This is a genomic window from Sphingopyxis sp., assembly GCF_035686825.1.
In the GTDB taxonomy this organism is placed as follows: Bacteria; Pseudomonadota; Alphaproteobacteria; order Sphingomonadales; family Sphingomonadaceae; genus Sphingopyxis.
In genome coordinates this window covers 344,431-458,639 of sequence record NZ_DASRYZ010000005.1, presented here as the reverse complement: position 1 = coordinate 458,639, position 114,209 = coordinate 344,431, and the positions used below count along the sequence as shown (strand labels likewise).

General features: G+C 65.1%; 103 protein-coding genes (2 of these 103 only partly in view). 72 read left to right on the top strand and 31 right to left on the bottom strand.

The window, feature by feature from the left end; all coding sequences use genetic code 11:
• From VFG17_RS13185 to VFG17_RS13165, 5 genes are all read right to left on the bottom strand, one after another.
• On the bottom strand, window positions 1–3,148 hold the 5' portion of the coding sequence (locus VFG17_RS13185) for an efflux RND transporter permease subunit (protein WP_095389076.1). 14 nt of this gene lie to the left of the window's left edge; 3,148 of the gene's 3,162 nt are visible here — the first part of the coding sequence; the start codon lies at window positions 3,146–3,148; its stop codon lies off the left edge, out of view.
• Between the two features lie 17 nt (window positions 3,149–3,165).
• Complete coding sequence (locus VFG17_RS13180) at window positions 3,166–4,428, bottom strand: efflux RND transporter periplasmic adaptor subunit (RefSeq protein WP_095388890.1); 1,263 nt, start codon at window positions 4,426–4,428, stop codon at window positions 3,166–3,168.
• Window positions 4,425–5,660, bottom strand: a complete 1,236-nt coding sequence (locus VFG17_RS13175; protein WP_095388889.1) for a TolC family protein — start codon at window positions 5,658–5,660, stop codon at window positions 4,425–4,427. Before VFG17_RS13175 ends, VFG17_RS13180 begins: the two co-directional genes overlap by 4 nt.
• Window positions 5,661–5,725: 65 nt before the next feature.
• A complete protein-coding gene (locus tag VFG17_RS13170) occupies window positions 5,726–6,064 on the bottom strand; it encodes a hypothetical protein (RefSeq protein ID WP_058802268.1) in 339 nt (112 codons plus the stop codon).
• Window positions 6,065–6,113: 49 nt separating this feature from the next.
• Window positions 6,114–6,578, bottom strand: a complete 465-nt coding sequence (locus VFG17_RS13165) for a DUF3703 domain-containing protein (RefSeq protein ID WP_325029877.1) — start codon at window positions 6,576–6,578, stop codon at window positions 6,114–6,116.
• 355 nt (window positions 6,579–6,933) lie between these two features.
• Here VFG17_RS13165 and VFG17_RS13160 point away from each other — a divergent pair, with 355 nt between their 5' ends.
• The 13 genes from VFG17_RS13160 (at window position 6,934) to VFG17_RS13100 (ending at window position 22,608) form a co-directional block, all read left to right on the top strand.
• Window positions 6,934–7,296 (top strand): hypothetical protein, encoded by a 363-nt coding sequence (locus VFG17_RS13160; protein WP_054731791.1) that lies wholly within the window; start codon window positions 6,934–6,936, stop codon window positions 7,294–7,296.
• A 65-nt stretch (window positions 7,297–7,361) separates the two neighbouring features.
• Window positions 7,362–8,669, top strand: coding sequence for a TolC family protein (locus VFG17_RS13155; RefSeq protein WP_215352598.1), 1,308 nt, complete (start codon window positions 7,362–7,364; stop codon window positions 8,667–8,669).
• A gap of 109 nt (window positions 8,670–8,778) precedes the next feature.
• On the top strand, window positions 8,779–9,948 hold the full coding sequence (locus VFG17_RS13150; protein WP_095388886.1) for an efflux RND transporter periplasmic adaptor subunit: 1,170 nt from the start codon (window positions 8,779–8,781) through the stop codon (window positions 9,946–9,948).
• Window positions 9,949–9,951: 3 nt separating this feature from the next.
• Window positions 9,952–13,194 (top strand): efflux RND transporter permease subunit, encoded by a 3,243-nt coding sequence (locus VFG17_RS13145; protein WP_095388885.1) that lies wholly within the window; start codon window positions 9,952–9,954, stop codon window positions 13,192–13,194.
• A gap of 12 nt (window positions 13,195–13,206) precedes the next feature.
• Window positions 13,207–13,551, top strand: coding sequence for a DUF190 domain-containing protein (locus tag VFG17_RS13140; RefSeq protein WP_095388884.1), 345 nt, complete (start codon window positions 13,207–13,209; stop codon window positions 13,549–13,551).
• Window positions 13,552–13,632: 81 nt separating this feature from the next.
• A complete protein-coding gene (locus VFG17_RS13135; RefSeq protein WP_095388883.1) occupies window positions 13,633–14,103 on the top strand; it encodes an SRPBCC family protein in 471 nt (156 codons plus the stop codon).
• 190 nt (window positions 14,104–14,293) lie between these two features.
• A complete protein-coding gene (locus VFG17_RS13130; protein ID WP_095388882.1) occupies window positions 14,294–16,834 on the top strand; it encodes a heavy metal translocating P-type ATPase in 2,541 nt (846 codons plus the stop codon).
• Window positions 16,835–16,878: 44 nt separating this feature from the next.
• Window positions 16,879–20,058, top strand: coding sequence for an efflux RND transporter permease subunit (locus VFG17_RS13125; RefSeq protein ID WP_095388881.1), 3,180 nt, complete (start codon window positions 16,879–16,881; stop codon window positions 20,056–20,058).
• Between the two features lie 13 nt (window positions 20,059–20,071).
• Entirely contained in the window at window positions 20,072–20,557 is a 486-nt protein-coding gene (locus tag VFG17_RS13120; protein ID WP_095388880.1) for an SRPBCC family protein, read from the top strand.
• The gene (locus VFG17_RS13115) at window positions 20,554–20,988 is read left to right on the top strand and encodes a disulfide bond formation protein B (protein ID WP_095388879.1); all 435 of its coding nucleotides are present in this window, start codon (window positions 20,554–20,556) and stop codon (window positions 20,986–20,988) included. Before VFG17_RS13120 ends, VFG17_RS13115 begins: the two co-directional genes overlap by 4 nt.
• Window positions 20,985–21,629 carry a DsbA family protein gene (locus tag VFG17_RS13110; protein ID WP_095388878.1) on the top strand — a complete coding sequence of 215 codons (645 nt, stop codon included), beginning with the start codon at window positions 20,985–20,987 and terminating at the stop codon, window positions 21,627–21,629. The genes VFG17_RS13115 and VFG17_RS13110 overlap by 4 nt, the downstream gene beginning before the upstream one ends.
• Before the next feature lie 190 nt (window positions 21,630–21,819).
• A complete protein-coding gene (locus VFG17_RS13105) occupies window positions 21,820–22,125 on the top strand; it encodes a hypothetical protein (RefSeq protein ID WP_095388877.1) in 306 nt (101 codons plus the stop codon).
• Between the two features lie 69 nt (window positions 22,126–22,194).
• Window positions 22,195–22,608, top strand: a complete 414-nt coding sequence (locus tag VFG17_RS13100; protein ID WP_217983793.1) for a hypothetical protein — start codon at window positions 22,195–22,197, stop codon at window positions 22,606–22,608.
• 26 nt (window positions 22,609–22,634) lie between these two features.
• Here the strand turns inward: VFG17_RS13100 and VFG17_RS13095 are convergent, their stop codons facing one another.
• The gene (locus tag VFG17_RS13095) at window positions 22,635–23,294 is read right to left on the bottom strand and encodes a class I SAM-dependent methyltransferase (RefSeq protein ID WP_095388875.1); all 660 of its coding nucleotides are present in this window, start codon (window positions 23,292–23,294) and stop codon (window positions 22,635–22,637) included.
• A gap of 46 nt (window positions 23,295–23,340) precedes the next feature.
• Entirely contained in the window at window positions 23,341–24,030 is a 690-nt protein-coding gene (locus VFG17_RS13090) for a helix-turn-helix transcriptional regulator (RefSeq protein ID WP_095388874.1), read from the bottom strand.
• A 180-nt stretch (window positions 24,031–24,210) separates the two neighbouring features.
• Between VFG17_RS13090 and VFG17_RS13085 the strand changes: the two genes are divergently transcribed.
• The 15 genes from VFG17_RS13085 (at window position 24,211) to VFG17_RS13015 (ending at window position 40,788) form a co-directional block, all read left to right on the top strand.
• Window positions 24,211–26,328, top strand: coding sequence for a ParB/RepB/Spo0J family partition protein (locus tag VFG17_RS13085; protein WP_095388873.1), 2,118 nt, complete (start codon window positions 24,211–24,213; stop codon window positions 26,326–26,328).
• Window positions 26,325–26,483, top strand: coding sequence for a hypothetical protein (locus tag VFG17_RS13080; RefSeq protein WP_176473654.1), 159 nt, complete (start codon window positions 26,325–26,327; stop codon window positions 26,481–26,483). The genes VFG17_RS13085 and VFG17_RS13080 overlap by 4 nt, the downstream gene beginning before the upstream one ends.
• Complete coding sequence (locus VFG17_RS13075; RefSeq protein WP_095388872.1) at window positions 26,476–26,967, top strand: hypothetical protein; 492 nt, start codon at window positions 26,476–26,478, stop codon at window positions 26,965–26,967. Before VFG17_RS13080 ends, VFG17_RS13075 begins: the two co-directional genes overlap by 8 nt.
• On the top strand, window positions 26,960–27,469 hold the full coding sequence (locus VFG17_RS13070) for a hypothetical protein (protein WP_095388871.1): 510 nt from the start codon (window positions 26,960–26,962) through the stop codon (window positions 27,467–27,469). Before VFG17_RS13075 ends, VFG17_RS13070 begins: the two co-directional genes overlap by 8 nt.
• A 64-nt stretch (window positions 27,470–27,533) precedes the next feature.
• Window positions 27,534–28,178 (top strand): antitoxin of toxin-antitoxin stability system, encoded by a 645-nt coding sequence (locus tag VFG17_RS13065; RefSeq protein WP_095388870.1) that lies wholly within the window; start codon window positions 27,534–27,536, stop codon window positions 28,176–28,178.
• Window positions 28,179–28,271: 93 nt separating this feature from the next.
• A complete protein-coding gene (locus VFG17_RS13060) occupies window positions 28,272–32,627 on the top strand; it encodes a strawberry notch-like NTP hydrolase domain-containing protein (protein WP_095388869.1) in 4,356 nt (1,451 codons plus the stop codon).
• 11 nt (window positions 32,628–32,638) lie between these two features.
• Window positions 32,639–33,670 carry a DUF7146 domain-containing protein gene (locus VFG17_RS13055; protein WP_095388868.1) on the top strand — a complete coding sequence of 344 codons (1,032 nt, stop codon included), beginning with the start codon at window positions 32,639–32,641 and terminating at the stop codon, window positions 33,668–33,670.
• A gap of 310 nt (window positions 33,671–33,980) precedes the next feature.
• On the top strand, window positions 33,981–34,913 hold the full coding sequence (locus VFG17_RS13050) for a DUF2493 domain-containing protein (RefSeq protein ID WP_095388867.1): 933 nt from the start codon (window positions 33,981–33,983) through the stop codon (window positions 34,911–34,913).
• A gap of 243 nt (window positions 34,914–35,156) precedes the next feature.
• Window positions 35,157–35,900 (top strand): helix-turn-helix transcriptional regulator, encoded by a 744-nt coding sequence (locus VFG17_RS13045; protein WP_052208764.1) that lies wholly within the window; start codon window positions 35,157–35,159, stop codon window positions 35,898–35,900.
• 91 nt (window positions 35,901–35,991) lie between these two features.
• Window positions 35,992–36,609, top strand: coding sequence for an acyl-homoserine-lactone synthase (locus VFG17_RS13040; RefSeq protein ID WP_095388866.1), 618 nt, complete (start codon window positions 35,992–35,994; stop codon window positions 36,607–36,609).
• A gap of 13 nt (window positions 36,610–36,622) precedes the next feature.
• Window positions 36,623–37,534 carry a phytanoyl-CoA dioxygenase family protein gene (locus VFG17_RS13035; RefSeq protein ID WP_095388865.1) on the top strand — a complete coding sequence of 304 codons (912 nt, stop codon included), beginning with the start codon at window positions 36,623–36,625 and terminating at the stop codon, window positions 37,532–37,534.
• A complete protein-coding gene (locus VFG17_RS13030) occupies window positions 37,531–38,154 on the top strand; it encodes a GntR family transcriptional regulator (protein WP_095388864.1) in 624 nt (207 codons plus the stop codon). Before VFG17_RS13035 ends, VFG17_RS13030 begins: the two co-directional genes overlap by 4 nt.
• A 97-nt stretch (window positions 38,155–38,251) precedes the next feature.
• On the top strand, window positions 38,252–38,386 hold the full coding sequence (locus tag VFG17_RS13025; RefSeq protein WP_255247271.1) for a hypothetical protein: 135 nt from the start codon (window positions 38,252–38,254) through the stop codon (window positions 38,384–38,386).
• Between the two features lie 45 nt (window positions 38,387–38,431).
• Entirely contained in the window at window positions 38,432–39,091 is a 660-nt protein-coding gene (locus VFG17_RS13020; RefSeq protein ID WP_095388863.1) for a lasso peptide biosynthesis B2 protein, read from the top strand.
• On the top strand, window positions 39,088–40,788 hold the full coding sequence (locus VFG17_RS13015) for an asparagine synthase C-terminal domain-containing protein (protein WP_095388862.1): 1,701 nt from the start codon (window positions 39,088–39,090) through the stop codon (window positions 40,786–40,788). The genes VFG17_RS13020 and VFG17_RS13015 overlap by 4 nt, the downstream gene beginning before the upstream one ends.
• Before the next feature lie 81 nt (window positions 40,789–40,869).
• Here VFG17_RS13015 and VFG17_RS13010 read toward each other — a convergent pair whose 3' ends face one another.
• The 7 genes from VFG17_RS13010 to VFG17_RS12980 all read right to left on the bottom strand — a co-directional run bounded on the left by VFG17_RS13010 (window position 40,870) and on the right by VFG17_RS12980 (window position 50,526).
• Complete coding sequence (locus VFG17_RS13010; protein ID WP_095388861.1) at window positions 40,870–42,846, bottom strand: Atxe2 family lasso peptide isopeptidase; 1,977 nt, start codon at window positions 42,844–42,846, stop codon at window positions 40,870–40,872.
• Window positions 42,840–45,764 (bottom strand): TonB-dependent receptor, encoded by a 2,925-nt coding sequence (locus tag VFG17_RS13005; RefSeq protein ID WP_095388860.1) that lies wholly within the window; start codon window positions 45,762–45,764, stop codon window positions 42,840–42,842. The genes VFG17_RS13010 and VFG17_RS13005 overlap by 7 nt, the downstream gene beginning before the upstream one ends.
• An 87-nt stretch (window positions 45,765–45,851) precedes the next feature.
• On the bottom strand, window positions 45,852–46,772 hold the full coding sequence (locus VFG17_RS13000; protein ID WP_095388859.1) for a FecR family protein: 921 nt from the start codon (window positions 46,770–46,772) through the stop codon (window positions 45,852–45,854).
• Window positions 46,769–47,413, bottom strand: a complete 645-nt coding sequence (locus VFG17_RS12995) for an RNA polymerase sigma factor (protein ID WP_141237213.1) — start codon at window positions 47,411–47,413, stop codon at window positions 46,769–46,771. Before VFG17_RS12995 ends, VFG17_RS13000 begins: the two co-directional genes overlap by 4 nt.
• A 233-nt stretch (window positions 47,414–47,646) precedes the next feature.
• A complete protein-coding gene (locus VFG17_RS12990; RefSeq protein WP_095388857.1) occupies window positions 47,647–48,459 on the bottom strand; it encodes a TerC family protein in 813 nt (270 codons plus the stop codon).
• A gap of 214 nt (window positions 48,460–48,673) precedes the next feature.
• The gene (locus tag VFG17_RS12985; protein ID WP_095388856.1) at window positions 48,674–49,600 is read right to left on the bottom strand and encodes a lipid kinase; all 927 of its coding nucleotides are present in this window, start codon (window positions 49,598–49,600) and stop codon (window positions 48,674–48,676) included.
• 176 nt (window positions 49,601–49,776) lie between these two features.
• On the bottom strand, window positions 49,777–50,526 hold the full coding sequence (locus tag VFG17_RS12980; protein ID WP_325029876.1) for a cation transporter: 750 nt from the start codon (window positions 50,524–50,526) through the stop codon (window positions 49,777–49,779).
• A gap of 101 nt (window positions 50,527–50,627) precedes the next feature.
• Here VFG17_RS12980 and VFG17_RS12975 point away from each other — a divergent pair, with 101 nt between their 5' ends.
• The 3 genes from VFG17_RS12975 to VFG17_RS12965 all read left to right on the top strand — a co-directional run bounded on the left by VFG17_RS12975 (window position 50,628) and on the right by VFG17_RS12965 (window position 52,734).
• The gene (locus VFG17_RS12975) at window positions 50,628–51,092 is read left to right on the top strand and encodes a MerR family transcriptional regulator (RefSeq protein WP_255247270.1); all 465 of its coding nucleotides are present in this window, start codon (window positions 50,628–50,630) and stop codon (window positions 51,090–51,092) included.
• Window positions 51,093–51,397: 305 nt separating this feature from the next.
• Complete coding sequence (locus VFG17_RS12970; RefSeq protein ID WP_095388854.1) at window positions 51,398–51,721, top strand: DUF736 domain-containing protein; 324 nt, start codon at window positions 51,398–51,400, stop codon at window positions 51,719–51,721.
• 83 nt (window positions 51,722–51,804) lie between these two features.
• Window positions 51,805–52,734, top strand: coding sequence for a HEPN domain-containing protein (locus VFG17_RS12965; RefSeq protein ID WP_095388853.1), 930 nt, complete (start codon window positions 51,805–51,807; stop codon window positions 52,732–52,734).
• Between the two features lie 6 nt (window positions 52,735–52,740).
• Here VFG17_RS12965 and VFG17_RS12960 read toward each other — a convergent pair whose 3' ends face one another.
• On the bottom strand, window positions 52,741–52,971 hold the full coding sequence (locus tag VFG17_RS12960) for an EexN family lipoprotein (RefSeq protein WP_037553321.1): 231 nt from the start codon (window positions 52,969–52,971) through the stop codon (window positions 52,741–52,743).
• Between the two features lie 209 nt (window positions 52,972–53,180).
• Here VFG17_RS12960 and VFG17_RS12955 point away from each other — a divergent pair, with 209 nt between their 5' ends.
• From VFG17_RS12955 to VFG17_RS12940, 4 genes are all read left to right on the top strand, one after another.
• Entirely contained in the window at window positions 53,181–54,257 is a 1,077-nt protein-coding gene (locus VFG17_RS12955) for a PIN domain-containing protein (protein WP_062767690.1), read from the top strand.
• A 163-nt stretch (window positions 54,258–54,420) separates the two neighbouring features.
• Entirely contained in the window at window positions 54,421–55,518 is a 1,098-nt protein-coding gene (locus VFG17_RS12950; RefSeq protein ID WP_325029875.1) for a MarR family transcriptional regulator, read from the top strand.
• Window positions 55,519–55,553: 35 nt separating this feature from the next.
• Window positions 55,554–56,426, top strand: a complete 873-nt coding sequence (locus VFG17_RS12945; protein WP_325029874.1) for an antitoxin — start codon at window positions 55,554–55,556, stop codon at window positions 56,424–56,426.
• A 52-nt stretch (window positions 56,427–56,478) separates the two neighbouring features.
• Entirely contained in the window at window positions 56,479–57,195 is a 717-nt protein-coding gene (locus VFG17_RS12940; protein WP_325029873.1) for an SDR family NAD(P)-dependent oxidoreductase, read from the top strand.
• Between the two features lie 10 nt (window positions 57,196–57,205).
• Here the strand turns inward: VFG17_RS12940 and VFG17_RS12935 are convergent, their stop codons facing one another.
• The 4 genes from VFG17_RS12935 to VFG17_RS12920 form a co-directional block, all read right to left on the bottom strand.
• Complete coding sequence (locus tag VFG17_RS12935; protein ID WP_325029872.1) at window positions 57,206–60,142, bottom strand: SEC-C domain-containing protein; 2,937 nt, start codon at window positions 60,140–60,142, stop codon at window positions 57,206–57,208.
• Window positions 60,139–60,834 (bottom strand): hypothetical protein, encoded by a 696-nt coding sequence (locus VFG17_RS12930; protein WP_325029871.1) that lies wholly within the window; start codon window positions 60,832–60,834, stop codon window positions 60,139–60,141. Before VFG17_RS12930 ends, VFG17_RS12935 begins: the two co-directional genes overlap by 4 nt.
• 129 nt (window positions 60,835–60,963) lie before the next feature.
• Window positions 60,964–63,927, bottom strand: a complete 2,964-nt coding sequence (locus VFG17_RS12925; protein ID WP_325029870.1) for a TrlF family AAA-like ATPase — start codon at window positions 63,925–63,927, stop codon at window positions 60,964–60,966.
• Window positions 63,928–64,438: 511 nt separating this feature from the next.
• A complete protein-coding gene (locus VFG17_RS12920) occupies window positions 64,439–65,344 on the bottom strand; it encodes an endonuclease/exonuclease/phosphatase family protein (RefSeq protein ID WP_325029869.1) in 906 nt (301 codons plus the stop codon).
• Between the two features lie 140 nt (window positions 65,345–65,484).
• On the opposite strand from VFG17_RS12920, the gene VFG17_RS12915 reads away from it, so the two are divergent.
• Window positions 65,485–65,760, top strand: coding sequence for an HU family DNA-binding protein (locus VFG17_RS12915; RefSeq protein WP_325029868.1), 276 nt, complete (start codon window positions 65,485–65,487; stop codon window positions 65,758–65,760).
• A gap of 249 nt (window positions 65,761–66,009) precedes the next feature.
• On the opposite strand, the gene VFG17_RS12910 is transcribed toward VFG17_RS12915, so the two are convergent.
• Window positions 66,010–66,474 carry an SOS response-associated peptidase family protein gene (locus VFG17_RS12910; protein ID WP_325029867.1) on the bottom strand — a complete coding sequence of 155 codons (465 nt, stop codon included), beginning with the start codon at window positions 66,472–66,474 and terminating at the stop codon, window positions 66,010–66,012.
• 103 nt (window positions 66,475–66,577) lie between these two features.
• Between VFG17_RS12910 and VFG17_RS12905 the strand changes: the two genes are divergently transcribed.
• Complete coding sequence (locus tag VFG17_RS12905) at window positions 66,578–67,195, top strand: SOS response-associated peptidase (RefSeq protein WP_325029866.1); 618 nt, start codon at window positions 66,578–66,580, stop codon at window positions 67,193–67,195.
• Window positions 67,192–67,629 carry a DUF1810 domain-containing protein gene (locus VFG17_RS12900; protein WP_325029865.1) on the top strand — a complete coding sequence of 146 codons (438 nt, stop codon included), beginning with the start codon at window positions 67,192–67,194 and terminating at the stop codon, window positions 67,627–67,629. The genes VFG17_RS12905 and VFG17_RS12900 overlap by 4 nt, the downstream gene beginning before the upstream one ends.
• Before the next feature lie 12 nt (window positions 67,630–67,641).
• Here VFG17_RS12900 and VFG17_RS12895 read toward each other — a convergent pair whose 3' ends face one another.
• Window positions 67,642–68,199 carry a cytochrome b gene (locus VFG17_RS12895; RefSeq protein WP_325029864.1) on the bottom strand — a complete coding sequence of 186 codons (558 nt, stop codon included), beginning with the start codon at window positions 68,197–68,199 and terminating at the stop codon, window positions 67,642–67,644.
• 230 nt (window positions 68,200–68,429) lie between these two features.
• On the opposite strand from VFG17_RS12895, the gene VFG17_RS12890 reads away from it, so the two are divergent.
• The 4 genes from VFG17_RS12890 (at window position 68,430) to VFG17_RS12875 (ending at window position 74,633) form a co-directional block, all read left to right on the top strand.
• Window positions 68,430–69,209: an ImuA family protein gene (locus VFG17_RS12890; protein ID WP_414712952.1), complete on the top strand. Its 780-nt coding sequence runs from the start codon at window positions 68,430–68,432 to the stop codon at window positions 69,207–69,209.
• The gene (locus VFG17_RS12885; protein ID WP_325029862.1) at window positions 69,115–70,920 is read left to right on the top strand and encodes a DUF6504 family protein; all 1,806 of its coding nucleotides are present in this window, start codon (window positions 69,115–69,117) and stop codon (window positions 70,918–70,920) included. The genes VFG17_RS12890 and VFG17_RS12885 overlap by 95 nt, the downstream gene beginning before the upstream one ends.
• Entirely contained in the window at window positions 70,917–74,126 is a 3,210-nt protein-coding gene (locus tag VFG17_RS12880) for an error-prone DNA polymerase (protein ID WP_325029861.1), read from the top strand. The genes VFG17_RS12885 and VFG17_RS12880 overlap by 4 nt, the downstream gene beginning before the upstream one ends.
• 186 nt (window positions 74,127–74,312) lie before the next feature.
• Complete coding sequence (locus tag VFG17_RS12875) at window positions 74,313–74,633, top strand: DUF736 domain-containing protein (protein ID WP_325029860.1); 321 nt, start codon at window positions 74,313–74,315, stop codon at window positions 74,631–74,633.
• 8 nt (window positions 74,634–74,641) lie between these two features.
• Here the strand turns inward: VFG17_RS12875 and VFG17_RS12870 are convergent, their stop codons facing one another.
• Both VFG17_RS12870 and VFG17_RS12865 read right to left on the bottom strand, forming a co-directional pair.
• Window positions 74,642–75,769, bottom strand: a complete 1,128-nt coding sequence (locus tag VFG17_RS12870) for a hypothetical protein (protein WP_325029859.1) — start codon at window positions 75,767–75,769, stop codon at window positions 74,642–74,644.
• Between the two features lie 57 nt (window positions 75,770–75,826).
• Complete coding sequence (locus VFG17_RS12865) at window positions 75,827–76,741, bottom strand: hypothetical protein (RefSeq protein ID WP_325029858.1); 915 nt, start codon at window positions 76,739–76,741, stop codon at window positions 75,827–75,829.
• Between the two features lie 286 nt (window positions 76,742–77,027).
• Between VFG17_RS12865 and VFG17_RS12860 the strand changes: the two genes are divergently transcribed.
• From VFG17_RS12860 to VFG17_RS12800, 13 genes are all read left to right on the top strand, one after another.
• On the top strand, window positions 77,028–77,192 hold the full coding sequence (locus VFG17_RS12860; RefSeq protein WP_162928261.1) for a hypothetical protein: 165 nt from the start codon (window positions 77,028–77,030) through the stop codon (window positions 77,190–77,192).
• Window positions 77,193–77,315: 123 nt separating this feature from the next.
• Window positions 77,316–77,804 (top strand): hypothetical protein, encoded by a 489-nt coding sequence (locus tag VFG17_RS12855; protein ID WP_325029857.1) that lies wholly within the window; start codon window positions 77,316–77,318, stop codon window positions 77,802–77,804.
• A gap of 262 nt (window positions 77,805–78,066) precedes the next feature.
• Window positions 78,067–78,378 carry a DUF736 domain-containing protein gene (locus VFG17_RS12850; RefSeq protein ID WP_325029856.1) on the top strand — a complete coding sequence of 104 codons (312 nt, stop codon included), beginning with the start codon at window positions 78,067–78,069 and terminating at the stop codon, window positions 78,376–78,378.
• Window positions 78,379–78,456: 78 nt separating this feature from the next.
• On the top strand, window positions 78,457–78,771 hold the full coding sequence (locus tag VFG17_RS12845; RefSeq protein WP_325029855.1) for a transcriptional regulator domain-containing protein: 315 nt from the start codon (window positions 78,457–78,459) through the stop codon (window positions 78,769–78,771).
• Between the two features lie 169 nt (window positions 78,772–78,940).
• A complete protein-coding gene (locus tag VFG17_RS12840) occupies window positions 78,941–79,345 on the top strand; it encodes a DUF2285 domain-containing protein (protein WP_228383939.1) in 405 nt (134 codons plus the stop codon).
• A 128-nt stretch (window positions 79,346–79,473) separates the two neighbouring features.
• Window positions 79,474–79,716: a helix-turn-helix domain-containing protein gene (locus VFG17_RS12835; RefSeq protein ID WP_325029892.1), complete on the top strand. Its 243-nt coding sequence runs from the start codon at window positions 79,474–79,476 to the stop codon at window positions 79,714–79,716.
• The gene (locus tag VFG17_RS12830) at window positions 79,716–80,237 is read left to right on the top strand and encodes a DUF2840 domain-containing protein (RefSeq protein WP_325029854.1); all 522 of its coding nucleotides are present in this window, start codon (window positions 79,716–79,718) and stop codon (window positions 80,235–80,237) included. The genes VFG17_RS12835 and VFG17_RS12830 overlap by 1 nt, the downstream gene beginning before the upstream one ends.
• Entirely contained in the window at window positions 80,234–80,824 is a 591-nt protein-coding gene (locus VFG17_RS12825; RefSeq protein ID WP_325029853.1) for a S26 family signal peptidase, read from the top strand. Before VFG17_RS12830 ends, VFG17_RS12825 begins: the two co-directional genes overlap by 4 nt.
• Window positions 80,821–81,153: a DUF736 domain-containing protein gene (locus tag VFG17_RS12820; protein WP_039579016.1), complete on the top strand. Its 333-nt coding sequence runs from the start codon at window positions 80,821–80,823 to the stop codon at window positions 81,151–81,153. The genes VFG17_RS12825 and VFG17_RS12820 overlap by 4 nt, the downstream gene beginning before the upstream one ends.
• 5 nt (window positions 81,154–81,158) lie before the next feature.
• Complete coding sequence (locus VFG17_RS12815; RefSeq protein WP_325029891.1) at window positions 81,159–81,872, top strand: lytic transglycosylase domain-containing protein; 714 nt, start codon at window positions 81,159–81,161, stop codon at window positions 81,870–81,872.
• A 223-nt stretch (window positions 81,873–82,095) separates the two neighbouring features.
• Entirely contained in the window at window positions 82,096–83,841 is a 1,746-nt protein-coding gene (locus tag VFG17_RS12810) for a relaxase/mobilization nuclease domain-containing protein (RefSeq protein WP_325029852.1), read from the top strand.
• A gap of 13 nt (window positions 83,842–83,854) precedes the next feature.
• On the top strand, window positions 83,855–85,825 hold the full coding sequence (locus VFG17_RS12805) for a conjugal transfer protein TraG (RefSeq protein ID WP_325029851.1): 1,971 nt from the start codon (window positions 83,855–83,857) through the stop codon (window positions 85,823–85,825).
• A complete protein-coding gene (locus VFG17_RS12800) occupies window positions 85,822–86,241 on the top strand; it encodes a hypothetical protein (protein WP_037553350.1) in 420 nt (139 codons plus the stop codon). Before VFG17_RS12805 ends, VFG17_RS12800 begins: the two co-directional genes overlap by 4 nt.
• Before the next feature lie 14 nt (window positions 86,242–86,255).
• On the opposite strand, the gene VFG17_RS12795 is transcribed toward VFG17_RS12800, so the two are convergent.
• The 3 genes from VFG17_RS12795 to VFG17_RS12785 all read right to left on the bottom strand — a co-directional run bounded on the left by VFG17_RS12795 (window position 86,256) and on the right by VFG17_RS12785 (window position 88,040).
• Window positions 86,256–86,495 carry a hypothetical protein gene (locus VFG17_RS12795; protein ID WP_325029850.1) on the bottom strand — a complete coding sequence of 80 codons (240 nt, stop codon included), beginning with the start codon at window positions 86,493–86,495 and terminating at the stop codon, window positions 86,256–86,258.
• A 196-nt stretch (window positions 86,496–86,691) separates the two neighbouring features.
• Window positions 86,692–87,321, bottom strand: coding sequence for a hypothetical protein (locus VFG17_RS12790; RefSeq protein WP_062767740.1), 630 nt, complete (start codon window positions 87,319–87,321; stop codon window positions 86,692–86,694).
• A 2-nt stretch (window positions 87,322–87,323) separates the two neighbouring features.
• Complete coding sequence (locus tag VFG17_RS12785; protein WP_325029849.1) at window positions 87,324–88,040, bottom strand: hypothetical protein; 717 nt, start codon at window positions 88,038–88,040, stop codon at window positions 87,324–87,326.
• A 170-nt stretch (window positions 88,041–88,210) separates the two neighbouring features.
• Between VFG17_RS12785 and VFG17_RS12780 the strand changes: the two genes are divergently transcribed.
• Window positions 88,211–88,441 carry a hypothetical protein gene (locus tag VFG17_RS12780; protein WP_062767742.1) on the top strand — a complete coding sequence of 77 codons (231 nt, stop codon included), beginning with the start codon at window positions 88,211–88,213 and terminating at the stop codon, window positions 88,439–88,441.
• A 20-nt stretch (window positions 88,442–88,461) separates the two neighbouring features.
• On the opposite strand, the gene VFG17_RS12775 is transcribed toward VFG17_RS12780, so the two are convergent.
• The 3 genes from VFG17_RS12775 to VFG17_RS12765 all read right to left on the bottom strand — a co-directional run bounded on the left by VFG17_RS12775 (window position 88,462) and on the right by VFG17_RS12765 (window position 90,779).
• Window positions 88,462–89,892 (bottom strand): JAB domain-containing protein, encoded by a 1,431-nt coding sequence (locus VFG17_RS12775; protein ID WP_325029848.1) that lies wholly within the window; start codon window positions 89,890–89,892, stop codon window positions 88,462–88,464.
• A gap of 25 nt (window positions 89,893–89,917) precedes the next feature.
• A complete protein-coding gene (locus tag VFG17_RS12770) occupies window positions 89,918–90,250 on the bottom strand; it encodes a hypothetical protein (protein ID WP_062767745.1) in 333 nt (110 codons plus the stop codon).
• Window positions 90,251–90,311: 61 nt separating this feature from the next.
• Complete coding sequence (locus VFG17_RS12765) at window positions 90,312–90,779, bottom strand: LuxR C-terminal-related transcriptional regulator (protein ID WP_255265934.1); 468 nt, start codon at window positions 90,777–90,779, stop codon at window positions 90,312–90,314.
• A 271-nt stretch (window positions 90,780–91,050) separates the two neighbouring features.
• Here VFG17_RS12765 and trbB point away from each other — a divergent pair, with 271 nt between their 5' ends.
• The 15 genes from trbB to VFG17_RS12690 all read left to right on the top strand — a co-directional run bounded on the left by trbB (window position 91,051) and on the right by VFG17_RS12690 (window position 104,486).
• Window positions 91,051–92,028: a P-type conjugative transfer ATPase TrbB gene (trbB, locus tag VFG17_RS12760; RefSeq protein ID WP_325029847.1), complete on the top strand. Its 978-nt coding sequence runs from the start codon at window positions 91,051–91,053 to the stop codon at window positions 92,026–92,028.
• A gap of 2 nt (window positions 92,029–92,030) precedes the next feature.
• Window positions 92,031–92,363, top strand: coding sequence for a TrbC/VirB2 family protein (locus tag VFG17_RS12755; protein ID WP_325029846.1), 333 nt, complete (start codon window positions 92,031–92,033; stop codon window positions 92,361–92,363).
• Complete coding sequence (locus VFG17_RS12750) at window positions 92,363–92,632, top strand: VirB3 family type IV secretion system protein (RefSeq protein ID WP_037553365.1); 270 nt, start codon at window positions 92,363–92,365, stop codon at window positions 92,630–92,632. Before VFG17_RS12755 ends, VFG17_RS12750 begins: the two co-directional genes overlap by 1 nt.
• Window positions 92,629–95,070, top strand: coding sequence for a conjugal transfer protein TrbE (gene trbE, locus VFG17_RS12745; protein WP_325029845.1), 2,442 nt, complete (start codon window positions 92,629–92,631; stop codon window positions 95,068–95,070). The genes VFG17_RS12750 and trbE overlap by 4 nt, the downstream gene beginning before the upstream one ends.
• On the top strand, window positions 95,067–95,783 hold the full coding sequence (gene trbJ, locus VFG17_RS12740) for a P-type conjugative transfer protein TrbJ (protein ID WP_325029844.1): 717 nt from the start codon (window positions 95,067–95,069) through the stop codon (window positions 95,781–95,783). The genes trbE and trbJ overlap by 4 nt, the downstream gene beginning before the upstream one ends.
• A gap of 1 nt (window position 95,784) precedes the next feature.
• Complete coding sequence (trbK-alt, locus tag VFG17_RS12735; protein ID WP_293701763.1) at window positions 95,785–96,036, top strand: putative entry exclusion protein TrbK-alt; 252 nt, start codon at window positions 95,785–95,787, stop codon at window positions 96,034–96,036.
• The gene (trbL, locus tag VFG17_RS12730) at window positions 96,033–97,319 is read left to right on the top strand and encodes a P-type conjugative transfer protein TrbL (protein WP_325029843.1); all 1,287 of its coding nucleotides are present in this window, start codon (window positions 96,033–96,035) and stop codon (window positions 97,317–97,319) included. The genes trbK-alt and trbL overlap by 4 nt, the downstream gene beginning before the upstream one ends.
• 4 nt (window positions 97,320–97,323) lie before the next feature.
• A complete protein-coding gene (trbF, locus tag VFG17_RS12725) occupies window positions 97,324–98,007 on the top strand; it encodes a conjugal transfer protein TrbF (protein WP_325029842.1) in 684 nt (227 codons plus the stop codon).
• Complete coding sequence (gene trbG, locus VFG17_RS12720; protein ID WP_325029841.1) at window positions 98,004–98,840, top strand: P-type conjugative transfer protein TrbG; 837 nt, start codon at window positions 98,004–98,006, stop codon at window positions 98,838–98,840. Before trbF ends, trbG begins: the two co-directional genes overlap by 4 nt.
• The gene (locus VFG17_RS12715; protein ID WP_325029840.1) at window positions 98,837–100,060 is read left to right on the top strand and encodes a TrbI/VirB10 family protein; all 1,224 of its coding nucleotides are present in this window, start codon (window positions 98,837–98,839) and stop codon (window positions 100,058–100,060) included. The genes trbG and VFG17_RS12715 overlap by 4 nt, the downstream gene beginning before the upstream one ends.
• Entirely contained in the window at window positions 100,057–100,272 is a 216-nt protein-coding gene (locus tag VFG17_RS12710) for a DUF2274 domain-containing protein (RefSeq protein WP_325029839.1), read from the top strand. Before VFG17_RS12715 ends, VFG17_RS12710 begins: the two co-directional genes overlap by 4 nt.
• 441 nt (window positions 100,273–100,713) lie before the next feature.
• On the top strand, window positions 100,714–101,283 hold the full coding sequence (locus VFG17_RS12705; RefSeq protein ID WP_058455242.1) for a hypothetical protein: 570 nt from the start codon (window positions 100,714–100,716) through the stop codon (window positions 101,281–101,283).
• A 17-nt stretch (window positions 101,284–101,300) separates the two neighbouring features.
• Window positions 101,301–102,668: a 7-cyano-7-deazaguanine synthase gene (locus tag VFG17_RS12700; protein WP_325029838.1), complete on the top strand. Its 1,368-nt coding sequence runs from the start codon at window positions 101,301–101,303 to the stop codon at window positions 102,666–102,668.
• Window positions 102,659–103,840, top strand: a complete 1,182-nt coding sequence (locus VFG17_RS12695; RefSeq protein WP_325029837.1) for a helix-turn-helix domain-containing protein — start codon at window positions 102,659–102,661, stop codon at window positions 103,838–103,840. Before VFG17_RS12700 ends, VFG17_RS12695 begins: the two co-directional genes overlap by 10 nt.
• The gene (locus VFG17_RS12690) at window positions 103,815–104,486 is read left to right on the top strand and encodes a hypothetical protein (protein ID WP_325029836.1); all 672 of its coding nucleotides are present in this window, start codon (window positions 103,815–103,817) and stop codon (window positions 104,484–104,486) included. Before VFG17_RS12695 ends, VFG17_RS12690 begins: the two co-directional genes overlap by 26 nt.
• Before the next feature lie 87 nt (window positions 104,487–104,573).
• Here the strand turns inward: VFG17_RS12690 and VFG17_RS12685 are convergent, their stop codons facing one another.
• Entirely contained in the window at window positions 104,574–105,842 is a 1,269-nt protein-coding gene (locus tag VFG17_RS12685) for a site-specific integrase (RefSeq protein ID WP_325029835.1), read from the bottom strand.
• Window positions 105,843–106,178: 336 nt separating this feature from the next.
• The gene (locus tag VFG17_RS12680; RefSeq protein ID WP_325029834.1) at window positions 106,179–106,667 is read right to left on the bottom strand and encodes a PilZ domain-containing protein; all 489 of its coding nucleotides are present in this window, start codon (window positions 106,665–106,667) and stop codon (window positions 106,179–106,181) included.
• A gap of 581 nt (window positions 106,668–107,248) precedes the next feature.
• On the opposite strand from VFG17_RS12680, the gene VFG17_RS12675 reads away from it, so the two are divergent.
• On the top strand, window positions 107,249–114,209 hold the 5' portion of the coding sequence (locus VFG17_RS12675; RefSeq protein ID WP_325029833.1) for a VCBS domain-containing protein. It continues 5,483 nt past the right edge of the window; the window shows 6,961 of its 12,444 coding nt (coding positions 1–6,961); it begins with the start codon at window positions 107,249–107,251; its stop codon lies off the right edge, out of view.

The following is a 114,209-nucleotide window of genomic DNA, read 5'->3' as shown; positions in this document are numbered from 1 at the left end:
TGGGCACGCCGCTCGGACGCGCCAACTCTTCCTCTTCGGCCTTCGCGGTCCGTCGATGGACCAGGAGGTAGAGCGCAGGCAGCACCAGGAGCGTCAGGATCGTCGACGAGATGATCCCGCCGATGACGACAGTCGCCAGCGGCCGCTGCACCTCGGACCCAGCCCCGACATTGAGCGCCATCGGTACGAACCCGAGCGACGCCACCAGCGCGGTCATCATCACCGGTCTGAGGCGGGTCAGAGCGCCTTCGCGGATCGCCTCGACGAGCGCTTTTCCGCGTTCGCGCAGATCCTTGATGAAGGAGAGCATCACCACGCCGTTGAGCACCGCGACCCCCGAGAGCGCGATGAAGCCGACGCCCGCCGAGATCGAGAGCGGAATGTCGCGCAGCGCCAGCGCCGCCACCCCTCCCGTCAGCGCCAGCGGCACGCCCGAGAAGACAATCGCCGCATCGCGCACCGTGCCGAACAGCATGAACAGCAGGCCGAAGATCAGCAGCAGCACCAGCGGCACGACGATCTGGAGGCGCTCGGTTGCGGACTGAAGCTGTTCGAACGTGCCGCCATATTCGATGTAGTAGCCATCGGGCAGCACGACCTCAGCTTCGACCTTTTGCGTGAGCTCGTCGATGAACGAACCCAGATCGCGCCCACGAACATTCGCCGTGATCACCGCGCGGCGCTTGCCATTTTCGCGGCTGATCTGGTTCGGCCCCGCCGCGAGCGAAATCTCCGCCAGCTCGGAAAGCGGCACGAAGCCGCCAGCCGGAAGCGCGACAGGGAGATTGCCGAGCGACGCGAGATCGGTGCGAATGGCCTCGGGAAGCCGGACGATCACGTCGAAGCGGCGGTCACCCTCGAAAAGCTCGCCCGCCTGGCGGCCGCCGGTCGCGGTCGAAACCGCATCCTGCACCGTTTCCATGCTGACGCCGTAGCGCGCGAGCTTGTCGCGGTCGGGCGTGACCGAGAGCATCGGCAGGCCGGTGACCTGTTCGAGCTTCACGTCCTGCGCGCCCGCAATTCCGCCGGCAACTTCCTCGATCGCCTGCCCCGATTCGAGCAATTGATCGAGATCGTCGCCGAACAGTTTGATCGCCACGTCGGCGCGAACGCCGGCGATCAGCTCGTTCATGCGCATCTTCACCGGCTGGGTGAACTCATAATTGTTCCCCGGCACCTCGTTCACCGCCTTGTTGAGTTCGGCAACGAGCTGGTCGCGCGTCTTTCTCGGATTGGGCCATTCCTTCCGGTCCTTGAGCATGATGAAATTGTCGGCGACCGATGGCGGCATCGGATCGGTCGCCACCTCGGGCGTGCCGATCTTCGCGAACACCCGCTCGACTTCGGGGAACTGCCTGATCCTCTTCTCCAGCGCCTCCTGCATCGCGATCGACTGGGTGAGGCTCGTCCCCGGAATGCGCATCGCGTGCATCGCGATATCGCCTTCGTCGAGGTCCGGGATGAACTCGGACCCGAGACTGGTCGCCGCCACGCCGCTCAGCGCGACAAGCGCCAAAGCACCAGCCAGCGCAGCCTTCGGCCAATTGAGGACGCGGTCGAGCATCGGGCGATAGCCCTTGCCGAGACCGCGCATCAGCCAATTTTCCTTCTCCTCGACCTTGCCGGTCACGAACAGCGCCACCGCGGCCGGAACCAGCGTGAGCGACAGCAGCAGAGCGGCGGTAAGCGCTAGGACGACGGTGATCGCCATCGGATGGAAGGTTTTGCCCTCGACGCCCTCGAGCGCGAAGATCGGCAGATAGACCGCAGTGATGATGATGATGCCGAAGATGCTCGGCTTGATCACCTCTGCGCTCGCCGAGGCGACGAGACCGAAGCGTTCGCCGCGATCGAGTAGGCGCCCGAGCCTGTGCTGGGCCTCGCCGAGCCGGCGGAGGCAGTTCTCGACGATGATGACGGCCCCGTCGACGATGAGGCCGAAGTCGAGCGCCCCGAGGCTCATGAGGTTTGCCGATGTCCGCGTCTGGAGCATGCCCGTCAGCGTCATCAGCATCGCGACCGGAATGACAGCCGCCGTGATCAGCGCCGCCCGGAAATTGCCGAGCAGCAGGAACAGGATCACGATGACGAGCAGCGCGCCCTCGGCGAGGTTTTTCTGCACCGTCGAGATCGTCCGCTCTACGAGCGCGGTGCGATCGTAGAGCGGCTTGGCAACGACGCCCTTCGGCAACGCACGCGAAGCCTCGACGAGACGTTCGGCCGAGGCCTGCGCCACCACGCGCGGATTCTCGCCGATCAGCATCGAGACCGTGGCAAGGACGACTTCCTTGCCATTTTCCGTCGCGGCGCCTGTGCGGAGCCCCGAACCGATCGCGACATCGGCGACGTCGGAGATCCGGATCGGAACCCCGCCGCGAGTGGTGACGATGATCTGCGACAGGTCGCGCTCATTATTGGCCTGACCCGGCACGCGGATCAGAATCTGTTCGCCGCTGCGCTCGACATAACCGGCGCCGCGATTGGCATTATTGGCCTCGATTGCGGTGACAACATCGTTGAGCGAGAGATTGAGCGAGGCGAGCGAGGCCGGGTTGGGTGTCACATGATATTGGCGGGCGTAGCCGCCGATCGTGTTGATCTCGGCGACCCCCGGAATCGTGCGCATCTGCGGCCGGATGACCCAGTCGGACATCGTCCGGAGGTCTTCCGCCGTATAAGGCGTGCCGTCGGGTTTTCGCGCGCCCGGTTCGGCCTCGATCGAGAACATGAAGATTTCGCCGAGACCCGTCGAGATCGGCCCCATTTCGGGCTCCATCCCGGGCGGAAGCTGGCCGCGCGCGGCCTGGAGCCGCTCGTTGACCTGCTGGCGCGCAAAATAGATGTCGGTGCCGTCCTCGAAGACAACGGTGACCTGGCTGAGGCCATAGCGCGAGATCGATCTCGTATAGTTGAGGTTCGGGATGCCCGCGATCGCGGTCTCGATCGGATAGGTGATGCGCTGCTCGGACTCGAGCGGCGAATAGCCTTCCGCCTTGGTGTTGATCTGGACCTGGACGTTGGTGATGTCGGGAACGGCGTCGATGGGCAATTTGGTCGCGCTCCACGCGCCGATCGCGCAGAGGAGCGCGACGACCGCGAGGACGAGCCATCGTTGCCGGATCGAAAAGCCTATGGTTCTGGCTAGCATGTTATCCTGCTCCCCGATCAATGGTCGTGGCCCGCGCCGGACTTTTCGATGTCGGCGCGAACGAGGAAACTGCCCTTGGTGACATAGGCGGTGCCGGGCTTGATGCCCGACAGGACCTCGGTCCATTTGGGCGACGAACGACCGAGCTTCAGCATCCGGACCTCATAATCCTGCCCGAAATTGGCATAGACCACCTTGAAGTCGCGGAAGGGCTGGATCGCCTCGGTGCGCACGGCGAGCGGCACAGTGACGGGGTTGACCATCACGCGGCCGCGCAAGGCCATGCCCGGGCGGAGCGTTCCCGAACGGTTGGGGATCGTCGCGCGGATGAGCGCGGTGCCCGCCTCGACATTGCCGTCGGGCAGGAACTGCCCGAGCGGCGCGGTCGCGATTTCGGCGCCGTCCTGCGTCTCCACCGTCACCCGCATACCCGGACGGATAATCGCGAGGTCGCGGGGGAAGATGTTGAAGACGACCGTGGTCTGCGCCGGGTCGGTGACCACATAGAGCGCGCGCCCGTCGGTGACGTCGCCGGGGTTGGCGTTGCGCTCGGCAACCACGCCGCCGACCGTCGCATATACCGGATAGACCTGGAGGCTCTCGCTCGACTCGATGCGCGCGAGAAGCTCTCCGCGCCGGACGCTGTCACCCACCGCCTTGGTCACCGAGACGACGCGGCCGGGGAATTGGCCGCGAATTTCGGAGCGGGCGGTCGGTGACAATTGGACGGTGCCGTAGAGTTCGCGCATTTCGCCCACCGTCGCCGGTCCGACGACCGCGGTTTCGATGCCCCCGGCCTTGGCGGCGTCAGCCGCGATCCGCGTGCGGCCTTCGGGGTTCGCATATTTCCAGACGTGCCGCTTGCCGCCCGTCACCGCAACGACCTCGACATCGAAGCTGTGCGGTTCGGTGACGACACCTTGCCCTGCGAGGAATTTGCCCTGCGGGCGGAAGGTGAAGCGATCGACGTCGCCGCCAAGCCGCGTGAGCGTGATGGCGAGCTGGACATCCTTGGGGTCGACCGGCTTGCCGTCCCGCGTCGCGAAGACGCGGAATTGCGGCTCGGTGCCATTCTCGAAGATCGTGACCTCGACCGCGAAATCGCCATTCTTGAGCAATTTGCCACCGTTCGGGCCTTTGGCATCTTCCTCGCCTTCGCCCTCGGCGTGGCTTTCGCCTTCTTCATGCTTGTCTTCGCCCTCGGCTCCGCCGCCGCAGGCAGCGAGAGGCACGGCAAGGAACAGCGCCGCAGCCGCGGCGGGAAATGGAAACTTCTTCATGGAATATTCTCCGCAAGGGGGGCCGCATCGAAGCGGCCGGTCAGGCGATCGATCTCCGCGAGCAAATCGCGGAAGCGCGTCATGGCCTCGGCCCACTGACCCTGGATCTGGATGATGACGTCGGCGGCATCCTGTACGTCGGCGAACAGGAACCCGCCGCGGGCATAGCCTTCGCGCACCTGGCCGAGCGTCTTCACCGCCTTGGGATAGACGTCGTTCATGATGCCCTCGGCCCGGACGCGTGCGGCGTCGGCGTCGGCGCGCAGCGACGCGAGGCGCCGCAGCCGCTCGAGCCGGCTCGCTTCGGATTGGAACTCGAGCTGCCGCCGTTCGGCCTGCGCCCGGGCGATATTGCCCTGGTTGCGGTCGAACCGTCCGAGCGGGATGGAGATGCCGCCGAGAACGGCGACATCGTTGGTCTCGCGAAGGAAGCGGGTGCCGCCCGAGACCGTATAGTCCTGGTGCGCGCGGCTTTGCTCGACGACGACCTGCGCGCGGGCCCGGTCGACGGCGGCGTCGAAGACCGCCGCGTCGGCTTCGGCAAGCGGCGGATCGCGCGGATCGGGTTTCTCGATCCCCTCGGCGATAACGAGGCTGTCAGGCGTGCCGCCCCAGAAGGAGGTGAGCAACGCGCGTGCGGATTGCCGCTTCGCCTGGGCTTCCTTCAGGGCCAGCTCGGCTTCGAGAATGCGGGCATCGGCGCGCGTCTCGACGAAGAGCGGATCCTTGTAGCCGCGCACGCGCCGGATCGCTTCGGTCCGCATCTCCTTTTCGAGTTTGACGCGATCCTCTGCGATCCAGACCATCTGCTCGGCGATCTGGACGTCGATATAGGCGCGCTGCACTTCCTGGGCGATGTCGAGCCGGACGAGCCGCCACTGCGCCTCGGCGAGTACGACGCCGCGCTCGGCAAGCGCCATCCGTGCCTCGCGCTTGCCCCCGCGTTCGAGCGGCTGCGAATAGGTGACGGTGAGTTCCGATTGCCGGAACAGGCCATAGCCGCCCGTTCCGACGCCATTTTCCATGTCGACCGACACGGTCGGATTGGGACGGACGCGGGCTTGCAGCTGGTCGGCGCGCGCGGCGTCGACCCCCGCTTCGCCGGCTCTAAGCTCGGGCGATGCAGCGATGGCCCGCTCGACCGCCTGGTTGAGCGTTAGCGGCTGGGCCCAAACGGACCCCGCCAGCAGCGCAGCCCCGGCCAACAGGGCGGCGCGCATATGGATATGCATGAATGATCACTCCTGAACGGTTCGACTGAGCGCAGGCCGAAAAGGAGCCGCGCGGCAGGCGTCGTTCAGGCGAGGGGAGGGTTCAGGGGAGGTGCGAGCGCGCGCGAAGCGAGGCGCGTCGCGGGCAGCGCAAAGTGCAGGCCGCCGGAAAAACAGGACAGATCGTCATGACCCGAAAGGGCCTGATCGGATGCGACCGGGCAATTATGGTGACTGCCGTGGAGGTCGGCGTCCTGCTGACCTTTTTGCGTGTCCTTGTCCGACGCATGGCCCGGCTCGACATGGTGCGAAAGATGCGAATCCGTCGCATGGTGCGTCATGCCCGCCATCGCCGGCGCAGCATTGTGGAGCCCGCTGAGCAGCAGGATGAACACAAGCAACAGGCGAAGGGGAGCGCCGGACATGGTCGCGCCCCTAACAGCGAATGCCCTGTTCCGGAAGTCCAAAACCGGATCAATCGGTTCGCGCAGCGCCGCTCTCCCTCGATCGGGCCGCTTCGATCAGCGCTTCCAGGGCGTTCGGCATTGGCATCGGCTCGAAGGCGCTCACCCGCGCGCGGCCATTGTTGCCCGCGGGGAGGCGACCGGTCAGCGAACCGAGCGGGACGAGCAGGAACCGCATCGCCTGACCGGCAGCTTCACGGGCATCGCCGAGCTCGATCGCATAGCGAAGCATGTGCCAGTGGGAGGCGAGATGCGCGCCCATATAGGGCTGGCTCAATATATGTTCCCATTCCAGCGCCTGCCACGCAGCGGCTTCATCTCCGATTCGGCGTGATTCGCAAAACAGGCGATATTGATCGCGCAGCAGCGGCTCGATGACGGCCATGCTCACGGGATTTACTGTCGGCGGCACCATGTCCATTCCCCCTTTTTGTGCAGGGCAGGCTTTTGCACCCTGTAGTAGATACAGGGTCAAGCCCTGATGTTCCGGCGGGACGCTGTGCCGCTCGGCTTCCGATTTACGCCCTCGTCTCACGGGAAGCATATCGCTCGAATGTCGTCCCGAACAAAGGAGGCGGCAGCCAATAGCGAAACGATAGAAATAACAGCAAAAGACAATCGTAGAATTATTGTGCTTAACGCGCGATTGTTCGGCGGATATCCTGTTTCTTTAGACGCTTCTGCAACTATAGAGGGGCAAGATGCACTGCTCCCTTACCTCCATGAGATAATATTACGGAGCCGGTTCGGGGGTTCGAAGAGTGCCGCCGAAGTTGATTGAAAATCTTCTACTTTTCACCGCGCCGTTTCGATGCTAGGGGCCGGTTTCAATGCGACGGGTGATCCTCTTCCTCCTGACCCTTCTCCTTGCATCCGGAACGGTTGCGGGGTCGCTCGCACATGCGACCGAGGATCGGGCCGAAGCGAGCCTTTTTGTCGCGGCGATCGAGGCCGGCTGCGTTTCCGCACCGGCGATCGAAAGCGCCGAAGTCGACAAGAAAAAATCCTCTCCCGGCGAAAAACAGCAGGTGCCAGCCGCCGCTCATGGTTGCCATGGTCACCATTCGGGCGTCCCGGCGGAAACGCTGTCGGCAGCGACCGAAACCCCTGCTCCTGAAGCGCACACGCGCATCCTGACGGCCGCCTTGCCGCCCGTCGCCTATATCGGGACGTTCCGCCCTCCAATCGCCTGACGCTTTAGGTCTGCGCGCGCCCTTCGCGTGCGCTTCTCCCTGGAAACGTCAGGAGTCTCTTTTTCATGAAATCCATAGTTGTCGCCGCGAGTCTCGTGGCGCTCGTTGCAGGCGCAAATTCCGCGCCCGCCGCTGCCCAGTCGGCAGCGACGGAGCTGGTGGGACCGCCTTCTTCCGCAGGCGAGGCCGTGCGTACCGGCCCGCTTCCCGCTCGATTGTCCCTCGCACAGGCGATGGAGGAAGCCGACGCCCGATCGCCGCGCGTGGTTGCCGCCGAAGCCGAAGTGGAGGCCGCGCGCGGTCGCCAGCGTCAGGCGGGCTATCGCTACAATCCGACGCTCAATGTCGATGTCGAGAATTTCGCAGGCACCGGCCCCTATTCGGGCCTGAACGGTCTCGAGACGACCGTTTCGGTAAACCAGCGCCTCGATATCGGGGGCCGGCGCCGGGCGCGCATGACGCTCGCCGACGCCGAGTTTCTGGCAGCGAAGTACAGGTTGGAGATTGCACGCGCAGATCTTGCGCTCGATGTCCGCAACCAGTTCGCGACCGCTCTTGCGGCGCGCGATAGCCTCGCGCTCGCACGCGAAAATGAAGCGCGTGCCCGTGAACTCGTTCGCGTGGCACAGGCCATGGTCGATACCGGCAACGAGCCGCCGCTCCGCGCGTTCCGCGCCAACGCGGCTCTCGTTCAGGCCACCGCCGAGCTGCGCACGGCCGAGGCCGAAGAAAGAACCGCCCGGCGTTCGCTCGCGGCGCTCCTCGGAAGCTCGGTCCCGCCTGCCGAGTTGATGGAAGGCGATATGTGGGTGGCACCGGAGACGGTGGACTCGCTTGCGACGCTCGACGTTCGCTTGGCAGAAACCGAGAAGCTGATTGCCGAAGCGCGGCTCCAGGGGCAGCGCGCCGATGGCCGGCTCGATCCGTCGGTCGGCTTCGGGGTGCGTCAGCTTCGCGACACCGGCGATCGCGCATTGATCGCCAACGTCTCCGTGCCGCTCCCCGTCTTCGATCGCAACCGCGGCAACATCTCGGCAGCCAAGTCCGATGTCGCCGCCGCCATTGCGCGGCGCGAGAATGCGGTGGTCAACGCTCAGGCGGAGATCGCCAATGCGCAGGCCGAACTCGAAGCCGCAGAGGCCCGCCTCGCGGCGCTTGAGGGCAGCGGCATCGAGCAGGCGCGCGAGGGCGTCCGGCTCGCCGAACTCAGCTACCGCGCCGGCAAGTCCTCGCTCGTCGAATATATCGACGCGCAGCAAGCCTATGCGGCAACGCAGGCCGAGCTGATCGCGGCGCGCCAGGCCCGGGCCGAAGCCCGCGCCATCCTCTCGCGCCAGGCAGCCGCCGACGGCGATGCGGATCATCAGCCATGAGCGCGCCGAGCCTTCCAGTGGACGGAGGCGCCTTCGCCATCGTCCTTCCAAGTCAACAGGGGTGCGCCGCCGGTCGGCGCGCGAACCGCATCAACAGCGGAGATAGAATATGATCACCAAGGACAAGCGTCTCCTCGGCACTGTCGCGGGCGCCATGATACTCGCCGCCGTCACGGGCTTCGGCGTTGCCCGCTGCACCGCCGACCCGGCCGCCGCACCGGCTGCCGACGGCGAAAAGGAAGCGGCGAGCGAAGCTCTTCCGAGCAGCCTCGCCATCACGCCCGAAGCGATCAAGGCCGCCGAGATCGGCGTCGAGACGATCGGCGCCGGCGGACTCGGTTCGGAAATCATCTCGCAAGCGACCGTTACCGCCGCGCCGAGCGGCGAGGCGATCGTCACCGCCCGCGCGGGCGGCGCGGTCACCCGTCTCTTCAAGCGGCTCGGCGATCCGGTCAGCGCCGGTGAGACGATCGCGATCGTGCAAAGCCGCGACGCCGCCCAGATTGCGGCCGAACGGATTGCCGCCGATGCGCGCTCGACGCTCGCGCAGAAAAATCTCCACCGCGAGAAGACCCTGTTCGACCAGAAGGTGTCGGCGCGCGTCGACTATGAGCAGGCGCAAGCCGAAGCCGCGGCCGCCGCGGCCGAAGCGCAGCGCGCGCGTGCCGCAGCGAGCGCCGCGCAGGTCACGCGCGATGGCAGCAGCGTCATCGTGGCAAGCCCGATCTCGGGACGGATCACGGCCGAGAACGCCAGCCTTGGCGCCTTCGTTCAGCCCGAAACCGAATTGTTCCGCGTTGCCGATCCCAGCAAGGTGCAGATCGAGGCGGCCGTCGGCCCGGCCGATGCACAGCGGCTCTCGCCCGGAGACCGTGCGATCATCGAACTTCCCGACGGACGCACGATCGATGCCCGCGTGCGGGCTGTGACCCCCGGCCTGTCCGGCGATACGCGCTCGGCAACCGCCGTGCTCGACGTACCCGGGGCGCTCCAGCCGGGCCTTGCGGTCCGGGTGCGGTTGCTCCCGAGCCGCGGCGCCGAAACCGGTGGGCCGGCCCGGATCGTGATCGCCGACGAAGCCCTCCAGACGCTCGAAGGCCGCGACGTGGTGTTCGTCCGCACGAAGGACGGCTTCCGGGCGCAGCAGGTCACCGTCGGCCAGCGCAGCGCGGGCCGTGTCGAAATCCTCTCCGGGCTGAAGCCGGGCCAGATCGTCGCGACCAAGAACGCTTTCCTGCTCAAGGCCGAACTCGGCAAGGGCGCGGGCGAGGAGGAATAAACCGTGATCGCGAAACTGATAGCGCTATCCGTCCGCGCGCGCTGGGCGGTGCTCTTCCTCTTCCTCGTGATCGCGGGCCTCGGCGTCTGGCAGCTCACCAAGCTGCCGATCGACGCGGTTCCCGACATCACCAACAAGCAGGTGCAAATCAACACGATCGACCCGCGCCTTTCGCCGGTCGAAATCGAGAAGCTCGTAACCTACCCGATCGAAATCTCGCTGGCAGGCATTCCGGGGCTCGAGACAACACGCTCGATCTCGCGCAACGGCTTCAGCCAGGTGACGGCGATTTTCACCGACGAGACCGATCTCTATTTCGCGCGCCAGCAGGTGGGTGAACGCCTGCTTCAGGCGGGCGAAAATCTGCCCGACGGCGTGCAGCCGCAAATCGGGCCGGTGACGACGGGTCTTGGCGAAGTCGTCATGTACACCGTCGGCTACAAGAACCCAGACGGCAAGGGCGCGAAGAAGGTCGCTGGTCAGCCCGGCTGGCAGCCGGATGGCAGCTATCTGACCCCCGAGGGCGATATCCTAACCGACGAAATCGCTAAATCGGGGTATCTGCGCACGGTCCAGGACTGGATCGTGAGCCCGCAGCTGAAGTCGGTTGGCGGCGTGGCTGGCGTCGACTCGATCGGCGGTTACGCCAAGACCTTCGTCGTCGAACCCGATCCGACCCGCCTCACCAGCTACGGCATTTCCTACAGTGAACTTGGCGAGGCGCTCGAACGGGCCAATCTCGCAGTCGGCGCCAACTATTATAACCGGGCGGGCGAAGCCTATCTCGTGCGTGTCGACGCGCGCGTGCGTTCGGTCGATGAAATCCGCAACGCCGTTGTCGCGACGCGCGGCGGGGTTCCCGTCACCGTCGGACAGCTCGCCAATGTGAAAATTGGCGGCGATCTTCGAACCGGTGCGGGCAGCATGAACGGCAAGGAGGCCGTGATCGGCACCGTGCTCATGCTGATCGGCCAGAACAGCCGCACCGTCGCCGAAGACGTCTCGGCGAAAATCGCGCAAGTGTCGAAGACCCTGCCGCCCGGCGTCGAAGTGAAGGTGGTGCTCGACCGTGCCAGCCTCGTCAATGCAACGGTCGGAACGGTCGAGAAGAACCTCACCGAAGGCGCGCTGCTCGTGGCGGCCGCGCTCTTCTTCCTGCTCGGCAACTGGCGCGCGGCGATCATCGCGGTGCTCGTCATCCCCTTCTCCTTCCTGATGATGGCGATGGGCATGAACGCGTTCCGGGTCCCCGGTAACCTGATGAGCCTCGGCGCGCTCGACTTCGGTCTGATCGTCGACGGCGCGGTGATCATCATCGAGAACTGCTTGGCCAGATTGGCGCACCGGCAGGAACATGAAGGGAGATTGCTCGACCTTCGCGAACGTCTCGAAGAGACGATGCGCGCCAGTCAGGAGATGATCAAACCGACTGTCTTCGGCCAGGCGATCATCCTGCTCGCCTTCGCACCGCTGCTGATGTTCACGGGCGTCGAGGGCAAGACCTTCTCGCCGATGGCCATCACCATCATGCTCGCGCTCGTCGCCGCCTTCATTCTCGCGATCACGCTTGTCCCGGCGCTCGTCGCGCTGATGATCCGCGGCAAGGTCGCGGAGAAGGAAGTCTGGGCAATCCGCAAGTCGAAGGAGCGTTATCTGCCGCTGCTCGACAAGGCGATCGCCAAGCCCTGGGCTTTCATCGCCGGTGGTTTCGCCTTCTTCCTCCTCGCCATCCCGGCGTTCGGACTGCTCGGCTCGGAATTCATTCCGCAGCTCGACGAAAAGAATATGGCCCTCGCTTCCACTCGCGTTCCGTCGGTGAGTCTCGAACAGTCTCTCGCCATGCAGCGAAACGTCGAGACGGCCATCTCGAAGCTGCCCGAAGTCGAGTTGATGTTCTCGAAGACGGGTACGGCGGAGGTAGCGACCGATCCGATGCCGCCGAACATCTCGGACGGCTTCGTGATCCTGAAGCCGCAGGATCAATGGCCGGCGGGCGTCGACTCCAAGGCCGATGTCGTCGAGCGGATCGAGAAGGCCGCTGGCGGCCAACTCGGCCAGCTCTATGAAGTAAGCCAGCCGATTGAACTTCGCTTCAACGAACTGATCGCGGGTGTCCGCGGCGACGTCGCCATCAAGCTTTACGGCGACGACCTTGACAAGATGTCGCTCGCCGCGAACGAGATGGTGAAGGTGCTCCAGGGCATCCCGGGTGCGGGCAGCGTCAAGGCTGACCAAGTCGGCGGCGCTCCCATGCTGGACGTGCAGCTCGATCGCAATGCGATCGCACGCTACGGCCTGTCGGTGCAGGAGGTGGCCGACACCGTGTCGGCCGCACTCGGTGGGCGGGAATCGGGTCTCCTTTACGAGGGCGATCGCCGGTTCGACATCACCGTGCGCGTGCCCGATGCGACCCGCGTCAATCTCGACGACATCCGCGCGCTGCCTGTTCTCCTTCCCTCGGAAGGCGGCATCCGCGGACAAGTGCCGCTCGCTCAGGTGGCGCAGATCCGGCTGACCGAAGGGCTCAACCAGATCAGCCGCGAAAATGGCAAGCGGCGCGTCGTCGTGCAGGTGAACCTCGAGGGCCGCGATGCCGGCTCCTTCGTGGCCGAAGCGCAGGCGAAGATCGCCAATGTGAAGCTTCCGGCTGGCTATTACCTCGAATGGGGTGGCCAGTTCGAAAGCTTGCAGGCGGCGTCGAAGCGGCTCTCGATCGTGGTGCCGCTCTGCTTCGCAGGCATCTTCATCCTGCTCTACATGGCACTCGGCACCTTCGGACGCGCGACCGCCGTGTTCCTCGCGGTGCCGCTTGGGCTCGCTGGCGGCGTGTTCACGCTCGCGCTTACGGGCATCAACTTCTCGGTCTCTGCGGCAGTGGGCTTCATCTGCCTTGCCGGCGTCGCGGTGCTCAACGGTCTCGTCGTCATGACGGCGATCCGAGAGCGGCTCGAGAATGACGTCCCGCTCGCGGAGGCCATCCGCGAGGGCATGACCGAGAAGATGCGCGCGGTGATCATGACCGGCTTCGTGCCCGCAATCGGCTTCGTGCCGATGGCGATTGCGACCGGCACGGGTGCCGAAGTGCAGAAGCCGCTCGCGACGACCGTCATCGGCGGCCTCATCGCGGCGACCATCCTGACGCTGCTTGTTCTCCCAGCGATCGCAAAGGTCGTTCTCGGGGCGGACTGGCAGCCGAAGTTCCTGAAGCGAAAAGCGGAGCCGGCGGCTCAGCCGGTCACGGAATAGGGAGAGACTGTCATGACAAAAGCATCCAAGCTCTTGCGCATCTACACCGACGAATCCGCCTTCTTCGGCGATCAGCGGGTTTTCGAGTTCATTGCCGAACTCGCTCGCCAGCAAAAGCTGGCAGGCGTTACGGTGCTCGAAGCGGTTCTCGGTTTCGGTCGCTCGGCGCATCTCCATCGCAAGCATGCGCTGGAGAATGACCGGGCGGTGGTGATCGAGATCATCGACGAGGAGCAGCGGCTCCGCGACTTTGCGGCGCAGCTGACCGAGATACCGGACATCGGGCTCATCACGCTCGAAGCGGTCGACATCCTCGGCGGGAAATCCGCCGCGGAGCCCCCCGATGTTCAGAGCTGACCGGCATCTTGCCGGTCTACACCGCGGCGCAGGTCCCCGGCCTGCGTCGCGGACCAGCTCGCGCGAGCGAGGAGGTCTCCGATGTTCTCGGTAGGCACCTCGCTCCGCTTGCCGGTCCCGATCGGGCGCGTCTGGCGTCTGCTCGTCGATATCGAGCGCTACGGCGACTGGCATCCGACGCTTCGCTTCACCGATCGCCCCGGAGATGAAGAACGCGTCGACTATGTCTACTCGCCGCGCGGACCGCGCGGGCCGGAACTGTCTGCCGAGGGCCGGATCACGGGGCTCGACTGGCTCTCTGGCTTCTCCTGGCGGACGGGTATGCGCGGCCTCCTCGTCATCGAGGAAAGCTACCGGCTCGAAAAGCTCGGGCAGGGTGTCGAGGTGACGCACCGGCTCGATTGCCGCGGTTTCTTCTCGTGGCTCGGCTATCCCTTCCTGCGCCGCGCCTGCTCGGTGTTCCTGCGCCGCTCGAACGCTGCGCTCGAAAAGCATTTCCGCCGCACGACGGTCCAGTCCCGCTACGCGCGGCCGAGCGGACGTCGCGCATGATATGGAATTCGAAACCTGGCCGTCGGAGGCCCCTCTCAATCGCCCCCCTCACCACGGGCAGGGATCTCCGGCTGTCAGGGAGGTGCGGGAGCCGGGTCGCATCCCGCAAAGGCTCCCGCACCTCATCCTGCCGGGCGTTTCGTGTAAGTCCGGATCGCAGTGCCGATCGCCAAGAGAAAAGGATGGCATCATGAGTGACCAGTTGCGGCTCGATATTCCGCTTCTCCTCCCTGAGGTCGCTGACACCGCCGACCGCTGCGTCGCGCGCCTGATGGGCGAACTCGAAGGACGCGAAGGCGTCGACAAGGTCCATGTGGTCCGCTCGAGCGACGGTTCGCTGCCGCAGCTCTGCATCCATTACCGTCCGGATATTCTCCCGCTCGAACGTGTGCGGCAGCTCGCGCGCAGCGCCGGTGCCGAGCTCACGGACCAATATCAACATCTCTTCTGGGACGACCTCGAAGGCGTCGGCCACGCCCGTCGCGCGCGGACGATCGGACTGAAGCTTCGCGAAATGCCGGGCGTGATCGAGGCCGAAGTCGGCGCCGCCGGTACGCTGCGCGCCGAGTTCCAGCGCTCGGAGACCTCCATCGAAACGATCAGAAAGACACTCTCGGATATGGGCGTCACACAGAAATCGGCTACCGTCGCCGCGGCTACCCCGGCACAGGCCCCCCATCAGCATGGTGATGATGGCCATGACCATGGACCGGATCATGCGCATGGGCCTGATCACAAACATGGCCATACGGGCGAGGACAGCCACGACCATGGCCATGATCATGGCGGCATTTTCGGCGAGCGGACCGAGTTGATCTTCGCGCTGCTGTGCGGTCTCGTCCTCGGCATCGGCTTTGCGATCGAGAAGCTCGCCGCGGCACCGGAGTGGGTGCCGCTCGCATTCTATATTGCCGCTTATGGCTTCGGCGGCTGGTTTACGGTCCGCGAGGCCATCGAGAATCTGAAGCTCAAGCGCTTCGAGATCGACACGCTGATGCTCGTCGCCGCGGCCGGCGCTGCCGCGCTCGGGGCGTGGGCCGAAGGCGCGCTGCTCCTCTTCCTCTTCAGCCTCGGCCATGCGCTCGAACATTATGCCATGGGCCGCGCCAAGCGCGCGATCGAGGCGCTTGCGGAGCTGGCGCCGCAGACCGCGACGGTGAAGGATGCCGACGGGACGGCTCGCGAAGTCCCCGTCGAGCAGCTGGCGATTGGCGACACCGTCATCGTCAAGCCCAACGAGCGTCTTGCCGCCGACGGCTTCGTCGTCGTTGGCCGCACGGCGATCGATCAGGCCCCGGTGACCGGCGAGAGCGTCCCCGTCGACAAGGAACCGGTAGCCGATCGCGCGCAGGCCGCGGCAAAGCCCGATGCACTCGACGCGAAGTTTCGCGTCTTCGCGGGCACCATCAATGGCTATGGCGCGATCGAGATCGCGGTAACCCGTCTTGCGGCCGATACCACGCTCGCCAAGGTCGTGAAGATGGTGAGCGAGGCGGAAACGCAGAAATCGCCAACCCAGCGCTTCACCGACAAATTCGAGCGCATCTTCGTGCCGAGCGTGCTCGCGCTCGTGTTCGTCCTGCTCTTCGCCTGGGTCGTTGTCGATGAGCCGTTCCGCGACAGCTTCTATCGCGCCATGGCGGTCCTCGTTGCGGCAAGCCCGTGCGCGCTCGCGATCGCGACGCCGAGCGCCGTCCTGTCGGGCGTTGCGCGGGCGGCGCGCGGCGGCGTGCTGGTCAAAGGCGGTGGCCCGCTTGAAAATCTCGGCTCGCTGACCGCGCTGGCGTTCGACAAGACGGGCACGCTCACCGAAGGAAAGCCGCGCATCACCGACGTCTTGCCGGCCAGCGGCGTGCCGAAGGAGGAACTGCTGCGCATCGCCGTGGCGGTCGAGCGACTGAGCGATCATCCGCTTGCCGCTGCCATCGCGCGCGATGGTGAGGCCATGCTGACGTCGACGCGCGTACCGGTAGCGGACGACCTCAACAGCCTGACGGGTCGCGGCGTCACGGCGAAGGTCGAGGGCGAGACCGTCCTGATCGGCAAGGCCGAAATGTTTGGTGCCGACGGCATCGCGCCGATCGGCGGCGAAGTGGCAGCTGCGATCGCCGGCCTCCGCGAGCAGGGCCGCACGACGATGGTCGTTCGAATGGGCGACCGCGACCTTGGCGCGATCGGTCTGATGGACACGCCGCGCGAAGCGGCGCGCACAGCGATCGCCAAACTGCGCGAACTCGGAATCGGCCGGATGATCATGATTTCGGGCGATCACCAGAAGGTCGCGGAATCGATTGCCGCCGAAGTCGGGATCGACGAGGCTTGGGGCGACCTTATGCCCGACCAGAAAGTCGACGCCATTCGCGACCTCAAGGCGCAGCAGCCGGTCGCAATGGTCGGTGACGGCGTGAACGATGCGCCGGCGATGGCGAGCGCCACCGTCGGGATCGCGATGGGCGCCGCGGGGTCCGATGTCGCCCTCGAAACCGCCGACGTCGCGCTGATGGCCGATGACCTCGCTCATCTCCCGTTCGCGATCGGGCTCAGCCGCCAGACGCGCCGCATCATCCGCCAGAATCTGGTGGTCAGCCTCGGCGTCGTCGTGGTCCTCGTGCCGGCGACGATCTTCGGGCTCGGAATCGGTGCGGCGGTCGCGGCGCACGAAGGCTCGACCCTCGTCGTCGTCGCCAATGCGCTTCGCCTGCTCGCCTATCGCGATCGCAGCATGGGCTGAGAGCGCACAGTCGCGGTGGGATCGAACCGGAAGGGGGAGAGAGGATGAACTTCAAGAATATCTCGGCCTGGTCCATCCGGAACCCGATCCCGCCGCTCGTCATGTTCTTCGGTCTGACGGTGGCGGGCATCGTCTCCTTCCTCATGATGGGGGTCCAGAGCGATCCCGACATCGATTTTCCGGGCGCCATCGTCATCATCGCCCAGCCGGGCGCCGCGCCGACCGAACTCGAAACCCAGGTCACGCAGCGCGTCGAGGCGGCGGTGCGGACGATCGAGGGGATCGACGAGCTCAATTCGACGGTTACCGAAGGCCAGTCGCAGACCTTCGTCCAGTTCGCGATCGGCACGCCGATCGACCGAGCGGTGACCGACATCCGCGACAAGATCACCCAGATCCGCAGCAACCTGCCGAACGGAATCCTCGAACCGCAGGTTATCCGCCTCTCGACCTCGGGCAACACGCTTGCCTATTGGTCGGCCTCGGCCACCGACATGACGCTCGAGGAATTGAGCTGGTATGTCGATAATGTCGTCGCGAAGCGGCTGATCGCGGTCCCCGGCATGGGCGACGCCTATCGACGGGGCGGGGTCAGCCGCGAAATCCGCGTCATCCTCAACCCCGAGCGAATGCGTGCCTATGGCCTCACCGCTGCCGCGGTGAACACCCAGCTCGTCCAGCTCAACGTCAATGCGGCCGGCGGCCGGATGGAGGTCGCGGGGTCCGAGCAGGCGGTGCGTATCCTCGGCAACGCCAGCAGCGCCAACGCGCTCGGCGAGACGCTGATCTCGGTCGGCACCAACCGGACCGTGCGCCTCGCCGATATCGCCGAGGTCAAGGATCTCTACGCCGAGCAGCGCTCGGTCTCGAAGCAGGACGGGCGGCAGGTGCTGACCTTCGGCTTCGAGCGCGCCAAGGGCGCCTCGGATGTCACCGTTTACGACGCGGCGGTCGAGGAGCTGCGCAAGCTCGAGAAGGAAAACCCCAAGGTCAAATTCACCGAGCTGTTCAGCGATATCGAATATACCAAGGGCCAATATCATTCGGCGATCAATGCGATGGTCGAGGGCGCGATTCTCGCGGTCGTCGTCGTCTTCCTTTTCTTGCGCGACTGGCGTGCGACGCTGATATCCGCGCTCGCTATCCCGCTGTCGGCGGTCCCGACCTTCCTGTTCATGGACCTCATGGGCTTCTCGCTCAACATGATGACCTTGCTCGCATTGAGCCTCGTTGCCGGCGTGCTGGTCGACGATGCGATCGTCGAGATCGAGAATATCGTGCGCCACATGCGGATGGGCAAATCGGCCTATCAGGCCTCGATCGATGCCGCCGACGAGATCGGCCTCGCGGTGCTCGCGACAACCATGACGATTGTCGCGGTGTTCCTGCCGGTCGGGCTCATGCCGGGCGTCGCCGGGCAATATTTCAAGAATTTCGGACTGACGGTCGTGGCCGCGGTGCTGATGAGCCTCGCGGTCGCGCGCATGATCACACCCATGCTCGCCGCCTACTTTCTCTCCGCGCAGGGTCCGCAAAAGCATGGCGAGGGCCCGCTGATCGACACCTATATGCGCATCTTGCGCTGGAGCCTCGATACCAGCGGGGCCGCTGCCGCGCGTGCGCGCGGCGGGCGCTGGAAATGGCTCGGTTACATCAAGGACCATCGCGTCTGGGTGGTCGGCATCGGGGTGCTGGCGCTCTTCGCGACCATTTTCAGCTTCTCGCTCCTCCCGATGACCTTCCAGCCGTCGATCGATTCCGACACGAGCCGCGTCGCCATCCAGCTCGCCCCGGGTGCAACGCTCGAACAGACCGAGGCGGTGGCCGACGAGGTGACCGATCTCATGAAGCGCGACCCGCTCGTCGAATCCGCCCTGTCGCGGATCGATGTCGGCACGGCGACGGTCTATCTGAAATTGCGCAAGGATCGCGAGCTCACCTCGACCGAGTTCGAAAAGGACCGCGCGCCACGGCTCGCGCAGGTTCCCGATGCCCGCATCAACTTCCAGTCACAGCATGGCGGCGGCGGCGGGAGCAGCCGCGACATCTCGATCACGCTCGGCAGCGACGACCCGAAGAAGCTCGAAGATGTCGGCAACCGGCTGCTTGCCGAAATGGCCAAGGTGAAAGAGATCCGCTCGCCGCGTGTCGAGGGCAATCTTCAGCGCCCGGAGATCGTCATTCGCCCGCGCTTCGCGCTCGCGGCGCAGCTCGGCGTCACCACCCAGGCTCTCAGCCAGTCGATCCGCGTCGCGACGCTTGGCGAGATCGACCAGAATAGCGCGAAATTCTCGCTGTCCGACCGGCAGATACCGGTGCGCGTCGCGCTTGCGGAAACCGCGCGCGAGCGGCTCGATACGCTGCGCAACATGCCGGTTCCGACCCGGAACGGGGGAACGGTGCCGCTCTCGGTCGTGGCCGAAATCGGCTTCGGCGCCGGCCCGACCCAGATCAATCGCACCAACCAGGTGCGCCAGCTCACCATCGGGGCCGACCTTGCTCCGGGTCTCGTGACCGGTCAGGCGATGGATAAGGTCGAGGCGCTGCCGGCGCTCAAGACGCTGCCCCCCGGGGTCACGCGGCTGGTCCTCGGAAGTGCCAAGTGGCAGGCCGAGATGCTGCGCAACTTCGCGATCGCGGTCGTATCGGGGATCTTCCTCGTGCTGGCGGTCCTGATCCTGCTCTATCGCAAGATCATCCCGCCCTTCGTCAACATGGGCTCGCTTCTGCTCGCCCCGCTCGGCGGTGCGGTCGCGTTGCTGCTGACCGGCTATCCGCTCTCGCTTCCCGTGTTCATCGGCGTGCTGATGCTGCTCGGCATCGTCGGCAAGAACAGCATCCTGCTCGTCGACTTCGCGATCGAGGAAATGGCGTCCGGGGTGCCGCGCGACGAGGCGATCGTCGACGCCGGACACAAGCGCGCGCAGCCGATCCTGATGACCACGGTCGCGATGGTCGCGGGCATGATCCCGACCGCGCTGTCGCTCACCGGAGACGGCGCATGGCGCGCGCCGATGGCGGTCACGGTGATCGGCGGGCTCATCCTGTCGACGATGCTGACGCTGCTGATCGTGCCGGCGTCCTTCAGCCTCGCGGCGGGCTTCGAACGCCGGATGGCCCCGCGCCTGCGCCGCTGGTTCACGACGGGCGGCGCGCACGCCGACCCATCGCCTGCGGGCGTCACCGTCATCGGCGCGGGGCAAAGCCCGGCGGCCGATCGATAGAGGAGTGAAGTTGATGGAGTTCGAGCTGGAGCATGACCTCCCCTATAGTCCGGAACAGATATGGGCGGTCCTCGGCGATTTCGAGAATCACCGGATCTGGAACCCCTATGTCCGGATCGAGCGGCTTGCCGAGGACCCGATCGCGATCCGCTATGCGATGCGTATGGATCCGCACAAACCCAAATTTCTCGAAGTCTCCGCGACGGTGATCTCCGCGCGCCCCGGCGAGGAGCTGATATTCGACGTCAAGCCGAGCTTCATCCTCCAGTTCGAGGAGAGTTATATCCTGACCCCGACGGCAAGCGGGACGAAGTTCGTTCACCGCTATCGTTGCCGCGGGCCCTTTGCCTGGCTCCGGCTTCCCGGCATCAAGACCAGCTTCCAGCGAATGATCGCGTCGATCGACGGCATCCTGCTCAGCTACCTCAAGTCCAAATACAGCAAGCCGCAACCGCCGCCGCGACGGCCCAAGTCCAAGTTCAAAGGTGGCCGGCGATGACGAGCTTTCCGCTGCTCGCGCCGCACAAATGGCGTCCGCTCGGCGCGGCCTGGGCCATCGCCCTCCTGTCGAGCCTCGCCGTCCTCTTCGTCGGCGAGGTCATGGGCCAGGCGCCGTGCGACCTTTGCTGGTTCCAGCGCGCCTTCATGTTCCCGCTCGCGATCATTCTCGGCATCGCGGCGTTCAGGTCGGACCGCGCCGTCGTTCCTTATGGACTGGCGCTGGCCTTCGGCGGCGGTCTCGTCGCGCTCTATCATAGCCTGCTCTACGTCGGCGTCATTCCGGCCCCGATCGTCCCCTGCACCGGCGGTCCCTCATGCTCGGGAGAGAGCATGGCCATCGGAGGCGCGCCGCTGCCCCTCCTGTCGCTGGCCGCATTCGCGCTCATCCTGACCCTCTTGCTCAACTTCCAAAGGAGACTGAAATCATGAACAGACGTATCGGAGTCGTGGCCACGCTTGTCCTCTCGGCACTCGCCTTCACCGGCGGCGCTATGCTCTACAGCGGAACCGCCGAGGGCGAACCCACGAAGAAGGTAGTGGCGGGGCCCGTCGACAGCCTCATTCGCCCGCACTCGCCGATCATCGGCCCCAAGAATGCGCCGGTCACGATCGTCGAATTCTTCGACCCGTCGTGCGAGGCCTGCCGCGCCTTCTATCCGACGGTGAAGGGCATCGTCGCCAAATATCCCAAGGATGTGCGTCTCGTGATGCGCTACCTGCCACTGCACCCCGGTTCGGCCGAGGCGATCGTGATCCTCGAAGCCGCGCGCGTCCAGGGCAAGCTCGAGCCGGTGACGGCGGCGCTGCTCGAGGCGCAGCCCGACTGGCACGACGGCAAGATGGACGGCGCCTGGGCCGCGGCCGAGAAGGCCGGCCTCAATGTCGCGAAGGCGCGCGCGATGCCGACCGCCGATGCGATGGCGTGGATGGAGCAGGACATTGCCGATGCGCGTGCGGTCGGCGTCAAGGGCACCCCGACCTTCTTCGTCAATGGCGAGATGCTCGTCCAGCCCAGCCCCGAACAGGTCGAGGCCCGAGTCCAGGCCGCGGTAGCGGCCAAGGGCAAATAAGGGCCCGCACCCGTCCCGCTTCGTCCACGCGGGACGGGTGCCTAGCATCCGTCGCGATGCTGTCTCACCCGCCATCGGCCTGTCGCATGGAGACGCCGGGTCACCGTCGAATCGAGTGTGAAAGAGCCAATATTCACAGCGCATTCAACGATGAAAGGGACTTTGAACGCCACGAAAAGGAGAGACTGACATGCGAAAACTGATGACGATCGCGGCCGCGATGCTCGCCTTCGCGCTCCCCGGAACGGCGCTTGCCCAGCACCATGGCGATCGCGGCGGATATAGCCGCGGCCATGATGCGCCGCGGGGCCACGACCGCGACTATCGTTCCAACCGGCACGGCATGCCCCATTATGGCAATGACCGCGGCTATCGCGGTTACGACCCCTATTATCAGGGATATGACCGCCGCTACGAACGCCGCGACCGCTACGAGCGGCGCTATCAGAAGCGCCGGATGCACCACCATCATCGCGGTCGCCACTGGCGCGGGTGAGCGGGCGGGGACCGTTGGCGCCGGGGTCGCGCTCGTCTAGGATGAGCCGCTTCTATGGGGGGATAGATGATGCGGCACCAATCCGAGACATGGCTTGCCTGGTTTTCGCTTTTCGCGATGACGGTCCATTTCACCCTCGAAACCTGGTATCATATGGTCTGGGGGCAGACGCTTCAGGCGTTGCTCGTCGACTATATCAGCGTGGCGCTGATGATTTTCGGGGCCGTGACATCGCTCCGCATCAGGCCGCGTAGTGCGGCCGGCCTGCTGGCCGCCGCCTGGACCTACAATCTCGGCTTCGGGTGGCGGAGCGCCTTTGGCAGACTGGAGGGGCTGGAGCGCGGCGCATCGCCGGTCAACGGCGAGGCGTCGTTCGTCCTCCCGATCGTCGCGGTCTCCCTCATGATCGTGGCGATCGTGATGGTCTGGGCGCTCTTTCTCGCCTGGAGGCAGGCGGTGAGCCCTTCACCGGCGAACGGCTGACGGCGGGCGCGGCACCCGGCTGATCGCTATCGCCGCGCGCGGTAGATCGAAATCGAGCCGGTCGGCGTGGGAATGATCCTTACCTCTTCGACCGCCTCGAAGCCCGCGTCCGTGAGGATTTCCGGGACGCAGCCCTTGGCGTTGGGCTCGGTATATTCGAACCCGTCGAGCAGCTGAATCTGGCGAAACAGCATGCGCATCAGGAGCGAGCGCTGCTCGCCATAGTCGGCGATGAAGAGGGTGCCGCCGGGCTTCAGGAGCCTGAACATCTGCGCGGCGATCGCTTGCTTGACGTCCATCGGACACTGGTGGAGGACGAGGCTTGAGACGATCTTGTCGCAGTGCTGGAGCGCGTCGATGGCGTCGAGTTCATCGCCCATCGCCTCGAACCATCGGATATCAGCGCTCGCTGCATCGGCCTTGGCGCGCGCGATCTCGAGGACCGCCGGGTCGGGATCGACCGCAAGCAGGTTACTCGCCGGCGCTGCGGCCTTGAGCGCGATGGCGAGCGTGCCGGTCCCGCAGCCGATGTCGACGATCCGCTCACCTGGCTTCGGATCGACAAATCGGACGAGGTCGCTGCGCCAGCGCTTTTCGCGGGTCATCAGGGCGATCGCGGCATCATAGCGATCGAGCGATCCGCTCTTCCCGAGCGCCGGCACGAAGTCTCTGTTTGTTTCGGTCATGCCCCTTCCTAGCAGGGCTGGGAGGCGACCGGCTTGAACGCAGCGGCTACGCCGTGAAATAGAGGTCGCTTGCTCGGATGCCGAACATAGCCTTGATCGTGCGGGCAAGGTGGGCACTGTCGCTGAACCCGGCAGCGTGGGCGGCCTCCGTAACATTGCGGCCCGCATGAAGGGCCTCGAAGGCCACGAGCAGCCGGCGCCACAAGACATAGCGCTGGAACGGCATTCCGACTTCGGCGGTAAAGAGGTGTCGGAAGCGGCCGAGTGACAGGCCGCTCTCCTGGGCCGCATCGGCGAGGCGGACGGATCCCGTCGCGAGCGCCCGATCGATCGTCTTCGCCGCCGCTACGATCCGCCTGTCGAGTGCCCCGCGGGGTTCTCGCGCCAGCCAGGTGGGCCAAAATCTGCCTGACCCGTCTCCGACGACATGGACTGGCCCTGCATGGCGCAGCCTTGTTTCGAGGTCATTCGGGGGACCGAAGCGGACGGTCGGCTCGATATACCAGAGCTCCACATCGTGCGCCGGATGCAGGCAGTGGACCGCGTCGGGCTCAATGAGCAGGCATCGGCTCGCGGATTGCCGGCCCGCGCCATCGGTCACAATGATGGGTTCATTGGCGATAACCGCTTGGGCGGCGAAGTGCCGGTGCGGAACAGCGTCGCCGACCGAACCCGACCAGCGGGCAATATAGTCGGCGACCTGAAGTCGGCCTTTCCAGTCGGGCGTGACAGTCATGGGCGTTCGATAGCATTGCCGAAGCGGAAGTCCGACCCTCTTCCCCGCGCTTCGGGGACCGCTTCACGCGCTTCCGGAAGCGGCTGGGCGAGCCCAGCCGAGAGGGAGAGGGGCCAGGTGCCGGGCGGCGAGTCAAGGGCCGAGAGAGTGTCTCGCGGCGACCCGCCACGGAGAAAAGCCATGGCTTCCAAGCAAAAGATCATACTCAGCCAGCCTCAGGCCATCCCCCTCGATCGGCTGCGCCTCTCGAAGGCGAATGTCCGGCGGGTGAAACCCGACGCGTCGGTTGCCCAACTGGCCGACAGCATCGCGCGGCGGGGGTTGCTGCACAATCTGAACGTGCGGCCGATCCTCGACAGCGAGGGCAATGTCACGGGCGACTATGAAGTCCCCGCTGGCGGGCGACGCATACGCGCGCTCGAACTGCTGGTGAAGCAGAAGCGGCTCGCCAAGGACGCGCCGATTCCGTGCAATGTGCGCCCCGCGAACGACGACATCCTCGCTGAAGAGGACAGTCTCGCGGAGAATGCGGAGCGCGTGAACCTGCATCCGCTCGATCAGTTTCGCGGCATGCAGTCGCTCGCGGAAAAGGGAAATGCCGTCGAGGACATCGCTGCGCATTTCTTCGTCACGCCCGCGGTGGTCAGGCAGCGCCTCAAGCTGGCGGGTGTCTCGCCGAAGCTTCTCGACATCTATGCCGAAGACGGCATGTCGCTCGAAGTCCTGATGGCCTTCACGGTTTCGGACGACGAGGAGCGGCAAATCCAGGTCTGGGAGATGGTGGCGAACGCCTATCAGCCGTCCCCCTCCTTCATTCGCCAGAAGCTGACCGAGAACAGCGTGCGCGCCGCTGACAAGCGCGTCCGCTTTGTCGGGATGGAGGCCTATGTCGAGGCCGGCGGCAGCGTCGTGCGCGACCTGTTCGAGGCCGATCGCGGCGGCTGGCTGACCGATCCCGCCTTGATCGACAGGCTGGTCGCAGCGAAGCTCGAGGCCGAGGGGCTGCGGATCGGCGCGGAAGGCTGGAAGTGGATCGAGGTCGCCGAGGAGCATCCCTGGAACCCGGGGCGCGGCCTCCGCACGATCGCTGGCGATGAAGTGCCGATGAGCGACGAGGAGGCGAAGCGTGCGGCCGAACTCGAGGCCGAAGGCGAAGCGCTCAGCGCCGAATGGAGCGATGTCGAGGATGTCCCCGACGAGGTGCATGCTCGCCTCGAAGCGATCGATGCCGAGATCAGCCGGATCAACGAGCGGCCGATCAATTTCGATCCCGCCGATGTCGCGATCGCCGGCGCCTTCGTGTCCATCGACAACGACGGGACGCTGCGGGTCGAACGCGGCTTCGTGAAACCGGAAGACGAAGCGCCGCCTGCGGAACAGGACGGCGGGACCGGCGGCGGCGAAGGGGCGGAGGCAGCCCCGAGCGCTGACGGCGCCGCTGGGCCGGGCGGCGGCGATGCTGCCCGCGAAGCCGAGGAAGACGAGAGTGGGCTGAAGCCGCTCTCCGAGCGCCTCGTCTCCGATCTCACCGCCTGGCGCACGCTCGCCTTGCAGGATGCGTTCGCGCAAAGCCCGGCGACTGCTTATATCGCGGTGCTGCACGCCTTCGTGCTGTCCTGCTTTTATGGCTACAGCCGGGAAAGCTGTCTTCAGACGTCGATCAATTCGGTCGGATTTTCCAATGCCCCGGCAGGTCTGCGCGACTGTGCGCCGGGTCAGGCGATCGCAGCGCGGATCGACGAATGGCGGGGCCGCCTGCCGAAGACCGACAAGGAGGTCTGGGACTGGCTGCTCGAGCTCGGTGACGACGATCGGGCGAACCTCCTGGCGCATTGCGCGTCGCTCGGCGTCAATGCGCAGGCCGAGATCGTGAAGGGCTACGACGGCCGCGTGTCGGCCCACGGCATCGCGCGCCGGCTTGCGCACAGCCACATCCTCGCACGGGCGGTTGGCCTCGATGTCGTCGAGGCGGGGTGGCGCCCGACCGCCGACGGCTATCTGAACAGCGTCCCGAAGCCGCGGATACTCGCCGACGTCACAGAGGCGCGGGGCGAGAATTTCGCGGGGATGATCGATCATCTGAAAAAGGGCGACATGGCCCGCGAAGCCGAACGCCTGCTCGAAGACGCCGGGTGGCTTCCCGAGCCTATGCGCACGCCCGAACTCGAAAGCGCGGAGCAGCCGGACGCCGGCTCGGTCGGTCCGGCAAATGACGATGCAGATGGCGAGCTTCCCGCCTTTCTCGCCGGGGAAGGAGGTGACGATGTCGGCGATCCCGACGCGATCGCCGCCGAATGATCTTCCGCCGCGCATGGCGGCGACCTGAACTTCACCTCGAAAGCCCGGTCATCGCGCCGGGCTTTCGCTTTTTACGGAGAATGAAAATGCGAAACGACTTTCTTGGCGGTGCGTCGGCGATGCTGGCGCTGGCGGCGGGAGGCAATCATGGCTGACCGCGTTTCTGTATCGTTCACGCTCGGCGGCACCTTGTCGCCCGACGCCTGGCTTGAACTTGCGGCGGTGATCGCGGCCGAAGGCCTGTCGATCGAATGGGATGGACCTTCGTTCGAACCTTCGCACCGCAGGCCGGGCGACGCGCTCGAACTGTTCGCGAATGAAGTCGCGTGGGGGAAGGTCGAACCCCTCGAGACCTTCTGTCAGGAGCATGGTCTGCCTTATCGCTTCTGGGCCGGCGGCTTCTTCGCGGAGTGGAGCGCCGAGCGGATCGTCTACCGCGGCGGCGGGACGCCCGACAGCTTCATTGCCGACGAATCCGACCGGGTGCTGATCGATCGGCACGAGATCGTCCGCCGCGGCAACATCGGGGCGATCCTTGGTTACTTCGACGAGGCCGAATTCACGGTGCCGCCCTTGGCCGTTGCGGGCGATCCTGACCTTGCCATCAGGGTTGGCGAGCAGGAGGCGGCGCATGGCTGATTATCATTCGCCGACGATCGTGCGCCCGGACATCCCGCGCGGCGCGATGACCCTGCTCGAGCACCGGCTACTGATCGGGATGTTCAGCCATGAGGGAGGAGAGGACGCGGTCTATTTCTTCGCGGAGGACTATGTGAACGACCTGCTTCACCTCGACCTTCCCGAGGTGCATCGCCTTCTCGAGGCCGATCCCTTCCCGGAGAGTTACGCTGCGAAGGTGATCCGCGAAGAACTCGCCAAACTCGACCCGGCAGAGGGAGAGCTCGCGCTCGACATGTCGGTGATCGGCTATGAGGAGATCTTTCGGGACATCGTGAAGCGCTGCGATGCGATCGACGATATCGAAGTCGTGGCCGCCTGGACCTGCACCAAGATGCGGCCTGACGGGTTCGGCGGGATGGCGACGCTGATCACCGCGGACGCGATCGAGACGATGTCGACCGGCTCGTTCCTCGACGAGGCGCGGCACCGCCTGCAGTCGGCCGGGCAGGCCGAAGCCTGACCGCTCGAACCGCTCACTCTGGCCCGGCCGCAGCGCCGGGCCATTTTCGTTTCAGGAGATTGTCATGGCCGAGATTATCGAGACGACGGTCTATCAAATGGAGGAATTGTCCGACGACGCGAAGGAAAAGGCGAGGGACTGGTATCGCGAGGGCGCTTTCGATCACGACTGGTATTGGGCCGTCTATGCGGACTTCGAACGGATATGCGAAATTCTCGGGATCGAGCTCGCCAGCGTGCCGGTTCGCCTCCACGGTGGCGGCACAAGGCGAAAGCCGTGCATCTGGTTCTCGGGCTTCGCAAGCCAAGGCGACGGCGCCTGCTTCGAAGGCGACTATAGTTATGCGCGCGGATGCGCATCAGCCATCCGCCGTTATTCGCCGAAGGACCAAGAGCTGCACAGGATCGCCGACGCGCTCTTGGCGATCCAGTGGAGCAATTTCTTTCAGCTCAGCGCGCGGGTCAGCCACCGCGGCCGCTACTACCACGAACATAGCATGGATATCGGGGTCGAGCGCGACAGCCATGTCTATCAGGCGATGACGACGACCGCGGAGGACGAAGTGGCCGAGGCGCTACGCGATCTTGCTCGCTGGCTTTACGGTAAACTCGAAGACGAATTTGATTATCTGAACTCGGACGAGGTCGTCGACGAAGCGATCGCTGCCAATGGCTACAGCTTCACCGAGGACGGAGAAAGGTTCGGATAGAGGAGAGGGTGGCCGGAAAGGGATGAGCCACCCGGTCCCAGAGAGAGCGGCCGGCGGCTTGTCCCCTTCCCGCTCTCCCAAGGATCTTCCGAAATGCAGCTTCTTCCCTCTCGCGCGGCGCCTGGTGGCGCCGCGCTTCCTGTCTCGACACCTGCCGCCGCCCTCGGCGCTGCTCGCCTGCTCGCGGCAGCGAAGGCCATTCTCCCGCTGCTTGAGGCCGGGCGGCCCTTCGACACGGCCGCGCTCCGCGCGGCGATGACCGGCGCTTTCGGCGCGAGCGATGCCGAGGGCGCGTGGGACTGGAAGGCCGCTTATGACGCTTGCGAGGTCGCACAGATCCTGTTGCTGCGCCGCTACGGCGTCACCCCGGCCGTCCGCAAGCTGACGCCGATCGCTCAGCTCGCGATGTGGCAGCGTCTCGCCAGCCGCATTCCAACGCATACGCGGCGCTCGCTCGAGAGCCAGTCGATGCAGCAATATTCGACGCCCTTGCCGCTCGCGTTCGTCGCGGCCCACGCCGCCTCGATCCAGCCCGGCGACGCGGTTCTCGAACCCTCGGCCGGCACAGGCATGCTCGCAATCCACGCCGAACTCGCTGGCGCCCGCATTGCGCTCAACGAACTTGCCGAAGCACGCGCAGACCTGCTCGATCTGCTGTTCGCAAAGGGCGCGGTCACGCGTCATGACGCCGCGTCGATCGACGATCGTCTCGATCCCGGCGTCCGCCCGACGGTCATCCTGATGAACCCGCCCTTTTCGGCGGTGGCGAAAGTCGAGCGCACTATGCGCGACACGGCCCTTCGGCATATTGCATCGGCGCTGGCTCGGCTGGAGGATGAGGGAAGGCTGGTTGCTATCGTCGGGGCGAACTATTCGCCGGATGCTCCCGCCTGGCACGATGCCTTCGTGCGCCTGCAGGCGCAAGCTACGCTGATCTTCTCGGCGGCGATCGACGGAAAAGTCTACGCCAAACATGGCACGACGACGAGCACGCGGCTTATCGTGATCGACAAGCGGCCCGCTGCCGATCCGTCGGCGATTGCGCCTTCACACGGCGAGGCAGCCGATCTTGCCACTTTGCTTCACTGGGTTCGGAGCGCCGTGCCGACCCGCACGGCACCACAGCCGCCCACAGCGCCGGCCCGGCCCGTTACTGCCCTTACCTCGCCCGAACTTTCTGGGCGCCCGACGGTTGCGGCGCGGCAGAACATTCTGTCGGCGAGCCCCGCTCTTGCTCCCGAACTGGCCTATGAAACCTGCGACTGGCAATCGCCCGAGGGGCAGCTCGCCGAGACGATCTACGAGCCCTACGCGCTGCAGTCTCTCGTTATTCCGTCGTCGAAGCCCCATCCGACTGCACTCGTGCAGTCCGCCGCCATGGCGTCGGTTGCACCGCCGCAGCCCTCCTATCGGCCGAACCTTCCCGAAAGGCTGATCGACGACGGCATTTTGTCGGACGCGCAGCTGGAAGCGATCATTTATGCCGGTGAGGCCCATGCCGGGCATCTGTCGGGTGCATGGACCGTCGACGAGACGTGGGACATGGTGACCGCGGCGAGCGACGACAATGACAATGCCGTTCGTTTTCGCCGCGGCTGGTTTCTCGGCGACGGCACCGGCGCCGGCAAGGGCCGACAGGTCGCCGGCATCATCCTCGACAATATGCTGAAGGGCCGGAAGCGTGCGGTCTGGCTGTCGATTTCGGACCGGCTGCTCGAGGATGCGCAGCGCGACTGGTCGGCGCTTGGGCAGGAACGATTGCTCGTCACGCCGCTGTCGCGCTACCGGCAGGGAAGTCCGATCAAGCTGGCCGAGGGCATCTTGTTTACGACCTACGCGACCCTGCGCAGCCAGGGACGCGAGGGCAAGGCGAGCCGGGTCGACCAGATCGTCGAGTGGCTCGGCGCCGACTTCGACGGGGTCATCATCTTCGACGAGGCGCATGCGATGGCGAACGCCGCCGGCGGCAAGGGCGATCGCGGCGAGCAAAAGCCGTCGCAGCAAGGGCGCGCGGGACTCCGGCTGCAGCACGCGCTGCCCGATGCCCGCATCGTCTATGTGTCGGCAACCGGCGCGACGACCGTACAGAACCTCGCTTATGCGCAGCGGCTCGGTCTCTGGGGCGGCAGTGATTTCCCTTTCGCGACGCGGAGCGAATTTGTCGCCGCGATCGAGGACGGCGGCGTCGCGGCGATGGAGGTGCTCGCGCGCGATCTGAAGGCGCTCGGGCTCTACGCCGCGCGATCGCTGTCGTTCGATGGCGTCGAATATGAGCTGCTCGAACATGCGCTTACGCAAGAGCAGCGGCGAATCTACGACAGCTATGCCGGTGCTTTTCAGGTCATCCACAACAATCTCGACGCGGCGATGGAAGCGGCCGGGGTCACCAGCTCGCTCCACGGCACCCTCAATGCGCAGGCGAAGTCCGCGGCGCGCTCGGCGTTCGAGAGCACCAAGCAGCGTTTCTTCAATCATCTGATCACGGCGATGCAGACGCCGGCGACGATCGCGAGCATCGGTAAGGATCTTGAAGCGGGGCATGCGGCGGTGGTGCAGATCGTCTCGACCGGTGAGGCGCTGCAGGAGCGGCGGCTCGCCGAAATTCCGACCGAGGAATGGGGCGACGTGTCGGTCGACATCACGCCGCGCGAATATGTCCTCGACTATCTCGCGCACAGCTTCCCGGTCCAGCTCTATGAACCGTGCACCGACAGCGAGGGCAATCTCTCGTCACGTCCTGTGTTCGACGGTGAGGGAAATCCCGTCGTCAACCGCGAGGCGGCGCGCCACCGCGATGCGCTGATCGAAAAACTCGCCGCGCTGCCCCCGGTGCCGGGGGCGCTCGACCAGATCGTCCAGCATTTCGGCGCGGATGCGGTGGCCGAGGTCACCGGGCGTTCGCGGAGGATCATTCCAGTCGGCGGCGACGATGGCGCGGTTCGCTTCGCCGTCCAGAACCGGCCCGGCAGCGCCAATCTTGGCGAGACCCACGCCTTCATGGACGACGAGAAGCGCATCCTCATCTTCTCGGAAGCGGGCGGGACGGGGCGATCCTATCATGCCGATCTCGAGGTGAAGAACCAGCGCCGCCGAATCCACTATTTGCTCGAGCCCGGCTGGAAGGCCGACACCGCGATCCAGGGCTTCGGGCGCACCAATCGCACGAACCAGAAGCAGCCGCCGCTCTTCCGGCCCGTCTCGACCGACGTGAAGGCGCAGAAGCGCTTCATCTCTACCATTGCGCGGCGCCTCGACACGCTGGGTGCGATCACCCGCGGCCAGCGGCAGACCGGCGGTCAGAACATGTTTCGGCCGCAGGACAATCTGGAGTCCTTCTATGCGCGCGATGCGCTCCGCCAGCTCTATCAGCTCCTCGCTGACGGCAAGGTCGAGGACTGCTCGCTGCTCACCTTCGAGGCGGCCACGGGACTCTCGCTCCTCGACGACGGAGGTCTGAAGGACGAGCTGCCGCCGATCACGACCTTCCTCAACCGGATGCTCGCGCTGACGATCGATCTGCAGAACATCCTTTTCGAAACCTTCGAGGGCCTGCTCGCGACCCGCATCGAAGGCGCGATCGCGGCGGGCACCTATGAAATGGGGCTCGAGACCCTGCGCGCCGAGAGCTTCACGGTGACCGCGCGCGAGACCATCTATGCGCATCCCGGCACCGGCGCGGTGACGCAGCTCCTCACGATCGAGCGCAAGGACCGCGTCGCACCTCTGTCGATCGAGGATGCGTTGGGCATCGTCTCGGGCTGGGGCGGCGAGCTCGTCGTCAACGCGCGCTCGGGGCGGGCCGCGGTGAAGGTCCGGGCCCGCAGCCTCGTCGACGACGACGGCCGCGTCCATCGGCGGGTCGGGCTGCAGCGACCCCTCGAGAAGATGAAAATGCTCGCCGAGGACTTCGAGCATTCGCACTGGCGACCGGTCGATGCAGGCACCTTTGGCGCGGCCTGGAGCGCCGAGCTCGCCGAGCTCCCGGAATTTGAACTCTCGACGCTGCATATCGTCGCAGGTCTGCTCCTGCCGATCTGGAAGCGGCTGCCGAAGGAGTCGACGCGTGTCTATCGCCTGCAAACTATCGCCGGCGAGCGGGTCATCGGGCGCAAGGTTTCGCAGGGATGGGCGGCTTCTGTGACCGGGGAAGCGCCGGCGAAGTTGCCCGTCGCCGATGCCTGGCGCATGGTGCAGACGGGTGAGGTCATACTTGCGCTCGCCGAAGGGCAAAGCTTGCGGCGGGTTCGCGCGATGAATGACTGGCGTGTCGAGCTTGTCGGCTTCAACGATCTCGGCGTCGAGCGCCTGAAAGCAATGGGCTTGATCTCCGAGATCGTCTCGTGGAAACTGAAGCTCTACGTGCCGGCAGGGGCTGCTGGCGCCGATGTGTTCACTGCGCTCGTCGATCGCTTTCCGATCGTTCGGGTTCAGGATCGCAAGGCCGCCTGAAGGAGCCCCTTATGTCCAGTCCAGCATCCGACATATCGCGCCGTCTCGGGGAAAATGCCGAGGCGGTGTGTCGCCGCTACCTCTCACGCGGACGCCGCGAGGGCCATTATTGGATGGTCGGCGATATCCGTAACACGCCCGGGCGCAGCCTTTACGTCCGGCTTGCGGCGAGCGGCGACGGCGGTGCGCCGGGCAAATGGACCGATGCCGCGAGTGGAGATCATGGCGATCTGCTCGACATCATCGCGGCAAGCTGCGGCCATTCCAGTTTCCGCGAAACGCTCGAGGAGGCGCGTCACTTTCTCAGCCTGCCGCCGCCGCCGGACGCTCCCCGAAATCCTGCACCGGCAAAGGCTCCGACCGGCTCGCCGGAATCGGCACGCAGGCTCTGGGCGGCATCGAAGGCGCTTGGGGGGAGCATCGCGAGCTTCTACCTCGCCGGACGGTCTATCATCGACGTGCTGCCGAGCGACCCCTTGCGATTTCATCCGCACTGCTTTTATCGGCCGTCCGACGATGATGCGCCGGGCGGCCGTCCGGCGTGGCCAGCCATGATTGCCGCGGTGACTGATCTGGCCGGAGCAATCACGGGCGTGCATCGGACGTGGCTCGATCCCGAGGCGATGGACAAGGCACCGGTCGCCTTTCCCCGGCGCGCCATGGGCCACCTTCTCGGAAATGGCGTGCGCTTCGGGGCGGCGGGTCCCGTCATGGCGGCCGGCGAAGGCATCGAGACCATATTGTCGCTACGCCAGATCATGCCGCGGTTGCCGATGATCGCGGGGCTTTCCGGAGCCCACCTTGCCGCAATCGCGTTTCCGGCTGCACTCAGACGCCTTTACGTTGCATGCGACGACGATCCGGCGGGCGTGATCGCGCTGGCGACGCTCCGGGAACGCGCGTTGGAACGCGGAATCGAGGTTTGTCCGCTGGAGCCGCAGCACGGCGACTTCAACGGTGATCTCCAGACCCTCGGGCGGAGCGCGTTGGCCGCCAGCCTTCGCAGGCAGCTGGTGAGTGCGGACCGCCTGACGCATCTCTGATCGCGCCGGGTTTGCCGGAACGGGCGGGTGGCAGCATGAGGCCGCGTTGGCCTTCCACTGGCGCGGCGCGCGCCCGGCCTTCTTGAGAGGGCGACTGCGGCAGGCAGCGCGGGGCAGCAACGGCGGGTGCGCGGCTATTTTCCGCCGGGGCCTGCCGGCCCCTTTGCATCGCGAAGCAAAATAGCCGCGCACCCGCCATCCTCCGCTTCGCTACGGTCGCGGCGCGCCGCGATGCAGCCCCGCCCCGCATGCCGCTCTCCGTCGCCGCGAAGGCCGCACGAGGCGCGGCTGGCACAGACGGAGATCCAAGATGCGCGACGATACCGCCCCTCACGACCACCCTGCAGAACCCGGGACGACGGCCTATCTGCTCCAGGAGATGCAGCTCTTCGGCCACAGGCCCTTCGAGGACGAGCCCGATCCGCGGCCGCTCCCCGACGCCCATCTCGCCGGCGGCGCGGTTGCCGACATGTTCGAGGCGCTTGCGGGATGCCTCGTCGAAACCCGTATCGAACCCGACCTCGAGGACCTGCTCTGGAATCTCGTCAACATCTTCCACCGCGCCGGCGAGCGGGTCGAGCGGCAGCTCGACGACAATGAACAGGCGCAGCGCCGACTTCAGCGCGAGCAGGACGGCAGCGAGATCCGCTCGGTCGAGCTCGAACGGGCGACGCGCGAGGGAATTTCCCTCATCGAGCGCCGGGACGCGATGGAATTCTTCCGCGAATGCGCCGCCGACCAGTTCCGGACCCTTTGCCGCAAGGCCTGGGCGCCGCGCACCGGATCTCGCGCGCAGCACCGCTCAATGACCGCGTCGATGATCGACAGCCGCGACTTTCTCGACGCGCGATTGCGCCAGAAAGCGGCCGCACTTCTTCCCGAGGGCACGCGCATCCTGTTCACTGGCGGCGCCGATGTCGACGATCATAGGGCGATATGGGATGCTCTCGATCGCGCACGCGACCGCCATCCCGACATGATCCTGCTCCATGGCGCGACACCAACGGGGGCCGAGCGTATCGCCGCCTGCTGGGCCGAAACCCGCAAGGTGACGCAGGTGGCCTTCCGGCCCGACTGGAGCCGCCATGGCAAATCCGCGCCATTCAAGCGCAACGACCGGATGCTCGAAGCTCTGCCGGTCGGGGTTATCATCTTCCCCGGCACCGGCATTCAGGACAATCTCGCCGACAAGGCTGCGAAGATCGGCCTTCCCGTCTGGGATTTTCGCAAGCGGGGCCGATGATCGCAGTCGGGGCATTCGGAGGCTTTCGGCAAAATGGCCCCAATCTGGTTCTATCTCCCGAATATATTTGAAATATATTCGTAACATCCGCAAATTTGCATCATTGTAGATCGCTATGACCAGCGGCGATCACCCGTCGCCGGCGGGACGGCCCATTGAGAGGGCACCGCTCGCAGGCCATGACGAGGAGCAGGGACGGTCGGCCGACTTGGCGACGACTGCCGTCCGCTGCCATGGGTCGCAATGCCGACGATGGACGCTGCGCATGCTTTTGCGCTCGACGTCACGCGGGTGAAGGATGCGGCGGGTCTGGCCGATCTGCTGGCGGAGGCCTGCGCGCGCATGGGCTGTTCCTGGTTCGCGCTGAGCCACCATGTCGATTTCCTCGCGGCTCCCGACAGGGGTGTTCGCGTCCACAACTATCCCGAGGATTGGGCGCGCTGGTTCGACGAGCGCGGACTTGGGCTCACAGATCCCGTGCATCGCGCCAGCCACCGCAGTCTCGAGGGTTTCTTTTGGCGCAACATGAAGCCGCTCTCGGGCGAACGCCCCGAGGACGAACTGGTTCTCAGCGAGGCGCAGCGGCACGGAATAGGAGACGGGCTTACCATACCGGCGCACATTCCTGGCGAGGCGCATGGCTCGGTGTCCTTCGCCTGGACGCCGGGGATCGCCGCCAATGATATGGCGCTGCTCTTTGCTAGAATGATCGGTGGGCCGGCCTTCGAAGCCGCGCGCCTGCTCGCCAATCCCGAACTCGCGCAGGTCGGGCCGCGACTGACCGATCGCCAGCGCGAATGCCTGATCCTGTCGGCCAAGGGGAACAGCGCTCCGAAGGTCGGTCGGATCCTCGATCTCAGTCCCGACACGGTTCGCGAGCATCTTCGCAACGCGCGGCAGCGTTACGACGCGAATGGCGGGATCACGCTGACCGTGCGCGCGCTTTATGCCGGCGACCTCAGCTACGAGGATATCGCCAAGCGCTGAACTTTTTTCGTCGACACCCCCCGATCGTGCTATGGTGGAGCCGCAAAAAGCCGTTCAATTGGATGGTCTCTTTCGAAAAGGAGACACATCCATGCTTTCGGTAATCGACCATTCCAACCGCGCACACGAGCATCAATTGCTCCGCGCGATGTTCGAGGCGCGCAAGCGCGTCTTCATCGATCTTCTGAAATGGGACCTGCCGGTGCTCGCCGACCGGTTCGAGATCGATCATTTCGACGATCCCCACGCGACCTATCTGATCGTCGGCGATCAGGACGGCGGGCATCTCGCCTCGGCGCGCCTCCTTCCCACCACGCGCCCGGCCCTTCTCGACGGTCTCTTCCCCGGCCTCGTCAACGGCATCCCGCCGTCCGGTCCCGATATCTTCGAGATCACCCGCTTCTGCCTGTCGCCGGGGATCGGTGCGCGTCAGCGCCGCATCGCTCGCGACACGCTTCTTGCCGGGCTGATCGACTATGCGCTCGCTAACGGCATCCGCTCCTACACCGGCGTCGCCGAGCTCGACTGGTTCGCTCAGATCCGGACCTTCGGCTGGGATTGCACGGCGCTCGGCGAACCCGGCATTTACGATGGCCGCGCGCTGACTTCGCTGCGGATCGAGATCGACGCCGACACCCCCGCAAGGCTCAAGGCGGCGGGGATTGTTTCGGGCAGCGCTGCGACGCCGGTCGCGGCCAATGCAGCGTGAAAGGAGCGGGGCCATGAGTACCAATATTGCTGCGGCAGAGAGCCATCAGCCGCCCTCCGCCTCGATGCGGGCGCTCAAGGAAGACGGTTATGCGATCGTCCGCTCAGCCGTTCCCGCCGAGCTGATCGCGGCGATCGATCGCGACCTCGATCCGCGCTACGCCGCGACGCCCTTTTGCGAGGGCGGCTTCTATGGCGAGCGCACCAAGCGCTTCGGCCGCCTGCTCATCCGCTCGCCGCACGTCGGCGCGCTGGTCATGAACCCGGCGATCCTCGCCCTCGCCGAGGCCGCGCTCGGCGACTGGTGCGAGCGTATTCAGCTCAATCTCGCCCAGGCGATCGAGCTGCATCCGGGAGCGCTTCCGCAGTTCCCGCATCGCGATCAGGACATGTGGCAGGGGACGCTCGGAGAGGTCGAGTATCTCGTGAATGTGATGTGGCCGCTGACGCCCTTCACCGCGGAGAATGGCGCCACGATCATCTGGCCGAACAGCCATGGGCTCGAAGCGCTTGTCGAGGAGCCGGCGGAAGCGCCGATCATTGCCGAGACGATGCCGGGTGACGCTATCGTCTTCCTGGGTTCGACGCTCCACGGCGCCGGCGGCAATTGCAGCCCGGCGGCGCGGCGCGGGATCATCATCAGCTACTGCCTCGGCTGGCTGAAACCTTACGAGAACCAGTGGCTCGCCTATCCACCCGACGTCGCGAAGGACTTTCCGCCCGAGCTGGCGGCCTTGACCGGCTATGTCCAGCATCGCCCAAACCTCGGCAACTTCGAGGGTCAGTGTCCCTCGATCCTGTTCCGCGGCTATCCCCCCGACCCGATCGCAGCCGTGGATGCTCTTCGCCCAGATCAGCAGGCGCTTCTTGCTGACTATATCGGTGAGCAGCGATCGTTGGGCGAGGACGGGACGCTGGCGGCATGAGCCCCGGCGCTACGATGGAGCGGGTCTACATCGACCTAAAGGTGCGCATTATGAGCGGCGCCTATCCGCCCGGGACGCGCCTCGACCCGCGGCAATTGGCCCGCGCGTTAGGTGCGAGCGCAACGCCGGTGCGAGATGCCCTTCATCGCCTGTCCGGAGAACGCATCGTCGATAGCTGGCACCAAGAAGGTTTTCGACAGCCCTTGCTGGCTGAGGCAGACCTTGTTGAGTTGTACGAATGGGGTGGGATGCTACTCGCACTTGCGCTGAAGGGCAGGCACCCTTCGCCGAATCTCCGGGCGGGACTCAGCGAACTGCAGCGGATCGAGCCTTATCCGGAGGCGATTGATTCGCTGTTTGGTGTCATCGCCGTCGGCGCTTCGAATCGCGAACTTCGATACGCCATCGTGAACTTTATCGAGCGAAGTAGGGCTTTTCGTTCGGCGGAGCTACGTATCGACGCCGCATCGCGCGCCACTCTGGCTGCGATGGAGGAAGACTACCGGTTCGGCCGTTGGACAAGTTTACGCAGCAAAATCACGAGCTTCCATCGTCGGCGTACCCGGCAAGCCGGACGTATTGCTGCGGCAGTGAGGCCGCGCAGCGACCCGCTCCGATAACATTCGGGTTATAGCAAAACTATAAAATTCCTATTCCAAATCAAAGGCGTAGCTTTGACCTTGCCGCAATTCCGCGGCATCAACCAAGGAGGGTCCCATGGACCGCATCGACAACGCCGAAATCGAAGAACTGGGCGTCGCCAGCGTCGAAACGCTCGGCGGGCTTCTGCCCTATCCCGAGGATGGCTCGGTCATCCACTTCAAGCCGGACGGCGCGATCACCGCCGACTGACGGGATGGCGGACGCGGCGCACCGCGCCGCGTCCGTACTGCCTCAATGGACCATCATCTCCCACCCCACATCAGCTTCGCCTTCCTGGGCGGCGGTGCAGTTCTCCTCGACATTGAGGCGGACCGCTACTTGATGCTCCGAGGTGCCGAGGTTGGCGTCCTCGAAGCGCTCGGCGCTGGGCTCACGACGGCGGCTATCGAACCTGCGTTAGGCAGGCTGTCCAGACGCCGCCTCATTGGCGACGGGCCGGGCCCCTCAATCGCTCCAATTTCCGCGCCCATCGCAACGAGCAGCGCACTCGAGCTGGCAGGTCCGAGCCAGCGTGCTGGCGCGCTGGAGATCGCACGTTACCGGCTCGATGCGGCTCTCCGGCTACGTTTGCGCGGTCTCGGACAAACCATAGCCCAATGGCGCCGCTTGAAGAATAACCTCCTTACCGCGGAGACAATGGTGGATCGCCGACATGCCTGTGCGGTTGCCCGTGGATATGCGGCGGCGCGCGTCCAGCTGCCTTGGCGGCGTCTTTGCGTGCCCGATAGTCTGGCCTTGGCTCGCTACCTCTGGCAGCGCGGAATACCCGGCCAGGTCTATTTCGGTGTCAGGCTTGATCCCTTTGCGGCGCACGCCTGGGTTCAACACAATGAAATGGTGCTGTCCGACAACGTCAATGTGGTCGCTGACTATACGCCGGTGTTTCGGCTGTGACGTTACGTATCGCCCTCATCATCGGCCCGAGCGATCGCAACATTCCCGTCGGCTTTGTCGAGGCCGGGACGGTCGGGCGAGCCCGGCTAATTGTGGAAAAGGATACACCCGCCGAGATCTCGAACGGCACTGCGCTTATTGGCTGGGCCTTTCATCGGCAGAGTTCGGGAGTTTGCGAGCATTTGACCGCGATCGAGGTGGACCGGCTCGTGTCGAGCGAAGGGGCATGGGCCATCAAGGAGCTATGGGGCAACTTCCTGCTCTTCTGGGCTGACCCGGAAGGGCGCATTTTGCTGCTTCGCTCCCCAATGACCGGACCAGCCCTATTCTGTTTTGAAGATCGCGATGGGCGTGCGATCGCTTTCACCGATCTCTCACTCGCACGCAGCCTCGGCTTTCGGCTCGATCAGCCTGACCCCGAACGCATCGACGCGTGGATGCGCTTCCCTCTACTTCGCGGCCCTGATGCTGAATTGCGCGGTGTGCGTGAACTCCTTCCGGGGGAGGTTATCGCCTTGGGGTCGGTGCGGCCGCTGGCCACAAGCTGGTCGCCATGGGCCCACACGCGCCGCTCGCCTGCTCGGATCGATCCCGAAGATCTGCGCAACAAGGTCAGTCGGACGGTGTCGGCCTGGAGCATGCGCTTCGAGCGTATCCAGCTTGAGCTGTCGGGAGGGATCGACAGCAGCATTATGGCGGCATGCCTCGCCGGCCGACGCAGACCTTGGCGCGCCCTGACAATGGCGACCAGCGATCCCGACGGCGACGAGCGTCCCTATGCGCGCGCCGTCGCCGAACGTGTCGGAACGCCCCTTGCGGAATGGCAGCGTCCACCGTTCGGGGATCCGATGGCTCCGCTCGAAATTCTGCGCGCGCGTCCGGGCGGCTTCGGCCTGCTAGGACCAAGTGACCGCGCTTACCTCCAAGGCGCCCGAGAGTTCGAGGCAGATGCGATCTTCACAGGCACCGGCGGCGACAATGTCTTCGGCTATCTGACATCGGCGGCGCCCATTCTCGACGCGCTACGTTACGCTGGGCCGGTCGAAGCATGGCGCGCTGCCGGCGACCTTGCCCGCCTTGCCAATGACAATATGTGGCGTGCCCTTGGCTATTCGGCAAAGCGACTGCTGAGACCGCCGCCAATGTGGCCGGTTGATCACAGCCTCCTCACGCGTCGCTATGCGCGAGACTATCCTGAGCACCCCTGGATGGCTGACGCAGACCGGGCATCCCCCGGACAGCAGGTCTATGCGATCAAGCTTCTCATCGCACAGCCGTTCCTCGACGGCTATGATCGCGCCTTGGCAATGCCGATGATCGCCCCGTTGCTCTCGCAGCCAATCATCGAATTTACGCTCGGCGTGCCGAGCTGGCAGTGGGGCGAAGGCGGCCAGAACCGCGCGCTGGCGCGCAGGGCCTTTCGCCAAGACCTGCCAGAGATGGTAATCGAGCGACTGGGAAAGGGGCGTATATTGTCGGTATTCCTGCCGGCGTTCGAGGCGCATCGCCGTCGACTACGTTCCTACCTCCTCGACGGGTGGCTGGCGGGAGCGGGCCTTCTTGACCTCGAAGCTGTCGGGGCATTGTTTGCCGACAACGTGCGGCCAGACCCCGTGATGGTGACGCGAATATTGAGCTTCGCCGACATTGAGCGCTGGGCGCGGTCGGTGTCGGGCCATCCGGATGTCGCTATTTAGCGGCGATGGACCGGAACATCGGCCGCGATCCAGCAGATGTCGTGCCGGGCGGCCCCCGGGGAAGGCCCGCCCGGCACGAACCTACCGCGCGGGCACAGGCAAGGACGGTCCCGCGCGATAATGGCGCCAGCGGTTATATTGTTTGGATTTCCCGGGAGCTGGGTCCTCCTCGCCGGTCAGCCAGAAACGGAACCAGTCGAGGTTGCGTTCGTAAACGGCGCGCTTGTGCCGCAGCTGATATTTATTGTGCAGCTCGTCCGGATAGACGACCATTTCCGCAGGCTTTCCGGCGCGTTTGAGCTTGGTATGGAGCTCCGCCGTCCAGGCTGCTTCCGCGTCGGGCAATTGCATTAGGATGGGAGTGTTGATCGCTTCAACATTGTGAACTGCAGAGGCGAGACGCCAGCGGGCGGGGTCGGCATCCGGGTCGCCGATGCTCCAGTAATCCTTTAGCATGGCTTCAAAGCCTCGATCCGGAACTGCGTTGGTCCAGAAATAATGAGGCGAAATCTGACCCGTGCCTATCGTCGCGGCTTTGAAATTCGTGCTGTGCCGGACCGCCCAGAGCGCTACACCCGAGCTGTGGCTGAAACCGGCGATGCCGACGCGGTTCGGATCAACGAGTTTGCGTTGCCCAAGGTCGGCGATCGCGGATGCGATGACCGTGCGGGCAAGTTCATATGTTCCATCGGTTCCGCTTCCGGGCGGGCCCCGAAACGGATCAATGCAAAGGACCGCGATTCCATGTTCCGCAAGGGGCAGCATCGGCAATTCTTCGCCCGTGCCGCCCTTGAGGAACCCGGCACAATGATAATTCTGGACCACGACGGGTGGCGCTTTCGCCCGTGGGGGGCTGAGCAATATCGCGGAGTATCCGCCTGGCAGCTCAAGCGACTTCGCCTCCGCGTCAATTCTGGCGGCAAGCGCAGAGTTCGGTTCGAATAGTGGTCGGCGCTGCCCTGTCGCAAGGTCGATCCGGACGAGGCGTGGCGGAATGAGCGGCATGCTTTCGGCGCAAATCAGCGCGCGCATGGTGACGGCGCATCGCGATGGCCGGTCGGCGAGACGCAATGCTCCGTCGGTGATTGCGACTTTGCGAGCCGTCGCAGCCCCGACTTTCCATAGCCAGACGGCTTCGCGGGCGCTTCCTTCGTCGACAAACGCCAGCAAGATGTCCTGATTTGGCAGCCACGTGGTTGCGAGCAGCTTTGGCGAACGGCAGAACTCCGCCTCGCATTGGATCCGCTCTCCGCCGGGGCGCGTGACCACGAGGGAGGCGCTGCCTGCCTTACGCAATATCTCTGCTTTGCTGCCATCGGGCGCTGCAGCCCACGGACGTTGGGATGCGGAGTGGAGCGAGAATTGGTCATTGGGCGCGGAATGGGGGGTGGCGCCGACGCTCGGCACAAAAATCTCGCGGCGCGGCGCATCCCACAACAAACTTTTTCGGTCGAACCAGGGTCCGGAAAATCTCTGCATGACGCGCTTGCCGTCTTCGATCACACCGCCCGCAATCGCCTGGTTGAGGTCGACGCGTGCGTCGACCAGCACGCCCCCTTCGTAGGCGGCGGTCTGTGCGCGAGAGATCTCGGCACGCGTCGCACCGACAGTGTAGCGAAGTAGCCCCCCATCGTCCGATACGGCGAAGTCCAGGATGTCGGCATCGTTCCGAACCTCCATTTTGGCGCCGCCATCGTCGCGCCAGTGCCAGAGGGTCACTTCTCCATCGCGGAAGGCGAGAAAACGAAAGCCTTTACTGTCCTTGTCCCAGATCGGAGTCTGATCGGAGACGAGCCCTGCTCCATCGACGCGTGCGCTGCCTCCGCTCGCCGCAAGTTGGGGCGGCCCATCCACGCTCCCCACATACCACTCGAGCGTTATGGCATTGCTCTCGAGGGAAGCGCGGCTCACCCGGAAGGCGAAGCGTTCGCCATCAGGCGATAGAGTGGGGCCGCTGATCTCGGACACCTCGACGAGGTCGGCGGCCCCGACCGGCTCGCGGGGTGTCGCCGCCGCCGCGGGTGCGGCGACGGCCAGCAGTGCGGCGGCAATTACCACGCGATAACGGCCTGTAGCGCCATGGTCCTGCCGATCGCGCTCGCCTGCTCGGGATCATAGGCGAGCGCGTAGCTGGGGCCCCGGAACTGCGCATAGGGCGGATCCTTGTCGAACAGATTGTTGATGCTGAAGCCGAGTCGAAGCGAACGACCCCGCAGATCGCCGATTCGCGCGCCGAGTTGCAGATCGAGGGTCGTCCAGCTCTTCACTCGCTCCGCGGGCGTGACGGTCAGGTTGCGGTACTCGCCGACATGATTGACCGCGAGACCCCCGTCGAACGCGCCCATCGAGAAGCCGGCGCGGCCGCGAAGGCGCAGCTTGACCGGATTTCCGAGCGTACCGACGACGCGATCTCGCGGCGCGCTGGCCGTAATCTGGTTGTCGATCGCGAATAGCCGGGTGCCACCGACACTGAACGAAAAGATGCCTTCGCCAACGGGCCGCGAATAGGCGAGGTCGAAGTCGAGGCCGCGGATCGTCGAGGTCGAAAGATTGCGAGTTCTGAGATCGATAATCGCGCGCACATCGCCGGGAGCAACCCCGAGTGCATTTGAGAAGTTCGGACCAGTAAAATAGCCGGTTACCGTGGCGAGGGCGGGATCGTCCTCAATGATCGGTGAATAGAGATCACGCCTATTGAGAATGTTCCGGCTATCGCTCGAGGCCGACGCAATGCGGTCCCGATAACGTATGTCGAAATAGGTCAGCGAAAGCTTGGCGCCGGGAAGGGCGCGCGGTTCGAAGTCGAGCCCGGCCGTCCAGCTCTCGGCGCGCTCAGGCTGGAGCGCCGGTTGAAAGCCGAACAGGGCAAGCACGACGGTCTGCCCGGTCGGTGAGGACGGATCGGCGACCCGCAAGGTTTGGTAGAGCGCATTCGCCGTGCCGACCAGTTCGTCGAAGAAAGGAGCGCGGAACGATTTTCCGTAGGACGCACGCAACGCGACACCCGGCAGCGGCGTCCAGCGCGCTCCGAATTTGGGGTTCGCAGTGTCCCCGAAATCCGAATAATCCTCGTAGCGGGCAGCCGCCGATAGGGTCAGCGACCCAGGGAATGCGTCCCCGGCATCGAAGATTGGCGCGACCAGTTCGCCGTAAAAAGCTTTGATGATGCGCTTGTCGGGTAGGCCGGGGATGCCGATCACGAGCGGCGTATCGGTCACAAGATCGAGGGTCTGAGAAAAGGCGAAGCGGTCGCGGCGGTACTCGGCGCCGATTGCCATCTTAAGGTCGCCCGCGGGGAGAGACAACAATTTGCCGTCTGCGCGAAGCGCCGCCGTCCACACCTTGAATTGTGTTTCTGCGACGATGCTCCCGCGCAGGCTGTCGATGAGCGCTGGGTCGTTGACCGCGCCGTCGCCAAAGACATTGATCGCTTGCGCAGGACTGGTTGCCGCGACCGCCCGCGAGAAGCGGAGGCTATGCACGAGATTGAAGCTGTCATAGCGCTCCCGCTGCCGTCCGAACCCTCCGGTCAGTTCGATGACCCAGCTTCCGATGTCGGCCCGCGCTCCGACGACGTTGTTGAACGCCTTGGCTTTGCCACGCAGGCTTTCAGGACCGAACTCGGCGGCGGGATCATAGTAGACGGTGACCGGCTGCCCCGTTCCGATGGGGTCGACATAATAGGGATTGGCGCTCGTCACGCGGACAGGCGTCGGGCCGCTCACACGGCGTCGGGCCTCGAAGTTGCGTTCTGAGTAAAGCGAGCGGGCGAAGATCGTGATAGTCGAGCCAAGCGATTGCTCGATGGCCGCGTAGAGACCCATCGTCTCCTGTTTGGGCAGAATGTCGGTATGTCGACGTGCGTCGCCGCGATTGAAATCAGCGCTGGGCGTAAGGTCGGCAGGAGTGAGATTGCGCCCGTCCTGGCCGCGCGGAATCAGGAACTTTTGGCCGTTCGCCGCCACGACAGTGCCGGGATTATTGTAGTTCGACCGGAGGTCGGGGCCGCCGAATGGTCGCAGATCCTCGGTCGCGAAGGGCCGCTTCGTCGCAGCCAGATTGCCGCGCTGGCTATATTCCCCCGCCACGACGATGTGGCCCGTCGACCAGCCTTTTCCTAGCATCTGGCTAATCTGGACCTCGCCATAGTCACCGTCTGCCGTGCCGGCCCGCAGGCGAGTTTCAGCGCCTTCGAAGCGGTTGCGGAAGCGAATGTTCACCACGCCCGCGACGGCATCCGAACCATAAATTGCGGATGCGCCATCGGTCAGGATTTCGACACGATCGATTGCGATCGAAGGGACGAGCGAAACGTCGGCATAGGCGCCCGAACCGCCTCCAAGGGCCGGCCGGGATCCGTCGAACAGCGTCAGGGTGGCCCCTGGTCCCAGACCGCGGAGGTTGATGCCAGTGCCATAGGCTATGTTAGACGAGGCTTTGCCTCGGTTGCTGAAGCCGACATTCGCTTCGGTCGGACCGCCCGAGAAATTCTGCGGAATGGTCTGGATGAAATCGGCCAAAGTCGCGCGACCGCTCCGGTCGAGAACGTCGCGGTCGACCGTCGTCATGGGAGAACCAACTGGCCCTGCGCCACGGATACGAGAGCCTGTGACGACGATCGCTTCGTCGGTTCGATCAGTCGATCCAGTTTCCCGGGCATCGACGTTTCCCGACCGAAGCACCCATGCGCCTTCGACGAGTTCGATCGTCAGGCCCGTGCCGGAAAGGAGGCGCGAGAGGGCTTCGTCGGGAGAGAGTCGCCCGCGGACCCGGTTGCTGCGTCTGCCTTCAAGCAGGCTCGAAGCCGCGATGACCTCGCGGCCGGAAATGTCCGAATATTTGCGAAGCGCATCGCTAAGGCGCTGTGCCTCGATATTGTATGTCTGCTCGCCCGTCTGCGCACACGCGCTGGGTGCGTAAAATGCGGTCGCGGATACGCCCGAAGCCAGAGCGGCCGCGAAAAATTTCATCGTCATTCATCCCTCCCGTGCGGCCGATTTTGGCCGTCTGAAGGGAAAAAATGACGGGTGCTCCGAACACCCTATGGGTTTTTCTTGGGCGTCCTAGTCGGATTTCGCGCCGAGAATTGGTCCGTTCGCACCGAACTCGACCTTGAGATCAAGCGCGGCGCCGAGCTTCAGCGCAAGTTTCCGGGCATCGGTCATGTCGAAGCGCCCCGTCACCTGCAGCGATGCCAACGCCGGATCGGCCAAGCTGATCTTGACGCCATTCTCGCGGCCCGCGCGGTCGAGGATCGCACCAAGCGGGAGATTGTCGGCCCACAGCGATTTGGCCGGGGTGTTCGCTTCCTCACCCGTGATCGGCTGGGGGCCTGTCGACCTGACCTCGGCGCGTTCGCCGGGACGGAGGCGAAGTGCCTTGCCGCCCTCGAGGCGCCGCACCTCGACCGAGCCTTCGACCAGTGCGATGCGCGGGACATCCGCGCGGAGATCGACCTCGAAGATGGTGCCGAGCGCGCGGGTGACCGAATCTCCGGCCTCGACGAGGAAGGGACGCGACGCGTCGTGTGCGACCTCGAACCTGGCGCGGCCGTCATACAGAATGACGCGGCGTTCGCCGTCCGAGAAGCGCGTCTCGATGCGGGCACCGTCCATCAGCGTCACGCGCGTCCCGTCGGCGAGCCTGCTCTCGCCTTGCGCCGAATTGGTGGCGATGATCGGCTGATCGCTGTCGCGGCCAACCAGATACCAAGCGAACCCGACCGCGATCACCGCAGCGAGAATTGTGGCAAAAGCCCATCGCCGCCCGCCGGGTTCACGCTCCCGAGCATCGGCCCGAACATCGGCCTCGATCCGGGAAGGCGACATGGCGGCGGCCCAGGTCCAATTGTCGCGCGCTTCATCGTAGGCCTTGGCATTGCCCGGCTCGGCCAGCCACTCGTCGAACGCTTCCCGGTGCATTTCGGAATCGGGTCCCATCATTTTGTCGAGCCAGGCAGTGGCTTCGCTTTCGGCGCGGCTCACTGCTTACCCCGCGCGCGCTTGATGGCGGCAAGGGCTTTGGTCATATGGCTTTCGACCGTCTTCACGCTGATTCCCTTGATTCGAGCGATCTCGGGATAGCGTAGTCCTTCGAAGCGATGCATCAGGAAAATCTCGCGCGTGAGCGGAGATAGCCTCGAAATGGCTCTTTCTGCCCGGCGCAGGACGTCTCGCGCCTCGAGCGCGGCGTGCGGGTCGCTCGCTCCCTCATGCTCGTCACTGAAACTGTCGTGCTGCGACCGGTGGCGGCGCGCGTCGGCGCGACCATATTCGGCGAGGAGCATCCGGGCGCTCTTCACCAGATAGGCGCCGGGGCCTTCGACCAGCGCAGCGAGGCCGCCTCGCGCGCTCGCAAAGCGGCTGAAGACTTCCTGCACAAGGTCGCCGACATCCTGGTTCGGGGCGCGTCCGCGGAAGAAGCGGGTGATGTGCGGCCGGTGCTCGGAGTAGATCGCCTCGATGCGCGCCGAGCGCCCGACCCGCTCCCAATCCTCCGGCGGCAAGGGGTCGCCGCCGGCAATACCCGGTCGCTCGCTGTCCTTGTCCTCGAAGTCCATACCTGCCGCCTTCCCGTTCGGGACGAAGGCGGCAAGCCGGGCGTTGAGAACTTGCTTAGCGAACAAGCGCCGCCGCCTTTAGCCCTAAGGCTTGGACATGCGCAGCGGCCACCCGGCAGGATGGAATAGGAAGACTAAGCTAAGCAGGTTCTCACGCCTGGCACCGTGCGCCTTGCCCGATGCACTTCAAAGCATAGCCTTGCCGCTGCGGCATGCAAGCCGACTGCACCGAGATAGATCCAGATCGAGTCTATTCTCCGGAAACACGGCAGAACAGCTTCGGTGCTGCCGGGCTTCGACTATTTCGCCTCGGCGGTTTCGCCCGAGGCTTTTGCAAGCGCGACCCGCTCACGCCGGCGCCGCGCCCAAATATTGAGCCCTTCTACCCCGGCCGAAAATGCCATGGCGGTGTAGATATAGCCCTTGGGCACCTTTGCTCCGAAGCCGTCAGCGATCAGCACGACACCGATCATCAGCAGGAAGCCGAGCGCCAGCATCACGACGGTCGGGTTGTCGCGGATGAAGTTGGCCAGCGGGTCGGCCGCGAGCAGCATGACGAGGACCGCCGAAACCACCGCGATCACCATGATCGGCAGATGTTCGGTCATGCCGACAGCGGTCAGGATCGAGTCGACCGAGAAGACGAGATCGAGCAGCAGGATCTGGATGATGGCCGATCCGAATGTCAGCGCCTTCTTGCCGGCGTTGAAGACATCGTCGTTCGGGTTAGGATCGACATTATGGTGGATTTCCGAAGTCGCCTTCCAGATCAGGAAGAGGCCGCCGGCGATCAATATGATGTCGCGCCAGGAAAAGGCGGTCTCGAAGCTTGGCTTGCCATAGGCATCCGGCGCGCCCTGCAATCCGAAATCGACGACGATCGCCGTCAGCCCCACGAGCCAGGCAATCACCGAAAGCAGCGCGAGGCGCATGACCAGCGCCAGCGAGATGCCGATTCGCCGCGCTCTCTGTCGCTGGGCTTCGGGCAATTTGTTGGAGATAATCGAGATGAAAATGAGGTTGTCGATGCCGAGGACGATTTCCATCACCACGAGCGTCAGCAGTGCCGCCCACACTGCGGGATCCTGAAACAGGGTGACCAAGCCTTCCATGTCGAACGCCCTTCCTCAGCGATGCTGCCACTGAACCGGTCGCGCGAAGGTGCAGATCGATGGGAACGCAGACAATTGCACCGAGCGTCGCTCGATGCGGTCCGACATCACGGCCGTCGCTGTACGACCGTCAGAGGGGCCCGGCCCGCGCTTCGCGATTTACGGCAAAACCGTCCTTCTCACAAGGGCTTCGCGGCGGTCGCCGGTCCTTGGCTCAATGGTGATAGAGCGGGAATTGCCGGGCTGTGACGGGGCATTCGCACGGGGCCAGGACCGATATCGCGCGCGGTAAAACACGGAAATGCGCCGGCGTCGCGGTAACGATCTCACCGTCAGTGTTCACCGGCATCGGCCGCCGCGTCTCGATGTCGAACTCGACGCATTTGGCGGTGCGCACTTCCTTCCACGCGCCATGCGTGCCGGACCGGAAAGCGCGGAGCATGAGGGCGAGCTTCCAGAGGTTTTTCACCTCGAGACTATAAAGATCGAGCGTGCCGTCATCGATCGCGGCATTCTCCTCGACGACATTGCCGCCGCCATAGAGGCGCCCGTTGCCGATCGCGACCTGATAGGTGCTGACGGTCCTCGACTCGCCCTTCTCCCTGATCCTCGCCCGGAACCGCTGGGCAGCCAGGATGACCCGCAGCGCGGCGACGGCATAGCCGAGGCGCCCGAACCTTTTCTTGATCGCCGGGTCGAGCTTCTGCGCAAGCTCGCTGCTGATCCCGATGCTCGCGACATTGAAGAAGGCATGGCCATTGACCGTGCCGACATCGATCCGTCGGCTGTGACCTTCGACAATGACATCGGCCGCCGCCCCGAAATCGAGCGGGATCGACAGGGTGCGCGCCAGATCATTCGCGGTTCCGGCGGGAATGATTCCCAGCGGCAGGCCGCTCTCGATCACCGCGGGCGCAGCGGATGAGATCGAACCGTCGCCGCCGCACACGACAATGATATCGGCGGTCTGATGCAGGCGTGTCACGTCGCGTGCAATTTCGGGCAGGCTCTCGAACGATTCGACCGTCACCAGAAGGCCGCCCGCGGCGAGGCGCTCGCGAACGGGAACGAGCGCCTGCTCGCCCTGCCGCGCCTTGGCATTATGCAGCACGAGGGCGCGCGTTCCTTTGGGCCACGTCATCTGCTGATCCCTGTGTGGAGGAAAAATTCATGCCATCGCCGCGCGCTTTGAAAGGCGGCGCGCCGATGGGTGCGGCTTATACGTCGACGCTTGGACAGCGGGGTTGCGGCTGCGCGGGGCCGCTTGAGGTTCCTGCCGACGAGCTTCGGCGCGGCATGGACGACAGCGACAGGCGCTCAGTCCAGGGCGGCCGCTACCGTCGGTCGCGAGGCGCGAAATTGCGGCCATGCCTGGCTGAGAACACGGATCGCCGACCGGAAGAAGAGGACGGCAATGATGCTCCCAACCAGAATGTCGGGCCATCCCGACCCCGTCAGCCAGACGCCCGCGGCCGCCACGATCACACCGGTGTTGGCGATAACGTCGTTGCGCGAGCATTCGAAAGTGCTCGACATGTTCACGTCGCGGTTACGGTGCTGATAGAGCAGCGCGAGACAGGTGAGATTTGCTGCCAGCGCGATGAAGCCGAAAATGCCCATCGTTCCCGCCGTCGGCACGATGTCGCCGGTGAGTTTGAGAACAACCTCGATCGCCACCCAGATGCCGAAAGCTGCGATGATACCGCCCTTGAACAGGGCTGCCCCGGCGCGCCAGCGAATACTCCGTTCCAGGGCGTAAAGGCTGAGAATATAGACGAGCGCATCGCCCAGCATGTCGACCGAGTCAGCCATCAGCGCGGTCGAACGGGCGAAGACGCCGGCGGTGAACTCGGCGAAGAACATCACAAGGTTGATGACGAGCACGATCTGCAGAACGCGGCGGACGTCTGCATAGGCGCCAAGCGCCGCGATCTCGTCTTCCTTTGCCGAGCAGCAATCATCCCCGGCGAAATGGCGCGGCGCTTCGACGGCAGGCGCGTCGGACGCGGGGGCCTTCGCAGCCGTGCTGGAACAACCCGAGGCAGGTGCGCAGCAGCTGTCGATCACCGGCGGATTCGGGGCCGTCTCGCCGCAGCATCCGCTCTTTTCGGTGACAGGTTTCGAGACGGCATCGCCGTCGCCGCAGCATTTATCCATGATCGCGTTCCATGTTTGGCAAGTGGTTCGCGCAGGCCTATACGACCTATAGCAACTATAGGTTCAAGCACTTTATGCAGGAAAGTTTCTCGATCGGCGATTTGGGCAGGCTCACCGGCTGCCAGGTCGTGACCATCCGATATTACGAGAAGATTGGCATATTGGCCGAGCCGGGGCGCAGTAACGGCGGGCACCGCATCTATGGGCCAGAGCATCGCGACCGGCTCACCTTCGTGCGAAAGGCGCGCGAGCTGGGATTCTCGCTCGACACCGTGCGAAGTCTGTTGTCGCTGTCGGAGACGCCCGAAGGCACGCCCTGTGCCGATGTCGATCACATCGCCTCGCGGCATCTTGTCGAAGTGCGCGAGAAGATCGCTGCCCTGAAGTCGCTTGAGGGAACGCTCGAAGGACTGCTCGACATTTGCAGCCACACGACTGTGGAGCAATGCCGGGTCCTCGACGCACTGCGGGACTGAAGCGAAGCCCTATCCCGATTGTCGCGGGGCGTTCTTCCCGGGTCTTGCGCGCTATCCCCGTTAACGAGGCCAACCTGTCTCGAAACCAGCTCACGCCACCCAACGTCCTTCGCTGAATGTCCCGCGCGTCCGTGACCATCCTGAGGCGCTTCGCCAAACTGGACGGCGGCGGCCGCCGCGCAAGCGGGCCGTCGTCCCGCTCCGCCGCTTCGCTTCGGCCCTGCGGGTGCGCGCCTGCCTTGAACCGCCGTCCTGCCCGGCTTCACGCCCGGGATGGTCTCGGGTCGATCAGCAGGAGTATCGACATGGCGAGCATCGGCATCGTCAGCGGCAGCATCGAGAAGGGCTTTGCGGGCCAGCTCATCACGCTGTCTATCAAGGCACCGATCGAGATACGCCCCAACCGCGGCAAGGCGAGCGATGTGCAGCCCGACTATCGCGTTTGGTCCGATGGCGTCGAGATCGGCGCCGGCTGGATCCGCGTCGCCGAGCAATCCGGACGCCCCTATGTGTCGCTCTCGCTCGCGACCCCCGAGTTCGGGCCGCGGCGTATCTACGCCAATCTCGGGCGGGCCGCGGGGCAGGATCGCGACGATGTCTTCGCGATCATCTGGACACCCGCCGACTGAGCGGCAGCCAGCCTGCGGCATCCGTGCGCATCGGAACAATCTTCCGGGTGCAAGGGTGCCGCCACCTTGTTAGGGTGACCCCAATGCAGAGCAGCCTCGAACATCTTCCCCCGCACAAGCAACGCGAGATCGAGCGCGTCGTCGAGATCATCTTTGAGGAATTCGAGGATGCGCTGGCGCTCGCGACGCAGGACTGGAAGCGCAAGGGCCGGATTTCCAAGATCATCCTCTACGGCAGCTATGCACGGGGTGGGTGGGTCGACGAGCCGCACACGGCGAAGGGCTATCAGTCGGACTATGACCTGCTGATCATCGTCAACGACAAGCGGCTGACCGATCGGGCGGACTATTGGTCGAAGCTCGACGACCGGCTCATTCGTGAGCTGTCGGTAACGAAGCGGCTCCGCACGCCGGTGAACTTCATCGTTCACAGTCTCGACGAGGTGAATGCCGGACTGACGCAGGGTCGCTATTTCTTCATCGACGTCGCTCGTGACGGGATCGCGCTGTACGAGGCCGACGGGAAGGAGCTCGCAGAACCCAAGCCGATGACGCCGCATGCGGCGCTCGAGATGGCGCGCGAGTATTTTGATGAGTGGTATCCTAGCGGAGCGCAGTTTCTTCATCACTATCGAAGCGCGGTCGCTGAAGGTTGGTTGAACAATGCGGCCTTTCAGCTTCATCAGGCGACGGAACGATATTACCACTGCATCCTATTGGTATGCACTTTCCACACGCCGCACATCCATAATCTTGTTTTCCTGCGCACCCAAGCCGAGCGGATCGATGATCGATTGATCGAGGCATGGCCGCGAGAAGTTAAGGCCGACCGGTCGCGGTTCGAAAAGTTGAAGGAAGCGTACATCAAGGCGCGCTATTCGAAGCATTACGCGATCACCGCCGACGAACTGGAATGGCTCGGCGCGCGGGTTCAGCATCTCGCCGATATCGTCGAGACTATTTGCCGTGACCGCATCGCTGAGCTTGAGGCAACAGCGCGTCAGGCAGGTTGAGACCCGCTACTTTTTCCCGCGGAACCGCTCGAATTTGGCCTTTCCCTCGGCAGTCTCGACCGCGACATTGGCATTGCTGCATTCATCGCCGCGCTTGTCGCCCGCCGTGCAGCTTTGGACGACGTCGCGTGCCTCATCGAGATTGGCCTCGAAATATTGAACGCTGCGTGGCTCCGGCGGAGCACATGCTGTCAGGATCGTCAGGCTGGCGATCGCCAGCATCTTGAAAATGATCATCGTCACCTCCGACGATCAACTCTAGCGTCGGCGACCCGGTCCATGCAGTGGCGATTTGAGATTTAGAACCAAATTGAGGCTAGTTCTCCGTCCATCGGCCTATGTGAGCCAGTTTTGCGCCATTCTTAGCTCTCTCTCAAGCGTCGCATTGGGCGGCGAGGCTCAAGGGAACGATTGAGGAAATCCGTCGCAAAAGCTAGTTTGCAACGATGAGCGAACCACCAGCACCGCGCGGACAGCGCCTCGTCACACCATATGCTTTCATCGATACCGAGGCTTTTCGTGCAGCGGGTCTCGACTGGCAATCGCGAACTTGGTCCAGCCTGATCGATCTAGCGTCGAAGAGCACGCTCGAGCCGATCACGACTTCCATCACCACGCGGGAGGTTGAAGCGAGACTTTCGGAAGCGCTGGCGGAGGCGGAAGCAGCAGCGAAGAAGCACGGCGCGATTTTTGGCCAGCTTGGAGAAAGCGGTCCCTTTGGTGATACCGATCCAGCCGATCGGAAGGCACTGCTTCACGCGCGCTTTCGAGAATTCCTAGCGACAGCAAAATTTACCGAAATCCCCCTTGTTGCCGATCACAAAGCGATTTTTGACGATTATTTTGCTGGTGCTGCGCCCTTTGGGGAGGGCAAAAAAAAGAGCGAGTTTCCGGACGCCTTTGTGCTGTCGAGCCTCCTCGCCTGGATCCGGCCCGGTCGACCCAGAATATATGTGGTTGGCAAGGATCCGGACCTAGTGAAATTCTGCGAGGGACGGGACGATCTGATCCAATTGGACTCCGTTGCCCAGCTTCTCTCGCTGGCTCTGGCGTCAGCCCAGTTGGTGAAGCGTCTTGAAGCGCATGTCCGTGGAGACGCGTCCCTGCTCGAAAGGCTGAGGGCACGCCTTAACTCCTATCGTCCGCGCCGTGTCGATATCGAGGTTGAAGATGTCGAGTTCTTCGATCTTGAGATTTCGAGCGTGTTTCTCGTCGACGAATCCGAGGAGGGACAGGATTTTGTCCTTGAGGTCGAAGTCTTGGCTGAGGTCGAAGCCGACGTTCGTGAGACGGGTCATGAGTATGTCATCTCGCGGCGGGGAGAGCCTGATTTGGATATTCGGACTTACCATGCTCGTCCAACTTCCAGCGCGGCTATTTATGTTGAGGTGCTGGTGTCTGAGGACGATAGTGGCGAAGAGCCAGCCTTGGTGACGACCGATTGGGCTATCACATCGGGCGATATCGAGATCAAATTGCCATCTCAGTTCAGCAGGCGTGAAATCACCCTCGAGGCGCGGTGACGCCAAAATCCTTCGTTGACGCCACCGGAACGTTGCCAGTTTCGACGCTTTCCAGATTTCAGATGAAATTTTTTCCATTTTTTTAATGCAAATTTTCTGCGCAGCAAATATCAAGGTTTTTCCGAATATTCACTTTTAGGGTGATTTTTGCTGGGCACAAAATATGGCCGAATTTGAAAATTCTCAGCGCGAATTGCTCGATGCGCTTTTGGAGGCGCTTTTGGCGCTGCCGCAGTCGCACGCGCAAATCGAGCGATATGAGGTCGAAATCGGGCCTCGCGGCCGCGCCGACGCCCTGATCGGCGCATATATCGGCCGCCAGCCGCTCTTATTGCTTGTCGAAATCAAGGCGCAGCTTTTTCCGCGCGATGTGCGCGAAGCAATCTGGCAGCTTCGGAATAATCAGGCCCATCTCAGCAATTCCGGTGACGACCGGGAAATCATTCCTTTTTTTGTCGCCCGTGCGATCTCGCCGGGCGCTCGAGAGATTTTTCGGGAAGAGCGCGTCGGATATTACGACCTCGGAGGCTCGCTTTATATTCCGGGGAAAAAGACATTCATATTTCTCGATAAACCGGCTCCGAAAAAAGGGACGAAGAAGTTCGATTCCATTTTTCAGGGACAAAAGGCGCGCGCACTCCATGAAATTTATGAGAGGCGGCAGGACTGGCTGGGCGTGAAGGATCTCGCCGATGCGAGCGGGGTTTCGCCGGCTACGGCTTCCGAGACCCTCACGGAACTCGAACGGCGCGAGTGGGTCGATGTGCAGGGCGCGGGCCCGTCGAAACAGCGTCGCCTGCGTGCCGCACGGCCCCTTCTCGAAGCCTGGACCAGCTATGCGAGCGATCAAAAGGCACCGACGGTGCGGCGCTACTATGTTCCGAAAGGGAGTGACGCACTGGAGCTGGCGCTGCGCCTTGATCAGGCGTGCGACGAGGCGAAGGCCGCCTATGCGGTCACCGGCGAAGTCGCCGCTCAAATCTATGCCCCCTATCTTTCTTCCATCTCGCAGCTTCGTTGCCGGATCGAGCCTGGGCAGAAGCTGATCGAGGCGCTGCTCAATCTCGACGCGCGGCCGGTCGCAGAGGGGTGGAACCTTGGCATCATCGAGGCGAAGAGCCGGCGCGATGTCGCGGTGGGCCAACGGATCGACGGCGTCTGCTATGCGCCGCCGCTGCAGGTCTATCTCGACCTGCTGCAGGCGTCCGGCCGTTCCCGTGAAATGGCGATGCATCTTCGTAGCGAATGTCTGGATAAATAATGCCCAAACCACAGACGATCAGCGGCTATGAAGACATGGTCACCGACGCTTGCGAGCGCGTGCTGGTCACGCTCCTGCGCGGGCTCGGACCATGGAAAGATTCGGTTTTTCTCGTCGGCGGTCTCGCGCCGCGCTATCTCGTGACTGCCAGGCCGCCGAAAGTCCCGAAACATGCGGGTACGGGCGACGTCGACCTCGTCGTCGACGTCGGAATCCTCACGACGACCGAAGCCTACAGCACGCTCGAAGAAAATCTGAAGGCGATGGACTTCGAGCGCGCCGAGAATGACAAGGGCGCGAAGCAATCCTGGCGATGGCGCGCCGAGATCGAGGACGGCACTACGATGATCCTCGAGTTTCTGGCGGACTCGCCGGAACTTGGAGGCGGCAAGGTCAAGGAACTGCCTTCGGACGGCAATGTCTCGGCGTTGAACATCCCTCACGCGTCCATGGTGTTCGACCATCACGGGACCGTCGAAATCACGGCGGACCTGCTGAACGGTAAGGGCCGTGCCACCGAGGTCGTGCGCTACGCTGATATCGTCACCTTCACCTGTCTCAAGGCCTTTGCTTTCGATCAGAGGTTCGAGCGCAAGGATGCGCACGACCTGATCTACTGCATCGAGAATCTGGAAGGTGGCGTCGGCGCGGCGCAATCCGCATTCGCGGCTGCACTGACCGGTCCGCATGCCGAGGCGATACGCGAGGCTCTTACTCGCTTGGCGGCTCGCTTCCGCGATCCCAATCCCGACGAGAGCTATTTGCGCGACGGGCCCGTCGCCGTGGCAAGTTTCGAAGACGACGAAGCCGATGTCTCGGCCGACCCCGATCTGCTGAACGCCCGGATCTTGCGGCAGCGACATGCCGCGGAGATTATGGCCGACTTCCTCAGGGCATTCGAAATCTGATGACGAAGGCTGTGATCGCAGTCATGTTCCGGCACATTCCAGGAGCTTGACTGTGAACAGAGCGATCATAGTCGGCGCGAGTTCGGGGATCGGCCGAGAGCTGGCGATGCTGCTCTCGCGTCATGGCTACTCGGTTGGCGTCACCGGTCGGCGCTGCGGCCTGCTCGCCGATCTCGCTGGCAATTCTTCCGGTTCGATAATCTACGAGGCATTCGACGTGGCCGACACGAACGCGATGCAACGCGGGCTCGCCGCTTTGATCGAGCGGCTTGGCGGGCTCGACTTACTGGTGATCAGTGCCGGGGTCGGCCACATAAATGCCCATCTTGGCTGGGAGGCGGAACGCGAGACGATCGCTGTGAACGTGGAGGGGTTCGCGGCCGCGGCCAATATCGGCATGCAGCACTTCCTCGCTCAAGACACTGGTCACCTGGTTGCCATTTCGTCGATCGCGGGATTAAGGGGCGGCGGCGACGCGCCTGCCTACAATGCGTCCAAGGCCTTCGTCTCCAACTATATGGAGGGGCTGCGTCAGAACATGGCGCGCCGGGGCCTGCCGATTGCAACGACCGACGTGCGGCCCGGCTTCGTCGACACCGCGATGGCGAAGGGTGACGGACTCTTCTGGGTTGCTTCGCCTGAAAAGGTGGCGAAGCAGATCTACAGTGCCATTCGCGCCCGCAAATCCCATATCTATGTCACCAAACGCTGGAGGCTCGTCGCGGCCCTGATGAAATTTCTGCCGAACGTCATCTACGACCGCCTCTAGCCGCTCGCGATCACCGCCCGTGGCAGATTTTGAATTTCTTGCCAGAACCGCAGGGACATTTTTCGTTGCGGCCGACCTTTTTCCTCGGCTCAACCTCCCTGGGGGCACCGCGACGCTGATCGAACAGCGCCTGCAAAGGGGCAGGAATCACAACCTGTCGCTGCGGGGGACCGCCTTTGCGCCGAACCTCGCGAATGATGGCCTTCTGCTCCTGGAATGCCGCGCGATGGTTCGGATCCATCGCATCCTCGAACGGCAGCAGCCGCTCGACCTCGTTCGCCGCCGCATCATGGTCGCCGCAGTACGCAAGAACCACCGCATATAGAGCGCGGGCTTCGAGAACGGGCCCCGCGAGGCCCGCGCCTTGCAAGATGGGGAAGATGTTCCGTTCGAAGGCCTCGCGGGCGCTTATGAAGTCGTTCACCCAGACCAGTTCTTCGACAAGATCGAGACCAACCCGGACGAATGACTGGTAGGATTGCGACAGTTCGTAGAATTTCATCGCATGGATACGTGCGAGAGTAGATCGCTGGCTCTTCCGGCCCAAGGCCTGCGCGAAAAGATCGTGACTGTCTGCCAGATGTTTCAGCCGATCGGTGAGATCTTCGTCTTTGGGAAGAAGCTCCCGAAGTTCGGGGGCGTTCCGTCCTATCACATCGTCGGGCCTGATCCCGAGCTCCAGATAATATTCGCCGATGAGGGCGAGTGCCTCACTTACCGCTGTATCGTTGTCGCCTAGCTTGAACAGGGCGAGGGCGCGATTGTAACGAAACACGCGCAGATGTTCGGGCTGGTCGGGAAGTCGGTCCGCAACTTGGTCAAGCATGGCTCGGACGCCATCGATGTCGCCGAGCTCGGACAAGAGCAACATCCGCTTCATGCCCCAAGCCATCCACTCCTCGTCGCCAAGCTCGTTCGCCCTCAGCAGCGATTCAATCTCGTCGACGCGCTCCCGGCCGGCCTCATAATCTCCCTCCCGCAGATCGTTGAAGACCAGGCCGTCGAGCGCCCACAGTCTTGTCTCGGCATCTCCGTTCGGATCGGCCGCGATCGTCAGCAGATAGGGTTCGATTTCCGGCCAGACCCCGAGTTCGTGGAACAATTCGTCTGTGGCAAACTGCACCAATATTCTCGCCTGACCGAGAAGCCCGAACAGACGGATGAGCAGTCCTAACTTCGCGAGGCTCCAGTTGGTCCGGATCGAGCTTACGATGACCCGCTGCAGCGAGCCCAGGGCTTTCTGCTCGAAGTCCTGACCCTTTGCCGAGACGTCCGCCTTGCCGAGAATCCTCACCGCGTCGTGAATTTTTAAGCCGCTATTCCCGAATAATTCCAGCGCACCCGTTGCGGGAAGCGCGCGCAACCGGGCCGTGGCCGCCTTCGCGTCGATGTCGCATGCGGCTTGAAGCAAGGCACTGGCTTCGTCCCTCGAGAGCGCGACATCGGCGAGGCTCAGGACCGCGATCGTTTCTCTGTCGGCCGGCGGCAAGCCTTCGAACGCGCGCCTCAGGATAATCTCTTGAGCCGTCTCGACGATATTGGTCTGCTGCTCGATCTCCGTACAAAAGGCCCGAATATCGCCGCCATATTCGCGCGCCGCGATCGTCGCCGCGTTGAGCACGTAAAATGGCAGGCCTCCGGTAATTCTGGATAGCCGCTCGCAATCGCCGAAATCGGCACGGCAACCAGCATCTCGAACTGCCGCCGCGATAGTGTCTTCGTCCCAGCCGTTCAGAGTCTCGGCGTGGATACCCAGTCCTGTTTCGAGTTCGGCGATGTGCCGGCCGGGTTGGCTCAGCAGGACAAATCGGAGATTGGGGGCCCGTGCTACCAGCGCCTCTATATCGGCCGCGGGAATGCGGTGGCTGTTATCGATGACGACAGCCGCGTGAAGGCCGTCTTCGCCGAGCTTGATGCTCAGTGCGCTCACCATATCTAATCCGCTCGCGCCCGGCAGAAGAATTTCGCCGAGCTTGTCGTTGGAGCGACCGAACATCTTCGCCGCCACTTCGCGCGCTACCGCTGACGCGAGCGCGGGTCCCGGCGTGTCCCCAACGTCGAGATAGGTGACCGGGAGCGCAGCATGGACCGCGGCCTCGGCCATCCAGGCGGTTTTCCCCGAGCCCGAAAGTCCCGCTATGATGCGGACGGGCTGGTCACTTAGCAGGGCGGGTTCGTCGACCTGGGCGCGGTACACCGGGGGCGGCGCCGGAAGCTGCTGCATCTGGACCACGAGCTGCTCGAACAGGTCCGGCAATTCCTCGCGGGAAAAACTGTGATCCTCGCGTGGAAGCGTGCCAGCGGATGCGAGCATGACCATGGCGGCCAGCTTCCAGGTCAGCGTCTCCGGCCTGAGCAACCCGAATGGCAGCTGCGCCGCGAGATCCGAGCAATATGCAGCCATACCGGCAACATTGTCGGCAGGTCGAGGCAGGCAATTGTCGGAGGGCTCGGGACCGCCTGGCCAATGCAGCTCGACATCGTCAGGCCAGTCATCCGCGGCAATCATCTTGAGCAGGGCTGGCGACGGAGGCGCATTCGTCGCGATCACGAATCTCGCATCGCCAGCTCGCAGGCCGTTCTGATGCTCGGCACGTATGTCCTCGAAACGCTCTAGTGCTCCTGAAATATCACTGGGATTGAGGACGTCCTGCCGCGTTTTGACCTGCGCATAGATACGGGCTTCCGGAAGCTGGACTTCAATGTCCTCGTCCCGCTCGACGATGATATGTTCGGCTCCCGCCTTTCCCGCGAGGAGAAGGCACGCTGCCGCGTAAAGATGCTGGTAAAGGAAACCCCTGTGTACGGCCTCGATCCGGATGAGTTGGCGCTCGTCGAGAACGAGGAGTTCGTCGACCGGCGGCTGTGGGCGTCCTGCCTCATCCTCCGCGCGGTCATCGGCCGCATTATGACCGGAATTGTCTCCGGGATCTTCTGACGCGGTCATCGTGTCGTGAAGGCTGCGACGACCTTGTTCGTCCCGTCCATGAGCAAGCCGCACTGAATGTCGGCGACGAGGACCGTCGAATTCACCGTGATATCGGTCGGATTGCTGATCGTCGTCTTGCCATAGGGGTAGGTGGCGCGAACGACATTCGGGAGCTTTGGCACGACAACAAAGGCAATCTTGGCTTGGGGTTTGAAGGATTGCGCTTCGGCGACGCTCATGGGGACGGTCCCGATGAACCCACCCTTGTTGGCGATGAAAAGCTCTTCGCCATAGCGCGCCGGTTCACCCTCGAAGATTGCCTTCTCGGTCCGGGTAATCTTGCTGATGGTGGCCTTTGCCCCGAAGCCATTCTGCGCGGAATAGGTGCCGGTCGTGACCTCGCTGCTCGAAATCGTCACGTCGAGGTTGCTGAGCGTGCTGGCCTTCGGACTTTCGACCTTTGCATAATAGAAGGTGTCCCAAGCGCTGAAGTTCGTATTGTCGAACAGATAGGACTTCACCTCAAAGGCTCCGAGATCAGCATTATAGGCCAGATATTCCGCGCCTTCGATCTTCTTCGAGATGATGAGGGGGCCGGAGCCGCCCGCTGCTGCAAGCCGGGCGCGGTATGCATCGCTGGTCTCGAATTCGTCCTTCGGCGCGACGGGCTTGATGGACGCTATAGCCTGGTCGAAGGTCTGCGGCTGCACCGTCGTGCCCGTATAGGCTGCACAACCCGATTGCGCCTGCGCCAGTCCCGGCGCGCAGATCAGCGCCGCAGCCAGAATGATTTTCCTCATTGGTTTTGCTCCCCCTTGAGCCCGTGCAAAATATCGAGACTAACGCTCCAGGCGGACGCGCAGGCGCCGTGCGCGCTCGCGAAACGCATGTTCCCCGCCCTCGAGAATGTCGCAGACCATCTTGCGGATCGGTGCATCTTCGAGGCCGCCGCTCGCATAGGCGATATCGGGCAAGCCATCCCCCGGATGCGGGCCCGCCGATGCAACGATGACCTGATCGGCGTCGGTGTTGATCACGAGATTGGCGTTATGCGTGACGATGATGACCTGGCGTTTCGCCTTGGCCTTGAGGAACAGGCCGACGAGTTCATCATAGATCGACTTGGGATCGAGGTTTTCCTCGGGCTGATCGATGATCAGCGGCCGCTCATCTGCATTGTCGAGCGCGAGGTACAGCAGCAGGAGCACGATACCGCGCGTGCCCGGCGAAAGTTTGCGGATATCGACCCCATCATAGTCGACGCTGTACCGAACTTCGATATGATCGGTGCCATAGAGCCAGCGCGCAAACAACTTGAGCCAGCCGCGGAATGCGGCGGCATCGCTACGCTGCGCGAGAGCATGTTCGAAGAAGCTCTTCTGATATTTTTGGCGAAACTCCTTCAGCGCCTCGGTCACTTCTTCGGCGGTTCCGCTCTCCCAAACGCCGCGAAGCTCGTCATTCGCAGCCTCGAGCAATTTACCTTCGCCGCGAAACGGACCCTGTCGGCGAAGGTCGAGCAGATCCTCGCCGCGCTTTGCCCATTCCGCCATGTCGGGGCGGCGGGTGACCGTGAATGCAAGCTTCCCGAGCGTCCCGCCCGTCTCATCCATTCGCGCCCGGATGGGTGCGTAAAGGTCGTTGAGGACCTGTTGTTCCGAAAACACCGCTTCGAAAATTCGCCGGTAACTTGTCTGCCTTTCCGCAGGTAGTCCCTTGGCGCGCTCCTCTGCGCCCTCATAGTCCTTCAGCTTGTCCTGCAGGACCGAGAGCAATTCGGTCTCGGTCGTGATTTTCGCCGACAGGGAATTGAACCGTTCGCGCGTTTCCTTGTCGACGTTTATGATATCTCCGAGCCGCCGGATTTCGGCATCGAGCCGGCCCAAGGGCAGTTTCGTCAGATCGGCATCGTCGGCGATGAGTGGGGTCGCTGGATCGGTGATTGCGATATCGGTCCCGCGCCACCCGTCGCGGTTCTTCCGGGTGGAGGACAGGTTGTCGTTGATGATGCCGTCCACATTGCCGCTGTACTGCGTCAAAAACGGGTCCCACGCCTCTCCGGCTATGCCGGCATCCTTGTGGCGTTCTTGCGCATCGCGCAGATTTTCGGGCGCCTGATGGGTCCGGAAGTCCGAAACCTCGTCCTGGACGAGTAGCAACTTCTGCTCGCGATTGGTCAGTCGCCTAACCCGCGCGCGCACTTCGTTTGCCGCCTCGGTCAGGCCTTCGAGGCGCTTGATCCGGTCCTCGCTGCCTTTGCGGACAAGCTTGCCGCGGTCCTCGGTGAGCTGGGTGATCTTGAGCTTCTTCTCGTCGACCTGCTTCCGAATGGCCACGATCTGAGATTGCTTCTCGAGCTCGATGTTGATCCGGTCGGACAATTCCTCGAGCTTCTGTTCTTCGCGGCGTCGCGCCTCGCGGAACCGGGCTGCCTTGAGGTCGCGAAGGTCCGCAAAATCGACGGCGCCCTCTCGCTCGGTCGGGCTGTGCGCGTCAAAGACCACGCGCTCGACTTCCGACAGCAGGCCATCGGTCATTCCCTCCGGTGAGCAGAGCGATTCCACGAACTGCTGTGTCAGGTATCGAGCGCGGGCGTAGCCGTCCCATGCCGCCGCGGCATTATCGAGGCCGCGTTCGGTGACAACGCCATTGCCCCAATCGAGCTTCACCGTCGCATCGTCGAGATATTCGCTCGCCCGCACAAGGAAGGACTGCATGGGGAGCTGGTCCGCATGGGCATCGCATCCCGCCGCGATCATGTCGGCAAGCGCGGTCTTACCAGACCCGCGCGCACCGATGATGGCGACAAGGCCGGGGTTGAGATCGATCACCGAATTGGGGGCCCACGGCGCATTCGTCAGGGTCACACGGCGGATCGTCTCGGACGGCGCAGATGCGGGGGGCGCCTCGGTCCCGACGTAAGCGCGGCCCTCGGGATCGATGCAGGCCTGCTTCAGTCCGTCGAATGTCGCCGCCCCCTTGATCCAGGTATAGCGGTCGCCATCGGGCGCGCCCGTTCGCTCGACAGAATGCCCGTCGCTGCCGTGCATGCAGGGCTTGAGCCCGCCGTAGGTCTCGCAGATATGCTCGCGACTGGTTTTTCGGCCGAGCCAAAATTCACGCTGCGCCGGGCTCGACGCGAACATGATATGAGCAAAATGTTCAATCTGCTGGCGCAAAGCCTGGTCTGCGCCATCTTGAAGTCCCGATGTCCCGTCGCCCTTCGCCCCGGCGACCGCGATCAGGATATTCTCCTGCGCCCAGCTCATCCCCTTATATTCGTCGCGGAGCTGATCGAAGCTGACCTTGAATTGTTCGGAGCCGTGGCGAAGCGCTGAACGATCATCGGTCAGCTCGGAATTGAGCGACCGTCCCAAGCGGATCAGTTCCGAAGGATTGCAGGCGAAGGTGTCGGTCGTGGTCTTGAAGGTCAGGCGCTGAAGGAAGCGCGTGAGCTGCTCGATATGATCGGGATCGTCGGGGCAGACGAGCAGATGGGCGTTGATCCACGACCGCGCGGTTCCCACGCTGAACCGAAGCTCGATATTCGGAAAGATCAGGTCGCAGTCCTTGAGGCGACCTTGCTCCTTGCGCGCGCGAACCTCCTTGTAGAGTTCAAGCCCGTAATAGTCGGTAATACCGAGCGCACGGATCGTCGGCGTCGCACCCTCGATCGCGGCAAGATAGGCTTCCCAATCGCCCTTGAACTGGTCGTTGAAGATCGTGCCCGGGGCGTGAACGTGCGGATCCCATCGCAGCCACAACGATCCCGGTCCGATCGATTCCTCTTCCCCCACGGTCATGGCGCGGCACGCTATCGTCAACAGGGGGGAAACGGAAGTGCCGCCGCCAGATCAGACCATTTTGGATCTATTTTGTGCCGGAGCCTGGTGCCTGATCGCAGGGCGGCTCGGGCTCGCCGGAACCGCAGGACTTGCCGGCCGTTTCCCAGTGGCAACGTCCATAGGAGCTGTCATGGCAAGCGCACCGCCCGACCCGCATCCCGATTCTCCCCCGACCGGCCCCGAGCAAGTTCCGGAGCAGGTTCCCCTTCCTGATGACGACGGTCGGGAAAGTGTCGAGGATGTACCCGAAGCGGAATGATTGGCGGGCTGCTTGGCTTCTCGCCTGCGGCATGGCGCCCACATATCTGCGGAGCGGAAATGGTAAGCCCCGCTACATCTCTGCAGCGGGGCTTCCCTAGATTGCATCCGAAGATGCCATCAAATTCTGCCATTCTTTCGTCTGGACAGGTAAGTGAAACGTGCCGGGAACGCGATGGTTCCGTGGCCTTCTTCGAGGCGCGGAATTTTTTTATCGCCGCAGCGTGACCGCGATTGGGCAGTGGTCCGAATAATGCTTCTCGCCGGGCGCATAGAGCGTTTCGCTGAACCCCGTCCGGTCGGCGGCGGCGCGCCGGTCGAGGACGATATGATCGATGAAACTGTCATAGCGCGGGTCGCAGGCCGGCGGCTGGCCCGCGTCGGCGAGCGTCAGATCGGCGTTGGCCGGATCGCCATCGTCGATTTCAGTCCAGATCGCGTCGCCGGGAAGCGCGAGCCGGCGATTCCAGTCGCCCAGCACCGCGAAGCGCTCGGGCCCGGTGGCGGCCGCGTCGATCCAGGCTTCGAGCGCCGGAATCTGGTCCTGGAATATGGGGCAGGCCTTCGCCTCGCTCCCGGAAAAGCAGCCCGACTTGAGGTGGATGCCGAGAAGGCGGATCGGTGTGCGGCCCTCGGGGCGGAGCGTGATGTCGACGCCCGAGCGAAGCTGCTCGTTGCCGCGCATCAGCGACGTCACATCGGCATGGCGATCAAAGGCCATGTCCTTGCGGATCGCGAAACCGACCGCTTGGCGGATCACCGTCTGCGCCGGGAACCTGCCGCCGCAGGTGCCGCCCGGCGCGCCCTTCCGGGCTTCCATGATCACGACATATTTGGCGGGGTCGAAGACCCGCGCTGCGGCGGCCTCATTCTCGGCCTCCTGAAAGGCGATCACATCGGCGTCGAGGTCGTCGACGATGCGGCGCATCGCGGCATAATCGTTGTCATCCCTGGGGTTGCAGCCTTCGCCGTTCCTCGCGGCGAGAAATTCCAGATTCCAGCTCGCAAGCTTGAGCGGTTTCGATGGAACAGGCGGGTTTGCGGGTGCGGAGGTCGCGGGCGAGCAGGCGGCAGCCAGCAGGAGCAGGGCGGATGCGATGAGGCGGTGGGGAAGCATCTGTCGCTACTGCCGCACGCCGCCACCGAGTGCAACTCGCCGTGCCGCGCCTTGGCGCGGCGCAGATGGCGCCGATCCGTCCGCGGCGCTATAGCGCCCGCCCGGCCGGGATCCTTCCGGCCGCTCAAGGAGATGATTTTATGAACCACGCCGAACTGTCGGACAGCGTCGCAACCGCACTTGGTCTGAGCAAGGCCGATGCGAAGAAGGCTGTCGATGCCGTTTTCGCCGCGATCACCGCCGCCGCCGCCAAGGGCGACGAAGTCTCGGTCAACGGCTTCGGCAAGTTCAAGGTCAAGGAATCGGCCGCGCGTGAAGGCCGCAATCCCTCGACCGGCGAAACCATCCAGATTGCGGCTTCGAAGAAGCTGACCTTCGGCGCTGCAAAGGCCGTCAAGGATCGTCTGAACGGCTGAGCCGGTACGTCCCGCCGGCGTGCCCGGCGGGACGGCCGCGCGGCGGCATGTCGGGCGCGGCATCTGATGAGCGCGCTCTGGCCTCGCAGGCTCGGCCAGGGGTCGCACTTTTGTTTTGGCCGCGCGGCACACTCGGCTCGCTATCCTTGCGGGGCGGCGGCTAGGCACGGGCGCGCATCGCACGCCGCCCCGCTGCGGGCTCGCCAAGAGTGCGGTTGTTCGGGCCCTGCGGGCCGGCGACATCATGATCTAGAGCGGAAGTTCCGCCTGTTTGCGCAAAGGCTCAACGAACAGCGTGTGACGCGGGGGTTCCTCGAAAAGCACCTCGTTCGGCAGGCTCCCGTCGAGCCAATGGTTCGCGTCGCGCCGCTGGATGATCACGCCGTGGCGCGACTGATAAGGAATGACATCGGCGCCCGCGGGGATGGTGAGGATGCTGTAGGACAGCGGCCAATCGGCAAGTGGCGGGTCCCACACTGCGGCGAGATAGAAGAAATTGCCGCTGTCGAGCGTCACCCGGTAGCGGTGATCGCCGGTTCCCATGCGGAACTCGGACGCTGGGATCAGGCAGCGGCGCGCCGGGAAGGCGCGGCCCTCGGCGCGCACGAAACGATAATTGATCCCGTCGCTAAACCGCGGGTCGGAACCCCAAACCGCTTTGACCATTTCGATCTCGGTCATATTGTCGGGATTGCGCCGGACGAGCGCTTGCACGCCTCCGCTCGGGGCGTCGGGATCGAAAGGGGTTGGCGCGATACCCATATGTGGAACATAATGGGAACGATGTTGAGTCGCAAGGGCGAGGGGACCGACGCGCATGTGCAATGATTATCGGCTCGAAATAGACATCGCGTCGATCGCCGAGGACTTCGACAACCTCCAGATCAAGATCGGCATGCCCGAGGGCGCACCGAACGTGCCGGCGCGCGAGGATGTCCGCATCACCGATACCGCGCCGATCGTGAAGAGCAGCGACGGCGCCGCCGCCGGATCGCTCGTCAACCGGCGCTGGAGCTGGCCCGGACAGGGCGGCAAACCGGTCTATAATGTGCGCTCGGAGCGCCGCGATCTCGGCATGCAGCGATGCCTCGTCCTCTGCGACGGTTTCTATGAGTTCACCGATCCCACCGACCCCGCGCAAAAGCGGCTCGACAAGTGGCTGTTCACGCTGAAGGACCATCGCTGGTTCTGCATGGCGGGTGTGTGGCGCGACAGCCATGTCGGCGAAGCCTTCAGCCTCCTGACGATGGACGCCGGTCCCGACATCGCACCCTATCACCATCGCCAGATCATTCCGCTGCCACGCGATCAATGGGCCGCCTGGCTCGATCCGCGCGTTCCGGCCGAGGACATATTGAAATGGCTTCCCGAAGGCAGCCTCGAGGTCACACAGGTATATGGCAAGCCCCCCGCGCAAGGCGCTCTTGCCTTATGACAAACGAAGAGGGGCTCGACCTGTTCGTGACGGCGCAGGAGCAAATCTATGCGCGCGCGCTCGGCGAGATTCGCCGCGGCAAGAAGAGCTCGCACTGGATGTGGTTCATATTCCCGCAGCTGGCAGGCCTTGGCCGAAGCGCGACGTCGAAGCTCTACGGTCTCGCGGGAGCCGACGAGGCGCGGGCCTATCTGGCCCATCCGCTTCTCGGCGCGCGCTATGCCGAATGCGTCGAGGCGATCCAGGACCTGCCCGCAAGCGACCCGGTGGCGGTCTTCGGCGAGGTCGACACCGTCAAGCTGCGTTCGTCGCTGACGTTGTTCGAGGCCGTGAGCCGGCGGCCGCTCTTCTCCGCCGCGCTCATCCGCTGGTTCGGCGGCGAGCGCGATGAGCGCACCCTGGGCCTGCTCAGCCGCGACGACAGCATGCCGTGACGCCGACGCGTGTCAGCCGCGCGGATTGCGAAACAGCGGCAGCATCCGGTGGAGCACTTCGTCCTTGTCGAAAAAATGATGCTTGAGCGCGCCGAGAACATGCAGCGCGAGCACGACGTAAATGGCCTTCACCATCAGCTTGTGTATGTCGCCGAGCGCTTCGGCGAGATCCTCGTTCAGCGGTAGCGGAAGATTGGGCGCGGGCACGGCGCCGTAAAGCGGCACTTCAGGCGCCCCGCCCGCCGAAGCTGCGGCCCAGCCGAGAAGCGGGGCGCCGATCATCAGCACATAGAAGAGAATATGGGTCGTGCGAGCGAGCAGCCGTTCCCATGACGGCATGCCGCCGGGGAAGGCCGGCCAGGGATGGCCGAAGCGCCAGCCGAGCCGGATAAGGCTGAGCGCGAGGATCGTGATCCCGACCGATTTGTGCAGCTGATAATAGCCGAGCTTCTCGCTGTCCGAGGCGTCCTCCATCCAGCCGCCAAAGGTGGCATTGGCGATGATCAGGATGGCGATCGTCCAGTGCAGGACGATCGAGACGGTGGAATAGCGGCTGTGATTCTCACGCATGATTCGCCTCGCAATAGGTCCGTCACCGGTCTTCCAATGCTTTGGCGGCGATCCTCGTTCCGTCAGCAGGACGCAGCCGTCACGATCATGAGCCCAATTTGTTTCGCTTTTACAGAGGCTGAGCGGAAGGCGCGCACCGATTCCCGGCGGTTCGTCGCGGCCCGCTTGACGCGCCCTTTGACTCGGTGGAACATAAAGGGAACATTTGAGTCGATATTCCCATGAGCACGATGCCCCAATCTGCACCTCGGCCAAGTGCCAGAGATATCGACGTGCTTCGCGCGGCGGTGGCGCGTGTGGCCGCCTCACGCGGGCCGGTCCTGCCGTTCGGCGTCGGGCCGGTCGATCATCTTCTCGCTGGCGGCGGGCTCGATGGCGCAGGCCTGCATGAGGTCGCGGGCGCCTCGGCAAGCTGGAGCGACGACGCTGCGGCAACGCTCTTCGCGGCGGGAATCGCGTCGCGCTTCGCGGCGGCGCCCGACGTGTCGGCGCTCTGGGCGCTCACGCGGTTCGATCTCTATGCCCCCGGTCTCGAACAGGCGGGGCTCGGTCCGGACCGCGTTCTCTATGCTCAAGGCAGGACCGACAAGGAACTGCTGGCGCTGTGCGAGGACGCGCTGCGCGATGGTTCGCTCGCCTGCGTCGTTGCCGAAGTGAAAGCGGCCGATCAGACCGCGACGCGCCGGCTGCAACTGGCCGCATCCGAGGGCAACACGCCGATGATCCTCTATCGCCGGTACCGGCGTTACGGCCAATGCCCGCTCACCGATCCGTCGCTCGCGATGACCCGCTGGCGCATCGGCACCTTGTCGTCGGGCCGCCTCGCCTCTCCCGGTGTCGGGCGCGGGCGCTGGAATGTCGAGCTGGTCCGGCAGCGCGGCGGGCCGCCTTTTTCCCTCCAACTGGAGGCGTGCGATGACCAGGGTCGCCTCGCTCTTCCTGCCGCAACTGCCGATCGAGCGGTTGCGCCGGGCAGAACGGACACCGTCGCATTCGGGCACGCCGCCTGAGCGGGCGCGGGCTGGTCCGCGCTTCCCCGAGCCTGTCGATGACAATCCCGGCACCTGTTCGGTGCCGCGCGGCGGCGGCTGGCGTCCGGGCGCGCGCTGGGCGCAAGGCACGCACTCCGGCGAGCCGTCGCTCGACGCCCTCCCGGCGCACCAGCGACCGACGATGCGCGAGCTGGGACGGCGGAGCGAAGCTGCCGCACCGGTATTCCGGGCGTTGCGCTCGGACGACGGGACGTCGGGCGGGATCGCTGCGCCGCTGCCGCCGCTCTGGGGCCTCCGTCCGACGATCGTCGTCGCGCGAACCGGCCAGCGCGACGTCGTGACGGCCGCCTGTCCGGCGGCGCTCGATCTCGGCCTCGTGCCCGGCATGGCGGCGGCCCATGCCCGCGCGCTGGTCTCCGATCTCGACCTACTCGACGCCGCACCCGACGCCGATCGCGCGTGGCTCGATCGCCTTGCGCTCCACGCCGCCCGCTGCTGGACGCCGACGGCGGCGGTGTCGGGAACCGACGGGCTGTGGCTCGACCTGTCGGGCACGACGCATCTCTTCGGCGGCGAAGAGCGTTTCGCGGCGCGTTTGCTCGGTTTTCTGCGGCGCCTCGGTTTCACCGCGCGTGTCGCGATCGCCGGCACGCCGGGCGCCGCGCACGCGCTCGCACGCTATGGCGGCGCGGGCGTGCGGATCTTGCCGGAAGGAGGCGAGAGCGAGGCGCTGGCGCCTTTGCCGCTGGCGGCGCTCCGGCTGGCGCCGGAGGCGCTCGCCGCGGCGGCACGCTTCGGGATCGAGCGGATCGCCGACCTTTATCCAATGCCGCGCGGGCCTTTGGCCCGGCGGCTCGGGCGCGGCGCGGTCGAGCGGCTCGACCAGGCGCGGGGGTTCGTACCCGAGCCGATCGTTCCCGTCGTGCCGTTCGACATGCCCGAGGCGCGCCGTTCCTTGCTCGAACCGATCGGGACCGCCGAAGCGATCGAGCAGGTCATCGCCGACCTGCTCGGCGATCTCGTGCTCGCGCTGCGCGAGCGCAGTCTCGGCGTGCGGAGCCTCGTCTTGCGCTGCGACCGGCTCGACATGGGCGCGCAGTTCGTCACCGTCGGGACGGCGCGCGCGACGCGCGACGCGAAACATCTGCTGCGCCTGTTCAGGCTCCGGATCGACCGGATCGAGCCGGGGCTCGGGATCGAGACGATGGTTCTCGCGGCGCCGCAGGTCGAAGCGCTGGCGCCCGAGGCGATCGCCGCCGTGCTCGACACGGCACGCCAGGCGCCCGACCTCGCTCCGCTCGTCGATGCGCTGGCCGGCCGCGCCGGCGATGCCGCGCTGTTCCGCCTGTCAGCGATCGAAAGCGATGTCCCCGAGCGCGCGATCTCGCGCGCCGGGCCTTTGGCCCAGCCTGCCGGCTGGCCCGTCTGGCCGCGGCCGATCCGGATGCTCGCGCGGCCCGAAGCGCTGTCAGGCGTCGTCGCCTTGCTTCCCGACCATCCGCCGCGCCGCTTCGCTTGGCGCGGGCGGAGTTATGCCGTGGTCGCGGGCGACGGCCCCGAGCGCATCCATGGCGAATGGTGGCGTCGTCCCGGCGAGATGTGGGCGGTTCGCGACTATTTCCGGGTCGAGGCGACAAGCGGCGAGCGCTTCTGGCTCTTCCGCCGCGGCGACGCGATCACCGACAAGACGGGTGATCTCAGCTGGTACATGCACGGCGTGTTCGGATGACGGACCCCGTTACGACCTATGTCGAACTCTACGCCACGAGCCATTTTTCCTTTCTGCGGGGGGCCTCTTCGCCCGAGGAATTGTTCGCGGCCGCCGCTGCCCTCGGCCATTCGGCCCTCGGGCTTTGCGACCGGGGCAGTGTCGCCGGCATGGTGCGCGGCCTGTCGGGACAGGAGGGGACGGGCGTCCGGCTGATCGCCGGGACGCGCGTCGACCTGCGCGACGGGCGTTCGATCCTCCTCTATCCGACCGATCGCGCGGCCTGGTCGCGGCTGACCCGGCTGCTCTCCTTGGGAAAGGCGCGGGGCGGCAAGGGCAATTGCTGGCTCGACTGGCCCGACGTCGCGTCTTCGGCCGAGGGCCTCGTCGCGATCCTCCTGCCCGGTGAAGCCGATGAGCGGGCGCGGCTCGATCTCGCCGAGCTGCAGGGCGCCTTCGGCGCGCGCGCCCATCTCGCGCTGGCGCTGCGGCGGCGCCCCGGCGACTTCGCGCGGCTTCGCGCGCTCGACGCGCTCGCGCAGGAATTGGGAGTGCGGGCCGTCGCGCTCGGCGACATCCTCTACCATGCGCCCGAACGGCGCCCGCTGCAGGACGTGCTGACCGCGATCCGCGAGAAGACGACGGTCGATGCACTCGGGTTCAAGCGCGAACGCTTCATGGACCGGGCGCTGAAGAGCCCGGCCGAGATGGAAAGGCGCTTCGCGCTGTTCCCGGACGCGATCGCGGCGACCGCCGACATCGCGGCAGCCTGCGGCTTCGATCTTGGCGAGATCCGCTACCAATATCCCTATGAGCAGGTGATGGAAGGCCGCACCGCGCAGGAGGCGTTGGCGGCGCTGACCGAGGAAGGAGCGAACCGGATGTTTCCGGGCGGCGTGCCGCCTGCCTATCGGAAACAGATCGAGCATGAGCTGCGCCTGATCGGCGAGCTCGGCTACGCGCCCTATTTCCTCACCGTCAATTCGATCGTCGCCGAGAGCCGGCGGCGCGGCATATTGTGCCAAGGGCGCGGGTCGGCCGCGAACAGCTGCGTCTGCTTCCTGCTCGGCGTGACTTCGATCGACCCGATCAAGCACGAGCTGCTCTTCGAGCGCTTCGTGTCGGGCGAGCGCAAGGAGCCGCCCGATATCGACGTCGACTTCGAGCATGAGCGGCGCGAAGAAATCATCCAGTGGATCTACGAGACCTACGGCCGTCATCGCTCCGCGCTGACCGCCGTGGTCACGCGATACCGAACCCGCGGGGCGGTCGCCGAGGTGGGGAAGGCGCTCGGGCTACCGCGGGATCTCACCAAGATGCTGACCGGCCTCATCTGGGGCTGGTCGATGGACGGCATCCCCGAGGAGCGCATCGCCGAGCTGAACCTCAACGCCAATGATTATCGACTTCGGCTGACGCTCGATCTCGCGCGGCAGCTGATCGGAACGCCGCGCCATCTCTCCCAGCATCCCGGCGGCTTCGTGCTGACCGAGGAGCGGCTCGACGATCTTGTGCCGATCGAGCCGGCGCGCATGGAGGATCGCCAGATCATCGAATGGGACAAGGACGATATCGACGTCCTCAAGTTCATGAAGGTCGACGTGCTGGGTCTCGGGATGCTCGGCTGCATGAACCGGGCGTTCAATCTGCTCCGCGAGCATAAGGCGGTGGATGTGGGCATGGCCGACCTGCAGGACGACGACCCGGCGGTCTATGGCATGATTCAGAAGGCCGACACCCTCGGCGTCTTCCAGATCGAGAGCCGCGCGCAGATGTCGATGCTGCCGCGCATCAAGCCCAAATGCTTCTACGACCTCGTGATCGAGGTTGCGATCGTGCGGCCCGGGCCGATCCAGGGCGACATGGTCCATCCCTATCTTCGCCGCCGCGAAGGCAAGGAGAAGCCCGAATATCCGAAGCCCGAGCTTCGCGCCGTGCTCGAGAAGACGCTGGGCGTGCCGCTGTTTCAGGAGCAGGCGATGAAGGTCGCGATCGTCGGCGCCGGCTTCACGCCGGTCGAGGCCGACCAGCTTCGCCGCGCGATGGCGACCTTCAAGCTCACCGGCGGCGTGTCGCATTTCTACGACAAGCTCGTCGGCGGCATGGTCGAGCGGGGCTATCCCAAGGATTTCGCCGAGCGCACCTTCAAGCAGATCGAGGGCTTCGGCTCCTATGGCTTTCCCGAGAGCCACGCCGCGAGCTTTGCCAAGATCGCATACGCCTCCTGCTGGATGAAGCATCATCATCCCGACGTCTTTTGCGCGGCCTTGCTCAACGCCCAGCCGATGGGCTTCTACGCGCCCGCACAGATCGTGCGCGACGCGCAAAAGCATGGCGTCGAGGTACGCCCGGTGTCGATAAACGACAGCCATTGGGACTGCACGCTGGAAAGGAGCGACGGGCGCTATCTCGCGGTGCGCCTCGGTTTCCGCCAGGTTCGATCGCTCGCGAACATTCATGGCGCGGCGATCGTCGGGGCGCGCGGCGATCTGCCCTATGATTGCGTCGAGGATGTATGGCGGCGCGCCGGCGTGCCGCGCGCCGCGATCGAAAGGATCGCCGAAGCCGACGGATTTGCCTGTCTGTCCGAGGACCGGCGGCAGGGGCTGTGGAAGGTCCGCGGCCTCGGCGAGGCGCCGCTGCCCCTCTTCGCGGCCGCCGACGCGCGCGAGGCGAACTTCTCGCCCGAAGGGCTCGAACCGAGGGTCGCGCTTCGGCCGATGACCGAAGGACGCGAGGTGGTGGAGGATTATCGCACGCTTCAACTGAGTTTGCGCGCGCATCCCTTAAGTTTCCTGCGCGAGGAGCTGGACCGGATGGGGATCGTCCGCTGCGCGGATCTGGGCTCGATCCGCGATGGCCGGAATATCGAGGTCGCCGGCGTGATCCTCGTCCGGCAACGCCCCGGCTCAGCCAAGGGCGTGCTGTTCATCACGATCGAGGATGAGACCGGTATCGCCAACGGCATCCTCTGGCCCGATCGCTTCGACATCTATCGGCGCCAGGTCATGGCGGCGTCGATGATCGCGATGCGCGGCCGCGTTCAGAAGGAGGGCGAGATCATCCATGTCATCTGTGACCGGATAACCGATCATGACGTGATGCTGCGGCAGGTCGGGCGCAGCTCGCTTTCCATTGCGCCGGGACGGGGAGACGGGGCGCGGAACGGGGGCGGGCCCGATAGCCGCGAGCCTGCGCTGCGCGTCCGGAGCCATGACTTTCACTGATGGTGGCCAAATGCTCCGGTTGCAGGACCACTCCCTCCTTGGCTGCCTGACTGCGGGCCTCGGCTCGCCTCATGCCGTCAACCCCCTGCGGGGGTTCGCCCTCGCGTACCGCTCGGTGACGGCGGCTCGCGGGCCCTTCGGTTGGCGCCATCGGGGATGGTCCCGAGCAACCCAAGGAGACACGACATGGCCACCATCGCAAATCTCACCGTCAAGGCCGACGGCAGCTTCGAAGGCACGCTGACGACCCTTCTGGTCACCGCGCCGATCGCGATCGTCCCGAACGGCCGCAAGGTGAAGGACAATGAGCCCGACTTCCGCGTGATCGCGCGCAAGAACGGCTACGAGGTCGGCGCCGGCTGGACCCGCACGTCGCAGTCGAACGGCACCGAATATGTCTCGGTCACTCTCTCGGCCCCCGAATTCGGCACCATCTACGCGAACATCGCCAACGCGCCCGGCGATGACTCGATGAAGAAGGTGCTTATCTGGAACCCGCCGAGCTGACGGATCGATCAGGCCCCGCCTTCGGGCGGGGCCTTTTTCGCCGCTTTCTTGTCGGGCAAGACCTCGTGGAAACCATCGTTCATCCAGCCTTCGCGCTCGCCGATGTGCTTGTCCCAGAAACCGCGCATCGCCTCGAGCCTCTTCTCGGCAAGAAAGGGCTCGGTGAGATGCTCGAACATATTATGCTGCGGTATGGGGACCGGCGACGCGCGCGATAGGCCAAACAGCACCACGGAAAGCGTCTGGAACACTGCGAACAGCAGATAATGGGCCCGGTCGAGATCGTGGATGGTGAGACCCGACCGAAGCCCGGCCGCCTGCGAGCGCGAAAAGGCATCGGCCGCATGGGCTATGCTCTTGTTGCGCAGCGCCTTGATCTCGGGAAGTGGCGTGCTTGCCAGCAGCTCGTCAAGCCGGTCGAAAAAGGCCTCGCCAATCAGGTCGCCGCGCGCCCGGTCTTCGGGGGCGACACCCGATAACTGGTCAAACAGCTCATGTTCCATACGCGCCTGGTCGAACCCTTCGGGTCCCGACAGGCTGAGGTTTACGCGCCGCGCCTTGTTTGGATTGGCGGCCATTTCGGCGGCAAGCCGCTCCAGCTCCGCCGCCTGCAACGCTTCATAATCATAAGGCAGCGCGTCGCGGCACACGAAATTCTCGCGCGTGATGAGCTCGCGCGCCGCGCGAATCTCGTCGACGATCCGTGGGAGTGAGATCACGGCCTTCTTCGGCTGGTTCGCCGGCGGTTTCTCGAGCAGCCGGGTGATGGCGATGACCTGTCCGGCAAGATAGCCGCGGTCGAGCATCATGGCGATCAGTGGCGCGGTCGAGCCGCGGGTGCCGTCGTCATCAGCGAATTGCCGCGCCTCGTTCGCCGTGCGCCAGGCTATGTCGAACCACATCATGTCGGCGAACTGCCCGGCAAGCGATGCATCGGGATCGCGCTCGAACAGCTCGGACCAATGCTGGAGCTTATCGCGAAACGCCTCGAGCGAGGCCTTGTCGCTGACGTCGCAGGCGTCGATCGGATAGTGGAAGATGGATGGATGCTGGCGTTCCGGCACCGCCGGAGCAGCCTTGGCGCTCGGCGCTGCCGCCTTGTCGTCGCTACCCGCGACGCCTTGCGGCTCCGTCACGATCGTCTTTCCTGCATCGCCGAGCGGAAGCGGATGGCGAAATTATGCGGTCTGCGTTCAGCCAAGATCGAGTCCCTGTCTTTGGCGTGTGCCTGTGGATGAGCTTATGTAACGATTGTTTCGTGCGCCGAGGAGGGCGACGAGCAGACGCGACACAAGGCCGGACATCTCGAGCGTGAGGTTCGGTCCCCCGCCGACGCCGTGCAGCGCAAAGCCGAGCGGTTCGCCCATATAGAGGGCTTCATGCACCGTCGGATTGCGCATCCCGGCAACTTGCGCACCGCCACCGCCCGCGGGGTCGGCCCATGCGGGAACCGGCATTCCGAGCCAGTCGCACATCCACGCGATGCGCTGGGAATGCGTGAGGTTCTTGGGAGGCGGGTTTATGGACTTTGCGAGGGCAAAGCAGGCATCGAGCGCCGTGTAGAGCAGCGTGAACCGCTCGAACTGAAGATGTTGCGGATTCTGGCTCATGAAGAGGGCGTGTACTGCGGCCACCCAGATGCGCGCTCGCTCCGGAACTGCGCGATTATCGATCCAGAAGGCTTCGGCGAGTTCGATCGACTTCGGCAGGCTGCCGCCCATCAGCACGAAGTCGACGAGAACCCCGGGCTCGATCGGTGTCGAATCGAGAAAGCCGGCCTCGGTAATCGTGAAGCGCATGCCGCTGAAAAAGGACAGGCTCCAGACATGGAAGTCGACCTGATCAATCTCCGACGCCGTCGCATGGACGATGGCGTGCGTCTTCGGCAGGCCGAAGATGCGCGCGGGATAGGGCCGAACACTGGTGCCGCCACCGAGATGGGTAACCGGCTGTAGCGGGGCGTAGATCCATTTCCCCTCCCGGCCGGGATCGGCCTCGATGTCCGCCACCGTCTCCGGGAGACCGGCAAGGGTCGCGATCGAGACCGGTCCGACCGTCATATCGAGTGGCCGCGGATAATATCCGAACTCACTGCGCTGACCCGCCATTGCGTCATTCTCCCTGTTCTTCGCGCACGCCGGGGCGACGGGGCACGCAGATTATGGTCCGGGAGGAAGGCGCAAGGGCCTCTCGTCCCCCCGCGAAACCGTACCCGCTCTCGATAGCCGCTGGTCCCTGGGCTCGGAGCCGGGCCTCCTTCAATCAACCCGTGAAGGGTCCGCTACGCTTCGCGTGCGGCCGCAGCCTTGCTGCGGTGATTGCGGCCCGCCCCCGGCCGGCGGGGCGACTGTCGAGCGGGAACGGTCCCGCTCCGAAAGGACAGGAGCCAAACCCATGCCGCTTTCCACCGCTCAATCGCTCGGCTGGAGCCTCGCCCGCACGATGATGACGATCATCGTCCTTATCGAAACGACAAAAGGCTATGCGGTGATGCCCATCGAAGAGTTCGACGGCGACCCCGAACACATCGTGTGCGAATATGACCCGTTCAACCGCTGAGCCCGCAAAATTTGCCCCGCGATGGTTCCAGTTCCGGTTCCGTCGCGGGTGGTCGTCTGCTAAATTGACGGTGCAGACCGCGCTGTGGTGGTGGTGGAGAGCGCGTCCCCAAGGAGGACGCTCGTGACTTTCATGCTTATCCTCGGCGCTGCCGCAGGCCTCTATCTCATCTGGCTTCTGTTCCGACTGGCGGCCCTCGCGCTGCCGCTTGGCGCCGGCATTGCTATCGCCTTCGAGCTTCAGGACCGCGGCTATGGCATTGGCGCTGCCCTTGCGATGGCATTTCTGGCGGGGCTCCTGCTCCATCTCGCTGGACGGCACCTCTATGCGCACGGTGGATCGACATTGCTGCGAGCCTGTGTCGCAATGCTCTTCCTCCTCCCGGCGGGGGTCGCAGGCTATTATGGCATGACGGGGATCGTGCGGCTCTTCGTTACGGAGGGCATGCTGGTAACGATCCTGCCCATGCTCGCTGCCGTCGTCGCCGCCGTGGCGGCGGTCCGGGGACTTGATGGGTCTTCGGTGGATGCAATTGGCGTCGGCGACCGGGAATGCGACGATCGCGCACCCGCGATCCCGGCGTCCGCTTCGCCCGCTTCCGACCGCCTCTGAGTCCCTCGCTCCCGCCGCAGGAACACGGTCTCTTCCCTGCGCGATCTGCCGGCAAGCCGCTGCGCTGAGCCCGCTGGCCGCAACGGCGCTCCCCGATTTTCTTCCCCCGGCGTGCCGCCGTTCCTCGCGGACCAAGAAAATCGCTGCGCTGCCGTCCCCCGCTTCGCTTCGGGCCTGCGGCTGCGGCGCGGCCTCCTTTCCGGCCACCGATGCGCATCGAGACCGCGATCCTGCGGCTCGAAAGCAAGGAAAGGACTTCAAGATGGCCAAGATCGGAACCTTCAAGAAAGCGAAGGGCGAATATCGGGGCGCAATCGCGAGCCTCGCCCTTTCGGTCGACGCGGTTCGCATCGCCCCCGAGGACAATCCCAAACCCAGCGCTCCGACCCACCGCATCTATGTCGGCGACGTCGAGGTGGGTGCGGCCTGGGAGAAGACCAGCCAGGACGACCGCACCTATCTTTCGACCAAGTTCGACGATCCGAGCTTCACCGCGCCCTTCTTCGCGCAGCTCTTCGAAGGAAGCGACGGCGACTATGACCTCGTCTGGACCCGTCCCCAGCGGCGCGACTGATCGAGCACGCCGCCCGGCCGCAAGCCGGGCGGCGATACTCTCATTTTGAGGCTTTTCGCGCGGGGATTCTCCGCCGCAATGCGTTACGATGATCCTTTGCATGCCGCTAACCATGTTCGAGCCGATGTGGGCAAGCTGCTGATAGGCTTTGCTTTCATTCCTGAAGATCAGCCGGAGGTGCGAATGGATCAGGTCGTCGATTGGCAATCGCCATATTTTCCGAGAATATTCGAAACATATGATCGCGCCGATTTCGCGCAGGAGTTCCTGCGCCGAAGCCCGGCCTATCGCCGCGCCTATCGTTCGGCCGCGTTGGCGCCGACGCGGCGGCGCACCGCGCGCCTTACGGGGCTCGCGCGACGATGGGGGTTGGTCTTTCGCCCTGGACCCTGACCGATCCGTCACTGAATCCCCTGCGCTTTGGCAGCCCGAGGCCTGCGCGCATGTCGCCATCGCCGAGCCGGCGCCCGACGGCTTCGCCGCGCCACGGCTCGCCGAGCTCATCGCCTCGGCGGACATCGCCTCCGAGATCATCCTGCCGGGCGAGTGGCATCTTGTGTTCGTGGCCGACGGCCGGCGCTTCCGCCTCTGGCTTCGCCGCTTCCTCGCCGATGAACGGCTCGCCTATGTAAACCCGGCCGATCCGCACAGCGAGCTGCGGATGGCCGTGAGCCTCGCCGTACAGCGCCGCTTCTCGGCGGGCGTCACGACGCACCGCTTCCTGCGGGGAGGCGCCCCCGGACCATCCGAGCGCTGGCGTCTCATCCAGTGGCTGCGGCTCCTCGACGCCTCCGCCGAAGGGCGTTCGGCGCGCGACATCGCCGCCGCCCTCATCCTCGACGATGCCCAGGATTTCTCGGCCGCCGACTGGGACGGATCGAGCGAGCGCCGCCGCATCGCGCGCTGGCACCGCGCCGCAGTCGCGATGCGCGACGGCGGCTATCAGGAGCTGCTCGGCGCCGCCTGATCGGGACATTCCGCGCGTCGTCACTTTGTCCGTTCCTAAATCGCGTCCCGATTTCCGAATGTCGCCGCCTCTCCGCCGGAGCCCGCCACGGGACCCGGCGCTGCGAACGGAGGCCCCTTTTGAGCGACATGCATACCCCCATTTCGCCGCGCTACCTCAAGACGCCCGACGCTGCGCTGCACCTCGGCCTGTCGAGCCGGACGCTCGAAAAACATCGCTGCTTCGGAACGGGTCCCGAATACCGCAAACTCGGCGGGCGGATCGTCTACGCGATCGCTGATCTCGACGCCTGGGCCGAGATCGGCCGCAAGAAGTCGACATCCGATCCCGGCAAGGGCATCGTCCATCCCGCGCGCCCGGTCCGCCGCTGATGCGCCCCGCCCAGAACATCCCGCCCGCTCCCGGCGTGCAGCCGGTTGCGGCGACCGCGAGCGGTCTCACCGACCTTGAGCTGACCTGGATCGAGCAGCGGCTCGAGCATTGGCTGCGTTTCGGCCGCGTCGCCGCCGAGCGCATCGTCAGCCGCCGGACGCGCATCGTCTCCTTCCGGCCCGAGGCCGTCTTCGGCTTCGTCCGTTGGGGCGCGAACGACTTCGGCACCATCTTCTCAAGCATCTCGGTCATCGCGGCGCCCGCGCCGCGCGCCCCCTTCGCGACGCATCCCTACGTGCGCCCCGGCGGCGACATCCTGCTGCGCGTCGACGGTTGGCCGAGGGTCCAGCAGGTTCTCTCGGCGATCGATGCGATCGAGGCCGCCGGGCTCGATCCGTGCGAGACGGCCCCCGATCATTGGCGCCACATCGGCAGCCACATCGCCGCCGGACTGCCGTTCCGGCCCTATGGTCCGGAGCGGCACCGCGCCTGGCTCCAGCGCAAGGCGATCGCGCCATGAACCGCCGCTGGTTCCGCGCGACCGCGGCGAGCGCTACGCTCTTTGCGGCGCTGTTCGTCGCCGCGGCAGCGCTCGCGCCGCAACCGCGCCTCATCTGGAACGCGAGCCCGAGCGTTCCGATCGGCTTCTACCGCGTCGATGTCGGTGCCGAGCCCGCGGTCGGCGACCTCATCCTCTTCCACCCGCCCGAGGCGGTCGCGGCGCGTCTCGCAGTGCGCGGCTATGTGCCGCGCGGCGTGCCGCTCCTGAAGCATATCGCTGCCGGCGAAGGCGCGCTCGTCTGCCGCAGCGGCACCTTCGTGACGATCGACGGCGCGCCGGCAGCACGCGCGCGGGACGCGGACCGCCTCGGGCGGCCGCTGCCGCGCTGGCTCGGCTGCTACCGCCTGCGCCCCGGCGAACTGTTCCTCCTCAACCCCGCGCCCGACAGTCTCGACGGCCGATATTTCGGACCGCTTCCTGACACCGGCGTCGTCGGCGTCGCGCACCCGCTGCTCGTCCGCGATGCGCCCGGCGCGCCGCTGCGCTGGCGCCGTGACGCCGATCGCTCCGCATTCACCCCCGAAGGAAAGGATATGTCCTCATGATTATCGGAAGCTTTCAAACCGCTGGCGACGGCTATGCCGGACAGATCCGGACGCTGCTGCTCGATGCGATGATCGCGATCGTTCCGGCGAAGCCGAACGACGCGGAGAATGCACCGGCCTGGCGGGTCCTGCTCGTCGAAGCCGATACCGGCGTGGAGATCGGGGCAGGCTGGGAACGCCGCAGCGAACGCGCCGGCTCCTATATCGCCCTGCAGATCGACGACCCTGCGCTCGCGGTTCCGCTGCGCGCCAATCTGCTCCGCTCGACGCAGAACGAGGATGAATATCATCTCCTCTGGACGCGTCCCGTCCCACGCGAACAAGCGTGAGCATCATGCATCCGGCTCGCTCGGCGCGCGTCCGCGCCGTGCGCCTCGCCTTGCTGCTGTTCTGCTCGGCGAGCGCCGCCCCAGACCAGGCATGGGGCGCGGCACCGGCGGAAGCGCCGACGGCCGCGGCCCACCCCTATGCCGCCCATGTGGCGGAGGCATCGCAACGCTTCGGCGTTCCGGAGGTCTGGATATGGCGCGTGATGCATATCGAGAGCCGCGGCAAGCCGCGGGCGCTCTCGCATGCCGGTGCAATGGGCCTGATGCAGATCATGCCCGCAACCTGGGCGATGCTGACGGCGCAGCACCGTCTCGGGTCCGACCCCTTCGACGTGCGCGCCAACATCCTCGCGGGCGCGGCCTATCTGCGCGCGATGTGGGACCGATATCGCGACGTTCGCCTCATGCTCGCTGCCTATAATGCGGGCCCCGGCCGCGCCGACGCCTATGCAGCGGGGCGGCGCGGCTTGCCCGCCGAGACGGTCGCCTATGTCGCAGCCATCGCACCCGGGCTCGGTGCGCCGGCTGCTCCGTCAGCGACGATGGCGCGGACGGCCGAACCGCCGAGCTGGCGCAGCGCGTCGCTCTTCGCCGAGCAGCGATCGGACACGCCGGCTGCAACTTCGGTGCAGCGCGGCGACGCCGCGGCTGCAGGGCCGTCGCATTCCGCGCTTGCTCCCTCGCCCCTCTTCGTCCCGCTTTCCGGGAACGATCGGTGATGGTCGTCCTGGCGATATTTGCTGGAGTGCGCGGGTCCATGGATAGGCACTGCTTTGCGTTCAGAAGGGGTTCGGGGGGATGGCAAGATAAAAGACCTGCCAGCTCGCTGTCAGATTGTGGTTGGATTACAGCGCTTTATGCGTATGGCACCCCCCTCCGGCTGCCATATCGACCTCTGGATTTCCGAGGCAGAACAAGCGCTTACGATATGGCACCGGCGCCGTGAGCGGCGACGAGCATGATTTTCGGGTGCGACCGGGAAGGGGGCGCGACGCTGGATCGGGATCGGCGCGGCGCGGGAAAAGGCTCGCGGCGCAGGTGCGCAAGGCAGCCGCCCGCTCGGGTTACACCCGCTCCCGTCGTGGCGGCGGCGGTCGCAGCGGGACCGGTCGGCACGGCCGCGGCCGCGCCGCGCTTGCGACGATGCGGCGGGGTCCCGCGCAGCGCCGCGTCACGGTCATGGCGCGCATCGTCCGGCATAAGGGCGCGCAGTTTCGCTCCGCGCCGCTCGCACGGCATATCGCTTATCTCGAACGCGACGGCGTCACCCGCGATGGACGCGATGCCATGATGTTCGATGCGTCTGGAGACGCCGCCGACCGCGAGGCCTTCGCCGATCGCTGCGTCGACGATCGCCATCATTTCCGCTTCATCGTCAGCCCTGAAGATGCCGAGCGGCTCCAGGACCTTCGGACCTTCACCCGCGATCTCATGGGCCGGCTGGAGAAGGATCTCGAGACCCGGCTCGACTGGGTGGCGGTCGATCACTGGAACACCGACAATCCGCATATCCATATACTCGTGCGCGGCGTCGCCGAGGACGGAAGCGACTTGGTCGTCGACCGCGCCTATATGTCGGAAGGCGTGCGCGGACGGGCGTCGGAGATCGCGACCCTCGAACTCGGTCCGCGAAACGAACAGGAGATCGACGCGAGCCTCGTGCGGGAGACGGGCGCCGAGCGCTGGACCGGGCTCGACGCGCGCCTGCGCGAACGCGGCGGCGAAACGGGGATCGTCGATCTTCGTCCCGACCCAAGCTCGCCGCCGGGCCGCGATCGGCATCTCATCGGACGTGCGGCGAAGCTCGAGGCGCTTGGGCTCGCGACGCGCCTTGGACCCGGCATATTCGAGATCGATCCGCGCGCCGAAACCATATTGCGCGACCTCGGCGAGCGAGGCGACATCATCAAGGGCGTCCACCGCGCCATGCGCATGCAAGGGCTCTCCTTCGACGCATCGAGGCTCGCCCTTCACGGCGAGGCGGAGCGTTCGGGCCTCGTCGGGCGGCTGGTCGCACGCGGCCTCGACGACGAGCTTGCCGGCTCCGCCTTCGCCATCGTCGACGGGACCGATGGACGGACCCATCACATCAAATTCTCCGATCTCCAATGGACCGGGGACGCGAAGCCGGGCGCGGTCGTCGAGCTACGGCGCTGGGAAGGACGCGACGGCGGCGAGCATCTCTCGCTCGCCCTGCGATCGGACCTTGCGGTCGCCGACCAGATATCCGCGCGCGGCGCAACCTGGCTCGACCGCGAACTGGTCGCGGCGAAGCCCACGGCAGGAACCTCGGGCTTCGGCATCGATGTTCGCCTCGCCATGGCAGCGCGCGCCGAGTTTCTCGCGAGCGAAGGCCTCGCGAGCCGTCGGGACGGCAGGCTCATACTGGCGCCCGATCTCATCGAAACGCTGAAGCGGCGCGACCTCGAGGCGGCTTGCGAAACCATCGCCGCGCGCACCGGGCTCGCGCATCGCCCGCCGGCCACCGGCGACGCGGTGAGCGGGACCTACCGCGAGCGCGTGTCGCTCGCCTCGGGGCGCTTCGCGATGATCGACGACGGCCTTGGTTTTCAACTCGTGCCCTGGCGCCCGGCCCTCGACCGGCACCTCGGGCAGCATGTCACCGGCACCGCCACCGCGGGCGGCATCGACTGGAGCCTTGGCCGCAATCGCGGGATCGCAATCTGAGAAAGGATGAACGATGAGCGACAGGATTTTATGGGGCCAGATCTTCGCGGTGCTGCTGATCGTCCTCGCGGCGGTCTGGACCGCGACCCAATCGACGGCGGAGGCGCTCGGATTTCAGGCGGCGCTCGGTGCCCCCTGGTTCCGCATCGGCGACTATCCCGTCTATCCCCCTCCCGCCTTCTTCTGGTGGTGGTTTGCCTTCGACGCCTATGCGCCGCCAATCTTCTACCGCGGTGCCGCGATCGCCGCGTCGGGCGGGCTGCTGTCGGTTGTCGTCGCGATCAGCATGTCGGTGTGGCGTGCGCGCGAGCGCCGGCGGGCCGAGACCTATGGATCGGCACGCTGGGCGCAGGAGCGTGAGATACGGGCTGCCAACATGCTCGGCCCCGATGGCGTCATTCTCGGGTGCATGGCCGGAACATATCTGCGTCACGATGGCGCCGAACATGTCCTCTGCTTCGCGCCGACCCGATCCGGAAAGGGCGTCGGCCTTGTGGTGCCGACCCTGCTCACCTGGCCGGGGAGCTGCATCGTCCATGACATCAAGGGCGAGAATTGGCAGCTCACCGCGGGCTTTCGCGCAAAGCATGGCCGGGTGCTGCTCTTCGATCCGACGAACCCCGCATCGGCCGCCTATAATCCGCTCCTCGAAGTCCGGCGCGGCGCGTGGGAAGTGCGCGACGTGCAGAATGTCGCCGACGTGCTGGTCGATCCCGAAGGAAGCCTCGAGCGTCGAAACCACTGGGAGAAGACCAGCCACGCCCTGCTCGTCGGCGCGATCCTCCATGTTCTCTACGCCGAGGAGGAAAAGAGCCTCGCCGGTGTCGCGGCCTTTTTGTCGAACCCCGAGCGCAAGATCGAGGCGACGCTCCACCGGATGAAGACCACCCGCCATTTGGGAGATCGCGTCCACCCGGTCGTCGCCGCGGCGGCGCAGGAGCTGCTCAACAAGAGCGAGAATGAGCGGTCCGGCGTGCTGTCGACCGCCATGTCCTTCCTCGGCCTTTATCGCGACCCGGTGATCGCCAAGGTCACGGGACATTCCGAGTGGCGCATCGCGGACCTGATCGGAAGCGAGCGCCCGGTCTCGCTCTACCTCGTGGTGCCGCCCGGCGATATCAGCCGGACCAAGCCGCTCATGCGCCTGATCCTCAACCAGATCGGGCGGCGACTGACCGAGGAGCTGAATCCCAAGGCACGGTCGCAACGGCTGCTGTTCATGCTCGACGAGTTTCCCGCGCTCGGACGTCTCGATTTCTTCGAAAGCGCGCTCGCCTTCATGGCGGGCTATGGCATCAAGGCCTTTCTGATCGCTCAGTCGCTCAACCAGATCGAGAAGGCCTATGGCCAGAGCAATGCGATCCTCGACAATTGCCACGTCCGGGTCAGTTTCGCGACGAACGATGAGCGCACCGCCAAACGGATTTCCGATGCGCTTGGCACTGCGACCGAGCAACGCGCGATGAAGAATTATGCCGGCCATCGGCTCTCGCCCTGGCTCGGCCATTTGATGGTGTCGCGCACCGAAACCGCCCGGCCGCTTCTCACCCCCGGCGAAGTCATGCAGCTCCCCCCGGACGACGAGATCGTGATGGCCGCCGGCCTCGCACCGATCAGGGCCAAGAAGGCGCGATACTATAGCGACCGGCGCTTGGCCGGCCGCGTCATTCCGCCGCCCGCACCCGGTCGCGGTCTTCCCGCCGCCCACGACTGGATGGCCGACCGGGTACAGCAGCCGATGGAGACGAAAGCGAAGGCGGCAGAGGACGATGACGCGGCCAATGGCGGCATTCGGCAGGAACCCGAACTTCCCGTCCATGAGGATATCGCGCCGCCGCCGCCGCGCAGCGTCAACGGCGAGTTCGATTTCAGCGAAGATGGAGCTCAGGCCGATGCGGCGCGGCTCCGCGCCGCGGCCGATCGGCAGATGGCGCGGGGCGCCCGGGCAGCGGCGCTCGATCCTGACGACGGGGTCCAGCTGTGATCCGATCGCATGTCAAACAGACCTTCCGGATCGAAACCGGCCTGTCGCGCGACCTGACAGACCTTGCCCGCCGACGCGGCCTGACGCGGACCGAAGTGCTGGAGGCTGCGCTGCGCTCCTTTCTCTCGCCAGATCAGGAGGAGCGGATCGAGGCGCTGTTGACCCGGCGCCTCGACCGCATCGGCCGCCAGCTCGACCGCATCGAATGGCATGGGGAAATGTCGGGAGAAGCGATGGCCCTGTTCGTCCGGCACTGGCTCACGAGCACGGCGCCTTTGCCCGATGATGCTTTGCCGGCCGCGCAGGCCAGCGGGAAGCGGCGCTGGGAGGCTTTCGTCGATGCCCTTTCACGTAGGATGGAAGTTGGACCAAAGCTCGCCGCGGAGCTGATGCGTGATGTCGGCGGTTCCAATTGAAGTCTTTAACCGGCTCATCCAGCTCGCAGTTTTAAGAGAAAGCTGATGGCCTCGGCGGGGACACCGCACAGAGCAGCCACCAGCAGCATGATCGTGAGAACCAGATATTTGGCCAAAGGAGTTCGGCACAGTTCGAGGAGCACCGCCGTTTTGTGGCGGCCCTGTTGCACGAGCGCCATGAACTGGGCGAGTTCGGCCTCCCGGTCAGTCATCGGACGCTCGCCTACGAACGGGAGACGGGGCATGTCGGTCATCACAAACCTCACGGATTCATCGCGAAAATGGCGCGCTGTTACAGATGCGCGTGCGGGTTACCGTGAGGGATAAGCCCTCCGGGCTGGAGTGCCCCTCAGGCGAGTCGCTTGTCAACAGGGTGAATCGCAATTTTATCAACAGTCAGGGGTGCGTCTGGGGATATCTTGCCGCATTTCCTGGAAAGCCGAACTTCGTTCAGTCCGCTTCGCCTAGCTGCTCGCGCTCGCGTAGTCTTTCGGCGTAGCGGTAGCTTGCTTCCATGGAGTGATAGGTATCGGCGTAGCGATCGATGTCACCGAGCGCGCATTCGACCTCATACTCCACCGAGTGCGGCGACGAGCCCGGACGCTTTCGACCCAGCCAGCGCTCCAGCTTGTCGAAGCGGCTCTGCATCCCCTGCACGCTGCATGCAATGCGCAGATCGTCGAGATTGCTACTCGTCCGATTGCGGCTCCAGGCCCTGCAGGCGAACTCAAGCTCTTCACCCCGCGTCGGAGGGCGGTCGCTGAGATCGGCCCCACCATCTTTCGTGAGAGTGGGGTCGGCCTGTACATTGGCAAGGCCCGCACTGAGTGCCTCGCAGAGTTCGCTATGATATTCATCCCGGCGCGCGGCGTCCCAATCATAGGGGCCAGCGCCGACGAAAAGATGCGGCAGCTTGAAATGCACCCGCACCGCCTTCGGCAGCATCTTCTCGATCCGGATCACTCCGCGGATGACATCGAGGAGGTGCTCGGCGTCGATCCCGGCCCACGGCCGCGCAAGATTCTCGAGCGCGCTGAGGTTCGAATTGGTGGGCGTGTCCCCCGTGTTCCAGTATCGCATAGTCAGTGCTTCCGTTTCTCTTTGGCCTTGATCCCTAGAATGGCTTTCGCCTCGGCGTTTGCGCCCGTCGCAATCTGATCGAGGCGAGCCTTGAAAATGGGATCGGCGAGGAGCTGGGCCTTTGGCCCTTCGCCGGAATCGCACATAATGGCGTAAAAGAGCCGATAGAGCGTCTGCGCTCGCTCCGCTTCCTCGATCGCCGCATCGAAATCAGGCCGCCGATAGATCAGGATCTTCTCTTCATCGATTGGCATAGGCCGGATCACGCCGCGACCGTCGGGAAGTTCCTCCACGCGCTGGCGATGGCTGATGTTGTACTTCACGATGGTCTTGGGGTGGGTGAGCAGGATCGCTTCCGTGAGTTCGGAGCAATGCCCCCAGATACGATGGGCAAAATGATTGCGGGTCTTGCGCGACTCCTCTGCGACCGAGCCGATCGCCTTGAACAGCAGTTGCTGCCACTCGGGGAGCGCTTCGTGCGCTGCCGCATCAAGTGCGCCCCGCTGTGCTCCGGCTCCGACCAGCGAGAGATACATTGCAGTGCCGACCGCAATGTCGCTTTTCAGCATCCGGCTCAGGATCGAGGCAATATCGCCATCGATATGCGCCCACAGAGCAATTACATAGGCAACGTCGCTGGCGAACGGCGAATGGCGTAGAATGCCCGGCGCGAAAAAGACGCGGCCATCGGGCGATTCCTCAGCGAGCGTTTTGGGCACCTTTCCTCCTCTTTCGCGCGGTCAAATTCGTTGGCCACATTATATGGCGACATCGTCGCTGCTCCTAATTTTGGGTTACCGCTGGCGCTTTGCCCCCCGACCGGAAAGATGCCACATCCAAGTATCCCAGTTCTGCGATCCGCTAATTGCTGGATAAAAAGGAGCTTATCATGGACGAAGACGCACTTTTTGCGGTTGGTTCAATATTGGCAGCGCTCGGCGGCGTGCTGGAGCGAAAGGGTGTCTGCACGACCAATGAGTTTGCCGAAACGCTTGGCAGCGTGGCGCTAATGACGGCCGAGTCCGGGGATCAATATAAGAACCGTGCTGCCTATATCGGGAGCTGGGCGCAAATGGTGCGCGCGGCCGCCGAACATTCGGGGAGCGCGCGCGAACATTAACGATCCGGCCTTGGCATCGTTCATTCGGCACCGGCTTCGAAATAGGCGCGCATCCGGTGAGCGATGATCGGATCGAGCCGGATGAAAGTCCGGCGCCCGTCGATCGGATCGGGTACGCGGCGCGTAATGCCGGCATCGCAGAGGCGCTGCGCCAGCCGTAGCGCGCTGCTCATCGGGATCGAGGACGTGACGCATAGCGCGCTGATGGACAGGCGCTTTCGCTCGCATTCGTGAACGAAGAGATCGATCAGCATTTCCCATGCGGGATCGCCAAAGAGTTCAGGGGCCCCGATCAGTTGTTGGCGGAGGAGGCGCCTGCGCATCGCGGCCTTCGCATTAGCCAGCGCAATGTCCCCATGGTCGATGCGGGCGGGACCTCCCGGACTTCGCAATGTGAAGGAGGCTGACGGAATCGGCGTCCCCGCAAGAGTGTCGTTGCTGATGACGTGATGGCAGTGGGTTGATGTCACAACGATGTGGTCGATGATCTCGACGTTGAGCGACCGTCCGATCATTTCGAGCTTCCGCGTCGCCTCGATGTCCTCGACGCTGGGGCGATGGTCGCCGCTCGGATGGTTGTGGACGAGGATTAGCCCGGCGGCATTGAGTTCGAGCGCACGCCGGAAGATCGTTCGGGGGTAGATGGCAAGCTGCGCAAGCGTGCCGCTTTGCAAAACCTCGTCGGCGAGAAGATGGCGCCCACCGTCGAGGAAGAGGATACGGAGCCGTTCGTCGGAGAGCGAGCCCATCGACATGATGAGGTAGGAGCGGAGCCTCCGGTCGAAGGGATCGATGCTGATACCTCGAAGATCGCCGGAAAGGCTCTCGGTGGCGAGCTTATGTGCCTCGAGAATGACCTCTGCGACCTGCGGCGCGTCACCAATGACGCGAGCGAGCGCTTCTGGCGACTGCGCCCAAATGCGGCTGATCGAATGAAACGCGACAAGTAGCCGGTCCGCTAAGGCTTCGCAGCGTTCGGGCTCGATGGTCGCAATGAAATGTACCAGGACCGATCGCTGCCGGCTCGAGCCAATCGCTTTTGGTGATGCCAGGTTGCGGCCACGAGGAGCGGCGGAAGAAGCCAGGATGCAGCGACCTGCATCGTCAGATACGCTATTGGGTGGAGTTCCATGTCGATCGCGCGGGTCGTGTGAGCCAGTAGCGGAAGACATTGCAGCACTGCCGCCAGCATGGGCCAGAAGCGATAGGCCGTCAGCGCTACGGTCATCGTCGCGGCCGCCGCTATCAGATCGATCAGCAAGTGACCCGTATCGACCGTGACAAAGTTCACCGCAAAAATCAGGTGTAGAGCCTGATCGGAAATCAGCATGAACAGGAGAATGGCTGCCACCGCTCTCTCCGGGCCGCCGCCCTTGCGGAGAGCGTAGACGAGAGCCACCAGCAGCAATGTCACGAAGATTGCGATCCGCAGCATCGCGCTCATTCACCATGCCGATGGCCCATCGTCAATGTCGCTCAGCTCACCAGGGAAAGCTTTGCGGGGCCGGCTTCGGCAGCTGCGGGGCATTCGTGAAGGTCGAGGCCTGACGTTTCACGGCCGATATCGGCAAGGTCGCCATGAACACGAAGGATGTCGCCGCTCACCCCGACCAGCGCCAGTTGCGCTTCGGCGATGCGGCGGATCGTCGCATGTCCCTTGGCAGCAGGGACGCCGGCCGTATCTCGACGGGCAGTGACGACCTCCGCCATCAGCGACGAAACGGCGATGAGGGCGCCATCGATCTGCGCTTCGGCTGCAGGCACCACTCGCTGCAACCGCTCCGCGGCAACGCTGTTCAAATTTTGCATAGACTCTCCTCTCCGGAGAAGCGCGCTGCGCTCCCGGACCATGGTTCAACACGATATGGGATCAGGCCGAGGCGAGCCGGGTCAGCGTCTGACCGATCGACAGGCCTGCGATGACCATGAGCAGGACCGCGATGAGCAAGCTCACGACGATCACGACCCGGGCCTGAGGCCTATAGTTCGGCCTCAGCAAATCCCTGAACGGAGAGCCTTCGCTCCGAGACCCGGCTCGACTTGCCAAATTATCGTTCAGATGCAGCAAGCTAGCGGGGTCACCGTCCGGGAAATCGGATGGCACCAGTTCGGGGGTTGGCGGTAGTATGACCGGATCACATGGTATCCGATCATAGGTCTGGCGGAGCCGCGCATAGATGATCGCGGTCTCGTCGCGGTTGGCCGCGCCCAGCGTGTCGCGTGCGGTGGTGAGCCGCAAATCCACCGCCTGCTTCGATATGTCGAGGTCGCGGGCGATCTGTTTCGAGGTTTTTCGTTCCAGCAGCAAATCGAGACAGGCCCGCTGCTTTTCTGTCAAGCGCGTCCACCTCAAGAACTCGTCCGAATGCTGCGACCCCGAATCACTCATCCTGACACTGTTGTCAAAATCGCGCTCGGCACAACCCGCCGACCTTCATTTAATCGCTTCCGAATCGGAACTGATCGCATCGCGGCCTACGCCATTCCCTGTCTTTCTTACCCACAGTACGACGCGCGCAAATCTCTGTTGAAAATAGTGAATCTCTGCGTCTCTTACTCGTCCCCGTCGAGCCGGGCGTCCTTGCCCGGACCATCCAACGGGGACTATCATGGGCGCAGAGCCGGTCCGTTTCGAGGCGCAGGGGCGTGGTGCCCGCATGCTGCGGACAGCGCTTGGCGGCGCAATTGCCGAGTGGCTTGCCGACCCCGCGGTCATCGAAATCATGCTGAACCCCGACGGTCGGCTCTGGGTCGATCGCCTCGGCGCAGGGATCACCGATAGCGGTATCCTGCTCGCGGCCACCGATGGCGAGCGCATCATCCGGCTCGTGGCGCATCATGTCGGCGCCGAGGTCCATGCCGGGTCGCCGCGCGTGTCGGCCGAGCTTCCCGAAAGCGGCGAGCGCTTCGAGGGTCTGTTGCCGCCCGTGGTCGCGGCGCCGACCTTCGCAATCCGCAAGCCCGCGGTCGCCGTCTTCTCGCTCGGCGATTATGTCGCAGCCGGCATCATGTCCGCACCGGCGGCCGAGGCGCTGCGCTCCGGGGTCGCCGAGCGCCTCAATATCCTCGTCGCCGGCGGAACCGGGACGGGTAAGACGACGCTCACCAATGCCCTGCTCGCCGAGGTTGCCAAGACCAGCGAACGCGTCGTCCTGATCGAAGACACCCGCGAGCTCCAATGTGCCGCTCCGAACCTCGTCGCGATGCGCACCAAGGATGGGGTCGCGTCGCTGTCCGATCTCGTCCGTTCCTCGCTTCGGCTTCGGCCGGACCGCATCCCGATCGGCGAGGTCCGCGGTGCCGAGGCGCTCGATCTTCTGAAGGCGTGGGGCACCGGACATCCCGGCGGCATCGGCACGATCCACGCGGGCAGCGCGATCGGCGCACTCCGCCGCATGGAGCAGCTCATTCAGGAAGCCGTGATCACGGTCCCGCGGGCCCTCCTCGCAGAAACGATCGATCTCGTTGCCGTTCTCGTGCGCGACGGCGCCGGGCGGCGCCTTGCCGAACTCGCCCGCGTCAACGGTCTCGATGCGTCGACCGGCGACTATCGCATCACCCCCCTCTTTACCCCCGAAGGAGACTGACCATGACCCACGCCGCCCGGCGGGAGGCACCGCGCTTCCTGCTCGCCCCGACCGCTCTTTATGTCGCGCTCGTTACCGCCTTCCCGGCTCGGGCCGGTGGCTCGTCGATGCCATGGGAAGCGCCGCTGCAATCGATCCTCGAAAGCGTCGAGGGGCCGGTCGCGAAGGTGATCTCGCTGATCATCATCATCATCACCGGTCTGACCATCTCGTTCGGCGACACGTCGGGCGGCTTTCGCCGCATGGTCCAGATCGTGTTCGGGCTGTCGATCGCCTTCGCGGCGTCGAGCTTCTTCCTGACCTTCTTTTCCTTCGGCGGCGGAGCCGTCGTCTGATGGATGCTCCGGCCGAAGTCACCGGTTTCTTCGCGCCCGTGCACCGCGCGCTCGCCGAGCCGATCCTGCTCGGCGGCGCGCCGCGCGCCCTCGCGATCGCCAATGGCACGCTCGCGGCCGGGATCGGCCTTGGTCTCCGCCTCTGGATCGCGGGTCTCGTCCTCTGGATCGTCGGCCATGCGCTCTCGGTCTGGGCGGCGCGCCGCGACCCGCAATTCGTCGACGTCGCCAAGCGTCACCTCAAATATCCTGTCTGGATGCGGCCATGATGAACCTCGCCGAATATCGCTCGAAGTCGGCCTGCCTTGCCGATTATCTCCCCTGGGTCGCGCTGGTCGCCGAAGGCGCGGTGCTGAACAAGGATGGCTCCTTCCAGCGAACCGCGTCCTTCCGCGGTCCCGATCTCGACAGCGCCACCCCCGCAGAGCTCGTCGCGGTCACCGCCCGGCTCAACAATGCGATCCGGCGCCTCGGCTCGGGCTGGGCCTTGTTCGTGGAGGCGCAGCGGCTGCCGTCGCGCGATTATCCGGGATCCTCATTCCCCGATCCGGCATCCGGTCTGGTCGACATGGAGCGCCGCGAGCAATTCCGGGAGGAAGGGGCGCATTTCGAGAGCCGCTATTATCTGACCCTCCTGTGGATGCCGCCGGCCGAGGATGCCTCGCGGGCGGAGGGCTGGCTTTATGAAGGGATGGAGCGCTCGGGGGTCGATCCGAAGGAGCATCTCGCGAGCTTCATCGACCGGTCGAACCGTATCCTTCATCTCGTCGAAGGCTTCATGCCCGAGGCCGAATGGCTCGATGACGGCGAGACGCTGACCTATCTCCATTCAACCGTATCGACGAAGCGGCAGCGTGTCCGGGTCCCCGAGACGCCCATCTATCTCGACGCGCTGCTGACGGACCAGCCGCTCATCGGCGGGCTTGAGCCGCGGCTCGGCGAGCAGCATCTGCGGACCCTGACGATCACGGGATTTCCGACCGCGACCTGGCCCGGCCTGCTCGACGATCTCAACCGGCTGGCCTTCGCCTATCGCTGGTCGACCCGCGCGATCATGCTCGACAAGACCGTCGCGACCAAACTGCTGACGAAAATCCGGCGGCAATGGTTCGCCAAGCGCAAGTCGATCGCGGCGATCCTCAAGGAGGTGATGACCAACGAGCAATCGGCGCTCGTCGACAGCGACGCCTCGAACAAGGCCGCCGATGCCGACATGGCCTTGCAGGAACTTGGAGCAGATCATGCCGGCGTCGCCTATGTGACCGCGACCGTAACCGTGTGGGACAGCGACGCGGCCCTCGCCGCGGAGAAGCTCCGGCTGGTCGAGAAGGTCATCCAGGGGCGCGACTTCACCTGCACGATCGAGGGCATGAACGCGATCGAGGCCTGGCTCGGGAGCCTGCCCGGCCACGCCTATGCCAATGTTCGCCAGCCGCCGATTTCCACCCTCAACCTCGCCCACATGATCCCCCTGTCCGCCGTGTGGGCGGGGGCGGAACGGGACGAGCATTTCGGAGACGCCCCCTTGCTCTATGGCAAGACCGAAGGCTCGACCCCGTTCCGCCTTTCGCTCCATGTCGGCGACGTGGGCCATTGCCTCGTCGTCGGTCCGACGGGGGCAGGCAAATCGGTGCTGCTCGCGACGATGGCCATGCAGTTTCGCCGCTATCCGGGCTCGCAAATCTTCGCGTTCGATTTCGGCGGCTCGATCCGCGCCGCGGCCCTCGCGATGGGCGGGGACTGGCAGGACCTGGGCGGGGCGCTCCACGATGGGGAGGGCGGCGTGGCGTTGCAGCCGCTCGCCCGGATCGACGAGGCGTCCGAGCGGAGCTGGGCGGCCGAATGGCTCGCCGCGCTGTTCGCGGGCGAAGGCATGACAATCGACCCGGCGGCGAAGGAGCATCTCTGGTCGGCGCTGACCTCGCTCGCGACGGCGCCTGTCGCCGAACGCACGCTGACGGGGCTCGCGGTGCTCCTCCAGTCGCGCGACCTCAAGCAGGCGCTCGCGCCCTATTTGGTCGGCGGACCTTGGGGGCGGCTGCTCGATGCCGACGAGGAGCGCATCGGGGCCGCGCGTGTACAGGCCTTCGAGACCGAAGGCCTTGTCGGCGCCGCGTCGGCGGGACCCGTCCTGTCCTATCTGTTTCACCGGATCGCCGGACGGCTCGACGGCTCGCCGACGCTCATCATCATCGACGAAGGCTGGCTCGTGCTCGACAGCCCGGCCTTCGCGGCGCAGCTGCGCGAATGGCTGAAGACGCTCCGCAAGAAGAATGCGAGCGTGGTCTTCGCGACGCAGAGCCTTGCCGACATCGAAACCTCTAGCATCGCACCCGCGATCATCGAAAGCTGCCCGACCCGCATATTCCTGCCGAACGAGCGCGCGCTCGAGCCGCAGATTGCCCGCATCTACGAGCGCTTCGGCCTCAACGACCGGCAGATCGAGATATTGAGCCGGGCGACGCCTAAGCGCGACTATTATTGCCAGTCGCGGCGCGGCAATCGCCTCTTCGACCTGGGGCTGGGCGAGGTTGCGCTCGCCTTCACCGCCGCATCCTCGAAGACCGACCAGACGCGCATCGCCGAGCTGTTCGCAGCGCACGGCCCCGAAGGGTTCGCGGCCGCCTGGCTTTCCCACCGCAAGCTCGAATGGGCGGCCGAGCTGCTCCCCACCATCGCCGCCCCCAATGAGGAGACCCCCCGATGAAGAATTATATCGTCCGCGCCGTCGCTGCCGCGGCCCTTGTGTCGCTCCCCGTGTCGGGCGCGATGCTGGCCGTCCCGGCGAGCGCGCAGCTCGGCGGCATCGTCCACGATCCGCGCAACTATTCGCAGAATATCCTGACCGCGGCGCGCACGCTCGAGCAGATCAACAACCAGATCAAGCAGCTGCAGAATCAGGCGACCTCGCTGATGAACGAGGCGAAGAACCTCAACAGCCTGCCGACATCGACGCTGGGCACGCTCGAGGCGCAGGTCGACCAGACGCGCCAGCTCCTCGCGCAGGCCGAGGGCATCGCGTTCAACGTGTCGGACATCCAGAAGGGGTTCGAGGCGCGCTACAAGGGCGGAGCGCTGACGGGCTCTGCCGCCGAGATGGTCGCCAATGCCGAGGCGCGCTGGAAGGACAGCGTCGGCGCCTTCGAGGATGCGATGAAGGTGCAGGCCGGCATCGTCACGAATATGGGCGGAACGCGCACGTCGATCTCGACGATCGTCGGCGCCAGCCAGTCGGCAACCGGCGCGCTGCAGGCCGCGCAGGCGGGCAACCAGCTGCTCGCCATCCAGTCGCAGCAGATCGCCGATCTCGCCGCCGTCATGAGTGCGCAGGGCCGCGCCGAGATGCTCGATGCCGCGCGCGCGGCGGCCGCCGAGGCCGAAGGCCGCGAGCGCTTCCGCCGCTTCCGCAAGGGCAATTGAGATGGGCCGGGCGGGCGGGCTGGTTATGGGGGCAATCGTCCTGGGTCTTGCGCTGACCCTCGCCCTTGTCGCCGCGCTCGATCCGCCCGCGCCCCGTGCGTTCGCTCCTGCGATCTCCGGGGCGGACGCACCCCCTGATTATGGTGACACGCTTCGTCGCTGCCGAACCGCCACCGAGGCCGATCCCGAATGCGAGGCGGCCTGGGAAGCGAAGCGGCGCCATTTCTTCCGGACCGAAAAGAGCAAGCCATGAACGACACCGGCGTTATCGATAATTTCCTGTCGGTCTTCTCGACCTATATCGACAGCGGGTTCGGATTGCTCGGCGGCGAGGTCGGGTTCCTGTCCTCGACGCTGATCGTGATCGATATAACGATCGCGGCGCTCTTCTGGGCATGGGGCACCGACGAGGACGTGCTGCAGCGGCTTGTGAAGAAGACGCTCTATATTGGCGTCTTCGCCTTCATCATCGGCAATTTCCAGGCGCTGGCCACGATATTGCTCGAGAGCTTCGCCGGGCTGGGCCTGAAAGCGGCGGGAAGCACGATGGCGATCGGCGATTTCATGCGCCCCGGCATGATCGCGTCCACCGGCCTCGATGCCGCCGAGCCCTTGCTCGACGCGACCGCCGATCTTGTCGGCCCGGTGGGGCTCTTCACCAACTTCGTCCAGATCCTGATCCTGCTGATCGCCTGGGTGATCGTCGTGATCGCCTTCTTCATTCTCGCGGTGCAGGTCTTCGTCACGATCCTGGAGTTCAAATTGGTGACGCTCGCGGGCTTCGTCCTGCTGCCCTTCGCCTTCTTTGGGCGCACCGCTTTCATGGCCGAGCGCGTCCTCGGCCATATCATCTCCTCGGGCATCAAGCTCCTCGTGCTCGCGGTCATCACCGGCATCGGCACGACCCTCTTCCAGCGCTTCATGGACGCGGGGCTCGGGACCGAACCCGACATCCGCGAGGTGATGGCGATCGCACTCGGCGCCTTGACCCTGCTGGGTCTCGGCATCTTCGGTCCGAGCGTCGCCAACGGCATCGTGGCGGGCGGCCCGCAGCTCGGGGCAGGCGCCGCTGCCGGCACCACCCTCGCGGCCGGCGCGACGATCGCTGCCGGGGCCGCCGGCGCGACGCTGGCGGCGGGCGCGGCGAGCAGTGCCGTCGGTCGCACCGCGCTCGGAGCCTCGCGCGCGTCCGGCAGCGCTTCGGCATCCTATGCCCGGGGTGCGGCCGGGAAGAGCGGGATGCGGGCGTTCGGTGCGGGGCTCGCCAATGTGGCGCGTGACACGGCGCGCGGCGCGGGTTCGCCTCTCCGCGCCGCGGCTGAACGCCTGCGTCAAAGCTATGCCGCGGGGCAGGCGGGCAAGTCCGCGGCCGGCGCTGCCACCGCCAGCGACGGCGCGGCGTCGCCCCCGACCTGGGCGGCCGCCATGAAGCGGCGGCAGGCCGTCACCTCGGGCGCCACCATCGCCTCGCAGACCCTCAAGGCCGGCGACAGCCATGGCGCCGGCTCCGCCCCCGACATCAGCCAGAAGGATTGAACCCATGTTTCGACGCCCGTCCCAACATTATGGCAAGTCGCCGGTCCCGGTTACGCCCTACCAGCGCGCCGCGCAGGTCTGGGACGACCGCATCGGCTCGGCCCGCACCCAGGCGAAAAGCTGGCGTCTCGCCTTCTTCGGCTGCCTTGCGCTTTCGGGCGGACTCGCCTCGGCGCTCGTCTGGCAGTCGCTCCGCGGCACGATCACCCCTTGGGTCGTCGAGGTCGACAAGCTCGGCGAGGCCAGGTCGGTGGCGCCGGCCGATGCCGACTTTTCGCCGACCGACCCGCAAATCGCGTTCCACCTCGCGCGCTTCATCGAGCATGTCCGCTCGATCCCGGCCGATCCGGTGGTGCTTCGCAAGGACTGGCTCAGCGCCTATGACTTCACCACGCCCAAGGGCGCGCAGGCGCTGAGCGATCACGCCCGCGCGAATGATCCCTTTGCCGAGGTCGGCAAGATTCAGGTCGCCATCGACGTGTCGAGCGTGATCCGCGCATCGCGCGACAGCTTCCGCATCGCCTGGACCGAGCGCCGCTATCAGGATGGCAGCCTCGTCGAGACGTCGCGCTGGTCGGCGATCCTGACCACGTCGATCCAGCCGCCCCGCACCCCCGACGCCCTGCGCCGGAACCCGCTCGGCGTTTTTGTCACCGCTATTTCTTGGTCGAAGGAGCTCAGCCAATGATCCGCCTTACCCTTCTTATCGGCGCCGCCGCGCTCGCGCTGCCGGCGCAGGCGGCACCCGCCGATCCGCGCACGCAGGTCGGCCGCGCGAACGACGCGGCGCGCGTCCAGCCCGAGCGCGCGACCTTCCTCAACGCTATCCAGAAATATGCCTGGGCCGATGGCGCGCTGTTCCAGGTCTACACTGCCCCCGGACAGGTCACCGACATCGCATTGCAGGAAGGCGAGGAGCTTGTCGGTCCGGGGCCTGTCGCGGCCGGCGACACCGTGCGCTGGGTCATCGGCGATACGGTGAGCGGGACGGGCGCGTCGCGCCGCGTTCATATTTTGGTGAAGCCCACGCGACCCGACATCATGACGAATCTGGTCATCAACACCAGCCGTCGGACCTATCACATCGAGCTGCGCGCGACCCCCGCCACCTATATGGCGGCGGTCTCCTGGTCCTATCCGCAGGACGAACTGATCGCGCTTCGCGCCGCCGAGACCGAACAGGCGCGGCTCGCTCCGGTTGCAGGCGGGATCGATTTCGCGGCGTTGAGTTTTGCGTATCGCATCTCCGGCGCGAAGGCCCCCTGGCGGCCGGTGCGCGTTTTCGACGATGGGCGCCAGCTCTTCGTCGAGTTCGGTGCTGCGATCGCGACGGCGGACATGCCCCCGCTGTTCGCGGTCGGCGAGAAAGGCGCGGCCGAGCTGCTCAACTACCGCGTCGACGGGCGTTACATGATCGTCGACCGGCTCTTCGATCGCGCCGAACTCCGGCTCGGGAGCGGGCGCGGCGCCAAGGCCGTGCGGATCGAACGCGAAACGCCGCACCCGCGAGGCCGGTCGTGACGGCGCCCGAACAGCCGGGCACAGAAGCTGTGCCCGCCGAGGCCGAGGTTGCCCCGATCGCCCCTGCGAGCCCCGATGCGTTCCGCCTCGCGGGTGAGACGCCGCAGGTCATGCGTCTGTCGCGGAAAACGCTGGCGGTTATCGGCGGGGCCGGCGGCATCGCGATCGCGGCATCGCTCATGTGGGCACTGCGCACCCCGGCCCCGGCCGAGCGGCAGGAACTCTATGAACCGAGCAACAATGCGCGGCCCGACGCGGTCACCGGAGCACCCGCCGATTATGGCGCCGTGCCGAAGCTCGGTCCGCCGCTCCCCGGCGACCTTGGCCGGCCGATCGTTGCGGCGCAGGGGAGCGGCGAAGCCATCCCCGTCCCGCCGATCGGCGCGGAAGGGCGCAATCCTCCCGATCCGCGCGTGGCGGCCGCCGAACAGGCGCGGCAGCGGGCACTGCAGGAGCGCGAGAGCGCCCAGACGAGCCGGCTCTTTCTGGGGGGCGGAACCTCAAGTTCCGCAGCAACAGATATTGTGTCTGCTGAGGCGGCCGCGCCCGAACAGGCGGCGGAGCCTCGCACGGCCAATGAGGGGCGGCGTCAGTTTCTGACGTCGGGGACGAAAAGGCCCCTCGAAAGTGGCGAGCGCCTGATCGCCCCGAGTTCCGCGCTGGTCGTCCAGGCCGGGACTGTCATTCCGGCAGCGCTCATCACGGGCATACGCTCCGACCTGCCGGGCCAGATCAGCGCGCAGGTGACGCAGAATATCTATGATAGTCCGACCGGGCGTATCCTGCTCATCCCGCAAGGGTCGCGGTTGATCGGCGAATATGACAGCGAGATCGCGGCGGGACAGAGCCGGGTGCTCCTCGCATGGGATCGCCTCATCTTGCCCGGCGGACGATCGATCCGCCTCGAACGGCAGCCCGGCGCCGACGCCGCAGGCATGTCGGGGCTGGAGGATCGGGTGAACAATCATTGGGGCCGGATGGTCCGCGCCGCGCTCGTCTCGACCCTGCTCGGGGTCGGGAGCGAGCTCAGCGTCGGCGGCGACGACGAACTCGCCCGGGCTCTGCGCTACGGGATGCAGGACAGCACGAGCCAGGCCGGGCGCCGCATCGTCGAGCGCGAACTGGCGGTGCGTCCGACGCTCACCATCCGGCCGGGTTTCGCGCTCCGTGTGATCGTCACCCGCGACCTCATTCTCGAGCCGCAGGCGGATTGGCGATGAGCCGGCTGCGCCTTGGGCCGATCGTCGAGGAGAAGCCGGTCAAGGCTACTGTCGAACTCACGGGCAAGCTCGCGCGCGATCTCGCCGACTATGCCGCGGCGCATGCGAAGGAAAATGGCCTGTCCGAGCCGCTTCCTGTCGAACGGCTTATCCCGCCGATGCTCGAACGATTCATCGCGACCGATCGCGGATTTGCAAGGGCGCGGCGCTAGCAGTCGCAGCAAATTTCGAAGTCTCAGCTCAATCGGTTTGTATCGGCAGCTGTGGGTTGCACAAATACCCGGTCCAGCTGCATCTGGAAAATGCAAACCTGTCGCTCTCCTCGAAATTCAACACACCCTGCACAACGCAGGATGTTATCCGCACAGCCATTGCGCTTACCCGCGACGGCGGCGAAGCCGGTGTGATCAGTTTGCCATCGGGTTCGCGGACTTTCGTCAGCGTCGAATAGGCACTCGAAATGTCGCTTCCGAACCTGCAGTCCGCCTGAGCACCGACAAGTCAGCCGAGGCCCCGAGACAACCAGCGGGTTGGCAGCGGGCGACCGACTGCGCCTGCTCGGGGAAGGCGCTATCCGAGAAATGTCAGCTTTAGACAAAATTATTATTGACAATGTCAGACTACTAATTAGTTAGCGTGGCAGGAGATCTGCCATGAGTGATGGGCCCTATCGTTCACTGCCTATGTCGCCACGTTGGAAGCTCGCGGCCAAATGCGCTTATGTTGAGGCTTTCTCGACCCGCGAGATTGCCGACGCGCTGCATGCGGCTGCCGAGCGGGATTGCCGCGCCGAATTGTCGCCAGGCTTCCTCAGCAGGGTGTCCAGCCTGATCATCGGCCCTGATGAACCTGGCCTATTTCGCGACCTCCCCGTTGCCGATCTCCGCGCGATGCACTCCCAGGCCAGTTCGCCGATGGAGGCGAGCTTCCTTCGCAACGCGGTCGATGCCCTCAATGACGGTTGCGCTCCGGCTGACGCCCTGCAACAGGCGGCCGAGGGCACCGTCTCCGACCGGCTGCTCGCAGGATTTCGCCAGGTCGAAGAGCATATGTTCCGCGAGGCGTCCGGCCAGCGCGCTCGCGCTGTGCGGTCGCGTCTCGAAGGCGCGCATGGCGAGATCGATATTTCCGCGGTGGCGCGGCAAGTGCTTCGCACCGCGGATGCCCCGCAGGCTCCGGCCGCTGCCACCTATTCCGGCCTAGACGACGGAGTGCCGCTGTGAATGTGAAGGCTTATCATGTGGCGGATGCGGAAGGCGTTCGGATCGACGCCGTGGAGGAGGACGAGCCGCTGCGTGACGGGGCGCAGGGCGCGATTCTCGGCAAGAGCATCACGCTGTCGATTGAGGGGCTGAAGGACTTCTTCTTCGCGGATTGGCATCCCGAGCTGGTCGACCTGATGATCATCGCTGCCGCCGTCGAATATTGCGATCTGAGCGTGCGCCGTCCGGCGTGGGGCTGGGCGCGCGCCTTCGATCTGCGCGTCGCCGTTCATGACGACAGCCTCTGGAACAAGCCATCGGTGCGACAAGCGCTGGGGGAAGCACTTGCCTTTCTCACCGGCGACCGCTGGGCATTGAGCTTCGTCCGGCGCCGGCACGATGTCGTCGAGGTCGGTCCGCGTAAGCTTGATCTCTCGATCCCCGACAAGATCATCATGCCCTATAGCGATGGTCTCGATTCACGGGCCGTGGCCGCCCTCGTCGCGGCAAAGGAGAAAGGCGGGCTGGTGCGGGTCCGTCTCGGCACCAAGGGGGCCGACACCAAAGGGACGCCGCGCAAGCAGCGGCGGTTCACTGCGGTTCCGTTCGATGTGAAGCTGGGCAAGCGCCAGCGCGTCGAATCCTCCGCGCGGTCACGCGGGTTCAAGTTCGCGATGATCACTGGCATCGCCGCGCAGCTGGCGAAGGTCGATCGGATTGTCGTCACCGAGAGCGGACAAGGCGCACTCGGTCCGATCATCGCGTCGAGCGGTCAGATCTATCCCGATTATCGCGTGCATCCCGCCTTCACTCAGCGGATCGAGAAGCTGTTCGCCGCCATGGGAAAAAGCGTCCCGACCTACGAGTATCCGCGCATCTGGTATACGAAGGGCGAGACTCTTGCCGCGGCTCACGCGCTGGAGGCTGCTCCGACCTGGCACGACACGCGCTCGTGCTGGCAGGATTCGCGGCGTGTCAGTTTCGACGGCCGCCGACGCCAGTGCGGCATCTGCGCGGCCTGCATGCTGCGCCGCATGAGCATGCACACCGCCGGGATCGTCGAGGCGTCCGACGAATATATCTGGGAAAATCTCGGTGCGAGCGACATGCGCGGCGGCACCGTCAAAGGGTTTGCCCGGATGAGCAAGGCATTCGAGGATTATGCGATCGCGGGGATTCTTCACCTTGATCATCTCGCCGCCCTCGCGCGCTCGGACTTGCATCGCCGCGCAGTGCGGCGCGTTGCGCATGAAACCGCCGACGGGCTCGGGATAGAAGCGGCGGTCGCCGAGCGGGAAATGTTCGATCTGCTCGAACGGCACCGGTCGGAATGGCTCGCCTTTCTCGCGAGCCTCGGCAAGGAATCGTTCGTCTCGCGGATCGCGATGGTGTCGCCATGGCAATGATCACCGGATCCCTGACCGCCGAAGGCATTGGCGAGCTGCTGCGCGACGCGCGCGAGAATGCCAAGATGACCCAGGCGGCGGCTGCGGCGGCGCTCAATGTCGCCCGCACCACACTTGTCGCGATCGAGCAGGGGCAACGCCGCGCGCGCGTCGATGAACTGCAGAAGCTGGCTGCGCTCTATGGAACTTCGCTCAACGTGCTGCTCCGGCAGGACAGCGCGAAGGTCGATCTGCGGCCGCGCTTCCGCAAAGCCGGCGAGCAGGGCGACGAGATCGATCCGGCGATCAACCTGCTCAACAGCCTTGTCCAGGCCGAACTCGAGCTGGAAAATCTCCTTGGCATCAAGCGCGTGCGGTTCGATCCCCCCGAGCGCCCACTGTTGCCGGGCAATGTCCTGCTCCAAGCCGAACAGGATGCGTGGGAGCTGCGGCAGCTGCTGGGGCTCGGCCTGGCGCCGATCCACGACATTGTCTCCTTGCTCGAACTGCAGCTGGGCGCCCGGGTGTTCATCCGCCGCATCGACCCGAAGATTTCGGGTCTCTATGCCTTTGACGATGCGATCGGCGCGTGCATTCTTTTGAACGCCGCCCATCCGCGCGACCGGCGCACCCAGACCGGGGCGCATGAGCTTGGCCATTTCATTTCGACCCGGAGGTCGCCGGACGCGCTCCATGCCAATTCCCCCGAATCCAGCCGCGAAGAGCGTTATGCCAATGCGTTCGGGCGCTGCTTCCTGACCCCGGCCAGGGCTGTTGCGGCCAAGTTCCAGGAGCTGACCGCGGGCGCGGCGAAGCTCACTCGCCGCCATATCATCCTGCTCGCGCATTATTTCGGTGTGTCGCGCGAGGCGATGGTGCGCCGGCTCGAGGAACTTGGCCTAACCAAGGCGGGGACCTGGGACTGGTTCGCGCATCAGGGCGGCATCACCGACGTCCAGGCGCGCGAAGTGCTCGGCGACGCGATTCCGGCCGACGATGCGCGCGCGGACGCACGGCGCCAGGTGTCGATGCGCATGAGCCTCATGGCGAGCGAGGCATGGCGCCGCGAGCTGATCAGCGAAGGCCAGGTCGCGCGTCTGCTGCATATCGATCGCGTGGATGCCCGCGCGCTGATCGACGAGTTCGAAGCGGAAGGAGCGGAGACCGATGAGTCCCCCTCATTCCTGCTTTGATGGCGGCCGTCCGCTCGTCGCGGATGCCAGCGTCTGGATCAACATCATCGCAGGGGGGCAGGCCGTCGCGATCCTTCGCGCGCTTGGCTGCCCGCCCATCCTGCCGCGCATCGTGCTCGGTGAACTTGAGCGCGGCCGCGACAAGGGGCGAGCCACGGCCGAGAGGATGGCCGAGCTGATCGAGATGGGGCTGGTCGAAGTCGCCGAGCTGCACACGGACGCAGAAGCCTTGTTCATGGGGCTCGTCGTCGGTTCGATCAGCGAGACGCTCGACGATGGTGAGGCCGCAACTTTGGCGCACGCCCTCCAGATCGGCGGTACCGCGATGATTGACGAGCGCAAGGCGATCGGCCTCGCTAGTCGGCGCTTCCCGGCCTTGCCAATCGTTAGCTCGGCAGAATTTCTACTGAGTCCGGTGACGCGCGGCGTGCTGAATCAAGAAGAGATCGCGGTCATGCTTCATGCCGCCCTGCAAGGCGCCCGGATGCGGGTTCCAGACGAATATCTTGCCGAGGTTTGTCGGATTCTTGGGCCCGTCCGGGCCGCCGATTGCACGAGCCTGCCGGCTGCATTGCGGAGCAAGTCGATGCTGGTTTCGAAAGGGGAACAAGGAGGCGACCTTGCCGGGAGGCGCTATGAGCTATGACATTGTTGAAGGCTAGCGCATTCCCGGAGTAGCCGCGCGCTCGATCGACCCGATCAATCCGCGCTCCGGATGCGCTGACCGGAGGGGTCATTGAGCGAACTTCATCTCTGCCGCCTTCCGCACGCCAGTCTCGAGATGTTTTGCGATCTCGTCCGAAGTGCGACTGACCGCAAGCTTCACGGCTTCGTCGATATGAACATAGTCCTGCGTCACGCTTTGCGACGCGTGGCCTAGCATCGCGCGGATCGTGAGCTCGGAGAAGCCGAGTTCGCCCGCGATGCTCCCGAAGGTGTGGCGCAGGGTATGCGGCGTTACGCCCTCGATGCCGGCCGAGCGGCATAGCCGGGCCAGGCAGTCGCTGACGGCGGTAAACGGGCCCTCCCCATTCGACGCGGGAAAGACGTAGGGGCAGCCGGCAATTTCTGGCTGTGCGACGACGATCTTGATCGCCTCGGGTCCGATCGCCCGATATTGCGCGTCGCTCTTCGTGTCGGGGAACGCGACGTAACCGCCCATTGGGTTGACCCACTGCCGCTGCAGTGCCTGCGCCTCTTCCCGCCGATAGCCGGTCAGAAGGAGCGTCCTGACAATGGCGAGCGCAACGGGGTTCTCGGAACCCAGTTCGGCCCGGCCGATCGCCCGACCCAGCAGCTCGATCTCGGCGATGCTGAGACGCCGGGTCTTTTTCTTGGTCGCGAGCTTCTTCGCGCCCTTCGTGGGATGTTCCGCAATCAGTCCCTTATGCTTTGCATGGCCGAGAATGGCCTGGAGGGTGCCGAGGCTCCTCCCGGCAACGCCGGCACCGCCCGTCGGGCGGCCGCCGCGCCCGCCCGAAGGAGGCTTTCGGGTCTGACCGGTGGCGATGTCATTCTGCATTGCCTCGACGTCGGCGATCGTTAGCTTCCGCACGAGGCGTTTGCCCATCAGCGGGATGATATGCGTCCGGATGCGGCTCTCATCCATGTTGAGCGAGGTGTCCTTGATCGGGCGGTTCTTCCGTCCAAGAATGCGGCCGGCCCGCGCTTCGACGAGATACCATTCGCACATCTCGGCGACATTGAGATCCTTCCGGACCCGGCGCGACTCTTCCGCCGGGTCGTCGCCAGATGCCACCTTGCCCAACTGAATTTTTGCGACCTCACGGGCCTGCTCGACAGTCATCACTCCGAAGCGCCCGATCTTCACTCGCCGAACCCGGCCTTCCTCATTCATATATTGGATGACGAAGGTTTTCGTCCCGGTTGCGCCGACACGAATGCCGAAACCCTTGATCTCCGTGTCCCACAGAAATGTCTGTCCGGACGCCGGTACAGCAAGCGCATCGACCGTCCGCTTATTGAGCTTTGCAAGCGCCACAAGTTCCTCCATCATATTACGCGAGGGTGGCCGAATGAAAAAGTAATAAGGACGTAATAGAAATTGACCGTTTCGCAGGGTAGGTCGAGGATAGAATATCGTAGGCTTAAGTCAACAAATGCTTGATTTTTCGTACCTTGGCGTAGAAAAAGAAGCTCTGGCGTATTTGTTGTAATTTCTTGCCAAGGTTGGGGTCGAGGGTTCGAATCCCTTCGCCCGCTCCAGTTTTTCCGAACATCAGCGGTTATTGGCGGTGTCCTTTGGATAGGACATCCGGGTACGACCCTCGGTCTCGTCTTACATCGCCTTCGTTCCACCGGGCCTTGGGCCAGGACCCTAGGAGAAGGTCAGCGAGGCGAGGGCGACGATGAAGATCAGGATCACCGCTGTGAACAGCGCGGTCAGCGCCGTCAACAGCACCGCGCTCGACGGACGCCGCGAATAAAGGCCAGCGAAATCGGCCGCCGCGCTCGCACCGGCATCATCGGCCGCGTCGTCGTCGTGCGGCGCCTTGAGCAGCGCGGCGCTGATCGCGCTTTCCGGGACCGGGGTCAGAAATTCGCATCCGAAGAGCCGGCCGTTCTCGCGCACCACGCGCGCCGGGGCGGCGCCCAATTCGGGCAAGACCAGCAGGAAGGTTTCGCCGAGCGCGAAGGCGGCGTCGGTTTCGATCAAAAGGCCCGTTCGCGACAGGTTCCGGATGACGACCGCCGCCTCGCTCGATGCAGAACGCGCCGCGACGTCAAGACGCAAGGTGCGCCGCGGCATCCGTCGGCGGTCGGCCGCCTCGGCGGGTTCCGCGATATGGGCCAGCAGCGATCTCACCGGCGTCTCCTTTGACGACCAGACATCGCGCGGCAAGTTTAATATTGCCTTGTCGCCCGCCCGATCCCCGCACGGGATGCGTAAAAATACCCAGATCTGTCGCCGCGATAGCGATGCTTGCGACTTAACAATTAAACGGATTCGCCTCTGCGGACCGGAGACGGCTGCGACGAACCGTTGCATCTTGTGGACCGAATTGAGACGCAATCGGGGCGGGGCGAACCGGCCGCCGCTCCGGACAAGATATTTCAACTAATTGAATAGTAAGATTCTTCCGCCGCGCAATGTTGCCTCGGACGGGGCAAGGTTGGTTGCGAGATGGTGTTTCCTAAAAAATTGTTAACACGCTTGCGGAGTCTCCGGAATCCATGTTCTCCTGATGGGTGGGGAAGGTCCGAGTCGCTCGGACAAGTGGGTCGCACTGACATTGGTGGAATTTTGCTGTGCTGCTTTCGCGGCAGGGCGAAGTGCGTGCGAGGGTAATAGCCATGGATTCTTTCGACAATCCGGCCCGGAGCGGAACCACGGGGTCTCAAGGCGGAGGCGGGGAGGGCGTATCGGTCGCCCCGTCGAACCAGGCCGTGGCGGACAGTGATTTCCTGGCCGCCGCCGCGCACGTCACCGCCGCCGCATCGGCGCTGCCGCTCGCGATCCAGGCGATCCTGCTTCCCGACGCGAGCGGACGCGTCGTCCTGCCCGCCGGCGCGTCGATCGACGACATCAGCGTGTCGGGCGCCGACCTGATCGTCACGTTGCCGAACGGGCAGGTGCTGATCATCCCGAACGGCGCGGTCGATATCCCGTCGATCGTCATCGACGGCGACACGGTGCCCGCGAGCACGGTCGCGCAGCTCCTCGAAAATCTCGGCGAGCTCAATCCCGAGGCTGGCACGCGCAGCTCGGGCGGCAATTTCGCCGACCCCGAGGGGCCGATCCAGGACGCCTATGCGCTCGGCGACCTTCTGCCCTACACCGAACTCGCCTTTGCGCAGCCCGAAGACCGCGAGCTGATCCCCGACCTACCCGACCCCGACGACGAACCCGAGGTGGTCATCGTCACCCCCGACCAGCCCGCGGGCGCCGCGGCCGCAACCGCGAGCGTCGACGAGGCGGGGCTGCCGGTGCGCGAGGGCGAACCCGCGGGCAGTGACAGCGCCGCGAACAGCGAAACCACGACCGGATCGATCGTCTATGACGCGTCCGACGGCCTCGACGCGATCACGATCAACGGCACCACGATCACCGCGGTCGGCCAGGTCATCGCGACACCGCTCGGCCAGCTGACGATCACCAGCCTGACGCCGGGCAATGTCGGATACAGCTATACGCTCGCCGACAACAGCGATGCGAATACCGATCCGACCGACGTCTTCACCGTCACCGTCACCGATAGCGACGGCGATACCGCGACCGCGACGCTGACGATCGACGTCGTCGACGACGTCCCGACCGCGCGCGCCGACACCGACGCGGTCACGGCGGGCAGCTTCGCGCCCGAGGCGGGCAATGTGCTGACCGGCGCGGGGACGACGAGCGGCGCCGCGGGCGCCGACACGCCGGGCGCCGACGACGCTGCGCTGACGGGCATCCGCGGCGCGGAAGGCGAAGGCGGTTTTGCGGCGCCCGGGACGGTGCAGGGCCAATATGGCGCGCTGACGATCGGTGCCGACGGCGGCTACACCTATGTCCGCGATCCCGGTACGCCGGGCGGCGTCGACGATGTCTTCACCTATCAGATTACCGACGGCGACGGCGATACATCGACGGCGACCCTGACCATCCGTATCGCCGATGCGCCGACCGTCATCACCTTCGTCCCGGGCGAAGGTGATGACGGGACCATCGTATACGAAGCCGACCTGCCGGGCCGCGAAGGCGAGACCCCGGGTTCGGCCTTCGCGGGGGGTGAAGGTGGTGGCGCTTCGACCAGCGGCACCATCACCTTCACTGCGCTCGACGGCGTCGGCAGCGTGGCGATCGGCGGCACGACGCTTAACCCCGGCGCGCTGCCGCAGACGATGGCGAGCGACGCGACCGGAACGCTCGTCGTCACGGGTTACAGTTTCGATCCCGCGACCGGCGAGGGGGCGGTCACCTATGTCTATACGCTGGTCGACAACACGCTCGACGGCGACGGCACGACGGTCGGCTTCGACCTCGTCATCACCGACGCCGACGGCGATGCGGCGTCGGATACGCTCGAGATAGTGATCGTCGACGACGCGCCGACCGCGCGCGACGACAGCGACAGCGTGACCGAAGACGGGCCGGCGACGGCCGACGGCAATGTTTTGACGGGCTTGGGTGGCGGCGACGCCAATGCGACCGACGGCGTCGCCGACACTCAAGGCGCCGATGGTGCGGCGGTCACCGCGGTGAGCGGCGGCATGATCGGCGCCGCCTTCGCGACCACCTATGGCACGCTGACGCTCAACGGCGACGGCAGCTATAGTTATGTTCTCGATAGTGCGGCGCAGGCGGTGCAGGGGCTTTCGGCGGGTGAGACGCTGACCGACAGCGTCACCTACACGATCACCGACGGCGACGGCGACACCGATACCGCGACGTTGACGATCGTCATCGCCGGCGCCGACGATGGCGTGACCATCACCGGCCTCGACGCGGCGGGCGCCGAACTCGCCGTCGACGAGGATGATCTGCCGGCGCGTGCCGGCGAAGCGCCGGGGTCGGACGCGACCCCCGACGGCGTGACCGACAGCGACAGCTTTACGGTGTCGACCCCCGACGGCATGGGCAGCGTCGTTCTCGACAGCTTCAATGGTGTGCCGCTCGGCGCGCCGCTGACGCTCGTCACTACCGACGGCAGCTTCACGCCGCAATCGGTCGCGACCGCCTATGGCACGCTCGCCGTCACCGGCTTCACGCCCGTGACCGGCGCCGACGGATCGGTGATCGGCGGCAGCTTCACCTATAGCTACACGCTGACCGACAACCGTGCCGATCATCCGGCGGCCGGCGAGGACGCCCGCAGCGACAGCGTCGGCGTCACCGTCACCGATGCCGACGGGTCGAGCGCCAGCGCTGCGATCGACATCCGCATCACCGACGATGTGCCCGATGCGATCGACGATTCGGCCGCGCAGACGGTCGAAAATGCGCCGGTGACGATCGATGTGCTCGCCAATGACGTGCACGGCGCCGACAGCGTGCAACCGTCGGCGGTCGCGCTGGTCGACGGTTCGCTCACGGGCACCGGTACGCTCGTCGACAATGGCGATGGCAGCTTCACCTACACCCCGGGGGCACAGGAAAGCGGCACGATCAGCTTCCAGTATCGTATCACCGATGGCGACGGCGACACCGACGTCGCCACCGCGACGATCACGCTCGTCGTCGATTCGGCGCCGCGGATCGGCAAGGCCGCCGACGTCACGGTCGACGAGGACGGGCTTGCGGGCGCCAACATCGACAATGGTCTCGCGGGCGAAACGACCTCGACCGGCAGCGCGAGCGCGACCGGCACGATCATCGTCGATTTCGGCAGCGACGTTCCCGCGACGCTCGCGGGCTCGCTCGTCCTCAACGACAGCGCCGCGCTCGACACCCAGCTCACCGTCGGCGGCGTGCCGGTCACCTTCGCCAAGGTCGGGGGCGACCTCGTCGGCTCGGCCGGCGGCAATGAAGTGATCCGCATCGCGCTGACGAGCGCGGCGGCCGGCCCCGGCGCGAACGACGTCACCTATGGCTATTCGGTCACGCTGTCGCAGGCGGTCGATCAGGCGCTTCCCGGCGTCGAGGACAGCGACTTCCTCGCGGGCATCGGCTTCACCGTCACCGATCAGGACGGCACCCAGTCGTCGGGGTCGTTCGGCGTGACGATCGTCGACGATCTGCCGACGCTCAATGTGTCGGACACGCCGACGAGCGTCGTCGAGGGCGCTACCGTCAACGGCAGCTGGACGCTCGACGCCGGCGCCGATGGCGTCACCTCGGTCGCCGTGACCTTCGGCAGCGGCAGCGCGACCTTGTCGCTGACCCCCGGCGCCAGCGTGTCGATCACGCAGCCGACCGGCACGCTGACGGTGGGCGCCGACGGCAGCTTCAGCTTCGCCGCCGCGGGCAATCAGGACAATGGCGCCAATCCGGCGGCGAGCTTCACCCTGTCGGCGGTCGACCGCGATGGCGACCCCACGCAGGACAGCCTGACGATCGCGATCGCCGACGGCGCGAATCCGCGGAACGCCGCACCGATCACGCTGACGGTGAACGAGGCCGCACTGGACGGCATCGGCAGCAATCCGGCGAGCAATGCCGAGACGGTGAACGGCGACCTGATCTTCGGCGCGGGATCGGATGCGCTGTCGGGCTTTGCCTTCACCGGCGTCGCCGGGCTGGTCGCCAATCTCGACGGCGCGGGCACCGATATTTACTGGACGATGGCGCCCGACGGACAGACGATCACCGGATCGCTGACGATGGGCGGCCCCGCCGCGATCACGATCGCGCTGACCGCACCCGCGTCGGTGGCCGCCGGCACGAGCGGTATCGCGACCGTCACCGTCACGCTCGCCGACAATCTGCCGCACGAACTCGCCATGCTCGCGCAGACGCAGGCGCTCGGCACCGTCACCGTGCAGGCGGCCGACACCGACGGCGACGTCGCGAGCGGCACCGTCACCGTGCAGGTCACCGACGATGTCCCGACCGCTCAGCCAGACATCGACAGCGTTGCAGAGGACGGCGCGCTGATCGCCGACGGCAATGTGCTGACGGGTGGCGGCGGCACCGACGCGAACGGCACCGACGGCGCCGCCGATACGCCCGGCGCCGACGGCGCGAGCGTCACTGCGCTCGCGGGCGGCACGGTCGGCACGCCGCTCGTCAGCACCTATGGCACGCTGACCCTCAATGCCGACGGCAGCTATTCCTATGCGCTCGACAATGCGAACAGCGCGGTGCAGGGCCTCTCGGCCGGCCAGACGCTGACCGAGACCTTTACCTATACGATCACCGACGGCGACGGCGATCCCGCGACGACGACGCTAACGATCATAATCAACGGCGCCAACGACGGGGTGACAATCAACGGCCTCGCGGTTCCCGGCGGTGAGGAGACCGTCAACGAAGACGACCTCCCCGACGGGTCGTCGCCTAACCCGGCGGCGCTGACCCAGACGGGCGACTTCACGGTCGATGCGCCCGACGGGCTGAACAATGTCACCATCGGCACCGCGCAGGTGATGACGAACGGCGTCTTCACGCCCGGCCTGACGACGACGAGCCCGCTCGGCACCGTGACGATCACCGGCTTTACCCCGGTCCTCGCGAGCGACGGGTCGGTGATCGGCGGGACCTTCACGTACCAATATGTGCTCGACGACAACACGCTGACCCACCCCGCAGCGGGTGAGGACGATGTGACCGACAGTTTCCCGGTCACCGTCACCGACAGCGACGGCTCGGTCGGAAATGCCAGCCTCGACGTCAGGGTCATCGACGACGTTCCGGCCGCATCGCCCGAGCCGATCCAGAATGTCGCCGAGGGCGCGACCGTCACCGGCACGCTCGATTTCGTCGAAGGTGCCGACGGGGCGAGCGTTACGGCGATCAACGGCACCGCGCTGGTCTTCGGCATGGACGGCTATTCGCAGGCGATCGACATCGGCGACGGCATAATCAAGGTAAAGGCCGACGGCAGCTACAGCTTTACCGCCGACGCCGCGGTTGCGGGAACGGGCAGCGCCGCGGCGACCTATACGGTGACCGACGGCGACAACGACGTCGCGACCGCGGCGATCGGTTTTAAGATTACCGACGCCAATGTCCCGACCGCGGGCACGACGCAGGCGTCGGTCGACGACGACGCGCTCGCGGGCGGCAACCCCGCGAGCGTGACCGGCGACCTTCCCGACCCGAACAGCGACGGCGACAATGATCAGGCGACCTTCAGCGGCCTCCTCAACCTGAACTTTGGCGGCGACGGGGCAGGCTCGGTGAATTTCGCCGCGATGGACGGTCAGACCGCGCCGGTCGGGCTCGAAACCGTGACCTATGGCTGGAATGCTGGGACCAACATACTCACCGCCACCGGCCCGCGCGGCGTGCTGTTCACGGTCGAGGTGACCGATCCCGCGACCGGCGCCTACACGGTCACGCTCGTCGACAATGTGCTGCACAGCCCGGGCGACGACGAGAATGACGCGTCCGCCACGCTTGGCTTCACCGTTCTCGACAGCGACAATTCGTCCGCGACCGGCACCCTCCAGATCAGCTTCGACGACGACGCCCCGACGGCCGTGCTCTCGGGCAGCGAACCCACGCTGACGGTCGACGAAACCACGCTGGGCACCGGTTCGAGCGCGTCGTTCGTGTCGTCGTTCACGACGAATTTCGGGGCCGACGGCGCGCTGGGCGGCGCGTCGGGACCCGCCTATCTGATCGAGATCAACACCTCCCAATCGGGCCTGGTCGACAGCGCGACGGGACAGAACGTCCTGCTCGCGCAGGTCGGCAACATGGTCGAAGGCCGCACGGCGGGCGGCGATCTCGTCTTCACCGTCACCGTCGCGGCGAACGGCACCGTCACGCTCAATCAACTGCGCGCGGTCATGCACAGCCCGGACACCGGCGCCGATCAGCCGCTGACTTTGTTGTCCGACGACGCCGTCGTCCTGATCGCCTCCGCGACCGATGGCGACCTCGACAATGTGCGGGTCGAACTCGGCATCGGGCACAATCTCGTGTTCCGCGACGATGCGCCGGTCGCGAACGACGATAGCGCGGGCCTGACCGAAGGCGGTCCCGCCTCCGTCACCTTCGACGTTGACACCAACGACAATGCCGGCGCCGACGGCTTCGGCAGCCGCAGCTTCACCAGCCTGACCGGCACCTACGGCACGATCACGATCAACGGCGACGGCACCCAGACCTATACGCTGACCCCCGCCGGGCAGGCCGCGATCGATGCGCTCGCGCCCGGTGCGACGCTGACCGACATCTTCACCTACACGCTGACCGACAAGGACGGTGACAGCGACCCCGCGACGCTGACGGTCACGCTGACCGGCGCCGATGACGGCGTCACCATCACCAACCTGACGCCCAAGCTCGGCGGCGGCGACGCGACGGTCGACGAGGATGATCTGCCCGCCGGGTCGGACAGCATCAAGGAATCGCTGACCACGACGGGCAGCTTCAATATTTCGGCGCCCGACGGCGTCGCGAACCTGTCGGTCCATGGTGTCCAGGTGATCAACAACGGCGTCTTCACGCCCGCGGCGATCCCGACGCCGCTCGGCAATATGCTGAACATCACGGCATACAACGCTGCGACCGGCGAGGTCAGCTACAGCTACACGCTGAACGCCGCCGAGACGCATCCCGGCATTCAGGGCGAGAACAGCCTGTTCGAGGATTTCACCGTCGAACTGACCGACAGCGACGGCGACGATACCGACAGCCTGCTGTCGATCGCCATTATCGACGATGTGCCGACGGCGGCCGCCGACGCCGCCATTGTGGTGGCCGAGGACGCGGCGGCGGTCGGGGGCAATCTGCTCGCGAACGATACGCGGGGCGCCG

Excerpts from the sequence above, each read along its gene's own strand:
- VFG17_RS12850 (WP_325029856.1), top strand. The coding sequence starts at position 78,067 with ATGGCCAAGATCGGAACCTTCAAGAAAGCGAAGGGCGAATATCGGGGC.
- VFG17_RS13130 (WP_095388882.1), top strand. The coding sequence starts at position 14,294 with ATGAGTGACCAGTTGCGGCTCGATATTCCGCTTCTCCTCCCTGAGGTC.
- VFG17_RS12985 (WP_095388856.1), bottom strand. The coding sequence starts at position 49,600 with ATGACGTGGCCCAAAGGAACGCGCGCCCTCGTGCTGCATAATGCCAAG.
- VFG17_RS13170 (WP_058802268.1), bottom strand. The coding sequence starts at position 6,064 with ATGTCCGGCGCTCCCCTTCGCCTGTTGCTTGTGTTCATCCTGCTGCTC.
- VFG17_RS12890 (WP_414712952.1), top strand. The coding sequence starts at position 68,430 with ATGCCCCAATCTGCACCTCGGCCAAGTGCCAGAGATATCGACGTGCTT.
- VFG17_RS12755 (WP_325029846.1), top strand. The coding sequence starts at position 92,031 with ATGACCCACGCCGCCCGGCGGGAGGCACCGCGCTTCCTGCTCGCCCCG.
- VFG17_RS12780 (WP_062767742.1), top strand. The coding sequence starts at position 88,211 with ATGGACGAAGACGCACTTTTTGCGGTTGGTTCAATATTGGCAGCGCTC.
- VFG17_RS13140 (WP_095388884.1), top strand. The coding sequence starts at position 13,207 with ATGACAAAAGCATCCAAGCTCTTGCGCATCTACACCGACGAATCCGCC.
- VFG17_RS12885 (WP_325029862.1), top strand. The coding sequence starts at position 69,115 with ATGACCAGGGTCGCCTCGCTCTTCCTGCCGCAACTGCCGATCGAGCGG.
- VFG17_RS13125 (WP_095388881.1), top strand. The coding sequence starts at position 16,879 with ATGAACTTCAAGAATATCTCGGCCTGGTCCATCCGGAACCCGATCCCG.
- VFG17_RS13100 (WP_217983793.1), top strand. The coding sequence starts at position 22,195 with ATGCGGCACCAATCCGAGACATGGCTTGCCTGGTTTTCGCTTTTCGCG.
- VFG17_RS13050 (WP_095388867.1), top strand. The coding sequence starts at position 33,981 with ATGCGCGACGATACCGCCCCTCACGACCACCCTGCAGAACCCGGGACG.
- VFG17_RS13030 (WP_095388864.1), top strand. The coding sequence starts at position 37,531 with ATGAGCCCCGGCGCTACGATGGAGCGGGTCTACATCGACCTAAAGGTG.
- VFG17_RS13005 (WP_095388860.1), bottom strand. The coding sequence starts at position 45,764 with ATGACGATGAAATTTTTCGCGGCCGCTCTGGCTTCGGGCGTATCCGCG.
- VFG17_RS13155 (WP_215352598.1), top strand. The coding sequence starts at position 7,362 with ATGAAATCCATAGTTGTCGCCGCGAGTCTCGTGGCGCTCGTTGCAGGC.
- VFG17_RS13035 (WP_095388865.1), top strand. The coding sequence starts at position 36,623 with ATGAGTACCAATATTGCTGCGGCAGAGAGCCATCAGCCGCCCTCCGCC.
- VFG17_RS12920 (WP_325029869.1), bottom strand. The coding sequence starts at position 65,344 with ATGCTTCCCCACCGCCTCATCGCATCCGCCCTGCTCCTGCTGGCTGCC.
- trbL (WP_325029843.1), top strand. The coding sequence starts at position 96,033 with ATGAACGACACCGGCGTTATCGATAATTTCCTGTCGGTCTTCTCGACC.
- trbJ (WP_325029844.1), top strand. The coding sequence starts at position 95,067 with ATGAAGAATTATATCGTCCGCGCCGTCGCTGCCGCGGCCCTTGTGTCG.
- VFG17_RS12710 (WP_325029839.1), top strand. The coding sequence starts at position 100,057 with ATGAGCCGGCTGCGCCTTGGGCCGATCGTCGAGGAGAAGCCGGTCAAG.
- VFG17_RS12820 (WP_039579016.1), top strand. The coding sequence starts at position 80,821 with ATGATTATCGGAAGCTTTCAAACCGCTGGCGACGGCTATGCCGGACAG.
- VFG17_RS12960 (WP_037553321.1), bottom strand. The coding sequence starts at position 52,971 with ATGATCATTTTCAAGATGCTGGCGATCGCCAGCCTGACGATCCTGACA.
- VFG17_RS12865 (WP_325029858.1), bottom strand. The coding sequence starts at position 76,741 with ATGGCGGGTCAGCGCAGTGAGTTCGGATATTATCCGCGGCCACTCGAT.
- VFG17_RS12750 (WP_037553365.1), top strand. The coding sequence starts at position 92,363 with ATGGATGCTCCGGCCGAAGTCACCGGTTTCTTCGCGCCCGTGCACCGC.
- VFG17_RS12790 (WP_062767740.1), bottom strand. The coding sequence starts at position 87,321 with ATGCGATACTGGAACACGGGGGACACGCCCACCAATTCGAACCTCAGC.
- VFG17_RS13150 (WP_095388886.1), top strand. The coding sequence starts at position 8,779 with ATGATCACCAAGGACAAGCGTCTCCTCGGCACTGTCGCGGGCGCCATG.
- VFG17_RS13020 (WP_095388863.1), top strand. The coding sequence starts at position 38,432 with ATGGACCATCATCTCCCACCCCACATCAGCTTCGCCTTCCTGGGCGGC.
- VFG17_RS12970 (WP_095388854.1), top strand. The coding sequence starts at position 51,398 with ATGGCGAGCATCGGCATCGTCAGCGGCAGCATCGAGAAGGGCTTTGCG.
- trbG (WP_325029841.1), top strand. The coding sequence starts at position 98,004 with ATGATCCGCCTTACCCTTCTTATCGGCGCCGCCGCGCTCGCGCTGCCG.
- VFG17_RS12905 (WP_325029866.1), top strand. The coding sequence starts at position 66,578 with ATGTGCAATGATTATCGGCTCGAAATAGACATCGCGTCGATCGCCGAG.
- VFG17_RS12935 (WP_325029872.1), bottom strand. The coding sequence starts at position 60,142 with ATGACCGCGTCAGAAGATCCCGGAGACAATTCCGGTCATAATGCGGCC.
- VFG17_RS12925 (WP_325029870.1), bottom strand. The coding sequence starts at position 63,927 with ATGACCGTGGGGGAAGAGGAATCGATCGGACCGGGATCGTTGTGGCTG.
- VFG17_RS12825 (WP_325029853.1), top strand. The coding sequence starts at position 80,234 with ATGAACCGCCGCTGGTTCCGCGCGACCGCGGCGAGCGCTACGCTCTTT.
- VFG17_RS13055 (WP_095388868.1), top strand. The coding sequence starts at position 32,639 with ATGTCCAGTCCAGCATCCGACATATCGCGCCGTCTCGGGGAAAATGCC.
- VFG17_RS12830 (WP_325029854.1), top strand. The coding sequence starts at position 79,716 with ATGCGCCCCGCCCAGAACATCCCGCCCGCTCCCGGCGTGCAGCCGGTT.
- VFG17_RS12860 (WP_162928261.1), top strand. The coding sequence starts at position 77,028 with ATGCCGCTTTCCACCGCTCAATCGCTCGGCTGGAGCCTCGCCCGCACG.
- VFG17_RS12990 (WP_095388857.1), bottom strand. The coding sequence starts at position 48,459 with ATGGAAGGCTTGGTCACCCTGTTTCAGGATCCCGCAGTGTGGGCGGCA.
- VFG17_RS13045 (WP_052208764.1), top strand. The coding sequence starts at position 35,157 with ATGCCGACGATGGACGCTGCGCATGCTTTTGCGCTCGACGTCACGCGG.
- trbK-alt (WP_293701763.1), top strand. The coding sequence starts at position 95,785 with ATGGGCCGGGCGGGCGGGCTGGTTATGGGGGCAATCGTCCTGGGTCTT.
- trbF (WP_325029842.1), top strand. The coding sequence starts at position 97,324 with ATGTTTCGACGCCCGTCCCAACATTATGGCAAGTCGCCGGTCCCGGTT.
- VFG17_RS13080 (WP_176473654.1), top strand. The coding sequence starts at position 26,325 with ATGATCTTCCGCCGCGCATGGCGGCGACCTGAACTTCACCTCGAAAGC.
- VFG17_RS13180 (WP_095388890.1), bottom strand. The coding sequence starts at position 4,428 with ATGAAGAAGTTTCCATTTCCCGCCGCGGCTGCGGCGCTGTTCCTTGCC.
- VFG17_RS13065 (WP_095388870.1), top strand. The coding sequence starts at position 27,534 with ATGGCCGAGATTATCGAGACGACGGTCTATCAAATGGAGGAATTGTCC.
- trbE (WP_325029845.1), top strand. The coding sequence starts at position 92,629 with ATGATGAACCTCGCCGAATATCGCTCGAAGTCGGCCTGCCTTGCCGAT.
- VFG17_RS13060 (WP_095388869.1), top strand. The coding sequence starts at position 28,272 with ATGCAGCTTCTTCCCTCTCGCGCGGCGCCTGGTGGCGCCGCGCTTCCT.
- VFG17_RS13135 (WP_095388883.1), top strand. The coding sequence starts at position 13,633 with ATGTTCTCGGTAGGCACCTCGCTCCGCTTGCCGGTCCCGATCGGGCGC.
- VFG17_RS13085 (WP_095388873.1), top strand. The coding sequence starts at position 24,211 with ATGGCTTCCAAGCAAAAGATCATACTCAGCCAGCCTCAGGCCATCCCC.
- VFG17_RS12945 (WP_325029874.1), top strand. The coding sequence starts at position 55,554 with ATGGTCACCGACGCTTGCGAGCGCGTGCTGGTCACGCTCCTGCGCGGG.
- VFG17_RS13160 (WP_054731791.1), top strand. The coding sequence starts at position 6,934 with ATGCGACGGGTGATCCTCTTCCTCCTGACCCTTCTCCTTGCATCCGGA.
- VFG17_RS12895 (WP_325029864.1), bottom strand. The coding sequence starts at position 68,199 with ATGCGTGAGAATCACAGCCGCTATTCCACCGTCTCGATCGTCCTGCAC.
- VFG17_RS12815 (WP_325029891.1), top strand. The coding sequence starts at position 81,159 with ATGCATCCGGCTCGCTCGGCGCGCGTCCGCGCCGTGCGCCTCGCCTTG.
- VFG17_RS13075 (WP_095388872.1), top strand. The coding sequence starts at position 26,476 with ATGGCTGACCGCGTTTCTGTATCGTTCACGCTCGGCGGCACCTTGTCG.
- VFG17_RS12845 (WP_325029855.1), top strand. The coding sequence starts at position 78,457 with ATGCGTTACGATGATCCTTTGCATGCCGCTAACCATGTTCGAGCCGAT.
- trbB (WP_325029847.1), top strand. The coding sequence starts at position 91,051 with ATGGGCGCAGAGCCGGTCCGTTTCGAGGCGCAGGGGCGTGGTGCCCGC.
- VFG17_RS12965 (WP_095388853.1), top strand. The coding sequence starts at position 51,805 with ATGCAGAGCAGCCTCGAACATCTTCCCCCGCACAAGCAACGCGAGATC.
- VFG17_RS12950 (WP_325029875.1), top strand. The coding sequence starts at position 54,421 with ATGGCCGAATTTGAAAATTCTCAGCGCGAATTGCTCGATGCGCTTTTG.
- VFG17_RS13105 (WP_095388877.1), top strand. The coding sequence starts at position 21,820 with ATGCGAAAACTGATGACGATCGCGGCCGCGATGCTCGCCTTCGCGCTC.
- VFG17_RS12770 (WP_062767745.1), bottom strand. The coding sequence starts at position 90,250 with ATGCAAAATTTGAACAGCGTTGCCGCGGAGCGGTTGCAGCGAGTGGTG.
- VFG17_RS12775 (WP_325029848.1), bottom strand. The coding sequence starts at position 89,892 with ATGGTGAATGAGCGCGATGCTGCGGATCGCAATCTTCGTGACATTGCT.
- VFG17_RS13095 (WP_095388875.1), bottom strand. The coding sequence starts at position 23,294 with ATGACCGAAACAAACAGAGACTTCGTGCCGGCGCTCGGGAAGAGCGGA.
- VFG17_RS13025 (WP_255247271.1), top strand. The coding sequence starts at position 38,252 with ATGGACCGCATCGACAACGCCGAAATCGAAGAACTGGGCGTCGCCAGC.
- VFG17_RS12975 (WP_255247270.1), top strand. The coding sequence starts at position 50,628 with ATGTTTGGCAAGTGGTTCGCGCAGGCCTATACGACCTATAGCAACTAT.
- VFG17_RS12915 (WP_325029868.1), top strand. The coding sequence starts at position 65,485 with ATGAACCACGCCGAACTGTCGGACAGCGTCGCAACCGCACTTGGTCTG.
- VFG17_RS12875 (WP_325029860.1), top strand. The coding sequence starts at position 74,313 with ATGGCCACCATCGCAAATCTCACCGTCAAGGCCGACGGCAGCTTCGAA.
- VFG17_RS13110 (WP_095388878.1), top strand. The coding sequence starts at position 20,985 with ATGAACAGACGTATCGGAGTCGTGGCCACGCTTGTCCTCTCGGCACTC.
- VFG17_RS12835 (WP_325029892.1), top strand. The coding sequence starts at position 79,474 with ATGCATACCCCCATTTCGCCGCGCTACCTCAAGACGCCCGACGCTGCG.
- VFG17_RS12705 (WP_058455242.1), top strand. The coding sequence starts at position 100,714 with ATGAGTGATGGGCCCTATCGTTCACTGCCTATGTCGCCACGTTGGAAG.
- VFG17_RS12695 (WP_325029837.1), top strand. The coding sequence starts at position 102,659 with ATGGCAATGATCACCGGATCCCTGACCGCCGAAGGCATTGGCGAGCTG.
- VFG17_RS12690 (WP_325029836.1), top strand. The coding sequence starts at position 103,815 with ATGAGTCCCCCTCATTCCTGCTTTGATGGCGGCCGTCCGCTCGTCGCG.
- VFG17_RS13120 (WP_095388880.1), top strand. The coding sequence starts at position 20,072 with ATGGAGTTCGAGCTGGAGCATGACCTCCCCTATAGTCCGGAACAGATA.
- VFG17_RS12805 (WP_325029851.1), top strand. The coding sequence starts at position 83,855 with ATGAGCGACAGGATTTTATGGGGCCAGATCTTCGCGGTGCTGCTGATC.
- VFG17_RS13040 (WP_095388866.1), top strand. The coding sequence starts at position 35,992 with ATGCTTTCGGTAATCGACCATTCCAACCGCGCACACGAGCATCAATTG.
- VFG17_RS12795 (WP_325029850.1), bottom strand. The coding sequence starts at position 86,495 with ATGACCGACATGCCCCGTCTCCCGTTCGTAGGCGAGCGTCCGATGACT.
- VFG17_RS13070 (WP_095388871.1), top strand. The coding sequence starts at position 26,960 with ATGGCTGATTATCATTCGCCGACGATCGTGCGCCCGGACATCCCGCGC.
- VFG17_RS12900 (WP_325029865.1), top strand. The coding sequence starts at position 67,192 with ATGACAAACGAAGAGGGGCTCGACCTGTTCGTGACGGCGCAGGAGCAA.
- VFG17_RS13175 (WP_095388889.1), bottom strand. The coding sequence starts at position 5,660 with ATGCATATCCATATGCGCGCCGCCCTGTTGGCCGGGGCTGCGCTGCTG.
- VFG17_RS12955 (WP_062767690.1), top strand. The coding sequence starts at position 53,181 with ATGAGCGAACCACCAGCACCGCGCGGACAGCGCCTCGTCACACCATAT.
- VFG17_RS13090 (WP_095388874.1), bottom strand. The coding sequence starts at position 24,030 with ATGACTGTCACGCCCGACTGGAAAGGCCGACTTCAGGTCGCCGACTAT.
- VFG17_RS12880 (WP_325029861.1), top strand. The coding sequence starts at position 70,917 with ATGACGGACCCCGTTACGACCTATGTCGAACTCTACGCCACGAGCCAT.
- VFG17_RS13115 (WP_095388879.1), top strand. The coding sequence starts at position 20,554 with ATGACGAGCTTTCCGCTGCTCGCGCCGCACAAATGGCGTCCGCTCGGC.